Annotated in this window: 99 protein-coding genes, 1 tRNA gene and 3 pseudogenes (1 of these 103 running past the window's edge); 38 read left to right on the top strand and 65 right to left on the bottom strand. The window is 63.5% G+C overall.

Features of this window, described 5'->3' with window-relative positions; genetic code table 11:
* From X739_RS142585 to X739_RS1000000168400, 5 genes are all read right to left on the bottom strand, one after another.
* Positions 1 to 192, bottom strand: partial view of an MAPEG family protein gene (locus X739_RS142585; RefSeq protein ID WP_023795588.1) — the 5' portion only. Its footprint begins 228 nt before the window's first position; the window shows 192 of its 420 coding nt (coding positions 1-192); the start codon lies at positions 190 to 192; its stop codon lies beyond the left edge, outside the window.
* Positions 193 to 217: 25 nt separating this feature from the next.
* Entirely contained in the window at positions 218 to 760 is a 543-nt protein-coding gene (locus X739_RS142590; protein ID WP_023773303.1) for a hypothetical protein, read from the bottom strand.
* 31 nt (positions 761 to 791) lie between these two features.
* Positions 792 to 2,294, bottom strand: coding sequence for an IMP dehydrogenase (gene guaB / locus X739_RS142595; RefSeq protein WP_015318286.1), 1,503 nt, complete (start codon positions 2,292 to 2,294; stop codon positions 792 to 794).
* Between the two features lie 135 nt (positions 2,295 to 2,429).
* Complete coding sequence (locus tag X739_RS142600) at positions 2,430 to 2,885, bottom strand: PIN domain-containing protein (protein ID WP_023795587.1); 456 nt, start codon at positions 2,883 to 2,885, stop codon at positions 2,430 to 2,432.
* Positions 2,882 to 3,127: a type II toxin-antitoxin system prevent-host-death family antitoxin gene (locus tag X739_RS1000000168400; RefSeq protein WP_084056445.1), complete on the bottom strand. Its 246-nt coding sequence runs from the start codon at positions 3,125 to 3,127 to the stop codon at positions 2,882 to 2,884. Before X739_RS1000000168400 ends, X739_RS142600 begins: the two co-directional genes overlap by 4 nt.
* 240 nt (positions 3,128 to 3,367) lie before the next feature.
* Between X739_RS1000000168400 and X739_RS142610 the strand changes: the two genes are divergently transcribed.
* On the top strand, positions 3,368 to 4,789 hold the full coding sequence (locus tag X739_RS142610; protein WP_023795585.1) for an MFS transporter: 1,422 nt from the start codon (positions 3,368 to 3,370) through the stop codon (positions 4,787 to 4,789).
* Positions 4,790 to 4,910: 121 nt separating this feature from the next.
* Here the strand turns inward: X739_RS142610 and X739_RS142615 are convergent, their stop codons facing one another.
* Both X739_RS142615 and X739_RS142620 read right to left on the bottom strand, forming a co-directional pair.
* Positions 4,911 to 5,708 (bottom strand): RlmE family RNA methyltransferase, encoded by a 798-nt coding sequence (locus X739_RS142615; RefSeq protein ID WP_023795584.1) that lies wholly within the window; start codon positions 5,706 to 5,708, stop codon positions 4,911 to 4,913.
* Between the two features lie 25 nt (positions 5,709 to 5,733).
* Positions 5,734 to 7,089, bottom strand: coding sequence for a Ppx/GppA phosphatase family protein (locus tag X739_RS142620; protein ID WP_023795583.1), 1,356 nt, complete (start codon positions 7,087 to 7,089; stop codon positions 5,734 to 5,736).
* Positions 7,090 to 7,441: 352 nt separating this feature from the next.
* On the opposite strand from X739_RS142620, the gene X739_RS142625 reads away from it, so the two are divergent.
* From X739_RS142625 to X739_RS142640, 4 genes are all read left to right on the top strand, one after another.
* On the top strand, positions 7,442 to 8,374 hold the full coding sequence (locus X739_RS142625) for a lysylphosphatidylglycerol synthase domain-containing protein (RefSeq protein ID WP_023773309.1): 933 nt from the start codon (positions 7,442 to 7,444) through the stop codon (positions 8,372 to 8,374).
* Positions 8,375 to 8,550: 176 nt separating this feature from the next.
* Positions 8,551 to 8,624: transfer RNA gene (locus tag X739_RS142630), tRNA-Gln, on the top strand.
* A 121-nt stretch (positions 8,625 to 8,745) separates the two neighbouring features.
* Positions 8,746 to 9,390, top strand: coding sequence for a hypothetical protein (locus X739_RS142635; protein ID WP_023795582.1), 645 nt, complete (start codon positions 8,746 to 8,748; stop codon positions 9,388 to 9,390).
* 122 nt (positions 9,391 to 9,512) lie between these two features.
* Entirely contained in the window at positions 9,513 to 11,198 is a 1,686-nt protein-coding gene (locus X739_RS142640) for a hypothetical protein (protein WP_023795581.1), read from the top strand.
* A 30-nt stretch (positions 11,199 to 11,228) separates the two neighbouring features.
* Here the strand turns inward: X739_RS142640 and X739_RS142645 are convergent, their stop codons facing one another.
* Positions 11,229 to 11,630 carry a hypothetical protein gene (locus X739_RS142645; protein ID WP_023773334.1) on the bottom strand — a complete coding sequence of 134 codons (402 nt, stop codon included), beginning with the start codon at positions 11,628 to 11,630 and terminating at the stop codon, positions 11,229 to 11,231.
* A gap of 72 nt (positions 11,631 to 11,702) precedes the next feature.
* The gene (locus X739_RS142650; RefSeq protein ID WP_023773335.1) at positions 11,703 to 12,389 is read right to left on the bottom strand and encodes a D-lyxose/D-mannose family sugar isomerase; all 687 of its coding nucleotides are present in this window, start codon (positions 12,387 to 12,389) and stop codon (positions 11,703 to 11,705) included.
* A 199-nt stretch (positions 12,390 to 12,588) separates the two neighbouring features.
* Between X739_RS142650 and X739_RS142655 the strand changes: the two genes are divergently transcribed.
* The gene (locus tag X739_RS142655; protein ID WP_023773336.1) at positions 12,589 to 13,647 is read left to right on the top strand and encodes a D-TA family PLP-dependent enzyme; all 1,059 of its coding nucleotides are present in this window, start codon (positions 12,589 to 12,591) and stop codon (positions 13,645 to 13,647) included.
* A gap of 4 nt (positions 13,648 to 13,651) precedes the next feature.
* Here X739_RS142655 and X739_RS142660 read toward each other — a convergent pair whose 3' ends face one another.
* The 8 genes from X739_RS142660 to hutI form a co-directional block, all read right to left on the bottom strand.
* Positions 13,652 to 14,413 (bottom strand): heme ABC transporter permease, encoded by a 762-nt coding sequence (locus tag X739_RS142660; RefSeq protein ID WP_023773337.1) that lies wholly within the window; start codon positions 14,411 to 14,413, stop codon positions 13,652 to 13,654.
* 104 nt (positions 14,414 to 14,517) lie between these two features.
* Entirely contained in the window at positions 14,518 to 16,290 is a 1,773-nt protein-coding gene (locus X739_RS142665; RefSeq protein WP_023773338.1) for a glucan ABC transporter ATP-binding protein/ permease, read from the bottom strand.
* 372 nt (positions 16,291 to 16,662) lie between these two features.
* Complete coding sequence (locus tag X739_RS142670) at positions 16,663 to 25,236, bottom strand: glucoamylase family protein (protein WP_023795580.1); 8,574 nt, start codon at positions 25,234 to 25,236, stop codon at positions 16,663 to 16,665.
* A gap of 288 nt (positions 25,237 to 25,524) precedes the next feature.
* The gene (locus X739_RS142675; RefSeq protein WP_023795579.1) at positions 25,525 to 26,103 is read right to left on the bottom strand and encodes a HutD family protein; all 579 of its coding nucleotides are present in this window, start codon (positions 26,101 to 26,103) and stop codon (positions 25,525 to 25,527) included.
* Between the two features lie 10 nt (positions 26,104 to 26,113).
* On the bottom strand, positions 26,114 to 27,784 hold the full coding sequence (gene hutU, locus X739_RS142680; RefSeq protein ID WP_023795578.1) for a urocanate hydratase: 1,671 nt from the start codon (positions 27,782 to 27,784) through the stop codon (positions 26,114 to 26,116).
* A 28-nt stretch (positions 27,785 to 27,812) separates the two neighbouring features.
* On the bottom strand, positions 27,813 to 28,631 hold the full coding sequence (gene hutG / locus X739_RS142685) for an N-formylglutamate deformylase (protein ID WP_023773341.1): 819 nt from the start codon (positions 28,629 to 28,631) through the stop codon (positions 27,813 to 27,815).
* Positions 28,631 to 30,172: a histidine ammonia-lyase gene (gene hutH / locus X739_RS142690; protein ID WP_023795577.1), complete on the bottom strand. Its 1,542-nt coding sequence runs from the start codon at positions 30,170 to 30,172 to the stop codon at positions 28,631 to 28,633. Before hutH ends, hutG begins: the two co-directional genes overlap by 1 nt.
* Positions 30,169 to 31,401 (bottom strand): imidazolonepropionase, encoded by a 1,233-nt coding sequence (hutI, locus tag X739_RS142695; RefSeq protein ID WP_023795576.1) that lies wholly within the window; start codon positions 31,399 to 31,401, stop codon positions 30,169 to 30,171. The genes hutH and hutI overlap by 4 nt, the downstream gene beginning before the upstream one ends.
* Before the next feature lie 98 nt (positions 31,402 to 31,499).
* Between hutI and X739_RS142700 the strand changes: the two genes are divergently transcribed.
* Entirely contained in the window at positions 31,500 to 32,855 is a 1,356-nt protein-coding gene (locus tag X739_RS142700; protein WP_023795575.1) for a formimidoylglutamate deiminase, read from the top strand.
* A gap of 11 nt (positions 32,856 to 32,866) precedes the next feature.
* On the top strand, positions 32,867 to 33,607 hold the full coding sequence (gene hutC / locus X739_RS142705) for a histidine utilization repressor (RefSeq protein ID WP_198026160.1): 741 nt from the start codon (positions 32,867 to 32,869) through the stop codon (positions 33,605 to 33,607).
* A gap of 41 nt (positions 33,608 to 33,648) precedes the next feature.
* On the opposite strand, the gene X739_RS142710 is transcribed toward hutC, so the two are convergent.
* The gene (locus X739_RS142710; protein ID WP_023795573.1) at positions 33,649 to 33,993 is read right to left on the bottom strand and encodes a RidA family protein; all 345 of its coding nucleotides are present in this window, start codon (positions 33,991 to 33,993) and stop codon (positions 33,649 to 33,651) included.
* Between the two features lie 219 nt (positions 33,994 to 34,212).
* Between X739_RS142710 and aztA the strand changes: the two genes are divergently transcribed.
* The 3 genes from aztA to X739_RS142725 all read left to right on the top strand — a co-directional run bounded on the left by aztA (position 34,213) and on the right by X739_RS142725 (position 37,299).
* Positions 34,213 to 35,016 (top strand): zinc ABC transporter ATP-binding protein AztA, encoded by an 804-nt coding sequence (gene aztA / locus X739_RS142715; protein WP_023783011.1) that lies wholly within the window; start codon positions 34,213 to 34,215, stop codon positions 35,014 to 35,016.
* 862 nt (positions 35,017 to 35,878) lie between these two features.
* The gene (gene aztC, locus X739_RS142720; protein WP_023795572.1) at positions 35,879 to 36,811 is read left to right on the top strand and encodes a zinc ABC transporter substrate-binding protein AztC; all 933 of its coding nucleotides are present in this window, start codon (positions 35,879 to 35,881) and stop codon (positions 36,809 to 36,811) included.
* A gap of 149 nt (positions 36,812 to 36,960) precedes the next feature.
* Positions 36,961 to 37,299, top strand: a complete 339-nt coding sequence (locus tag X739_RS142725) for a TIGR01244 family sulfur transferase (protein ID WP_023783008.1) — start codon at positions 36,961 to 36,963, stop codon at positions 37,297 to 37,299.
* Here X739_RS142725 and X739_RS142730 read toward each other — a convergent pair.
* Complete coding sequence (locus X739_RS142730) at positions 37,296 to 37,763, bottom strand: Lrp/AsnC family transcriptional regulator (protein WP_023773351.1); 468 nt, start codon at positions 37,761 to 37,763, stop codon at positions 37,296 to 37,298. The genes X739_RS142725 and X739_RS142730 overlap by 4 nt on opposite strands.
* A 135-nt stretch (positions 37,764 to 37,898) precedes the next feature.
* On the opposite strand from X739_RS142730, the gene hppD reads away from it, so the two are divergent.
* On the top strand, positions 37,899 to 39,011 hold the full coding sequence (hppD, locus tag X739_RS142735; protein ID WP_023795571.1) for a 4-hydroxyphenylpyruvate dioxygenase: 1,113 nt from the start codon (positions 37,899 to 37,901) through the stop codon (positions 39,009 to 39,011).
* A 145-nt stretch (positions 39,012 to 39,156) separates the two neighbouring features.
* Here the strand turns inward: hppD and X739_RS142740 are convergent, their stop codons facing one another.
* Genes X739_RS142740 through hmgA form a run of 4 tightly spaced genes read right to left on the bottom strand, consistent with a single transcriptional unit; the run spans position 39,157 to position 42,961 of the window.
* Positions 39,157 to 39,717: a DinB family protein gene (locus tag X739_RS142740; RefSeq protein ID WP_023783006.1), complete on the bottom strand. Its 561-nt coding sequence runs from the start codon at positions 39,715 to 39,717 to the stop codon at positions 39,157 to 39,159.
* 21 nt (positions 39,718 to 39,738) lie between these two features.
* Positions 39,739 to 40,752, bottom strand: coding sequence for a fumarylacetoacetate hydrolase family protein (locus X739_RS142745; RefSeq protein ID WP_023773354.1), 1,014 nt, complete (start codon positions 40,750 to 40,752; stop codon positions 39,739 to 39,741).
* Positions 40,749 to 41,636 (bottom strand): MBL fold metallo-hydrolase, encoded by an 888-nt coding sequence (locus X739_RS142750; RefSeq protein ID WP_023795570.1) that lies wholly within the window; start codon positions 41,634 to 41,636, stop codon positions 40,749 to 40,751. Before X739_RS142750 ends, X739_RS142745 begins: the two co-directional genes overlap by 4 nt.
* Positions 41,637 to 41,647: 11 nt before the next feature.
* Positions 41,648 to 42,961 carry a homogentisate 1,2-dioxygenase gene (hmgA, locus tag X739_RS142755; RefSeq protein WP_023795569.1) on the bottom strand — a complete coding sequence of 438 codons (1,314 nt, stop codon included), beginning with the start codon at positions 42,959 to 42,961 and terminating at the stop codon, positions 41,648 to 41,650.
* A gap of 87 nt (positions 42,962 to 43,048) precedes the next feature.
* Here hmgA and X739_RS142760 point away from each other — a divergent pair, with 87 nt between their 5' ends.
* Positions 43,049 to 43,486, top strand: coding sequence for a MarR family transcriptional regulator (locus tag X739_RS142760; protein WP_023795568.1), 438 nt, complete (start codon positions 43,049 to 43,051; stop codon positions 43,484 to 43,486).
* 156 nt (positions 43,487 to 43,642) lie between these two features.
* Here the strand turns inward: X739_RS142760 and tdh are convergent, their stop codons facing one another.
* Positions 43,643 to 44,677 carry an L-threonine 3-dehydrogenase gene (tdh, locus tag X739_RS142765; protein WP_023773358.1) on the bottom strand — a complete coding sequence of 345 codons (1,035 nt, stop codon included), beginning with the start codon at positions 44,675 to 44,677 and terminating at the stop codon, positions 43,643 to 43,645.
* Between the two features lie 52 nt (positions 44,678 to 44,729).
* On the bottom strand, positions 44,730 to 45,917 hold the full coding sequence (locus X739_RS142770; protein ID WP_023795567.1) for a glycine C-acetyltransferase: 1,188 nt from the start codon (positions 45,915 to 45,917) through the stop codon (positions 44,730 to 44,732).
* A gap of 306 nt (positions 45,918 to 46,223) precedes the next feature.
* On the opposite strand from X739_RS142770, the gene X739_RS142775 reads away from it, so the two are divergent.
* Entirely contained in the window at positions 46,224 to 48,296 is a 2,073-nt protein-coding gene (locus X739_RS142775; protein ID WP_023773360.1) for an EAL domain-containing protein, read from the top strand.
* A 146-nt stretch (positions 48,297 to 48,442) separates the two neighbouring features.
* Here the strand turns inward: X739_RS142775 and X739_RS142780 are convergent, their stop codons facing one another.
* Positions 48,443 to 48,871 carry a MarR family transcriptional regulator gene (locus X739_RS142780; protein WP_015318329.1) on the bottom strand — a complete coding sequence of 143 codons (429 nt, stop codon included), beginning with the start codon at positions 48,869 to 48,871 and terminating at the stop codon, positions 48,443 to 48,445.
* 145 nt (positions 48,872 to 49,016) lie between these two features.
* Here X739_RS142780 and X739_RS142785 point away from each other — a divergent pair, with 145 nt between their 5' ends.
* Entirely contained in the window at positions 49,017 to 49,424 is a 408-nt protein-coding gene (locus X739_RS142785; RefSeq protein WP_023773361.1) for a hypothetical protein, read from the top strand.
* 100 nt (positions 49,425 to 49,524) lie between these two features.
* On the opposite strand, the pseudogene X739_RS01000000166445 reads toward X739_RS142785, so the two are convergent.
* Positions 49,525 to 51,577, bottom strand: a pseudogene (locus X739_RS01000000166445) (NADH:flavin oxidoreductase).
* Between the two features lie 57 nt (positions 51,578 to 51,634).
* Between X739_RS01000000166445 and queF the strand changes: the two are divergent.
* A complete protein-coding gene (queF, locus tag X739_RS142790; RefSeq protein ID WP_023795566.1) occupies positions 51,635 to 52,096 on the top strand; it encodes a preQ(1) synthase in 462 nt (153 codons plus the stop codon).
* A gap of 8 nt (positions 52,097 to 52,104) precedes the next feature.
* Here queF and X739_RS142795 read toward each other — a convergent pair whose 3' ends face one another.
* From X739_RS142795 to X739_RS142820, 6 genes are all read right to left on the bottom strand, one after another.
* Positions 52,105 to 52,710, bottom strand: a complete 606-nt coding sequence (locus X739_RS142795; RefSeq protein WP_023783001.1) for a hypothetical protein — start codon at positions 52,708 to 52,710, stop codon at positions 52,105 to 52,107.
* Between the two features lie 4 nt (positions 52,711 to 52,714).
* On the bottom strand, positions 52,715 to 53,191 hold the full coding sequence (locus X739_RS142800; protein ID WP_023774516.1) for a DUF3828 domain-containing protein: 477 nt from the start codon (positions 53,189 to 53,191) through the stop codon (positions 52,715 to 52,717).
* Between the two features lie 124 nt (positions 53,192 to 53,315).
* A complete protein-coding gene (locus X739_RS142805; RefSeq protein WP_023774517.1) occupies positions 53,316 to 54,425 on the bottom strand; it encodes a mandelate racemase/muconate lactonizing enzyme family protein in 1,110 nt (369 codons plus the stop codon).
* Between the two features lie 52 nt (positions 54,426 to 54,477).
* Positions 54,478 to 56,460, bottom strand: coding sequence for an FAD-dependent oxidoreductase (locus tag X739_RS142810; RefSeq protein ID WP_023795565.1), 1,983 nt, complete (start codon positions 56,458 to 56,460; stop codon positions 54,478 to 54,480).
* A 74-nt stretch (positions 56,461 to 56,534) separates the two neighbouring features.
* Positions 56,535 to 58,184 (bottom strand): ABC transporter substrate-binding protein, encoded by a 1,650-nt coding sequence (locus X739_RS142815; RefSeq protein ID WP_023795564.1) that lies wholly within the window; start codon positions 58,182 to 58,184, stop codon positions 56,535 to 56,537.
* A 45-nt stretch (positions 58,185 to 58,229) separates the two neighbouring features.
* A complete protein-coding gene (locus X739_RS142820; RefSeq protein ID WP_023774520.1) occupies positions 58,230 to 59,780 on the bottom strand; it encodes a trimethylamine methyltransferase family protein in 1,551 nt (516 codons plus the stop codon).
* A 92-nt stretch (positions 59,781 to 59,872) separates the two neighbouring features.
* Here X739_RS142820 and X739_RS142825 point away from each other — a divergent pair, with 92 nt between their 5' ends.
* Entirely contained in the window at positions 59,873 to 60,775 is a 903-nt protein-coding gene (locus tag X739_RS142825; RefSeq protein ID WP_023774521.1) for a LysR substrate-binding domain-containing protein, read from the top strand.
* Between the two features lie 54 nt (positions 60,776 to 60,829).
* On the opposite strand, the gene X739_RS142830 is transcribed toward X739_RS142825, so the two are convergent.
* The gene (locus tag X739_RS142830; protein WP_023795563.1) at positions 60,830 to 61,138 is read right to left on the bottom strand and encodes an antibiotic biosynthesis monooxygenase; all 309 of its coding nucleotides are present in this window, start codon (positions 61,136 to 61,138) and stop codon (positions 60,830 to 60,832) included.
* A gap of 113 nt (positions 61,139 to 61,251) precedes the next feature.
* Here X739_RS142830 and X739_RS142835 point away from each other — a divergent pair, with 113 nt between their 5' ends.
* The 3 genes and pseudogenes from X739_RS142835 to mutL all read left to right on the top strand — a co-directional run bounded on the left by X739_RS142835 (position 61,252) and on the right by mutL (position 64,310).
* On the top strand, positions 61,252 to 62,214 hold the full coding sequence (locus X739_RS142835) for a helix-turn-helix domain-containing protein (protein WP_023774523.1): 963 nt from the start codon (positions 61,252 to 61,254) through the stop codon (positions 62,212 to 62,214).
* A gap of 121 nt (positions 62,215 to 62,335) precedes the next feature.
* Positions 62,336 to 62,650 (top strand): annotated as a pseudogene (locus X739_RS1000000168395) (ATP-binding protein); the annotation flags it as partial.
* A complete protein-coding gene (mutL, locus tag X739_RS0135135; protein ID WP_348625773.1) occupies positions 62,607 to 64,310 on the top strand; it encodes a DNA mismatch repair endonuclease MutL in 1,704 nt (567 codons plus the stop codon). The pseudogene X739_RS1000000168395 and the gene mutL, both read left to right, overlap by 44 nt.
* A 22-nt stretch (positions 64,311 to 64,332) precedes the next feature.
* On the opposite strand, the gene X739_RS142840 is transcribed toward mutL, so the two are convergent.
* The gene (locus X739_RS142840; protein WP_023774525.1) at positions 64,333 to 65,124 is read right to left on the bottom strand and encodes a hypothetical protein; all 792 of its coding nucleotides are present in this window, start codon (positions 65,122 to 65,124) and stop codon (positions 64,333 to 64,335) included.
* Positions 65,125 to 65,228: 104 nt separating this feature from the next.
* Positions 65,229 to 66,122: a DMT family transporter gene (locus tag X739_RS142845; protein WP_023795561.1), complete on the bottom strand. Its 894-nt coding sequence runs from the start codon at positions 66,120 to 66,122 to the stop codon at positions 65,229 to 65,231.
* A 90-nt stretch (positions 66,123 to 66,212) separates the two neighbouring features.
* On the opposite strand from X739_RS142845, the gene X739_RS142850 reads away from it, so the two are divergent.
* Positions 66,213 to 67,139, top strand: coding sequence for a LysR substrate-binding domain-containing protein (locus X739_RS142850; protein WP_023795560.1), 927 nt, complete (start codon positions 66,213 to 66,215; stop codon positions 67,137 to 67,139).
* 61 nt (positions 67,140 to 67,200) lie between these two features.
* On the opposite strand, the gene X739_RS142855 is transcribed toward X739_RS142850, so the two are convergent.
* Complete coding sequence (locus X739_RS142855) at positions 67,201 to 67,800, bottom strand: hypothetical protein (protein WP_023795559.1); 600 nt, start codon at positions 67,798 to 67,800, stop codon at positions 67,201 to 67,203.
* 114 nt (positions 67,801 to 67,914) lie between these two features.
* Between X739_RS142855 and X739_RS142860 the strand changes: the two genes are divergently transcribed.
* A complete protein-coding gene (locus X739_RS142860; RefSeq protein ID WP_023774529.1) occupies positions 67,915 to 68,148 on the top strand; it encodes a DUF2093 domain-containing protein in 234 nt (77 codons plus the stop codon).
* A 93-nt stretch (positions 68,149 to 68,241) separates the two neighbouring features.
* Here X739_RS142860 and lpxK read toward each other — a convergent pair whose 3' ends face one another.
* From lpxK to X739_RS142890, 6 genes are all read right to left on the bottom strand, one after another.
* The gene (gene lpxK / locus X739_RS142865) at positions 68,242 to 69,267 is read right to left on the bottom strand and encodes a tetraacyldisaccharide 4'-kinase (protein ID WP_023795558.1); all 1,026 of its coding nucleotides are present in this window, start codon (positions 69,265 to 69,267) and stop codon (positions 68,242 to 68,244) included.
* 1 nt (position 69,268) lies between these two features.
* The gene (waaA, locus tag X739_RS142870; RefSeq protein WP_023774531.1) at positions 69,269 to 70,585 is read right to left on the bottom strand and encodes a lipid IV(A) 3-deoxy-D-manno-octulosonic acid transferase; all 1,317 of its coding nucleotides are present in this window, start codon (positions 70,583 to 70,585) and stop codon (positions 69,269 to 69,271) included.
* A complete protein-coding gene (locus X739_RS142875) occupies positions 70,582 to 71,373 on the bottom strand; it encodes a lysophospholipid acyltransferase family protein (RefSeq protein WP_023774532.1) in 792 nt (263 codons plus the stop codon). Before X739_RS142875 ends, waaA begins: the two co-directional genes overlap by 4 nt.
* A 5-nt stretch (positions 71,374 to 71,378) precedes the next feature.
* Positions 71,379 to 71,624: a DUF4170 domain-containing protein gene (locus X739_RS142880; RefSeq protein WP_015318348.1), complete on the bottom strand. Its 246-nt coding sequence runs from the start codon at positions 71,622 to 71,624 to the stop codon at positions 71,379 to 71,381.
* Between the two features lie 76 nt (positions 71,625 to 71,700).
* Positions 71,701 to 72,504: a 3'(2'),5'-bisphosphate nucleotidase CysQ gene (locus X739_RS142885; RefSeq protein ID WP_023795557.1), complete on the bottom strand. Its 804-nt coding sequence runs from the start codon at positions 72,502 to 72,504 to the stop codon at positions 71,701 to 71,703.
* Positions 72,491 to 73,834: a TldD/PmbA family protein gene (locus tag X739_RS142890; RefSeq protein ID WP_023795556.1), complete on the bottom strand. Its 1,344-nt coding sequence runs from the start codon at positions 73,832 to 73,834 to the stop codon at positions 72,491 to 72,493. The genes X739_RS142885 and X739_RS142890 overlap by 14 nt, the downstream gene beginning before the upstream one ends.
* Before the next feature lie 173 nt (positions 73,835 to 74,007).
* On the opposite strand from X739_RS142890, the gene X739_RS142895 reads away from it, so the two are divergent.
* A complete protein-coding gene (locus tag X739_RS142895) occupies positions 74,008 to 74,424 on the top strand; it encodes a VOC family protein (RefSeq protein ID WP_023795555.1) in 417 nt (138 codons plus the stop codon).
* Between the two features lie 25 nt (positions 74,425 to 74,449).
* Here the strand turns inward: X739_RS142895 and epmA are convergent, their stop codons facing one another.
* A complete protein-coding gene (epmA, locus tag X739_RS142900) occupies positions 74,450 to 75,496 on the bottom strand; it encodes an EF-P lysine aminoacylase EpmA (protein ID WP_023795554.1) in 1,047 nt (348 codons plus the stop codon).
* Positions 75,497 to 75,610: 114 nt separating this feature from the next.
* Here epmA and efp point away from each other — a divergent pair, with 114 nt between their 5' ends.
* The gene (gene efp, locus X739_RS142905) at positions 75,611 to 76,180 is read left to right on the top strand and encodes an elongation factor P (RefSeq protein ID WP_023782984.1); all 570 of its coding nucleotides are present in this window, start codon (positions 75,611 to 75,613) and stop codon (positions 76,178 to 76,180) included.
* A gap of 82 nt (positions 76,181 to 76,262) precedes the next feature.
* On the opposite strand, the gene X739_RS142910 is transcribed toward efp, so the two are convergent.
* From X739_RS142910 to X739_RS142930, 5 genes are all read right to left on the bottom strand, one after another.
* Complete coding sequence (locus tag X739_RS142910) at positions 76,263 to 77,135, bottom strand: patatin-like phospholipase family protein (protein WP_023774538.1); 873 nt, start codon at positions 77,133 to 77,135, stop codon at positions 76,263 to 76,265.
* Positions 77,132 to 78,529 (bottom strand): pitrilysin family protein, encoded by a 1,398-nt coding sequence (locus X739_RS142915; RefSeq protein ID WP_023795553.1) that lies wholly within the window; start codon positions 78,527 to 78,529, stop codon positions 77,132 to 77,134. Before X739_RS142915 ends, X739_RS142910 begins: the two co-directional genes overlap by 4 nt.
* Positions 78,530 to 78,531: 2 nt before the next feature.
* Positions 78,532 to 79,920, bottom strand: a complete 1,389-nt coding sequence (locus X739_RS142920; RefSeq protein WP_023795552.1) for a pitrilysin family protein — start codon at positions 79,918 to 79,920, stop codon at positions 78,532 to 78,534.
* 119 nt (positions 79,921 to 80,039) lie between these two features.
* Positions 80,040 to 80,594 carry a 16S rRNA (guanine(966)-N(2))-methyltransferase RsmD gene (gene rsmD / locus X739_RS142925; RefSeq protein ID WP_023795551.1) on the bottom strand — a complete coding sequence of 185 codons (555 nt, stop codon included), beginning with the start codon at positions 80,592 to 80,594 and terminating at the stop codon, positions 80,040 to 80,042.
* Positions 80,591 to 82,603, bottom strand: a complete 2,013-nt coding sequence (locus X739_RS142930; protein ID WP_023795550.1) for a pseudouridine synthase — start codon at positions 82,601 to 82,603, stop codon at positions 80,591 to 80,593. The genes rsmD and X739_RS142930 overlap by 4 nt, the downstream gene beginning before the upstream one ends.
* Positions 82,604 to 82,784: 181 nt before the next feature.
* Here X739_RS142930 and X739_RS142935 point away from each other — a divergent pair, with 181 nt between their 5' ends.
* Complete coding sequence (locus tag X739_RS142935; protein WP_023795549.1) at positions 82,785 to 83,234, top strand: nucleoside deaminase; 450 nt, start codon at positions 82,785 to 82,787, stop codon at positions 83,232 to 83,234.
* A 36-nt stretch (positions 83,235 to 83,270) separates the two neighbouring features.
* Here X739_RS142935 and X739_RS142940 read toward each other — a convergent pair whose 3' ends face one another.
* The 3 genes from X739_RS142940 to X739_RS142950 all read right to left on the bottom strand — a co-directional run bounded on the left by X739_RS142940 (position 83,271) and on the right by X739_RS142950 (position 88,236).
* Entirely contained in the window at positions 83,271 to 83,948 is a 678-nt protein-coding gene (locus X739_RS142940) for a hypothetical protein (RefSeq protein WP_023774544.1), read from the bottom strand.
* A gap of 205 nt (positions 83,949 to 84,153) precedes the next feature.
* Positions 84,154 to 87,138 carry an isoleucine--tRNA ligase gene (ileS, locus tag X739_RS142945; protein ID WP_023774545.1) on the bottom strand — a complete coding sequence of 995 codons (2,985 nt, stop codon included), beginning with the start codon at positions 87,136 to 87,138 and terminating at the stop codon, positions 84,154 to 84,156.
* 285 nt (positions 87,139 to 87,423) lie between these two features.
* Complete coding sequence (locus X739_RS142950; RefSeq protein ID WP_023795548.1) at positions 87,424 to 88,236, bottom strand: MipA/OmpV family protein; 813 nt, start codon at positions 88,234 to 88,236, stop codon at positions 87,424 to 87,426.
* A 187-nt stretch (positions 88,237 to 88,423) separates the two neighbouring features.
* Here X739_RS142950 and X739_RS142955 point away from each other — a divergent pair, with 187 nt between their 5' ends.
* Complete coding sequence (locus X739_RS142955; RefSeq protein WP_023795547.1) at positions 88,424 to 88,978, top strand: HdeD family acid-resistance protein; 555 nt, start codon at positions 88,424 to 88,426, stop codon at positions 88,976 to 88,978.
* A 29-nt stretch (positions 88,979 to 89,007) separates the two neighbouring features.
* Here X739_RS142955 and X739_RS142960 read toward each other — a convergent pair whose 3' ends face one another.
* Both X739_RS142960 and X739_RS142965 read right to left on the bottom strand, forming a co-directional pair.
* The gene (locus X739_RS142960; RefSeq protein ID WP_023774548.1) at positions 89,008 to 89,988 is read right to left on the bottom strand and encodes a bifunctional riboflavin kinase/FAD synthetase; all 981 of its coding nucleotides are present in this window, start codon (positions 89,986 to 89,988) and stop codon (positions 89,008 to 89,010) included.
* 6 nt (positions 89,989 to 89,994) lie between these two features.
* The gene (locus tag X739_RS142965; RefSeq protein WP_023774549.1) at positions 89,995 to 90,855 is read right to left on the bottom strand and encodes a TIGR01459 family HAD-type hydrolase; all 861 of its coding nucleotides are present in this window, start codon (positions 90,853 to 90,855) and stop codon (positions 89,995 to 89,997) included.
* A 258-nt stretch (positions 90,856 to 91,113) separates the two neighbouring features.
* On the opposite strand from X739_RS142965, the gene X739_RS142970 reads away from it, so the two are divergent.
* Positions 91,114 to 93,099 carry a TadE/TadG family type IV pilus assembly protein gene (locus X739_RS142970; RefSeq protein WP_023774550.1) on the top strand — a complete coding sequence of 662 codons (1,986 nt, stop codon included), beginning with the start codon at positions 91,114 to 91,116 and terminating at the stop codon, positions 93,097 to 93,099.
* Between the two features lie 123 nt (positions 93,100 to 93,222).
* A complete protein-coding gene (locus tag X739_RS142975) occupies positions 93,223 to 93,855 on the top strand; it encodes a LysE family translocator (RefSeq protein WP_023774551.1) in 633 nt (210 codons plus the stop codon).
* A gap of 4 nt (positions 93,856 to 93,859) precedes the next feature.
* On the opposite strand, the gene X739_RS142980 is transcribed toward X739_RS142975, so the two are convergent.
* On the bottom strand, positions 93,860 to 94,684 hold the full coding sequence (locus X739_RS142980; RefSeq protein WP_023795546.1) for a DUF2189 domain-containing protein: 825 nt from the start codon (positions 94,682 to 94,684) through the stop codon (positions 93,860 to 93,862).
* Positions 94,685 to 94,924: 240 nt separating this feature from the next.
* On the opposite strand from X739_RS142980, the gene X739_RS142985 reads away from it, so the two are divergent.
* The gene (locus X739_RS142985) at positions 94,925 to 96,148 is read left to right on the top strand and encodes a pilus assembly protein TadG-related protein (protein ID WP_023774553.1); all 1,224 of its coding nucleotides are present in this window, start codon (positions 94,925 to 94,927) and stop codon (positions 96,146 to 96,148) included.
* A gap of 77 nt (positions 96,149 to 96,225) precedes the next feature.
* Complete coding sequence (locus X739_RS142990; RefSeq protein ID WP_023795545.1) at positions 96,226 to 96,756, top strand: CAP domain-containing protein; 531 nt, start codon at positions 96,226 to 96,228, stop codon at positions 96,754 to 96,756.
* 47 nt (positions 96,757 to 96,803) lie between these two features.
* On the opposite strand, the gene X739_RS142995 is transcribed toward X739_RS142990, so the two are convergent.
* The 5 genes and pseudogenes from X739_RS142995 to X739_RS143015 form a co-directional block, all read right to left on the bottom strand.
* Positions 96,804 to 98,336 carry a DHA2 family efflux MFS transporter permease subunit gene (locus X739_RS142995; RefSeq protein WP_015318371.1) on the bottom strand — a complete coding sequence of 511 codons (1,533 nt, stop codon included), beginning with the start codon at positions 98,334 to 98,336 and terminating at the stop codon, positions 96,804 to 96,806.
* Positions 98,337 to 98,641: 305 nt separating this feature from the next.
* Positions 98,642 to 99,820, bottom strand: coding sequence for an HlyD family secretion protein (locus tag X739_RS143000; protein ID WP_023774556.1), 1,179 nt, complete (start codon positions 99,818 to 99,820; stop codon positions 98,642 to 98,644).
* Positions 99,817 to 100,296, bottom strand: coding sequence for a MarR family transcriptional regulator (locus X739_RS143005; protein WP_023795544.1), 480 nt, complete (start codon positions 100,294 to 100,296; stop codon positions 99,817 to 99,819). Before X739_RS143005 ends, X739_RS143000 begins: the two co-directional genes overlap by 4 nt.
* Positions 100,297 to 100,467: 171 nt before the next feature.
* Positions 100,468 to 100,671: pseudogene (locus X739_RS143010) on the bottom strand (iron chelate uptake ABC transporter family permease subunit); the annotation flags it as partial.
* 184 nt (positions 100,672 to 100,855) lie between these two features.
* On the bottom strand, positions 100,856 to 101,881 hold the full coding sequence (locus X739_RS143015) for a LacI family DNA-binding transcriptional regulator (RefSeq protein WP_023782971.1): 1,026 nt from the start codon (positions 101,879 to 101,881) through the stop codon (positions 100,856 to 100,858).
* Positions 101,882 to 102,050: 169 nt separating this feature from the next.
* Here X739_RS143015 and X739_RS143020 point away from each other — a divergent pair, with 169 nt between their 5' ends.
* From X739_RS143020 to X739_RS143045, 6 genes are all read left to right on the top strand, one after another.
* Positions 102,051 to 103,082, top strand: a complete 1,032-nt coding sequence (locus X739_RS143020; protein ID WP_023795542.1) for a Gfo/Idh/MocA family oxidoreductase — start codon at positions 102,051 to 102,053, stop codon at positions 103,080 to 103,082.
* A 2-nt stretch (positions 103,083 to 103,084) separates the two neighbouring features.
* Positions 103,085 to 103,990, top strand: coding sequence for a sugar phosphate isomerase/epimerase (locus tag X739_RS143025; protein WP_023795541.1), 906 nt, complete (start codon positions 103,085 to 103,087; stop codon positions 103,988 to 103,990).
* Between the two features lie 95 nt (positions 103,991 to 104,085).
* A complete protein-coding gene (locus X739_RS143030) occupies positions 104,086 to 105,099 on the top strand; it encodes a substrate-binding domain-containing protein (RefSeq protein WP_023795540.1) in 1,014 nt (337 codons plus the stop codon).
* Positions 105,100 to 105,184: 85 nt separating this feature from the next.
* Positions 105,185 to 105,982, top strand: coding sequence for an ATP-binding cassette domain-containing protein (locus X739_RS143035; RefSeq protein ID WP_023795539.1), 798 nt, complete (start codon positions 105,185 to 105,187; stop codon positions 105,980 to 105,982).
* A complete protein-coding gene (locus tag X739_RS143040) occupies positions 105,979 to 107,031 on the top strand; it encodes an ABC transporter permease (protein WP_023795538.1) in 1,053 nt (350 codons plus the stop codon). The genes X739_RS143035 and X739_RS143040 overlap by 4 nt, the downstream gene beginning before the upstream one ends.
* Positions 107,032 to 107,182: 151 nt before the next feature.
* On the top strand, positions 107,183 to 108,016 hold the full coding sequence (locus tag X739_RS143045; RefSeq protein WP_023782966.1) for an AraC family transcriptional regulator: 834 nt from the start codon (positions 107,183 to 107,185) through the stop codon (positions 108,014 to 108,016).
* Positions 108,017 to 108,023: 7 nt separating this feature from the next.
* On the opposite strand, the gene X739_RS143050 is transcribed toward X739_RS143045, so the two are convergent.
* From X739_RS143050 to X739_RS143065, 4 genes are all read right to left on the bottom strand, one after another.
* Positions 108,024 to 108,974, bottom strand: a complete 951-nt coding sequence (locus tag X739_RS143050; RefSeq protein WP_023795537.1) for a helix-turn-helix domain-containing GNAT family N-acetyltransferase — start codon at positions 108,972 to 108,974, stop codon at positions 108,024 to 108,026.
* Positions 108,975 to 109,050: 76 nt separating this feature from the next.
* Positions 109,051 to 110,196, bottom strand: coding sequence for an alanine racemase (locus X739_RS143055; RefSeq protein ID WP_023795536.1), 1,146 nt, complete (start codon positions 110,194 to 110,196; stop codon positions 109,051 to 109,053).
* Positions 110,193 to 111,494, bottom strand: coding sequence for a D-arabinono-1,4-lactone oxidase (locus tag X739_RS143060; RefSeq protein WP_023795535.1), 1,302 nt, complete (start codon positions 111,492 to 111,494; stop codon positions 110,193 to 110,195). The genes X739_RS143055 and X739_RS143060 overlap by 4 nt, the downstream gene beginning before the upstream one ends.
* A 5-nt stretch (positions 111,495 to 111,499) precedes the next feature.
* The gene (locus X739_RS143065; protein ID WP_023795534.1) at positions 111,500 to 112,687 is read right to left on the bottom strand and encodes an MFS transporter; all 1,188 of its coding nucleotides are present in this window, start codon (positions 112,685 to 112,687) and stop codon (positions 111,500 to 111,502) included.
* A 124-nt stretch (positions 112,688 to 112,811) separates the two neighbouring features.
* On the opposite strand from X739_RS143065, the gene X739_RS143070 reads away from it, so the two are divergent.
* Positions 112,812 to 113,438: a TetR/AcrR family transcriptional regulator gene (locus tag X739_RS143070; RefSeq protein ID WP_023774570.1), complete on the top strand. Its 627-nt coding sequence runs from the start codon at positions 112,812 to 112,814 to the stop codon at positions 113,436 to 113,438.
* 18 nt (positions 113,439 to 113,456) lie between these two features.
* Here the strand turns inward: X739_RS143070 and X739_RS143075 are convergent, their stop codons facing one another.
* Positions 113,457 to 114,224 carry a hypothetical protein gene (locus tag X739_RS143075; RefSeq protein ID WP_245273930.1) on the bottom strand — a complete coding sequence of 256 codons (768 nt, stop codon included), beginning with the start codon at positions 114,222 to 114,224 and terminating at the stop codon, positions 113,457 to 113,459.
* A 51-nt stretch (positions 114,225 to 114,275) separates the two neighbouring features.
* On the opposite strand from X739_RS143075, the gene X739_RS143080 reads away from it, so the two are divergent.
* A complete protein-coding gene (locus X739_RS143080) occupies positions 114,276 to 115,193 on the top strand; it encodes a methyltransferase domain-containing protein (protein ID WP_245273929.1) in 918 nt (305 codons plus the stop codon).
* Positions 115,194 to 115,343 lie beyond the last annotated feature (150 nt).

Here is a 115,343-nt window from a genome sequence, read left to right as displayed (position 1 = left end):
TTCGAATTGATTGATCAGATTGTTCGCCACGGTGACGGTAGAGGCCGGCTCGGTCGAGCGAACCTTGTACTGGCCGACCTTGGCTTCACCCGACTTGACAGCAAAATAGCGGCGCCGGCCCATGACGATATAGACGATGTAGATCAGCAGCACGTGAGCCAGCACAGGCCAGAAGATCGTGGTCTGGTTCATGAAGTCGCCCCTGCCCTGCTCCGCTTCAATTCCGACGTCTTTGGCCTGCCAGCCAGAAAGCGGCAATGACGATGACCGGGACGGCGAGAAGCGCGAATTTGGTGACGATCAGCGCCGAAGCAAAGGACAGCGAGTCCGGATTGGCGTAGAGGAAATCGGACAGAAGGCGCGCCACGGCGATGTTCTGTGCGTAGTCGGCGAGCATATAGGGCAGCACCAGGACCAGCGCGAAGATCGCCTGCATCTGCGCCGGCAGCACGCGGAAATTCTTCAGGCGCCGGCCAGTTGCCAGGATCAGGCTGACCAGCGTCAGCGACAACAGTGCCGGAAACAGAAGATCGAAGGTCAGGTAGTGCCAGACCAGGATGATCTCGCTGCCGCGCCGGCCAAGCGCCGTCAGCCAGGCCATGCCTTCGTCGGGCGTAAATCCGAAATAACGCATGTCGAGCGAAGCCAGGCCCCCGCTCAGTCGACGGAAATAGAAGAACTCCATCCCCGTCATGGCGACAAAAACCGCCGCCGAGAGGAAGCAGAGCGCCCCGACATGGCGCGACAGGCGCAGCACCATGGCGGTCAAGTTCCCCCAAAGCCCGGAAGAATCAGGCTCCGCCGGGATAGTTGGGGCTTTCGCGGGTAATCGTGACGTCATGGGCGTGGCTTTCACGAAGTCCGGCGTTGGATATGCGCACAAAGGTGGCGCGGTCGCGGAAATCGGCAAGGTCGCGGCCACCAACATAACCCATAGCGGCTTTCAGCCCGCCCGCAAGCTGGTGCAGCACGCCAGACACAGGTCCTTTATAGGGAACCTGCCCTTCAATGCCTTCCGGCACCAGTTTCAGCGTGTCGCGCACCTCGGCCTGGAAGTAGCGATCGGCGGAGCCCCGCGCCATGGCGCCGACCGAGCCCATGCCGCGATAGGCCTTGAAGGAGCGGCCCTGGTGCAAATAGACCTCGCCCGGGCTTTCGTCGGTTCCGGCAAGCAGCGAGCCGATCATGGCGGCGCTGGCGCCGGCGGCGAGTGCCTTGGCGAGATCGCCGGAATATTTGATGCCGCCGTCGGCGATCACCGAGGCGCCTGATTTGTGTGCTGTCTCGACCGCCGACATGATGGCCGAAAGCTGGGGAACGCCGACCCCGGCCACAATGCGGGTGGTGCAGATGGAGCCCGGGCCAATGCCGACCTTGACGGCGTCGGCGCCGGCGTCGATCAGCGCCCGCGTGCCTTCCGCGGTGGCGACGTTGCCGGCCAGGATGCGCACGGAATTGGAAAGCTTCTTCGCCCGCGTCACCGCGTCCAGCACGCGCTGCGAGTGGCCATGCGCTGTGTCGATCACCAAAAGGTCGACGCCGGCCTCGATAAGACGCTCGGCGCGCTCGAAGCCGTCATCACCGACGCTGGTGGCGGCCGCGGCGCGCAGGCGCCCCTGCGCATCCTTGGTGGCGTGCGGGTTGAGCTGCGATTTCTCGATGTCCTTGACGGTGATCAGCCCGACGCAATTGCCCGTTTTGTCGACCACCACCAGCTTCTCGATGCGGTGCTGGTGCAGAAGCCGCTTGGCCTCGTCCTGGTCGACGTTCTCCTTGACCGTGATCAAGTTCTCACGGGTCATCAATTCGTAGACCTTTTGCGCCGGATCGGAAGCGAAGCGCACATCGCGGTTGGTCAGGATGCCGACCAGCCGGCCGGTCTTGTGGCCCCCGGCGCCGCCATTCTCGACCACCGGAATGCCCGAGATCGAATAGGTGCGCATCAGCGACAATGCGTCGGCTAGCGTGGCGTCGGGCCCGATCGTGACCGGGTTGACCACCATGCCGGATTCGAATTTCTTGACCTGCCGCACCTGCTCGGCCTGTTCGGCGGGCGAGAAATTGCGATGGATGACGCCGATGCCGCCGGCCTGCGCCATGGCGATGGCAAGCCTTGCCTCGGTGACCGTGTCCATCGCCGCCGACAGAATCGGCACGTTGAGGTCGATGTCGCCGGCGATGCGGGTGCGGATATCGGTCTGGCCGGGCATCACCTCGGAATGACCGGGCTGCAAAAGCACGTCGTCAAAGGTCAGCGCCAGTGCGCCGGTGGACGTTTCGATGATTTTTGCCATGGCCAGCCCTTTGAATGCGAAAAAGCGCTGGACCGGAATGGACAGCGCCGACTCGTTATTCCCTTTCAGGATTGGCGGTGGCTGGTAACACGTCGCGGGGCGGATGAAAAGCCGATCGTTGCGGCGTTCCGCGTTCTAGTCGCCAGACTTCCCCGCCAGAGCATCAAGCAATGGGTGACGCGGCGCTGCGAAGGGACTGACGACAGTGACCGCGCCCCATGTGAAGCCGTCTTGCAGATCTTCCGAGACCAGCAGCCGACAGCCAGCTTGCGAGGCCGTGGAGAGAACGACCGAGTCCCAAATGCTGAGTCGATGGTCGGTAGCCAGATCAGCGGCCATCATCATCACATCTTGCGTTGTCGCGGCAACGGAAAATGCGTCGCTCCAGCTCAGAAGGGCATCCCGTGCCTCCAGGGGCGGTCTTCCTGCTTTGCGGACCAAAACTTTGAAGAGTTCACCAAGAACCTGAACAGGAATAACCGCGTCATCTTGCCGGAGATCGCGCAGCAATTCGAGAACGATGTCGCGCTTCTCCGCACCGTTTACCCCTTCCGCGTAAGCAAGGATATTCGTGTCGAGCGCGATCTTCAATGCTCGTCCTCATAAAGCTCATCGCGCGTCCACTGCCCGGCATCCACAACCGGCTGGCGCTCAAGCCGCGACAACAACGCCGCGCGCGATCGGGCAGCCACCCCCTCCTGATGATCTGCGGGCACGATCCGGGCGACCGGACGCCCGTGACTGGTCACCACGTAGCTTTGTCCTTCGCGGACGCCGCGCAGTAGGAGAGAAAACCTGCGATTGGCATCGGTCGCCGAAACACCTTTTTCCAATGACAATGTCCTATAGTAGTTATATTCACTACAATAATGATGTGTGTCGCTCCATGCAAGGTGTCCCTTGCCTGGCAGGGATCTCTGCCAGCATGGGACATGCCAAAGCGAAAGGCCGCATCCTTGCGGTCGCACAAAAGTGACAGCAATTTAACACGACATCACCCTCTGGCCGTGATAACCGCCCTGCGTGCCGGCTTGCCCAGCCGACGACACAGAGAATAAGTCCGGACGCGTCTTGTGAACCGCACCATCCCGCTCATATTGGCGGTCGCTCTCTTCATGGAAAACATGGATTCGACCGTCATCGCGACATCGCTGCCGGCGATCGCCATCGACATCCACACCAGCCCGATCGCGCTCAAACTGGCGCTGACGGCCTATCTGGTGTCGCTGGCGATCTTCATTCCAATCAGCGGCCGGACGGCCGACCGCTTCGGCGCCAAGACTATCTTTCGTGCCGCGATTGCAGTCTTCATTGCCGGTTCGGTGGCGTGCGCGCTCTCCGGTTCGCTGCCCGCCTTCGTGGTTGCGCGTTTCCTGCAAGGCATTGGCGGCGCCATGATGACCCCGGTCGGGCGCCTGGTTCTGGTACGCGCCACGCCCAAGAGCGAACTGGTCGCCGCCATGTCGTGGCTGACCGTTCCCGCACTGGTCGGCCCGCTGGTGGGTCCGCCGATTGGCGGCTTCATCACCACCTTCTTCACCTGGCACTGGATCTTCCTGATCAACGTCCCGATCGGCCTGATCGGCATTTGGCTTGCCACCCGCTTCCTGCCGGAAACCGAGGCAACCGAGACGCCGCCGCTCGATTTCGTCGGCTTCGTGCTGAGCGGGCTGGCCGCTTCCGGCGTCGTCTTTGGCCTGTCGGTGGTTAGCCTGCCTTATCTGCCGCCGGCGACCGGCTTCATCACGATCGCCGTGGGACTGCTGTCGGGCGCGCTCTACCTCGTGCATGCGCGCCGCGCCAAAAATCCGCTGCTGGCGCTCGAACTGTTCCGCAACCAGGTGTTCCGCTCGTCGGTGCTTGGCGGCTCGCTGTTTCGCATCGGCATCGGCGCCGTGCCGTTCCTTTTGCCGCTGATGTTCCAGATCGGTTTCGGGCTGACACCGTTCCAGTCCGGCATGATCACCTTCGTCTCGGCGATCGGCGCCATCGGCATGAAATTCGTCACCGCGCTGATCTTCCGCGTTGTCGGCTTTCGCCGCGTGCTGATCGTCGGCTCGCTGGTCGCTGCCGCATCGATCGCCATCTACGGCCTCTTCACCCCCGAAACACCTTACGCGCTGATGCTGGCCATATTGCTGGTCGGCGGCTTCATCCGCTCGATGTTCTTCACCGGCGTCAACGCGCTCTCCTATGCCGAGGTGTCAGCCGAGGATACCAGCAAGGCAACGCCGATCACGGCGGTGTTCCAGCAGCTCTCGATCGCGCTCGGCGTGGCGCTCGCCGGCGGCATTCTCGAAGTCTCGACCTCGATCCATGGCGGCCCGCTGACGCTGGGCGACTTCCACACCGCCTTCTTCATCGTGGCAGCGGTGTCGGCGGCGGCGTCGCTGTCGTTCATGCGGATGGCGCCCGACGCCGGCAACGCCGTATCCGGCCATGGCCGGCTGACGACGCCGAAGACGCTGGAACCGGTCAGATCGCCGGGAGAGTAAAGCAAAGTCGCCGCAGAGCGATCAGCCGTCGGTGTCCCCCGGCCCTGCGCTATGGCTCCGGGCGCTCCAGTCCTTCGGAACGTCCACTGGACGTTCCGATCCGCCTGGCGGGGGCTGGCCTTCAGCCGTCGGCGTCTCCCGGCCCTTCGCTATGGCTTCGGGCGCTCGAGTCCTTCGGAACGTCCACCGGACGTTCCGATCCGCCTGGCGGCGGACCGGACTCTCGCCCCTTAAAATCCTTGGCCAATAGATAGAGCTCCACCGATTCATCGCGTGAGGCCGGCGGCTTGACGTGATGGACGGAGCGGAAATTCTTCTTGAGCATCGAGAGCAACTCATTTTCGGCGCCGCCCTGGAAGGTTTTGGCGAGGAAATGGCCGCCCGGCTTGAGGACCGAGAGCGCGAAATAGGCCGCCACCTCGCACAGATGCATGGTGCGGATATGGTCGGTTCGCTTGTGGCCGGTGGTCGGCGCCGCCATGTCGGACAACACGACATCCGGGTCCCCGCCCAGCGCCTCGGCCAGCTTTCGCGGCGCGTCGGCGTCCAGGAAATCCATCAGCAGCACCGGCGCACCGGGCACGGCGTCCATTTCGAGATAGTCGATGCCGATGACATGCGGGTTTTCGGCCGTCGATTTCGTGCGCGCGGCCGCGACCTGGCACCAGCCGCCGGGGGCGGCACCCAGATCGATTACCTTCATGCCGGGCTTCAAGAGGTGGTGCTTGTCGTCGATCTCGATCAACTTGTAGGCCGCGCGCGAGCGATAGCCGTCGGCCTTGGAGCGCTGGACATAGGGATCGTTGATGTGGCGCTGCAGCCAGCGGCGCGACGATTCCTTCAGGCCGCTTTTCTTCTTGATCCGCGTTTTCAGCACGCGAATGCTGGCGGACCCTGGCTTTTCCGGTTTCTTCGTCATTACCTGATTTCTTGTTCGAGCATGATCATGATGCCCTAGCACGCCCGTCATTGCGCCAGACGCCGTCATCGGCCATCAGCTCACTCAATATTCCTTCGCGCAAGCCCCGGTCCGCGACGCGCAGCCGTTCCGACGGCCAGACGGCGCGGATTGCTTCCAGGATGGCACAACCGGCCAGCACGAGATCGGCGCGGTCGGCGCCGATGCAGGGGTTGGCGCAACGCTGCTGGAAGTCCCAGCCGACCAGTTTCTCCACCATACGGTCGACGCTGTCGCGGTCCATCCACAGGCCGTCGACGCGCCGGCGGTCGTAGCGTTCGAGGTCGAGATGGACGCCGGCCAGCGTCGTCACCGTACCCGAAGTGCCCAGCAGATGGAAATTCGGGCTGGCCTTGAGATGGCTCAACCGATCCCGGCCATCGAAAGCGGCCAGCCTGCCGGCAACGTCGTCGACCATGGCGGTGAATATCTCGCGCGTCACGGTGCGGCCGCCAAAGCGTTCCGCCAACGAGACGACGCCGACCGGCAGCGAGGTCCACGAGACGATGTGATTGGCCAGCCGCGGCGAACGGCGGCCAGTGAGATCGATCAGCGCGATCTCGGAAGACCCGCCACCAATGTCGAAAAGGACGACGCCCTGCGTGTTGCGCTCGACCAGCGAACCGCAGCCGGAGACCGCAAGGCGGGCTTCGGTCTGGCGGTCGATGATCTCGAGCTTCAGGCCGGCTTCGCGTTCGACGCGATCGAGGAACTCCACGCCGTTTTCGGCTGTTCGGCAGGCTTCGGTGGCGATCAGCCTTGCCTTGCTGATCTTGCGGCCGCGCAATTTATCGCCGCAGACCTTCAGCGCCTCGACCGCGCGGTCCATCGCCGGCTGGCCGAGCCGGCCATTGGCGGTGAGCCCCTCGCCCAGCCTGACGATGCGCGAGAAGGCATCGATGACGCGGAACTGGCCATGACGCGTGGGAACGGCGACCAGCAGCCGGCAATTGTTGGTGCCGAGGTCCAGCGCGGCGAAGATGGGAAGCTCGTGCACCGGCGGCCGGCTGTTGCCTTGCTCGGGCATTGCAACGGCGGGCGAGATTGTGGCGGCGGCAACAGGCTTCAAATCCACCGCCGCGACAGCGGCCTTGCCTTGTACCGGCGATAGATTGGCCCCTGGGCGCGCCTCGTCGCGTGCAAAAACCTTGCGTCCACGCCTTCGCTTGCGTCGTTTCTTGGGCTTGCCCTTCTGGGTTGCGTCGCCAGCCTGCCCATTGACGGAGCGAGGCTCCGTTGCGCGGCGTTGCTGCCAACCGGCTGTCCCCGGGCCTGATGGCCCAAGGGAAGCGCTGGACGCGCCCACCTCCGGCGCGCCTGCGCCGGTGTCGCGGTCTTCCACTGTCGTTCCTTCCGGCGCCGCGCGAACCGGTGACGGACGCAGCAGGCGCTTTGGCATGTTTCAAGTTGCCGCCAGACTAACAGTGCCGTGCTCGATCACCAAGAGCCGCATGCTGAATTTTGCCGCCGGGTGCGCGGGCCTGTTTTTGCACTGGCGTAATGTACCGGCAAGGCTGGGCTGGTAGCGCAACACCGTGGCGGCGCGCGGCAAACAAGGATGGCGTCAGGCGCGACAAGTGTTCGCGGTTGAATAGCCGGCTTCAATGAGGCATTTCTGAAATGAACGGGGAAACCGGGGAAGGACGGCCTCTCGACGGAAAGGAAGCGGATACGCAACGCATGGCGGTCGGGCAATGAACTGGAAACGCTATTTCTGGCCGGTCGTCGGCATCGGCGCGGTGATCTTCTCGCTGCTGCTGCTCTGGCATGAATTGCGCGGCATCTCGCTCGACGACGTTTGGGACGGGATGGCGGCTATTCCAACTCGTGGCTGGATCCTGGCAGGCTTGAGCTCGCTCGTCGCCTATGCCGCGCTCGCCGGCTACGATCACATCGCGCTGCTGCATATTGGCAAAAAAGTGTCGTGGCTGTTCGTGACGCTCTGCTCCTTCACCACCTACGCGCTGTCGCACAATATCGGCGGCTCGGTGTTCTCCGGCGCCGTCATTCGCTACCGTGCCTACGGCACAAGGGGGCTGACCGGCCAGGAAGTCGGCGTGCTGGTGGCGATCTGCTGGATAACCTTCGTGCTGTCGACGTTACTCGCCTCCGGCCTTGTGCTGGTGTTCGAGCCGCAGATCATCGATCGCTTTTCCGGCATCGCCCATCACGGCCTGTCGGAGGCGGCAGGCATTGCGATGCTGGTCCTCATCGCAGCCTATGTATTCGGCAGTTGGCTGCACCTGCGCCCGCTGAGGATCGCCGGCTTTCAGTTGCACTATCCCGCGCTGCCGATCGTCGCCAGGCAGTTGCTGATCGGCCCGATCGAACTGCTCGCGGCCGCGGCGATCATCTTTTTCACCCTGCCCGAGGTGCATAATCCCGGCTATTTCGTCGTGCTGGGCGTCTTCTTGGTCTCCTTCTCAGTCGCCCAGATCTCGCACGCGCCAGGCGGACTCGGCGTGTTTGAGGTGGTGTTCCTCGCCGGGCTTTCCGACATGGACCCGGTCGGCGTGGTGGCGGCGCTGCTGGTGTTCCGGCTGTTTTATCTCATCGTCCCGCTGTTTATGGGCCTGGGCATCGTGCTGTTTTTCGAACGCTCGCAGTTCAGCCGCAAGGAGAGCTGAGGCTCGGAGGTTCGCACGCCGCCGGAAAAGCTGGCGTTCGGAACCGGTGATAAAACCTGGCAATTGAACCGCAAAGCAGACTTGACTATTTTCCACTGGCGGCTACAAGGCAGCGCTCAAGCGGCTCAGCCGTTCGGCCCGCGCGATTTTCGCTTTTGTGGCGATAGCACGCCTGCTGGGGAATAGGTTAACGGTAGACCCACGGACTCTGACTCCGTTAGTCCTGGTTCGAATCCAGGTTCCCCAGCCAAGCATTTTTCAATGAAATTGGTCACTTAGCGAAAATCGGAACCGGAACGCTTTTCTGGTGCATAAATCCGGCACATCGCTGTCGCTACGCTTCGCGAACGAATCCTGCATAAGGCCGCCTGATGGTCACTGACAGCCAGTACATCCTCTCCAGCATCAAGCAGGGATGCGTGATGCTTGCCGATGGCGAGTTCTTTATCGAAAGATTGGTGAAGTATGTCGGCAATGGGAGGATCCGCTGGCATGTCGAATTCCGTGGACATCGCGTCGAGCTGACGACCGGCCAGATCAAGAAGCAGCCTACCTTCCGACGGAAGATTCTTGAACAGGCCGGCGTGCTGCCGCCCCAGCGTCCCGGGGCCGACTACAGACGATGGGCTATCGATTTGAGGAAGAACGCCATCGAGCTTCCCTGGCGGGAGAGACCGGTCGATGCCGGTTTCGCCGTAGACAGGCTTGTCGGCCATGGAGGCGACCGCTGGACGGTTGAATACCAGGGCAAGGCAATCAAGTTCACGACGACCAAACTGCGCAGGCAAACCAGCTTCCGCAAGAGGATGCTGCTCAAGGCCAAAGTGCTGCCGCCCCAGATGGATCCGGCTGCCTATCGGAAGTGGGTGGACTGGCTGATTCAAAACGCCACCGAGGCCGCACCACAGGCTGGCGATGCCGTGATGACCGAGAAAAGTTGGCTTGAGGACCTGCCGGAGTTAGGCGGCTGGCAAGGCGAAGTGGCACCCGAAGAGACCGACCAGGACGGCGCATAGCCGCTTTTCACATCCATCCCAAAACCATGGTGTTTGCCATGGCTACGAATTTCGGAACACATTGAGGGCGAAGAATCTGGCCAGGGCTTGGCTCGCGGCGAACCCGACTTGAATGAGGCCCCATGGATCGCTTCAATCTCGGCGGCTACCGCCGCCCGATCTCCACCCGCTCTACCGAGACCCAGCGCTGGTTCGATCTCGGTCTGAACTGGTGCTACGGCTTCAACCATGAGGAAGGCATCAAGTGCTTTGAGAAGGCGCTGGAGACCGATCCGGACTGCCCGATGGTTCATTGGGGCATCGCCTATGCAGCCGGGCCTTTCTACAATCTGACATGGAAGGAGCATGGCGAGGCCGAGGCAAACAGCGCGACGAAGCGTTGCTTCGAGCATGTCCAGCTCGCGCGCGCCAGTGCGGCCGCAGCCAGCGAGATCGAAAGACAATTGATCGGGGCGTTGGCTTGCCGCTTCCGGAAACCGCATAGGGTGGCGCCGCCGGAGTTCGAGCAATGGGACAACGCCTATGCCGACGCGATGCGGCGGGTCCATCAGAATTTTGCCGACGATCATGATGTGATGGCGCTTCTCGTCGAGGCGCTGATGATGCGCACGGTACGGCGCCTGTGGGACCTCAAGACAGGTAAACCGGCGCCGAATTCCGACGTCGTCGAGGCGCTGGAGGTTTGCGAGCGGTCAATCCGGCTCGCAGACGAATCCGGCATCGCCCAGCATCCGGCGATCGTCCACCTGCACATTCATCTGCTAGAAATGTCCACCGTCCCGGAACGCGGTATGCGCTCGGCCGATCAGCTCGGCGAGATGTGCCCCGATGCCGGGCACATGAACCACATGCCGGGGCATATCTATGTGCTGTGCGGCGACTATGAGAAGGCGAAGCTCGCCAGCGAAAAGGCGGTTCGGGCCAACGACCGCTATCTCGCCTACGCCGATGAGCCGACCTATTATCTGCTCGGCTGCTGCCACGACCTGCACCTGATGATGTTCACCTGCATGTTGTCGGGCCAGTACCAGCCGGCGCTGTGGGCCGCCGACAAGGTGCGCAGCCGGGTGACGCGTGACGTGGTCGCCATCCAGGATCGGCCCAAACTCACCCAGACCGTGGAAGGCTATCATGCGATGAAATCGCACGTGCTGGTGCGCTTCGGTCGCTGGCGGGAAATCATCAAGGAGCCGGCAACAGAAGAGCCCGGCCTCTATGTGCTGACGGCGGCCATGCAGCACTACGCCAAGGGCGTGGCGCATGCGACGCTGAGGCAATTCACCGACGCCGAGCGCGAGCGTGAACGCTTCCACCAGCATCTCGAAGGCATTCCAGCCGAGCGGCGTTTTCTTAGCAACCCGGCCCGCGCCTCGCTCGCCGTCGGTGCCGCCTTGCTCGACGGCGAGCTTGCCTATCATCAAGGCCGGCACGAGCAGGCCTACGGCCATCTCAGGCAGGCGGTCGAGCTGGATGACAATCTGTCCTACACCGAGCCGTGGGCGTGGATGCACCCGCCGCGTCATGCGCTGGCGGCGCTGCTTCTCGACCAGGGGCACGCGCAAGAGGCCGAACAGGTCTATCGCGACGATCTCGGCCTGAGCGGCAATGTGCAGCGCTGCGCCCAGCACCCGGACAATGTCTGGGCGCTGCACGGGCTGGTGGAATGTTTGAGGCGGCGCGGCGAGAGCCAAGAGCTGCCTGCACTGCAGGCAAAACTCGCCACGGCGCTGGCCAAGGCCGATGTGCCGATCAGCTCATCGTGCCTGTGCCGGACGGGCGTGCAATCGGCACTCAGCTGTTGTCATTGATGCCCGTCGCGCCCTTCTCGCGCAGTTCAATCATGGAATGCTGAAGGGTACCGATTCAGCAACACTTCCATCAATGGCCAAATCAACCCGATAGGTGCCCTCCGGCCATCCCGCCGTGGGTTTGCTGAGTTGTGAATCAGCCTGATTGTTGGCTCCTACGTCGAGGTCGACCTTGTCGATGGTATAGTTCTCCGGCGCGGCGCCGTGAGAATCAACCGAGACCCAGGAGAATGTGATTTTCGAGGTCGGCGCGATATCCACGAGGTCAGCCGAGACGTAGATCACCGGTGTCTCGACAGGGAAGTTGCTCTGAGGCATTCCCCCGTCCTTCGTCGCGGAAATGACGATATTGGTGAAGCCCGCCGCCTGGGCCGGCATACCGAAACCGAGCGCCGCCAAGGCGGCAATGGTTAGAACTAGAGCTGACTTCAAGACTTATTTCTCCTCGGACTTGGTTGCTGGCCCCGCAAGTCGGGGGCGATGTGGGGTTGAGAACGGACGCCCTCAGCCCAGCCATTTGTCATAGTCCGCCACCAATAGATGCAGCGGCGATGTGTCTTCCTCGATATCGGCGAAACGGCCGATCGGCTCGCGAAAGACGTTGTCCGTGCGATCGTCATTGACGGTCGACACCTCGCCGATCAGGACATCCTTGCCCTCGGCCCAGAAGGCGTGCCAAACGCCAGGCAAGAGCGTGACGCTTTGGCCCGGATCAAGCTTCAGCAGTCCGCCCGCCGGCAGCCTGTGGATGGTTCCGTCGACCGGCACCGATACCTCGGCCTTGGGGTCGATGCCGCCGTCGCGATCATGCATGAACAGTTCAAGCACCAGCTTGCCGCCGCCGCGGTTGATGATGTCCTCGGCCTTGATGTTGTGGCGGTGCATCGGCGACATCTGTTCCTTGCGCGAAATCATGATCTTTTCGGCATAGAGCATGCCCATGCCCTTCTTCATGTCCTCGTAGCGGCCGTTGCGAACGGTGAACAGAAACAGGCCGAGATCGTCGAACTTGCCCTGGCCGTAGTCGGTGATGTCCCAGCCGAGCCGTGAGGTGAAGATGGCCGAGGAATCGACCTGGCGCGTCTTCATCTCTTCCGGCGACCAGTAGGCGAAAGGCGGCATGATATAGCCGAACGAGCGGATAAAGGCGTCGGCTTCGCGGATGATGTCGTTGATGGCGGAGCGTTTCAAGATGATGACCCTCGTGTCGATTTTTCCGACAATCGCATAGCCGAACGCCGGTGCGGTGTCGATCCATCTTGCCGATTCGAGCCCTGCCTGTTCGAGCCTCGCGCGTGCCACCCATGGCCAACAGATCGCGGCCCGCTGGCCGCGTGACATCGCGTGCTTTGAGGCTCATAAACCCTTGCGAATTGCACAGGGATAGCCGATGCAGACCATCCATGACCTCGATACGCCTTCGATCCTTGTCGACGTCGCACGCGCCGAAGCCAACATTGCTCGTGCACAGGCTCATGCCGACAAGAACGGACTGAAGCTCAGGCCGCACATCAAGACGCACAAGCTGCCTTATTGGGCGAAGAAGCAAATGGCGGCAGGTGCCGTGGGCATCACGTGCCAAAAGATCGGCGAGGCCGAGGTAATGGCCGACGCCGGGCTGACCGATATCTTTCTCCCCTACAACATTCTGGGGCGCGCCAAGCTCGAGCGGCTGAAGGCGCTGCACGGCCGCGTGACCCTGTCGGTGACGGCCGACAGCATGGATACGCTGGAAGGGCTCGCGGCAGCTTTCACCGATGCCGGCCATCCTCTGCCCGTGTTGGTCGAATGCGACACCGGCATGGGTCGCTGCGGCGTGCAGACAGCCAATGAAGCAGTGGCGCTGGCAAGGCTGATCGACAAGGCAGGTGGCCTCACCTTCGGCGGACTGATGACCTATCCGGCCGCCGGCCGCGCGAGTGAAGCTGAAGCCTGGCTTGCCGACGCCAAGCAGGCGCTGGCAGCCTCGGGACTTGCCTGCGAGCGCATCTCCAGCGGCGGCACGCCTGATATGTGGCGCTCCGCCGATGCATCCGTCATCACGGAGTATCGCCCGGGAACCTACATCTATCTCGACCGCTACCAGGTCGCCAAAGGCGTCGGCACCTTGGACGATTGCGCGCTGACGGTGCTCGCAACCGTGGTCAGCCATCCGACAGCGACGCGCGCCATTCTCGATAGCGGCAGCAAGGCCCTGTCCAGCGATACGCTTGGGCTAAAGGATTTTGGAGAGTTGATGGGCGTCCCCGGAGCGCTGGTGACGGGCCTGAGCGAGGAGCACGGCACGGTCACGCTTTCCGGCGACGGCAGGCTCCGCATTGGCGAACGCGTGCGCGTGGTGCCGGACCACTGCTGCGTCGTCACCAACCTGTTCAACGAGGTCAATCTGATAGACGGTGAGAAGGTTCTCGAAACGCTGCCGGTAGCGGCACGCGGGCTGATGACATGAGGTTTTAGACCGGACTCTCCGCCTGCCGTGCCGCCACCCGCCGCATGGCTATCACCCGGCGGCGGCGGATTTCGGTGCGCATTGCCATCAGGTGCAGCGCGAAGAACAGCACGGTAAACCCGACAGCCATCACCAGCAGAGGCCAGAGCAGGCTCGGGTCGATGGTCGGGCCGCCGAGCCTGAACACCGAGGCAGGCTGGTGCAGCGTGTTCCACCAGTCGACCGAGAATTTGATAATCGGGATATTGATGAAGCCGACCAGCGTGATGATGGCGGCGGCCCAGGCGGCGCGGCTGGCATCTTCCAACGCGCGGGTCAGCGCGATGATGCCGAGATACATCAGGAACAGCACGAAGACAGAAGTCAGGCGGGCGTCCCATACCCACCAGGTGCCCCACATCGGCTTGCCCCAGATCGAACCGGTGATCAGCGCCAACGCGGTGAACACCGCTCCAATGGGTGCGGCCGACTTGAGCGCGACATCGGCCAGCGGATGGCGCCAGACCAGCGTACCAAGCGCGGAGACCGCCATCAGCGTGTAGCACATCATGGCGAGCCAGGCGAAAGGCACGTGGATGTACATGATGCGAACGGTGATACCCTGCTGGAAATCCTCGGGCGCGGTGAAGCTCATATAGAGGCCAATCGCGAGGATGAGCGCGGCGAGCGCGGCCAGCCACGGCACAAGCTTATCGGCAAGCCCGACGAACCGCGTCGGATTGGCGAGATCGGTCAAGCCGCTCAAGCGTGAGGTGGTGTCACTCATGCGACTTTACATAGACCGCCGAAGCGTTTGGGGCAATCGAGCGGCGGTGTCGCAGGTCTGGTCTTGCCTCCCCCCATTCGGGAGAAGGCGGAACCGTTAACGGCTCAGGCGGCCTCGCCCTGCACCGACCGGCTGAGGCGCCGGACTTCCTCGTCGTTGAGCAGGCCGCCGGCGCGCAGCAGGCTGGCGAAGCGGCCGTTGCGCAGCGACAGTTCGGCAAAGCCACCCATCTCGACCACCCTGCCCTTGTCCATGAACACGACCAGGTCGGCATCGCGAACGGTGGTCAGGCGGTGGGCGATGATGAAGGTGGTGCGGTCGCGGCGCAATTCGTCGATAGCCTCCTTGACGCGGTCCTCGGTCTCGACGTCGAGCGCGCTGGTCGCCTCGTCGAGCACCAGGATCGGGGCATCCTTCAGCACGGCACGGGCAATGGCGATGCGCTGGCGCTCGCCGCCTGAAAGCTGGCCGCCACGTTCGCCGACCACCGTGTCGTAGCCATTGCTCTTGGCCAGGATGAAATCCTGCGCCGCGGCCGCGGTGGCGGCGGCATGGATCTCGTCGTTGGTCGCATCGGCACGACCGACCCGGATGTTGTCCTCGATCGAGCGGTTCAAAAGCCCAGCGTCCTGGAATACGGTGGCGATCGAATGGCGCAGCGACTTGCGGGTCACCGTGCGCGTATCGATGCCGTCGATCAGGATCCGGCCGCTGGACGGCGAGAAGACGCGCTGCAGCAAGTTGATGAGCGTGGTCTTGCCCGCACCCGTCGGTCCGACGATCGCGACGGTCTGGCCGGCCTGCACCTCGAAGGACACATCGCTGACGCCCTGCCCCGAATTGGCGAACTCGAAGTTGACATCCTCGAAACGGACATGGCCGGTGACGTTGGCAAGGTCGCGCAAGCCGTCCGGCTCGGCGGTATCGGCGGCCGAGTCCTCGAGCTTGTAGAAATCCTCGAGCTTGGCGCGAGCTTCCGAAATCTGGTTCGCGAACGCCGACATCTGGTCGAGCCGTGAGATCAGCAGCGTGGCGAAGCCGGTGAAGGCGAGGACGTCACCGATGCGCAGCTGGCCATGAGTGACGAGATAAGCGCCGATCAGAAGCACCACCATCATCGAGATCGTCGACGACAGCCGATTGAGCGCATTGGCGATAGCCCACCAGTCGAGCACCGGGTTCTGCGCGTCGAGCAGGTTCTTGACGTAGCCGCGCAGCGCCTCGGCTTCATAGCCAAGACGGTTGTAGCTTTGCAGCACGGCGACGTTGCTCACCGAGTCGGTCACATGCGCGAACACCTTGTGATAGTGGCGCTCGACCGCGGCCTGGCCTTCCTTGGTGCGCTTCATCACAAGGCGGCCGATGCCGACATAGAGCACGCCGAGCACGAGCAGAACCATCGACATGCGCACATCCATGCTGAGGGCCGTCGGAACCAGCAGAACGAGCGCGACAGCCGTGGACAAATGCTGACGCATGAATTCGAGCCAAAGGCTGAACAGCGTCTCGACGGCGCGCAGCAGCGTGTGGAGGGCATTCGAGGTGCCGCGTTGATGATGCCAGGCGAGCGGCATGGTGATGACGCGCTCGAACGACTGGCAGAGCACTTCGCTGCGCCGGGCGTGCGCGAACCGGTCGGCGCCGCGCGCCACCAGTAGGAAAGCCATCACATTGAAGGCGCCCAGGCCGGCCCACACGGCGAGCGTGGAGAAAACGGAACCATGCGCGGAAATAGCGTCGATGACCCGGCCGAACATGATCGGCTCGAGGATCGCGATGGCTGCAAGAGCGACGTTGGCCGAACAGATCAGCGCGACGCGCTTCTTGTCGGCAGCCAGATACCCCAGCGCTCTCCAATAGATCTGCAGAAGTGACACTTCAGCTACTCCGCCAACGTTCTATTGTGCCCAATACCGATATTGTGCACCGCACCATTCCCTGACACGTAACGGTTGATGCGTCGCAAAACAATGCCCGTCTATCTCTTCCGTTCCCATTTAGCGAACAAAAGATGACGACGATACGAAATCTGGCGTGATCACCTAACGGTTTGAGATAAAAGGTGAAATGTCAGCCTTGCGGCAAAATCATGGCAGTGGTCGAGCGGTGCCACATTTTTAATCACGGTAGGCCGGCATGACTTTCGTCCGGGCGCCTGGCCAACGTCGTCAGCACCCCGCGCGCAAGTAAACAATGCACGAAGTCGCGCGTCCCGAAGGACGCGCGATCTGATCACTAGATAGCTGATTTCATGGCGGAATCTTGACCACAACCTCGGTCTGGTCACCAGCTTTTGGTGCGAAGGACGTCGATTTTGTCTTCGAACCATTCACTTCGAGCGAGATCGTCTTGGTCTTTTTGTCGCGAATGACCTGGACCTTGATCTCGGCGCCCAGCATCTTGAGTGAAGCCTGGTAGCCATCCCAGTGGCTGGGCAGCTTCGGCCGGAATGTGATCTGCTTGCCGCGCCGTTCAATGCCTAGGATGCCTTCGACCGCCGCCCGATAAAGCCAGCCCGCCGAGCCGGTGTACCAGGTCCAGCCGCCGCGACCTCCCTTGTCGTCCCCGGCGTAGATATCAGCCGCCACTACGTAGGGCTCGACGCGGTAGTGCTCGGCCGAGGCCTCGTCGGACGCGTGGTTGACCGGGTTCAGCATCGAGAAGCAGCGATAGGCTTCATCGGTCTGCCCCATCTCGGCCAGTGCAATGACGAACCATGTCGCCGCGTGGGTGTACTGGCCGCCATTCTCGCGCACGCCAGGCGGATAGCTCTTGATGTAGCCGGGGTCCTTCTGCGTCTTCGAGAACGGTGGCGTGAACAGTTTGACGATCTTGAGATGATCATCGACGAGCAGCTTAGTCGCCTGCTGCATCGCTGTCGTCGACCGCGCCGGGTCGCCCTCGCCCGACAGCACGCTCCAGGACTGTGCTATGGAGTCGATCTTGCACTCCTGCGATGTGCGCGACCCTAAAGGCGTACCGTCATCGAAACTGCCGCGCCGGTACCATTCGCCGTCCCATGCCGTGCTTTCAAGCGCCCGCTTCAGCGCGTCGGCATGCTTTGCCCAGGCCTGTGCGCGCTTGGTGTCGCCCTCGGTCTTGGCGACCGCGGCGAAGTCGCCCAGGGTCTTCAACAGGAACCACCCCAGCCACACGCTCTCGCCCTTGCCGTGTTCGCCGACACGGTTCATGCCGTCGTTCCAGTCGCCGCCAAGGATCAGCGGCAGGCCGGCTGGACTGCTGCGCTTGATGGCAAGGTCGAGCGCACGCGCGCAGTGGTCGTAGAGCGACACCGTCTTCTTCGAGATTTCAGGGGTGAAGAAGGCGTCGTGCTCGCCTTCACCCAGCTCCTGTCCGTCGAGGAAAGGCAGTTGCTCCTTCAGGATGGCGGCGTCGCCGGTTACCGTGAGATAGCGCGCCGTGGCGTGGGCGAGCCACACCACGTCGTCGGAGATCAAGGTACGCACGCCGGCGCCGGTGCGCGGCAGCCACCAATGCTGCACGTCCCCTTCCGGGAACTGCCGCCGCGCGGCGTTGAGGATCTGGTCGCGCGCCAGCGTCGGGTCATGCGCCAGCAAGGCGAGCGTGTCCTGCAACTGGTCGCGGAAGCCGAAGGCGCCGCTTGCCTGATAGAAGGCCGAGCGGGCGCGGATGCGGCAGGCAAGGCTCTGATAGGGCAGCCAGTGGTTGACCATGGCATCGAGTGCCTTGTCCGGCGTCTCCACCTGGATGGTGTCTAGGAAGGCGCGCCATTCGCGCTCATTGTCGGCAAGGCGCTGGTCGAAGTCCTTGCCCCGGTGCGTCTGCACCAACGCGCTCGCCTGCGCCGCGGAATCGGCATCGCCGAGCAGCCAAATAAGCGTGACGTCGGCGCCGGCCGGAATCTCGACGTCGCGAGCGATCGCCGCGCAAGGATCATCTCCGGCCTCGACGCGACCCGACAGGGCCGAACCGCTCAGCACCGCCTGTGGCAGCTCGCTGGACCCGTGCCGGCCGAGGAACTCGGCCCGGTCTGACGTCACCGAGTGGACGCCGGTGTCGGCGGCGAGGAAGGCCACCCGCTCGCTGAAATCGAGCCCGTAGGGATTTTGTGCCAGCAGCGCGCCGGTGGCCCCGTCGCGGGACGGCACTATGGTTGCCGCGGTGCGCGACCGATGCCCGCCAAGCACCCATTCGGCGTAAGCATAGACGCGCAGCCGAGCCGGTACCGGGCCGGAATTCTGGATGCGCAGCCGTGTGATCTTCACCGGATCGATTGGATCGACGACATGGGTCAGGTCCATCGACAACGGTCCGCGCTTCGAGCGGAAGGTCGAGAAGCCTTGGCCATGCCAGGCCTCGTAGGTCATCGCGGGATCGCGCACCATCGCTGCGAGCGGAGAGAACGCCTTGCCGCTGGCCTGGTCGTAAATATAGATGCCCTCGCCCGGTCGGTTGGACACCGGGTCGTTCGACCATGGCGTCAGCTGGTAATCGCGGCTGTTGCGGCTCCAGGTGAAGGCCGCCCCCTCGGCCGAGGTGTGGAAGCCGAACGAGGCGTTGGAGACGACGTTGATCCAGGGTTGCGGCGTCGTGCGCCGGCCGGCCAGGCGCACCACGTAGTGCCGCCCATCGCCGTCGAAGCCACCGAAACCATTCCACAGGCTGAGGCCGGAGCCATCGGCGCTGACGTCGGCCACAGCCTGCGAGGCAAATGCATGCATCTGCGGTGCGAGCGCCGCGATTTCGCGCGAACTCGGCAATCCTGCCGGCTGCAGGCCATCGCGCGTCTGCAGCGCGGCCGCCTCGGCCCGTTCGATCTGGTCGAAGATGGTGCCATTGCGCGTATGCAGCACAACCCGGGCGACGGCGAGCAGCGTCTTGTAGGTGGTTTCCTCCATCAGGTCGCGACGGACCGCGAAAATGTGCTGGCGGGGTCCGAGTTCCTTGCCGCGCAAGCGGCTGTTTTCGCACAGCGTCTCGACCGCGCGCTGCAGATCCTGGACATAGGAGGAAGCCTGCTCGTTGACGACGACGAAGTCGATCATCATGCCGCGGGTGCGCATATATTCCTGGAAGCGCAACGCCTGGGCTACGATCTCGAGATCGGCAACGTCGCCGATCCTGACCAGGAAGATCGGGTAATCGCCCGAAATACTGGTCGGCCACAGGCTCGACTGCTTGCCCAGCCCGGAAGCGATGGACTCGGCCGGCAACCGGAGGAACGGGTCGGGATAGATCAGATAGCGCGCCAGTTTCTGCACATTGGCCGCGTCGGTCAGACTGAGGCCCATATGGCGGGTCTGCACCTGGCTCCGCGTCCAGGCAAGCATCGCCTGCCGGGCAAAGCTCTCCTGATGGTCGAGCCGGTTTATCGCCTCCTCCAGCTCAGCACGGTTGGCCCCGACGACAGTCCAGAAGGTCAGAGATACCTTCTTGTTGGCGGGCACGCGCACCTGACGACGCAGCGAGGCGATGGGATCGAGCGTGAAGCCGGAATGGCCGCCAAGCCTGGCGCCTGGATCGAAGGCGGCAGCATCGACGATGGTGCGGCCACGGCCGATGAAGGCGCGCCTGTCGGTCTCGGCCTCGGCATCACGCGCCGGTCCCGACGGATCGGTGACGAAATGCACCAGCGTTACATCGGGCTCGCTGGTTTCACGCTTGCGGCGCGTGGCGAAGATCGCGCCGTTGTTGGCGGCGATTTCCGTTTCCACGAACATTTTCGAGAAGGCCGGATGCGCGTTGTCGGAAGCTTCCGAACCCAGGACCAGTTCTGCAAAGGACGTCACCTCGATGTGACGGTCGGATGTGCTCTCGTTGTAGAGCGTGATGCGACGGCCTTCGCCATTGCCCTCGGAGATGACGATGCACTCCACTTCGGAGCGCAGCGTGCCCACCAGCTTCACGAAGCTCGCCTTGTCATCGGAAAACAGGGCCTGCGTCTTTTCCTCGGCCGCGCGCCTCGGTTCCGAAGTCGCGGACCACCAGTCGCCAGTGGCGGCATCGCGCAGGAATATGTAGGAGCCAAGCCGATCCTCGACCGGATCGGGCTGCCAGCGGGTGACGGAAAGATCGCCCCAGCGGCTGTAGCCGGAGCCGGTTGCGGTCACCATCACCGAATAGCGGCCATTCGACATCACATTGGTCGAACGAAGCGCCCGCGCGGGATCGAGCACGATGCGGGTGTCGGGGCTCTCGGTCTCGGTCTCGTCCTTGGAGCGCTCGTCCGCCTCGGTGCGGACGGTGGCGGTCGGAATGTCGCGAGGCGCCCTCTCCTGCAGCAGCAATTCGGCCGATTCAATGACCGGATCGCTATGGAAGCGATCGCGTAGGCGACCTTCGAAGATGGCGTCGGCGACGGCGGCGATGGACATGCCCGAATGGTGGGCATAGTAGTTCAGCACGACCGCGTGGTTGGTGCCTTCCGGTACGCGCTGCGGCGTGAAGTCGACTGCATCATAATAGCCATGACGGCCAAGCGCGCCGATCTCCCGCAGCCGGGCCAGGTTCTGCACCGCTTCGCGCGGGTTGAACTGCGCCGCCATGATAGTCGCGTAAGGCGCAATCACCGTGTTCTGGCCGAGGCCGCGCTTTAGTCCCAGGCCGGGCACGCCGAAATTGGTATATTGATAGGTCAGTTCCCGGTCACGGGCGTTGTAGGCCGCTTCCGAAATACCCCACGGCACGTTCTTCTGGCGGCCATACTGCATTTGGCGCTTGATGATCAGCTTGCTCGTCTGGTTGAGGATCGAGCCTTGCGGTTCCTTCATCACCAGCGGCGGCATCAGATATTCGAACATCGAGCCGGACCACGACATCAGCGCGCCCTGGAAGCCGATCTCGACGATCGGGCGGCCAAGCCTGAACCAGTGTTCGGTCGGCAGATCGCCCTTGGCGATGGCGAACAGGCTGGTCAGCCGCGCCTCGGAGGCGAGAAGGTCGTAGCAGCTTTCGTCGAGCTGATGCTCCTCGACCCGGTAGCCGATAGACAAGAGCTTGCGCTCCGGCCGCATCAGGAAGGCAAACTCCATCTCGAAGGCGAAACGACGGGTGCGTTCGCGCAAGGTGAGCAGCTTGGCACGCAGAGCCTCGACGGCGTTTTCGTCGCTATGGGCGTCGTGGACGTGCGCCTCGCAGGTGGTTTCGAGCCTTGCCGTCCAGTCGACGATGACGTCGCTCTGCGGCGATGCGGCTTCGGTGTGAATGGCGGTGGCGAGCTTGCGGATTTCGCCGGCCAGCACGGCCAGGTTGATGGTGCGGATGGAGGCCATTTCCGGCTGCGCCTTGATCGTTTCGACGGCGCGCCGCATGCCGTCGAGGCGATCGACAAGGCGTTGGCGCAACGGCCGCAACTGACGGCGGTCGTCGGGCAGTTCATCGAGGCTTTCGCTCAGGATGGTCACCGTATCGAGGATGCCTTCGAAATCGCCCTGCAGGTGGACGGAAGGGGCTTCCGCCCATTCGGCGCAGGCAGCCGCCACCGCCACCAGGTGGCCGGCGAGATTGCCGCTGTCGACAGCCGAGATGTAGAGCGGATAGAGCGGCTTTAGCGTCGTGGTGTCGTACCAGTTGAAGAGATGGCCACGATGGCGCGGCATGCTCTCGATGGTGGTCATGGTGGCGTCGATGCGGGTGATGGCATCGGACAGGCTGATCCAGCCGAAATCGCGTGCCGAGACGACCGAGAGCAAGTAAACGCCGATGTTGGTCGGCGAGGTGCGCGGCGCGACGACTGGCGCGGGGCTCTCCTGGAAATTGTCCGGCGGCAGATTGTGATGCTCTGCCGTCACGAAGCTCTCGAAATAGTGCCAGGTACGGCGCGCCACGGTGCGCAGCGTGTGGATGTCGGCTTGCGAGATGCGCAGCCGGTCCTCGGTTTCCGCGGAGCGACTGATCCAACTGGCGATCGCCGGCGAGCCGATCCAGAACAAGGCAAAGAAGAACGCAACGAAGGCACCGGTGGAATCAGCCAGCACGGGAATGGCGAGGCCGACAAAGCCGATGATCACGGCGCCATACATCATGCCGTAATAGGAGCCGACATCGTTGTCGCCGGCTTTGTGCGCCTGCGAGGCGGTGCGCCATTCCAAGAGGTTTTGCCGGCTGACGAACAGCCGGTAGAGCGTGCGCACAATGGCATCGCCCATCATCCAGGCGTTATGTGCCATCAGTACGATCTTCAGCGCCACCATGGCGGTGCCGAAGGCGACGTCGCGCGCCAGAGCCGAGAAGTGGCCGCGCGGCGTCTGGTCGCCGCTTTTGGGCAGGATGGCGTTGACGATGTCGAAGGTCGGCGCCATGAACAGACTGAGGATCAACAATGCCTGCCACTGCGCGGCCTGCGTGAAGGGCAGCAAGGTCCAGCCGGCGATCGCCGCCATCACCCAGAAGATCGGCGTCAGCGAGCGGCGGAGATTGTCGACCATCTTCCAGCGCGACAGCGCCGGCACGCCGGAGCGCGGGTTGAAGATGTATCCCAAAAGTTGCCAGTCGCCGCGCGCCCAGCGATGGTGGCGCGAGGCATCGACCGAGTAGCGGGTCGGGTAATCCTCGACCAACTCGACGTCGGTGACCAGCGCGGCGCGCGCCAGCGCGCCTTCGAGCAGATCGTGGCTGAGAATGGTGTTTTCCTCGATGCGGCCCTGCAAGGCGGCCTCGAAGGCATCGACGTGATAGAGGCCCTTGCCGGTGAAGGACCCGTCGCTGAAGACGTCCTGATAGAGGTCCGAAACAGCGAAGACATAAGGATCAAGGCCGCGATTGGCCGAGAACACGCGCTGGAAGAACGAGGCTTCATCGCCGCTGGTGAGCGAAGCGGTGATGCGCGGCTGCAGGATGGTGTAGCCGGCGGTGACGACGCGCCTGGTGGCGTCGAAATGCGGCCGGTTGAGCGGATGGCATAGCTTGCCGACTAGGCTCGATACGGCATCACGGGTGGTGCGGGTATCGGCGTCGAGCGTCATCACATGGACGACTTTTTCAGGCAGCGGCACTTCGAGCGGCAGGAAGGTGGTATCGCTGTCGCCACGCAGCAACAGGTCGAGTTCGTGCAGTTTGCCGCGCTTGCGCTCCCAACCCATCCAGGACCCTTGAGCGGCATTGTAGAGCCGGCGGCGGTGCAGGATGTAGAAGCGCGGCGCGCCTTCGGAGGGATGGCGCGCATTGAGGCGGGCGATTTCGGCGCGGGCGAAGTCTAATATCTCGGTGTCGGCCGCCTCGATCTCGATCTTGCTGTCGGGCCAGTCCGAAAGCAGCGCGAAATGGATCTCGTCCGCCAGATTGGCAAGATAATGCACTTCGATGTTGCGGATGTTTTCCTCGACATCGTCACGCGAGCCGATCAGCGACGGCACGACCACCAGGGTGCGCGCCTCGGGCGGCACGCCGTGCCTGTAGTCATAGCCGATCAGGCGTGTCGGCTTGAGGAATAGCGAGACCACGGTGTTGAAGAAAGCGAGCGCGCCTTCGCTGGCCGGCACGGCAAACAGAGCTAGCATCAGCACGATCGACGGCACCGACAGGCCGAGATTGGAAAGGGCGTTGCCCGACAGGACGAGCAGCAGGACGGTCAGGGCGAAGACGGGCAGGACGATGCCAAGCCATCCGGTCTTGGCGAAGGTCCGCTTGACCATCTGGCTGATCGTTGGCCGATAACCGATCGTCTTTTCGAGTTCCAGCCGGCGCGGGCCAACGAGATAGAAACCGACATCGGTGTGGACGGCTGCAGCCTCGGCATCAACCCCTTCGCCGGCACTAACAGCATGGCCGGCGAGTTCGATGGCTTTTTCGGCGACACGGTACTCCGACAGATTCGAGCGGCGTGCCAGTTCCTCGATCGCGGTGCGGTATTGATCGCGCGAGAAGAAGTCGAGCGCCGCGAAATCGGTGCGCTCGCGCAGCACGGTATCGATGCGGCTGACGCCTTCGAACCACACCGTCCAGTCGACGTCGTTGATGAGGCGCAGGCCGCGGACGATGTTGCCGGTGGTCACATTGCCGCTGGACAACGTCTGGTGCTCGGAAATGATGATTTCCTCGGCATCCGAGCCGGTCTTCTCAAGTTCGCCTTCCAGCCACTCCAGCGCCTTGCCGGCATTCTGCGATCCGTCACGCAGGCGGTAGAGAAGCTGAGTGGCGAAGGTGGTGTCCTGTGCATGCGCGCTGAAATTGGCAAGGATCGCCTGCCGGTCCGGATTGTCGTCGGTCGCAAGCACCTTGTCGGCCACATCGTTGGCGATCTGGCGCATCTGGCGGGTGCGGTTGACCCTGACCGCCAGGCGGCGGAGGTTCTCGATGAGCACGAAGCGCAAAAGGGACGGCAGGGCCCAGAGTTCGCCGATTTTCAGCGGCTCGACCGACTGAAAACCCTGGACGATGGACTTGAACATGGTCGCCGAGACGGAACTGTCGGAATGCGCGACATAAGTCCAGGCCAGCGCCAATGCGCGCGGCACGGTGCCGCCATCGGGCAGTTTCAGCGTTGGCAATTGCCGGTAGAAGCGGCGCGGCAGGTCGCGTTTGACCTGGAAAATGGTTTCCTCGATCAGATAGTTGTTGTCGAGCAGCCACTGCGCGGCCGGCGTGATGGTTTCGCCCCTTCCCTGCGCGGCATTGGTCGACCGGTAGACTTCGAGGATCTTCTTGGCGCTGTCACGGATGCGGGCCTGGAAGTCGAACGGGATCAGGCCGAACAGATCCGTCAGATCGCCCTTGGCCAGGCTCTCCCCGAGTAGCCGGAGCCGTTCCTCCGGCAGGAATACCGATCGTATCGGCTCTTCCGTGATGGCCGGGAAGCTCGCGCTTGTCTTCTCGATCTGGGCTGGGTTCGTCTGAATATTCATTGAAAATTCCGTAAGCGGGCACTCAGCGGCGTCACCGCCACGGCAATGGCCCTAAAACCGGTTCAAATGCAATCGGTTGCATCCACCCCTATGCCGAAAGTTTGTTTCCGCACCACGACGGAGCGTCATCTTTCGACCGACTCAAAGACGAGCGCCCCTCGCTCCCGTCGGGACCGATCGACGGAGAGGATTCGGGCTTTTTCGTGATGCCACCGTCAGCTTACGCTATATTTCGCCGGCATCGCGATCATGTTTGGAAACAGGCGGTAACCGTTGGCGGTAAACGCGTCAGGCGGCCCCCCTTATGCGGACCAAGAAAAGGGTCGCATCCGGGGCGGGCTCTACCCGCAAGACGGAAACATCCGGCCCGAGCAGCAGGGTGTCGAGCGGCCCGAGGCGGAGAGGAGCGGCGCCGGCGAAAACGGCATGGCCTCTGTGGCAAAGGATCAGGGTGGAACAGGCCCCGGTCGAGATTTCCACAGGCGCCGAAACCGGCAGGCGTTCGACTTGATGCAACACGCGGCCGCGGCGGGTCATGACGTTGAGATCGGTGATCGGGCCGGCGATCAGCGCGGCACTTGTCGGCTGGTCGGCTGGAAAGGAAAAAGGCTGGGAAGCCGCTGTCATCCGCTCGGGCGGAAGGCCGGCGACGTCAAGCACGATCCCCTCGCCTTCCAGCACGGACAGGGTGCGGTCGATGCCGGCAAAGCTGGAGAACGGCCCGCTCGTCTCGACCCGAGCCATCGAGACGCGCCATTCGAAATCGTCGAGCCCGGCGCCAGCGGGCGAGACGGCGATCTCGGTCGTCGTACCGCCGCCGTTTTTCCACGGCATGACGCGGTAATCGGTGGCACGCAGAATGCGCATGACGCCAGCGCTAGCCTAGAATGCCCGGTAGGTTGAGCTGGTGCTCCTTGGCGCATTCGATCGCGATGTCATAGCCGGCGTCGGCGTGGCGCATGACACCGGTCGCCGGATCGTTCCACAACACCCGTTCCAGGCGCCTTGCAGCATCCGGCGTGCCGTCGGCGACGATGACCATGCCGGCATGCTGCGAGAAACCCATGCCGACGCCGCCGCCATGATGCAGCGACACCCAGGTGGCGCCTGAAGCTGTGTTGAGCAACGCGTTGAGCAGCGGCCAATCGGACACGGCGTCCGAACCGTCCTTCATCGCTTCCGTCTCGCGGTTCGGCGAGGCGACCGAACCGGAATCGAGGTGATCGCGGCCGATGACAACGGGCGCCTTCAGTTCGCCCTTGGCCACCATCTCGTTGAAGGCGAGACCCAGCCTGTGCCGGTCGCCGAGGCCCACCCAGCAGATGCGCGCCGGCAACCCCTGAAAGGAAATCCGCTCACGGGCCATGTCCAGCCAATTGTGCAGATGGGTGTTGCCGGGGGTGAGCTCGCGGACCTTGGCGTCCGTCTTGTAGATGTCCTCCGGATCGCCGGAGAGAGCTGCCCAGCGGAACGGGCCGATGCCGCGGCAAAAGAGCGGGCGGATATAGGCCGGCACGAAACCGGGGAAGGCAAAGGCGTTTTCAAACCCTTCATCCTTGGCGACTTGGCGAATATTGTTGCCATAGTCGAGCGTCGGCACGCCGGCGTTCCAGAATGCGACCATCGCCTCGACATGTTCGCGCATGGAGGCGCGAGCCGCCTTCTCGACCGCCCTGGGGTCGCTGACACGCTTTTCGCGCCACTCGGCCATCGTCCAGCCCTTCGGCAGATAGCCGTTGATGGGGTCGTGGGCCGAGGTCTGGTCGGTGACCATGTCGGGGCGGATGCCGCGACGGTACATTTCGGGCACGATCTCGGCGGCGTTGCCTAGCAGGCCGACGGACTTCGCCTCCCCGGCCTTGGTCCAGCGCTCGATCATTTCCATCGCTTCGTCGAGCGTCTCGGCTCTCTCGTCGACATAGCGGGTGCGCAGGCGGAAATCGATCGAGTCGGGATTGCATTCGATCGCCAGGCAGCAGGCGCCTGCCATGACGGCGGCCAATGGCTGGGCTCCGCCCATGCCGCCGAGGCCGCCGGTCAGGATCCATTTTCCCTTGAGATTGCCGCCATAATGCTGGCGGCCGGCCTCGACGAAGGTCTCGTAGGTGCCCTGCACGATGCCTTGCGTGCCGATGTAGATCCAGGAGCCGGCCGTCATCTGGCCGTACATCATCAGGCCCTTTCTATCGAGCTCGTTGAATTTCTCCCAGGTCGCCCAGTGCGGCACCAGATTGGTGTTGGCGATGAGCACGCGCGGCGCGTCCGGGTGGGTGCGGAACACGCCGACCGGCTTGCCCGACTGCACCAGCAGCGTCTCGTCCTCGCCAAGCGTCTTCAGCGACGCAACGATTTGGTCGAAATCGTTCCAGGTCCGCGCCGCCCGGCCGATGCCGCCGTAGACGACCAGTTCGTTGGGGTTTTCGGCAACATCAGGGTCGAGGTTATTCATCAGCATGCGCAGCGGCGCTTCGGTGGTCCAATACCTGGCATTGAGCTTGTCGCCGCGCGGCGCGCGCACTTCGCGTATATTGTGACGGGGATTGTTCATTATTGTCCCTTTCGGACGAGGCGGCGCGTCAGCGCCCGGCCCAGTCAATGGCGATTTGAAGAATCCGCGTCAGCGTGGCGCGGATCGGTGCGGCGAACGCGGCGTCGTAGGGCACCGGCCAATTGTCCGGCGTGCCCTTCCCGTCGGGCTCGCGCATATAGCCACGATTGGAGAGTTCCATCTGCAGCGCGTGCACGCCCTGAAGCGGCTGGCCGAAATGGCGCGTGATCCAGCCGCCCTTGAAGCGTCCGTTGACGACAAAAGTCTCGCCGGTTTCGGCCATGATCTGGTTGACCATCGCCTGCAAGGTCGGATCGGCGCTCTTGCCGTCATTCGTGCCGAGATTGAACACCGGCAGCGTGCCTTCGAACAAGCGTGGCAGCACCGAGCGGATCGAATGGCAGTCGTAGAGGACAATCTTGCCATGCAAGGTGCGCAACCTGTCGATCTCGGCCTGCAAGGCGGCGTGATAGGGCGCAAAGAACTTCTGCCGGCGCTCGTCGATCTCCGACGGCCCCGGCTCTTCGCCGTCTCGGTAGAGCGGGTCGCCGTCGAAGGTTTCGGTCGGGCACAGGCCAGTGGTTGCCTGGCCGGGATAGAGCGAGGCGCCGGATGGATCGCGGTTGACGTCGATGACGGTGCGCGAGATCGCGGTGTGCACGACAGTGGCGCCGAGACCGGCGGCGAAATCATAGAGATTGTCGATCCACCAGTCGCAATCACGACGGCCGAGCCAAGGCGAGACCAGCCGGTTTTCGAGGCCGGCGAGGTCGATACCGGTGTGCGGGATCGACACCAGCAGCGGCGCCGTGCCGCGCGTGACCGTGAGCCAGGGGCTGGCCGTCATCACGCCGCTCCGGCGATCGAGGGCAGTGCCACCGCGCTCGCGACTTTCACAGCCGCACCACTGCGCACCATGGCAATCGCCTTTTCCATGTCGGGATGGAAATGCCGGTCGTTATCGAGATGCGGCACCTCGGCGCGCACCAGCTTGCGCACGGCTTCCAGTGCTGCGCTCGACGCCAGCGGCTGATGGAAATCGCAGCCTTGGGCGGCGGCCAGCAATTCGATGCCGATCACCGCGGTTGCATTCTCGACCATGCCGATCAGGCGGCGTGCGCCATGCGCGGCCATCGAGACGTGGTCTTCCTGGTTGGCCGAGGTCGGGATGGAATCGACGCTGGCCGGATAGGCTTTTTGCTTATTTTCCGAGACAAGCGCGGCCGCCGTAACCTGCGGGATCATGAAGCCGGAGTTCAGACCGGGCTTAGGCGTCAGGAAAGCGGGCATGCCTGACAGCGCGGGATCGACCAGCATGGCGATGCGGCGTTCCGACAGCGAGCCGATCTCGCAGACGGCGAGCGCGATCATGTCGGCGGCGAACGCCACCGGCTCGGCGTGGAAATTGCCGCCGGACAGAGCAGTATCGTCTTCTGCGAAGATCAGCGGGTTGTCGGTGACGCCATTGGCCTCGGTTTCAAGCGTATCGGCGGCCTTGCGCAGGACATCGAGTGCGGCGCCCATCACTTGCGGCTGGCAACGCAGGCAATAGGGATCCTGCACGCGCTCATCGCCGACCCGGTGCGACTCGCGGATCGCGCTACCTGCCATCAAATTGCGCAGCGCGTCCGCGGTCTCGATCTGGCCACGGTGCTTTCTCAACAGATGAATGCGCGGGTCGAACGGCGCGTCGGAACCCCTGGCCGCGTCGGTCGAAAGCGCGCCGGCGACAAGCGCCGACTGGTAGAGCACCTCGGCATCGAACAAAGCGGCCAGTGCATAGGCCGTCGAAAACTGCGTGCCGTTGAGCAGCGCCAGACCTTCCTTGGCGCCCAATGTCACGGGCTCCAGCCCATGCGAGACGAACGCGACCTTGGCCGGGAAACGGCCATGCGGAGTAAAGCATTCGCCGACGCCGATCATCACCGCCGTCATGTGCGACAGCGGGGCAAGGTCGCCGGAGGCGCCGACGGACCCTTGCGCCGGCACGACCGGGATGACGTCGTTGACCAGCATCGCTTCAAGCAACTCGATGGTCCGCGAGCGCACGCCGGAGGCGCCCTGCGCGAGGCTCGCAAGTTTCAGCGCCATCATCAGCCGGGCAACGGCAACGGGCATCGGCTCGCCCACGCCCGCGGCATGCGAAAGCACGATGTTGCGCTGCAGCGTCTCGAGATCCTCGGCGGGGATGCGCACGCTGGCCAGCTTGCCGAAACCGGTGTTGATGCCATAGACCGGCTCACCCTTGGCAACGATCCTGGCGACGGCCTCGGCGCTCGCCTTGATTTTCGGACGGCAGGCATCGTCCAGTTTCGGCACGGCGCCACGGTATATGGCGCGCCAGTCGGCCAGCTTCGCATTGCCGGGCTTCAGGGTCAGTTCGGTCATTGTCCTCTCCAGATGCGGGCATGCAGCGGGTTGAAGCCCATGCGGTAGACGAGTTCGGCGGGGCGCTCGATGTCCCAGATCGCCAGATCGGCGGATTTGCCCGATACCAGCGTGCCGGTCTCGCCGAGCAGCCCCAGCGCACGGGCGGCTTCGCGGGTGACGCCGGCAAGACATTCGTCGACCGTCATGCCGAACAGGGTGGCCGCCATGTTCATGGTCAGAAGCAGCGAGGTCAGCGGCGATGTGCCGGGATTGTTGTCGGTGGCAACAGCCATTCTGACGCCATGCTGGCGAAACAGGCCGATCGGCGGCTTCTTGGTCTCGCGGATGAAGTAGTAGGCGCCGGGCAGGATGGTCGCCACGGTCCCCGCCTTGGCCATCGCCACCGCGCCTGCCTCGTCGGTATATTCGAGATGGTCGGCCGACAACGCGCCATAGCGGGCGGCAAGTTCAGCGCCATGCAGATTGGACAGCTGGTCGGCGTGAAGTTTGACGGGCAAGCCAGCCGCCTGGGCGACATCGAAGACGCGCGCCATCTGTTCCGGCGAAAAGGCGATGCCTTCACAGAACCCATCGACGGCATCGGCCAAGCCTTCCTCGACGACGCCTGGAAGGATCGTTTTGGCGACGAGATCGATGAAGGCATCCTTGTCGCCCTTGGCTTCGGGCGGCAGCGCGTGGGCGCCAAGGAAGGTCGTGCGGATGGTCACGGGGCGCTCATTGCCCAGCTGTCGCGCGGCGCGCAGCGATTTCTTCTCGTTTTCGAGGTCGAGGCCATAGCCCGACTTTATTTCCACGGTGGTTACGCCCTCGGCAATCAGCGCGTCGAGGCGCGGCAGCGTCTGGGCAACCAGGTCGCCCTCACTGGCAGCACGCAAGGATTTGACCGACGAGACGATACCGCCGCCGGCCCTGGCGACTTCCTCATAGGTGGCGCCGGCCAGCCGCATCTCGAATTCGTTGGCGCGGTTGCCAGCGTGGATCAGGTGGGTGTGGCAGTCGATCAGGCCGGGCGTAATCCAGCGGCCCTCGCAATCGATGATCTCGCCTTGGGCAAAAGCCGAGGACATCTCGGATTGCGGACCGGCATAAACAATGCGGCCGTCGCGCGCGGCCAGCGCACCATGCTCGACGATCCCCAATCCGGCACGATTTCCAGCCATGGTCGCCAGACGCGCATTGCGCCACAGGCGAACCCTCCCTGCCCGGTTTTTGCTCTCTACGGCCATGATCTTTTCCGTTTCAATCGGTGGCGATTATGTATATACATATTGAAACGCACTGCAAGTGCCATCATCGCATACGAGACCGGAAAGCGGAGAGAAAAGTGACCGATATCTTTGCGGAACAGGCGCTTCTTCCCGACGGCTGGCACGACAATGTGCGGATCACCTTAGCCAATGGGCGCATTACGGCCGTAGAGCCTGAAGCCGCCGCCTTGCCCGGTGATGAACGCCATTCCATTCTGCTGCCAGGCATGCCCAATCTGCACAGCCACGCCTTCCAGCGCGGCATGGCCGGCCTTGCCGAGTTGCGCGGCCCCTCCGCCGACAGTTTCTGGAGCTGGCGCGAGGTGATGTACCGCTTCGCGCTGTCGATGACTCCCGACCAGGTCGAGGCGGTGGCGGCGCAGCTCTATGTCGAAATGCTGGAGGCCGGTTTTTCCCGCGTCGGCGAATTTCATTATCTGCACCATGATCGCGATGGACAACCCTATGCCAACCCAGCCGAGATGGCCGAGCGCATCGCTGCCGCGGCTGGCGAAACAGGGATCGGCCTGACGCTGCTGCCGGTGTTCTACGCCCACTCCTCTTTCGGCGGCGCGGCTCCAAATGACGGCCAGCGCCGATTCATCAACGATGTGAATCGGTTCGCCCGGCTCGTGGAGAAAAGCCGTGAATCAGTTCGCGCGCTGAATCAAGCTGTCGTCGGGGTCGCGCCGCACAGTCTGCGCGCCGCGACGCCCGAAGAACTGATCGAAGTCGCCGCCATGGCGCCAAACGGACCGATCCACATCCACGTCGCCGAACAGGTCAGGGAAGTCGAGGACTGCCTTGCCTGGTCAGGCGCGCGTCCGGTCGAATTTCTGCTTGGGGCTGCCGCTGTCGACCAGCGCTGGTGCCTGATTCACGCCACCCATATGACGGATGCCGAGACCATCGGCATGGCGAAGACCGGCGCCATTGCCGGCCTTTGCCCGATCACGGAGGCCAATCTGGGCGACGGCACCTTTGCCGCGCCATTGTTCAGGGAGCATGGCGGCCGCTTCGGCGTCGGCTCCGATTCCAATGTGCTGATCGGCCTGCCCGACGAATTGCGCCAGCTGGAATATTCGCAGCGCCTCGCGCACCGCGCCCGCAATGTGCTTTCGGTAGCCGGCGGCTCAACGGGCCGCGCCCTGTTCGACGCAGCCCTAGACGGCGGCGGCGTCGCCCTTGGTGCCGGCGCCTCGCAAATCACAACTGGGGCATCCGCCGATCTCGTCTCGCTGGACGGCAAAAACCCTTCGCTGGCCGGCAAGACAGGCGACGCGATCCTCGATGCCTGGATCTTTGCCAATGGCAGCAAGGTCGATTGCGTCTGGGTGCATGGCAAAAAACAGGTCAGCGCTGGCAGACACGCCAGGCGCGAGGCGATCGCCGAACGGTTTCGCAGCGTGATGACTGCGCTTTCCGAGGGTTAACCCAGATGAGCATGGCTGAACCGACGGAGATGGACGACAACGAGACGGTCTCGCTGCATCAGCGCATCCTGTCCGGCATCCGGAAAAAAATTCTGTCCGGCACCTGGGCGCCCGGCCACCGTATCCCGTTCGAACATGAGCTGACCGCCGAATACAAATGCTCACGCATGACGGTGAACAAGGCTCTGTCTCAGTTGGCCAAGGCAGGTTTGATTGAACGCCGCCGCCGGTCTGGCAGCTTTGTCCGTCAGCCGCAATCGCAAGCGGCGGTGCTGGAGCTTCACGACATCAGGATCGAGGTCGAGGCGCTCGGCCTGCCCTACCGCTACGAACGGCTGGAACGCCTGAGGCGGCGCAGCAACGTGGAGGACAGGGCTTTGCTCGGACTGTCCGCCGCAGGGTCGGTACTGGCGGTCGAAGGCCTTCATTTTGCCGGCGAACGGCCATTCGCACTCGAGCAACGTCTGATCAATCTTTCGGCGGTTGCGGAAGCCGGCGACGAAGAGTTTCTGGAAATCGCGGCGGGTCCATGGCTGATCGGCCGCGTGCCGTGGAGCGAGGCCGAACATCGGATACGCGCCATGGCCGCCGATGAGACTATCGGTGACGAGCTCGATATCGATCCTGGCGCGCCCTGCCTGGTCGTGGAGCGTCGCACTTGGAGCGCGGAGCACCCGGTTACCCACGTGCGCTTCATCTATCCGGCGGAAAGCCACACGCTGGTGGCAAGGTTCACGCCGTCGCAAGGGTAAGCCGATCTCCCGATTGGGGAAGATCGGCACCTGCAGCGGCTTTACAGCGCAGCCGTAATAATAATCTCGACCAGATATTCGGGACCGGCGAGCTTTGCCTCGCCGGTGGCGCGAGCGGGGGTGTGGCCCTGCGGCACCCACTTGTCCCATTCGGAATTCATCTCGGCGAAGGTGCCCATGTCGGCCAGCCAGATGATCGCCTGGACGATCTTGGTCTTGTCGGTGCCGGCCTTGGCCAACAATTCGTCGATGGTCGCGAGAATGTCGCGGGTCTGCGCGGCGACGTTGCCGCCGGGCTCGCCGACCTGGCCGGCCAGATAGACGGTGTTGCCGTGGATGACGATCGGGCTCATGCGCGGGCCAACATCGATGCGACGAATGCTCATTGCGAGGTTCCTTCGTTTGAGGGTTGCGCCTGTTTAGAGTCGGCGCGGGCTTCGGGCAAGGCCGCCGGGGCCAAATCTCCTTGGACCAGCACGGAAGAAACTCACGGCAAATTGAGCCGCCGGGTCGCAAATCAACCGGATTGGCTTGTTGACTAATGTAATAACATCACATATCCAACGGCCACTATCGCGGCCAGGCTCGACTTCCAACGGAACGATATGACCCAGACCTGCCTAACCTTCCGTGACCTGACGCTGGGCTACAACAGCCATCCCGCGATCCATCACCTCGATGGCACGATCCGAAAGGGTTCGCTGACGGCCGTGGTCGGAGCCAACGGCTCCGGAAAATCGACGCTGATGAAGGGTATTGTCGGCGTGCTGAAGCCAATGGCCGGCGAGGTTATCCGCGCGTCGGGCGTGCGGGCAGCTTATCTGCCGCAGCAGTCGGAACTCGATCGCTCCTTTCCCGCCCGCGTCGTCGATCTGGTCTCGCTTGGCCTGTGGCCGAAGCGCGGCATGCTCGGCCGCTATACCAGGGAAGATCGCGAAGCCGTCAGCCAGGCATTGATGGCCGTCGGCCTCGGCGGCTTCGAGAAGCGGCCGATCGACACGCTGTCGGGCGGCCAGCTGCAGCGCACGCTGTTTGCCCGCGTGCTGTTGCAGGATGCCGACCTGATCCTGCTCGACGAGCCCTTCAACGCGGTCGACGCCAAGACGGTCGGTGACCTCATTGCCCTGATCAATCGCTGGCATGGCGAAGAGCGCACTATCATGGTGGTGGTCCATGATCTGGATCTGGTGCGCCAGAATTTTCCCGAAACACTGCTGCTTGCTCGCCAGCCGGTTGCCTGGGGCGATACCCGGGAGACGCTGAAGCCGGAGAACCTGCTGCGCGCGCGCCGCTTCCACGAAGCCTGGGAAGAGAACGCCCCCTGGTGCGAGCCTGACGAGCACGCTCATGGCCATGATCATGGCCACGATCACGACCATCACCATGGCGCCGGACCGAGGGCCGCCTGATGGACGCGCTCTACGGTCTTTTCATTGCTCCCTTCGCCGATTTCGGGTTCATGCAGCGGGCGCTGTTCGGCTCGCTGATGCTGTCGCTCGGCGCCTGCCCCATCGGCGTCTTCCTGATGCTACGACGCATGAGCCTGTCGGGTGACGCCATGGCGCATGCCATCCTGCCAGGAGCGGCGGCCGGGTTCCTGTTCTATGGCCTTGAGATCCTGCCGATGACCATTGGCGGCCTGATCGCCGGCGTCATCGTCGCGCTCGGCGCTGGCGCTGTCTCGCGCTTCACCATCCAGCGCGAGGACGCCTCGATGGCCGCCTTCTATCTGATTTCGCTCGCCATCGGAGTGCTGATGGTATCGATCCGCGGCTCCAGCGTCGATCTCATGCATGTGCTGTTCGGCACGGTGCAGATCGGAAGAGCACACGTCTGAACTCNTCTGGCGGGCGCTGGTCGCCGAGTGCCTCGACCCACTGTTCCTGCGTTCGGTCAGCCGCATGGGCAGCCCGGTGCATTTCATCTTCCTCGGCCTCGTCGTGCTCAACCTCGTCGGCGGCTTCCAGGCGCTCGGCACTTTGCTATCCGTCGGATTGATGATGCTGCCCGCGGCAGCCGCGCGATTCTGGACCGCACGCGTCGAGCCGATGTGCGTGCTGGCGGTGCTGATCGGCTTTGCCTCCTGCAGTGCCGGATTGCTCTTGTCCTATCACGCGTCGTTGCCATCCGGCCCGGCCATCATCCTGTCGGCCGGTGTCATCTATTTCGCCTCGATCCTGTTTGGCACGCGCGGCATTCTGCGCGGTCGCATCATCCATCACCGTCACAGAACGGCCTGATCCGCCTCACCCTCTGGAAGGAACCCCGCTTATGCTGAAAACGGTCCGCGCCGCCCTGACATTGAGCGTTATAACATTAACCGCCTTTGGCGCATCATCGGCCTTCGCGGCGCCGCTGAAGGTGGTCGCCAGCTTTACGGTCATTGCCGACTTTGCCAAAAACGTCGGCGGCGACCGTGTCGCGATCACCACGATCGTCGGGCCGGATGGCGACGCTCATGTCTATGAGCCAAGCCCTGCCGACGCGGTCGCCATCGCCAAGGCCGACATCGTGCTGGTCAACGGCCTGCATTTCGAAGGTTTCCTGCAGCGGCTGGTCGATGCCAGCGCCACCAAGGCCTCGATCGTCACGCTGACCAAGGGTGTGACGCCGATCGACTTCAAGGCTGAATTCGCCGATGCCGATGGCGCCGGCACCGGCAGCGGCAAGACGGTCACTGACCCGCACGCCTTCCAGTCGATCGCCAATGCCAGGATTTATGTGAAGAACATCGCCGAATCTTTCTGCGCGGCCGACAGCGACGGCTGCGTCAGCTACCAGACCAACGCCGCCGCCTACACCAAGAAGCTTGACGCGCTGGAAGGCGAAGTGAGGGCGGCGATCCAGTCGATCCCCGAGGCAAAGCGCGTCGTCATCACCTCGCATGACGCCTTTGGCTATTTCGAGCACGAGTACGGCCTGATCTTCCTCGCCCCGCAAGGTATCTCGACCGATTCCGAGCCGTCGGCCGCCGATGTCGCCAAGTTGGTCGAGCAGGTCAAGCAGGACAGGGCCGCGGCCATCTTCGTCGAGAACATCACCAACCCTCGCCTGATCGAGCAGATTGCCAGCGAGACCGGCATCAAGGTCGGCGGCACGCTTTACTCGGACGCGCTGTCGCAGCCCGACGGCCCCGGCTCGACCTATATCGACATGATGCACAACAACATCCGCCAGATCAAAGGCGCCATTCTCGGCAGCTGAGTTTGATCCGCGGCCAGCCGGGCCGTATCGGCCCGGCTGGATTTTCTGGCGCGCGATGTCTATTTGGCAGAGAATTCCTTCGATGCGGATTGCCGCCCCCCTCCCGGAGTGGCAAGACTGCCGTCAAAGAGATCGCGAGGATACGAGCCATGGAATACCGCCAGATCAGCGAAGACTATTCGGTCTCGGGCCAGATCCAGCCCGAGGACGTTGCCGCCATCAAGGAAGCCGGCTTCAAGAGCGTGATCTGCAACCGGCCTGATGATGAGCAGCCGGGACAGCCTTCGGCGGACACGCTCAAGGCCGCGGTCGAGGCCGCCGGCCTCGCCTTCCGCTACATTCCGGTGATCAGCGGCCAGATCACGCGAGAGAATGTCGACGACCAGGCCGAGGCACTCGACGAGCTCGACGGCCCGGTGTTCGCCTATTGCCGCTCCGGCGCCCGCTGTACCAATCTGTACGGGCTGATCCAGCAGTCGAAGGATTAAATCGGCAGCGCGCCGGTCTCCTTCAGCGTCTCCAGCACGATCGCCGTCTTCACATGCTGCACGGATTCGTGCGGCAGGAGCACGCCGTTGACGAATTCCGACAGCGATTTGAGGTCTGGGGTTACGACCTTCAGGATGTAGTCCATCTCGCCGGTCAGCGCATGGGCCTCCTGCACCTCGGGCAGCCGCGCCACCAATTCCCCGAAGCGGCGCGCATTGTCGCGGTTGTGGGTGGCCAGTGTCACCGAGATGACGTTGACCAGCGAGAAACCGAGCTTGTCGCGGTCGAGCACCGCACGATAGCCCCTGATGTAGCCGTCCTCCTCCAACCGCTGGCGGCGGCGCGAGCATTGCGAGGCAGAGAGGTTCACCCGCTCGGAGAGATCGTTGTTAGTGAGCCGCGCGTCGCCTTGCAAAAGCGCCATTATCTTGCGGTCGAACTGATCAATGCGCGTCTGATCCATGGTTTTATCTCTCGTCATGCACGGTCCGCGCATGAGATCACCATTTCAAGCGTTTGAATGCAAGCACCGTGCGTGGGCTCCGCGCTATTATGATTTAGACGGCCTTTTCAGGCCGAGCAGCATCCGGAGGATATCATGGGTCCTTTCCCGCACGACGCACCGCCCGCCACGATCAGCAAGGACAACCCCACCGGCACCGACGGTTTCGAGTTCGTCGAATTCGCGCATCCGGAGCCGCGGAAGCTGGCCGAACTGTTCACCCGCATGGGTTATGTCGCGGTAGCAAGGCATCGCACCAAGGACATCACCGTCTGGCGCCAGGGCGACATCAATTATGTCGTCAATGCCGAGCCCAGCTCGCATGCGATGAAATTCGTCGACAAGCACGGCCCCTGTGCTGCTTCGATGGCCTGGCGGGTGGTCGATGCCAAGCATGCTTTCGAGCATGCCGTCTCGAAGGGCGCCACGCCTTACGAAGGCGGCGACAAGGCGCTCGACGTGCCTGCTATCGTCGGCATCGGCGGCTCGCTGCTCTATTTCATCGACAGCTATGGCAAGAAGGGCTCGGCCTATGACGCCGAATTCGAGTGGCTCGGCGAACGCGACCCCAAGCCGCAAGGCGTCGGCTTCTATTTCCTCGACCACCTGACCCACAACGTTTATCGCGGCCAGATGGACAAATGGTGGGATTTCTACCGCAATCTGTTCGGTTTCAAGCAGATCCATTTCTTCGACATCGACGGCAAGATCACGGGCCTGGTCAGCCGGGCGATCACCTCGCCCTGCGGCAAGATCCGCATTCCGCTCAATGAGTCGAAGGACGAGACCAGCCAGATCGCCGAATATCTGAAGAAGTACAATGGCGAAGGCATCCAGCACATCGCGGTGGGAACCGACGAGATCTACGCCGCCACCGACAAGCTCGCGGAGAACGGGCTGAAATTCATGCCCGGCCCCCCCGAGACCTACTACGACATGTCGTATGACCGCGTGAACGGCCATGAAGAGCCGATCGAGCGCATGAAGAAGCACGGCATCCTGATCGACGGCGAAGGTGTGGTCGACGGCGGCATGACCAAGATTCTATTGCAGATCTTTTCGAAGACCGTGATCGGGCCGATCTTCTTCGAGTTCATCCAGCGCAAGGGCGACGAAGGCTTTGGCGAAGGCAATTTCCGCGCGCTGTTCGAATCGATCGAGCAGGACCAGATCAAGCGCGGCGTGATCAAGGTTCAGGCCGCGGAATAGACAGACCTTCGCCAAGATTTCTTGCAGCCAGGCCCCTTATGACCAAAATCTGGTCATAAGGGGCCTGGCAATGAGCATCCGATGGCGAAAGCACACGCGCGTATCAAAGGCCTGACGTTGGTCGCCGCTGATCGTCTTTTTCAGCCTATGATGTTGCGTTGGTCTGATCGTCCAACCGTAGCCGCTCGACTTCCACTCTCCTCAGCTTCAAATCATAGTCGAGCAGGAACTCGTCGAGTTGCGGTGGCGCCACCGAGGTGCCGGACAGCATCGCATGCACCTGGCCGCGATGGTGGATGTCGTGCAGGAAGACGTGCGCCAGGATATCGCCGATCTTTTCCGGGATCATGCCGTCTTCACGCCGGTCGGTGACGACGCGGCGGTCGAGATCGGCCTCTGACAGGCCATCGCAGAAGGCGATCAGCCGCCGATCGGCCGCAAGCTGAGCCAGGTAAAGCTCCGGCGCGGCATCGAAAGGTACGAAGTCATCGTAGGCAGCCGCACCGACGCCGCCGTCTTCGAGAAAATCGAGATAGAGATGATCGACCGCGAGGACATGGTTGAGCGTTGCCTTGATCGACGGGAAAAAGCTGGTGCGCTCGGCCTCGAATTCACCGGGCTTCAGCGCAAGCACGGCGCGATAGAGCCGGTCGTTCGACCAGAGATTGTTCCCCGCCATGCGACGCAGATGATCCAGCAGGTCCATCACTCAAACCTCTCATTTTGCCTACCGCTGGTATTTCTCGACCTTCTGCTCGATGGCGCCGAAGATCGAATGCCCTGATCTGTCCTTCATCTCGATGCGCACGGTGTCGCCGAAGCGCAAGAAAGGTGTCTTGGGCTCGCCTGACACAATGGTCTCTATCATGCGCAGTTCGGCGATGCAGGAATAACCGGCTCCGCCCGCAGAGACCGGCTTGCCCGGGCCGCCGTCGAGTTTGTTGGACACCGTACCCGAGCCGATGATGGCGCCTGATACCAGCGGCCTTGTGCTGGCGGCGTGAGCAATCAGCGCCGGAAAATCGAAGGTCATGTCGACACCGGCATCGGCGCGGCCGAACGGCTTGCCGTTGATGTCGGCAAGCAGCGGCAGATTGACCTTGCCGCCGTCCCAGGCATCGCCCAGCTCATCCGGCGTCACCGCGACCGGAGAGAAGGCGGAGGACGGTTTCGACTGGAAGAAGCCGAATCCCTTAGCGAGTTCCGGCCCGGTCAGCGCGCGCAGCGTGACATCGTTGACCAGCATCACCAGCCGGATCGCGGCGCGCGCCTCGTCGAGGCTGGCGCCCATCGGCACATCGTCGACGATGACGGCGATCTCGGCTTCCATGTCGATGCCGAAGGCCTCATCCGCTAGACGGATCGGATCGCGCGGGGCAACGAAGGAGTCCGAGCCGCCCTGGTAGATCAGCGGGTCGGTCCAGAAGCTTGCCGGCATCTCGACGCCGCGCGCCTTCCGCACCAGTTCGACATGGTTCACATAGGCCGAGCCGTCGGCCCATTGATAGGCGCGCGGCAGCGGTGAATGCGCGTCATGCTCGTGAAAACGGGCCGCCGGCATCGCATTGTTCTCCAGCGATTCCGCTATGGTCGCGAGATGCGGCGAGATCCTGCGCCAGTCGTCGAGTGCGGCCTGCAGCGTGCGCGCCAGGAACGAGGCGTCGGTGTATTGCGTCAGGTCGCGCGAAACGACGACGAGCTTTCCATCGCGTGTTCCGTCCTTCAGCGTGGCAAGCTTCATGCGGTTCCCTCTCCTGATGCGGCCTTGGCGCCGCTTAACTCCACAACAAGGCCGTCGCGAGCGATCGTCAAGTCGCCGGCCCATGTTTTCCTGACCGCGGCGATCCAGTCGAGCTCGCCGATCTCGGCATCGTCGGCTGGAATGAGGTGGTTGAGCACCAATCTTTTGATGCCGGCATCGCGGGCGATACGGCCTGCCTCCTCGGCAAAGCTGTGACTGGAGAGCAGATGTTCCCTGAGCCGCGCGCCATTGCCGGTCCTGGCAACCAGCCGCTCGATGCCTTCTTCCAGCATGGCTTCGTGGACGAGAATGTCAGCCCCTTCGGCGAAATGCGCCAGCGGCGGAAAGAAGGCCGTATCGGCGGAAAACACCACGCTTTTGCCGCCATGCTCGAAGCGCAGGGCAAAACAGTCGGTCACCGGCGGATGGTCGACGCGCAGCGCCGTGACCGTCAGTCCGCGCTGCTCGGCCACATGCCCTTGGCCGAATTCGTCGACAGAGACCAACTCGCGAATATCGGGACGGCCCTCGTCGGCGATGCGGATCTCGATGTCGAATTCCATGGCCTGACAAAAGCGCCGCCAGTAGTGGCCAACCCCAGGCGGCCCGAACACCGTGACCGGCGTCGCTAATCCGGCCGTCCAGGCGGTGTGGATCAGCGGCCCGAGTTCCAGCACATGGTCGGAATGCAGATGCGTGATGAAGATCAGGTCGAGCACCTTCAGGCTGACCCCGGCATCGACCAGACCGCGCGTCACGCCAAGCCCGCAATCGACGACGATGGCTCGCCCACCAATCTCGAGCAGCGACGAACTCGGCCACGGCCCGCCGGGCCGCAGTGCCGGACCGCCTTTCGACCCGAGCAGCACCAGCCGGTCCGGCATTGGTTTGCCGATCAAGACCAGTCGCCCTCGGGCGTGCCATTGAAGCGCTTCTTCAGGTCGGCCCAGCAATCGATGTAGTTGTCCTGCCGGGTTTCGAGTTCGGCGCCGTAGCGGGTCAGCATCTGCGGAAAACGGGTCTCGAACATGAAGGCCATGGTATTGTCGAGCTTGACCGGTTTCAGCTCCGCGCGCGAGGCCTTTTCGAAGCCAGGCGCATCCGGACCATGGGCCAGCATCAGATTGTGCAGGCTGATGCCGCCGGGGACGAAACCCTCCTCCTTGGCGTCGTACTGGCCGTGGATCAGACCCATGAACTCACTCATGATGTTTCGGTGGTACCAGGGCGGCCGGAACGTATCCTCGGCCACCAGCCAGCGCGGCGGGAAGAGGACGAAGTCGATGTTGGCGGTGCCTTCCTCGCCGCTCGGCGCCGTCAGCACGGTGAAGATCGACGGGTCAGGATGATCGAACAGCAGCGCGCCGACCGGCGAAAAGGTCGCCAGATCATATTTATAGGGCGCGTAGTTGCCGTGCCAGGCAACGACGTCGAGCGGCGAATGGCCGATCTCGGTGACATGGAAATTGCCGCACCATTTCACGATCAGCCGGCACGGCGTTTCCTTCTCCTCGAACCAGGCGCAAGGCGTCTTGAAGTCGCGCGGATTGGCCAGGCAATTGGCGCCGATCGGGCCGCGGTCGGGCAGAGTCAGCTTGGCGCCATAGTTTTCGCAGACATAGCCGCGCACTTCGGCGTCGGCCAGTTCGACCTTGAAGACGAGGCCGCGTGGCAGCACGGCGATCTCGCCGGGCCGAAGCTCGATGACGCCCATCTCGGTGACGAAGCGCAAGCTGCCCACCTGGGGCACGACCAGCAACTCGCCGTCGGCATTGAAGAAATGATCGTCGACCATCGACGTATTGGCGACATAGACATGGGCAGCCATGCCGGTCTGGCCAAGTACGTCGCCGGCCGTGGTGATGCTGCGCATACCCTTGATGAAGTCGGTCGGCTCCTTCGGCATCGGCACCGGATTCCAGCGGTACTGGCCAAGCGCCAGCTCGTGGTCGCCGACATTGGGCGCGGTCTTCCATAGGGGATAACTCGCCGCCTTGAACCTGCCCGTGTGCTTGACGCTCGGCCGGATCCGGTAGAGCCAGGAGCGCTCATTGGTGCCGCGCGGAGCGGTGAAGGGCGAGCCTGAAAGCTGCTCGGCGTAGAGGCCGTAGGCCGGCCGTTGCGGCGAGTTTCGTCCCTGCGGCAGCGAACCGGGCAGGGTCTCGGTTTCGAAGTCGTTGCCGAAACCCGGCATGTAGGAAAAGGCCATTGCTTCCTCCCGGATTGACCAAATTGGTTTCATTTGTAACCATCGAAAATGTAACTATCAACCTTCCGTTTTTCCCGGATGCGGACAATGGACATTCTCAAGCTCGAAAGCTTTCTGCCCTACCGGCTGTATCGTCTTTCAGACGCCGTCAGCCGCGAATTTTCGAAAGTCTATAAGGACCGCCACGGCCTGACCCGGCCCGAATGGCGCACGTTATCGGGGTTGGGACAGCGCGGCACGATGACCGCGACGGAACTTGGCGAGCAGTCGGCCATGCATAAGACCAAGGTCTCGCGCGCCGTGGCCGAGTTAGAACGGCGGCGCTGGCTGGTACGAACACCTGACGAGAACGACCGCCGCGTCGAGCACTTGACGCTTACCAACGCCGGGCTTGCAGCCTATCGCGAGATGGTGCCGCTGGCGCAGAGTTTCGAGCGGGAACTGCTGGCGAAACTTGGCGTGGACGAACGTGCGGCGATTGTGCGTGGGGTGGCGGCGCTTGAGAGGGCATTGGAGGCAAAGTAGCGCCGAAAAAATGGGGATGTGCTGGCGGAACAGCGCCCCCTCTGTCCTGACGCAAAGCTATCCCGTAATTTGATCTCCCCACTTGAGGGGGAGATGTCCGGCAGGACAGAGGGGGCGCCTCGCGCAAACGTTTCACCGGATGGCGCTATACCGCCGTTACCAGTCCATCACCACCTTGCCCGAACTGCCACTGCGCATCGCATCGAACCCAACCTGATAATCGTCGATGCCAATCCGATGCGTGATAAGCCCACTCACATCCAGCGGACCCTGTACCAGCGCGATCATCTTGTACCAGGTCTCGAACATTTCGCGGCCGTAGATGCCCTTGAGATGCAGCATCTTGAAGATGACCTTGTTCCAGTCGATCTCGAAGCCGGTGGGCGCAATGCCCAGAATCGCGATCTTGCCGCCATTGTTCATGGTATCGATCATGTCGCGGAAGGCGGGGGCCGCGCCCGACATTTCGAGGCCGACGTCAAAACCCTCGGTCATGCCGAGCACCGGCATGACATCGCGCAGCTTCTCCTTCGAGGCGTCGACAACATGCTGGACGCCAAGCTTCTTGGCCAGCGCCAGCCGCACCGGGTTGATGTCGGTGATGACCACTTTTCGCGCGCCGACGCATTGCGCCACCAGCGCGCCCATGATGCCGATCGGCCCGGCGCCGGTGACCAGCACATCCTCGCCGACCAGATCGAAGGACAATGCCGTATGGACCGCATTGCCCAAGGGATCGAATATCGCGGCAATCTCGTCCGGCACGTCGTCGGGGATCGGCACCACATTGTGCTGGGGAATGGCCAGGTACTCGCCGAAGGCACCGGGACGGTTGACGCCGACGCCGAGCGTGTTGCGGCACAGATGCCCCCTGCCCGCGCGGCAGTTGCGGCAGTGGCCGCAGACGATGTGTCCCTCGCCCGACACGCGCTGGCCGACCTTGTATTCGGTGACCGCGGCACCAAAGTCGGCGACCGTGCCGACGAATTCGTGGCCGGTAACCATCGGCACGGGAACCGTCTTTTGCGCCCACTGGTCCCAGTTGTAGATGTGGACGTCGGTGCCGCAGATCGCGGTCTTCTTGACCTTGATCAGCACATCGTTCGGGCCAATCTCCGGCACCGGAACCTCTTCCATCCAGATGCCCGGTTCGGCCTTGGCCTTCACCAGCGCCTTCATCATGTTCGACATTCTTTTGTCCCTTGAATCTCTTGATCCGGAATCGCTTTTCGCTACCGGCCCTTCAGGAAATCACGCCCAATTCCCTGCCGACCGCGCCGAACGCTTCCACGGCCCGGTCGATGTCGGTGCTGGAGTGCGCCGCCGACATCTGGGTGCGGATGCGCGCCTGGCCCTTCGGCACCACGGGGAATGAGAATCCGATGACGTAGATGCCACGCTTCAGCATGCGCGCCGCCATCTCCTGCGCCAACGTGGCATCGCCCAGCATTACCGGGATGATCGGATGATCGGCCCCAGCCAGCGTGAAGCCAAGCTTGCCCATCTGGGACCTGAACCGGGCCGCATTGGCATATAGGCGCTCGCGCAATCCGTCGCCATTGCGGATCAACTCGAACACCTTGATCGAGGCGCCGGCGATCGCCGGCATCAGCGTGTTGGAAAAGAGATAGGGCCGCGAGCGCTGGCGCAGCCAGTCGACCACCTGCTTCTTGCCCGAGGTGTAGCCGCCCGAAGCGCCGCCGAGCGCCTTGCCGAGCGTGCCGGTGATGATGTCAACCCTGCCCTCGACACCGCAATGCTCGGGCGAACCGCGCCCATTTCCGCCGACGAAGCCGACCGCATGGCTGTCATCCACCATGACCATGGCGTCGTACTTCTCGGCCAGATCGCAGACGCCTGAGAGATTGGCGATGATGCCGTCCATGGAAAACACGCCGTCGGTGGCGATCAGCCGGAAGCGGCAATCCTTGGCTTCCTTCAGGCGTGCCTCGAGATCGGCCATGTCGTTGTTGGCATAGCGGAAGCGTTTGGCCTTCGACAGTCTGACGCCGTCGATGATCGAGGCGTGGTTCAGCGCATCCGAGATGATTGCGTCTTCCTCGCCAAGCAGCGTCTCGAACAGGCCGCCATTGGCGTCGAAGCAAGAGCCGTAGAGGATGGTGTCTTCCAAGCCGAGGAAAGAGGAGATCGTCGTCTCGAGCTGCTTGTGTTCTTCCTGGGTCCCGCAGATGAAGCGTACCGAGGCCATGCCGTAGCCGTAGCGGTCGAGCGCCTGCGTGGCCGCCGCACGCAGTTCCGCGCTGTCGGCAAGGCCGAGATAGTTGTTGGCGCAGAAGTTCAGCACTTTCTCCCCGCCGACCTCGATCTCAGCCGACTGCATCGAGGAAATCACCCGCTCGGACTTGTAGAGCCCGGCGGATTTCAACCCTGCAAGCTCGTTGTCGATATGGGAGAGAAATGCTGCGGTCATGATCGGGCCCCGTTTGACGTCGGCAGACTGTCGTCCCGCCCGCACAAAAAATCCATCGCAAAAGCGACCGGATCAGGTGGCCCGGCAGCATCAGCTGGGACGCCATGGAGATCGTTCAACCGCCACGCAAGAACGCTCGGGCCGACGAATACATAAATGCCGGCCTGCGGCGAAAGGAGGCGATAACCATTTCGCGATCTTTGGCCCTTTCCCCCTTGCGGACCGGTTGTCGATTTCCAGTCCTGTTAACGTTTGCAGTCCAATGGTGCTCGCATAGATCCGTTGGCGAGAGGACCGCCCCCGAACATGTCTCAGCAGCCGGTGCAAACCGTTTCAGGCAGGCTCATACTGCTGATCAAGGCTGGCTACTGGCTGGCGCTGCTGATCATTGCCGCCATGGTCGCGGCCTCCTTCGTTCTGCTGCAGCAGACGATGGCCACGCAGCAGCACAACCACACCTTGCTCGACATCGTCGGCACGCAGAAGACGCTGTCGCAGCGCATCGTTTTCCTTGCCAGCGCGACGGGCGCCGCCTCGCGCGACAAGCAGCCGGCGCTGGTCAGCGCGCTGAAGCAGGCCACGGCGGAGTTCGAGACGAACTACGATCTGCTGCTCAAGCAAACGGGCGCGGATCCGCAATCGCCGGCCAAGCTCGATGCGAAGTCGATCGAGAGCGTGCTTTTCACCAAACCCTTCCATCTCGACTATTTCTCGGTTGGCCTGATCGCCAATGGCGACCGGCTGGTGTCTGCACTGGAATCGCAGCTCAACCTTGGCGACAATGGCGGCTACAAGGGCGGCGCCGAACGCGTCAATCTCGATGCGTCGGTCGCCAATGCCACGCTGTCGGGCTATGCCGCGCTCGGCCAGCGCATCAGCGCCGATGCCGACGAGCGCTCGGAAAAGCTGCTCTCCCTCCACCGCACGCTGTTCTACGCCACACTCGGCGTCATCCTGCTGGTGGCGCTGTTCATCTTCAGGCCGATGTCCAACGCGATCCTGCGCAAGACGCGTGAGTTGGTCGACGCCCGCAATTCAATGGCCTTCATCGCGGTGCATGACGGCCTGACCGGCCTGCACAACCGCACCTTCCTCACCGACCATTTCGAGACGCTGATCAAGGGCGCGCATCGCCGGCGCGAGCGCCTGGCCGTAGTTCAGCTCGACCTCGACCGCTTCAAGCAGATCAACGATACGCTGGGTCACGCCGCCGGCGACTATGTCCTGGTCGTGACGGCACAGCGAATGCGCGATTCCTGCCGCGCTTCGGATCTGTGCGCGCGGCTCGGCGGCGACGAATTCGTGATGATCCTCAACGGAGCCGGCAGCACCGAGGACATCAACATGCTGGCACGGCGCATCCTGGTGCACATCAACGAGCCGATCGTGTTCCAGGGCACCACCATTCTCCCGGGCGCCAGCGGCGGCATCGCGGTCTATCCGATCGATGCCGACAATGCGCAGGACCTGCTCGTCCATGCCGATCTGGCGCTCTACTCCGCCAAGAAAATGGGGGGCGGCAACTTCTCTTTCTTCTCGGAGGAGCTGCGCCGCGAACTCGACTACCGCAAGCAGCTCGAACATGACATCAAGATCGCCATTTCCGAAAAGGCGTTCCAGGTCTATTTCCAGCCGCAGGTCTCGCTGACCGACGGCTCCATCAGCGGCATCGAAGCGCTCGTGCGCTGGAACCATCCCGAGCGGGGCATGATCTCGCCGGGCGAATTCATCCCGGTCGCCGAGAAATGCGGCTTCATGCCGGAGATCGGCCGCATCGTGATCGGCAAGGCGATCAATGAGGCCGCCGAGTGGAATCGTGCCGGGATTGCCTTCGGCCGGCTTGCGGTCAATGTCTCGGGCACCGAGTTGCGCGAGCATGATTTCGATGCGTTTCTGTTCGAGACGCTGGAGAAAGCCGGACTGCCGCCGCAGAAACTGTCGCTGGAAATCGTCGAATCCGTCATTCTGGACGACGAGAAGACCGGCATCGCGGCGAAGCTGCGTCATATCAGGGCGGCCGGCGTGCATCTGGAGCTCGATGATTTCGGCACCGGCTATGCTTCGCTCAGCCACGTCAATCCCAACGAGATCGACCGGCTCAAGATCGACCGTCGCTTCGTGCAAAACATCCACGAGAATGGCGACAACTCCAAGATCGTGCGCGCCATCACCGAACTTGCCCGGGGGCTGGGCATCTCCATCGTCGCCGAGGGTGCGGAAACCGAAGCGGAACTCGACTCGCTGATGGCGATCGGCTGCGACCAGGTGCAGGGTTATTCCATCGCCTTCCCGATGCCGCATGACAAGGCGCTCGAATGGCTGACCGCCCGCACGCCGAAGAAAGCCAGGCTGACGGTATTGCAGGGAAGCCTGGCGTAACCCGGCCAGCGATGCATGACGAGATGTTTCAGGACGGCTTTGACGGCACGACAAAATTGACCAGCCTGATCGCCGCGCTGAAACTACGCCACTATACGTTTGGAACAATCCAGAGCTATGACGACTGAGGCATCAGGCCGGCATTCCTAGCTCTCTACATTCTTCCGCAACGCCGCGAGCACCTGGGCAAATTCCGCCAGACGCTCGTCGGACAGTCCTTTGCGAAGCCGCTTGTCGAAGACGAGTGCCGCTTGCCGCAACGTCTCGAACAGCGCTTCTCCCGTCTCCGTCAATTCGACCAGGTGGACCCGGCGGTTGACGGGATCGCGCCGCCGCGTCAGCAGGCCCTGCGCCTCCATTGCGTTGAGATGATGGGTCAGCGTCGCACCCTGGATGCCGATCATGCCGGCGAGTTCGCGCTGATTGGCAAGCTCGCTCGACTTGACGGACAGCAGTGTGAGCCAGACCGGCAATGTGCCGCCTGCTTCAACCAAGGCAGCGTCGAATGCTTGTGCGACAAGCTTGGCGGTGCGGCCGAGATTCATGCCGACCGGCGGGCGGTCAAATGGTGTCATGATCTGACAGTAGAGCAAGCAGTGGGAATGTGAAACTTGGCTTCATGATTGACATCTAACCGTTAGATATCTAATTTTGCTTTATCGGTGGCATTGCAACATGGTTGCGGCGCGTAGGCGGTGGGCGAATGAGAGGAATGCGGTCATGCAATACGTTTATATCGCTGTCATCGGCCTGCACGTCATGGCCGGCGTCTTCTGGGCCGGCACGACCATCGCGGTTGGCCGCGATCCGGACATCCGGGCAGAGCGGTTCTTCCGGCCGCAAATGGGCGCGGCCGGTTTGGCTTTCCTGACCGGTTTCCTGCTCTGGTATTTCTTTCATGAGGGTGCTTTCGGCTCGATGGAAAAGGTACTGGCGCTCGGAATTTTGACGGCGCTGATCGCCGCCGGCGTGCAAGGCGCGCTGGTGGGCTCCGCCAGCAGGCAGCTTGCCGGCGCCGATGCCGCGAGCCAAACGGAGCTGCGCGCGAAAATGACCAGGGGCGAACGCATCGCCGGCGGGCTGCTGGTCATCACCGTGCTTTGCATGGCGACCGCCAAGATGTTTTAGAATCGCACGGCCGGTGAAAGCCGATCATGCGCGGCGCGCAACGGACCAGAGCGGCAGATGGCTCTCCTTGCAAAGGCCGTTGCGCGCCACCTGATCGTGATCAAATCCTGATCCCGAACCTGATCCCGTCATAGATGGCGGCGTGGATGTTGCGCGAGGCAACGGCGTCGCCGATGCGCAAGAGCACGAAGCCGCCATCCACGTTGCGCTTGGGAAAAATGTCGCCGCCATTGACCAGACGCTCATAGTCGACCGCACCACCGTTCTTCGACAGCGGTTTCAGCGAAAGATACAGATCGTCGAGCGGCGCCGTGCCGTGCTCGACCACCACCTGATCGACCCTGCGCTCTCCGCGCCAGCCATCGGCGAAATCCGAAGCGAGTTCCGCGATCAGTTGATTGCCCTCACGCCGCACCGAGCGCAGGCGGGTATTGATGGTGACCGTGACGCCCTTTTCCTGGAAGGCCCTGACATAGGGTACGTGGTTCATGCCGCCCATTTCGGGGGCGAAGAAGCGTTCCGGCGAAACCAGTTCCAGCTTCGAGCCGCTGTTGGCAATCAGTTCGGCCGCGCCCATGCCCTGATGGCCGCCATTGTCGTCGTAGAGCAACACATTCTCGGCCGACTTGACGCTGCCGGCCATGATGTCCCAGCTCGAGGTGACGAGATTGTCGCCGGAGGCCAGCGGCGGGTTCTGCGGCAGGCCACCGGTGGCGATCACCACGACATCGGGCGCCAGCGTCAGAACATCGTTCTGTTCCGCCCAGGTGTCGTAGCGGATCTCGACGCCGAGCCGTGCGAGTTCGGCCAGTCGCCAGTCGATGATGCCGATCAATTCCTTGCGGCGCGGGTTCTGGGTCGCCAGACGCACCTGGCCGCCCGCTTGTGATGATGCCTCGAGGATCGTCACTTGATGACCGCGCTCGGCTGCGACGCGCGCCGCCTCCAGCCCACCAGCGCCGGCGCCGACGACCACCACTTTCCGCTTAGGCCCTTCCGTCTTGACAATGATGTGCGGGATATCCGCCTCGCGGCCGGTCGCCGCATTGTGAACGCACAGCGCCTCGCCGCCTTCATAGATGCGGTCGAGACAATAGGTAGCGCCGACACAGGGACGTATCTCGTGCTCGCGGCCCTCCATCACCTTCTTGATGATGTACGGATCGGCGATGTGGGCGCGTGTCATGCCGACCATGTCGAGCTTGCCGGTGGCGATCGCATGGCGCGCGGTGGCGACGTCGGAAATGCGCGCCGCGTGGAAGGTCGGGAATTTCGTCGCCGCCCTTACCTCGCCGGCGAAATCGAGATGCGGCGAAGACCGCATGCCGGTCACCGGAATGACCTTGGTGAGCGCCGCGTCGGTCTCGATCGAGCCCCGGATGATGTTGAGGAAATCGAGCTTGCCGGAGCCGGCCAGCCGCCTGGCGATCTCGACGCCCTCCTCCTTCGACAGGCCTTTGTCGAAATCTTCGTCGGCGACCATGCGGATGCCGACGACGAATTTGTCGCCGACCGCCGCCCGCACCGCGTCGAGCACCATGTTGGTGAAGCGCAGGCGGTTGTCGAGCGGACCGCCATACTCGTCATCGCGATGATTGGTGGCAGGCGACCAGAAGCCGTCCANCGTCCATCAGATGGCCGTAGGATTCGAACTCGATGCCGTCGAGCCCGGCCGCCTGGCAGCGCTGGGCGGCCGATGCATAGTCGGCGACGATGCGCTCGATATCCCACTCCTCGATGGTCTTGGGGAAAGCGCGATGCGCCGGCTCGCGCACCGGCGAAGCCGAGAGCACCGGCAGCCAGTCGGCCTTGTTCCAACCCGTGCGGCGGCCAAGATGGGTGATCTGGATCATCACCTTGCAGTCGTGCTCGTGGCAGGCATCGGTGAGTTCAGCCAGCCACGGCACGATGCGGTCGTCATAGACGTGCAGATTGCCGAAGGCAGCCGGGCTGTCGCGCGAAACGATGGCCGAGCCCGCGGTCATGGTCAGCGCCATCCCGCCCTTGGCCTTTTCGGCATGGTAGAGCCGATAGCGCTCCTTCGGCATGCCGTCCTCCGAGTAAGCCGGCTCGTGACTGGTCGACATCACCCGGTTCTTCAGCGTCAAATGCTTGAGCTGGTAGGGTTGGAGAAGCGGGTCGTTGCTGGTCATCGTCTTCCTGCCGTTTTAATTTGTGCTAATGAGCGGCAAATCCAAGGGAAACCGCACATGATCGATACCAAAAATCTCACCCAGCTCGGCACGCAGGTCGAGACGCCACAGAGCCCCGAAGCCGCGGTCCTGGAAACCGTGCCGTTTTCGCGCGGCGACGGACCACCGGCGATCGTGCGCTTTACCTGCCCGGAATTCACCTCGCTCTGCCCGGTGACCGGACAGCCGGATTTCGCCCATATCGTCATCGACTACGCACCCGATTCCGCCCTGGTGGAATCGAAGTCGCTCAAGCTGTTCATGACCTCGTTTCGCAACCATGGCGCCTTCCATGAAGACTGCACGGTGATGATCGGACGTCGCATCGTGGCCGCGACCAAGCCGCTCTGGTTGCGCATAGGCGGCTATTGGTATCCGCGCGGCGGCATTCCGATCGACGTGTTCTGGCAGACCGGCGCTCCGCCCGAAGGCGCCTGGCTGCCGGATACCGGCGTGGCTCCCTATCGCGGGCGCGGCTAGTTCGGCCATCATTCGCACTGGTACTGGCTCAGCGCCCATTCGCCGGTCACCGACAAAAGGTCCGATATCTTCCATTCGCCATCGACCTTCTTGAACTTCCATTCGAGGCGGTGCGGGTTACCGGCGACGACGAAGGCGACGATCACCTTGGCCTCGTCGCCGTTGATCGCTTCGAGCGTCTTCAGGCTCTTGTCGATCTCGGCCTTGTCGTAATCCGCATTGTCGAGCGCCATGTTGGGATCCAGGCACTCGCCTTGCCCGGATTTGCGCAAGGCGTCGCTTTTGTCGAGCACGGTTTTCGCCGGATCGATGAAATGGCCGCGCTGAGCCGGATCGACCTCCAGGCCGACCTGATCGTAGAACGGCCGCACCACCGCTGTCGGCGACCCCGGCTGGATTGGAGCGGCAGGCTCGCTCGGCGGCCATGCGACGGGTGGCGTCGGCGGCCCCGCGGCGCCGCCAGGCGTGGTTGCCTGCGGCGTCACGCTGTCGGGCGCGGTCCCGGCCGGAGCTTTTGCCGGCGGCGCGCCCAACAGCCCCTGAGCAGCTGCGCCGTTCAAGCCCGCCGCCAGCAGGCACATGGCCGAGAACAAAAGAAGCTTGCGACCGGCCATCCCATCACTCCGGATCTTGGCCCGCCATGCATTCGAGCTGGCTCAGCGTCCAGTCGCTGGTCTTCGATGCAATGTCCGATATCTTCCACTTGCCGTCGACCTTCTTCAGCGACCAGTGCATTTCGCGCTGCGAATCGTCTCCTTCCGGAAAAAGACTGAAACTCGCAATCACCTGCGCCGTGTCGCCCTCCACCGTTTCGGACAGCTTCAATGTCCTGGAAAGGGCCTTCTGGTCGAAATCCTGCGCGTCGAGGCCGGGGTCGAAGTCGATACAGGCGACCTGGTCCGGATTCTTCTTGGTCGCCTGGTCGTTGAGGTCGAACAGTTTCGTCACCGGCTCGGTGAAGCGATCGCGGTATTGCGCGTCGGCCTCGAACTTGACCTGCGGGACATAGAAGAACTTCACGGCGTCGGACGCCGGGCCGGCCAATGCCGCGGCTGGTGCGGCAATCGACAGGATGGCAGCGAGCAGCAGTTTCATGGATTTCCCCGAATGTTTGGCTGCGGAAAGCAATCAATATCACGCATCGTGCATATCGGCTTTTTTGCGGCCCATGAAGCCTCCGGGCGGCGCGTCTGCTTGCATAGATCAAATCCAACGATCCTTAGTCTCCGAAAGTGGCGATCGGCGCGTTGAGTTGGGAGCGCTCAGGCTTGACACCGAGCCCTGGGATCTGCGGGACGCGTATATGCCCGTTCTCGATCACGATCGGGTTTGCGGGATCTGTATGCCCTTCGATGTACTCCTGGGCGATCCAGGCTCCCTCAAAACGTCTCGGCTCGACGGTAGCGGCGAGGTGGACGCATGCCGCGGCGATGACGTCTCCGCCCCAGGCATCGTCGCAGCTGTGCGGAAGAGATCGTATCGCACACAGGTCGCGGACCGTGGCCATTTTGGTGAGACCACCAAGGCGAGTGACCTTCAATCCGAATCCGTCCGCGATCCCTGACGAAACTGCCCGAAGCACGGCATTCAAATCCTCGGTACTCTCATCGAGATAGATCGGATGCGTAACGCGTCCTTTGAGACCAGCGACTTCCTCCATGGTGTTGCAAGGCTGTTCGAACGCGAACGGGATTGCCTGGCAAAGCCGATCGATGTGCAGCGCCGCGGCAGCGGTCAGACCGCGATTGGCGTCGACGGCTATCCGAGCCTTGAAGCCAACCGCCTCCCATACTTTGTGCACAGTGGCGACATCTTGTTCGAGATCCCGCCCGCCGATCTTGATCTGAAGCCGTGGATATCCGGCATTGACCTTGTCGGCGGCAATACGCGCGGTCTCGTCCGGAGCACCGACGGTCGTCGAGTAGTATGACGGCACGCGATCGGTGAGCGCACCGCCGAGAAGTGTTGAAACAGGGACGCCCAGCCGCTGGCCGGCGAGGTCGAGGAGAGCTATGTCCAAGGCCGCCTTGGCATAGTTGTGACCGTTCAGCCGTTCGTCCATTCGTTTGGCGAGGCGGCGCATGGACGCTGTGTCCTCGCCGATGAGTCCCGGCGCTATTTCAGCAATTGCCGCTCTCGCGCCCAGAGCATGCTGAGGTTGATAAACAGGGCCGATCGGGCAAGTCTCACCCCACCCTGACAGTCCATCCTCAGTGGTGACTTCAACCAGCGTGCTGTCCAAATTCTGCACGGTGTCGCTGGCCATCCGGTAGGCGCCGCCTTTAACAGGCAGAAGCACCTGATAGACCTTGATCGCCCTGATACGCATTCAGACATTAGCCCCGTTCATGCCTTGCCTGGTATGGCACCTTTCGCGATGGTCAAAGACCAAGCGCCACCTTGCGCCCGTCATGAATGGCAAAGGCCGCCTGTCTGGAGGCGGTGCAATCGCCGATGGAGGTATGCGCAATTCCGCGCCTTTCGAGCTCGATGGAGAGGCTGTCCCGCGCCATGCTGGTTGCGGCGAAGACCAAAGCGTCGGCCTCGACCTGCTGCTCGGTCCCGTCGAGCAGCGAAGCGATCCTGGCCGCCCTGCCGTCCCAATGAACGACGGCGCTCTCGGTCACAAACCGCACCTTCAGCTTGGCGAGTGCCCGTCGCAGCGGCGCATCGACGGCCATTCGCTGAAGCTCTTTGCCGACCAGGGCGTCCGGTGTCACAAGCGTCACATTGTGACCATCCTCGGCGAGTTTCCAGGCGGTGCCGCAGCCCTTCCAATTGCCGCCATCGTCCAGCAAGAGAACATTTTTTCCCGGCCTCGCCTCGCGCGCCATCACCGCTTCGGCCGAGAGCACCGGACCGCCGCCCGGAATGCTCTCCCAGTGCGGCAAGGCCCGCTGGAAAGCGCCGTCCGGCGGCATCGACCCGGTCGCGACGATGACGTAATCGGCGCCTTGGCGCTCGACATCGTCGGCTTCGACATACTGCCCGTAGCGGATGTCGACCTGGAGCTGGCCGAGCTGGCGCTCGTACCAGTCGATCAGGTCCAGAATCTGGGCACGGCGCGGCTGCAGTCCGGCAAGACGGAACTGCCCCCCAAGGCGGTCGGATGCCTCGGCTAGCGTGACGCGATGGCCGCGCTCGGCGGCGGCGCGCGCCGCTTCGAGACCGGCCGGGCCGCCACCGACGACCAGTACGCGCTTCGGCTGGCCGGCCAGAGCAAAGCGGTCGCCGCCCCACTCCCATTCCCGCCCCGCGGAAGGATTGATGACGCAGCTGATCCAGTAGTCACGGCTGCGCCGGCCCCAGCACATCTGGTTGCAGGACAGGCAGCCTCGAATGTCCTGCGGCCGGCCGTCGGCAGCCTTTGCAGCCAGATGCGGATCGGCGATCTGCCCACGCACGATGGAAACGAGATCGGCGTGGCCTTCGCTCAGCACGGTCTCGGCGTTCTCGGGCGTGCGGATATGGCTCTCGGCGGTGATCAAAGCGTGGCGCACGGTGGATTTCAGCACGGACGCCAGGTCGGCACCGAGCTTTTCCGGATAAACAAAGGTCGGCATGATCTTGTAGAAATCGAAGTAGGAACCCGTCCCGCAAGTGACATAGTCCATCAAGGCGTCGCGGTCGTGGAGGTCGATGATCTCGGCCAGCGCTTCGCGCTTCAGCGCCACTTCGACTTCGGGCTCATCATTGATAGCCAGACCGATGATGAAATCATCGCCGCATTCCCGGCGAATCCTGGTCATCACCTCACGGCTCATCCGGGTGCGATTTTCGAGGCTGCCGCCCCATCGGTCGTCCCGGCGGTTCGACCAGGGTGTCCAGAACTGGTCCAGCATCGAATGGTACGCCGCCCAGACCTCGACGCCGTCGAAGCCGGCCTCGTGGCAACGGCGCGCGGCCTGGACAAAGCCGTCGATCGTTTCTTCGATCTCGGCTTCGGACATCCGATGCGAACCGTCGGAATCGTGGTAGCTCGGCAGGCCCGACGGCGACCAACCGGGGTGAAACGAGTTGTCCGCGTCCGCGTGCTGACCGACATGATAGAGCTGCTGGATGGCGACGGCGCCGTTACCGCGGATCGCCTCCGTCACCTTGCGAAAATGCGGGATGACGCGGTCATCGGAAGGGCTGAAATTGCCACGGGTAAGCACGGCGGCCTGATGCACGGGCATCGGCTCGACCACGATCATGCCGGCGCCGCCGATGGCGCGTTCCGCGTAGTAGCCGACATGGCGTTCGGTCGGCAGCCCGTTCTCGGCCATGTTCGCCGTATGGGCTCCAAACACGATCCTGTTGCGCAATGTTTTGCCACGCAAGGTGGCCGGCTCGAACAAACGTTTGAAGACCCGGCCGGGCATGCAAATTCTCTCCCCATCGGCGGCATTGCGCCGGCGCAACGGAGCGCCGGCGCTGTGTGGCTGAACCTCTGGCGTCAGGCGTCCAGCCAGACGTTCTGGAGGTCCATTTCGAAGGTCTGGTGGACGCCGTAGTTCTTTACCTTCTTGTTCGTGTGACTGTAGAGCTTCTGCCAGAACGGCTGGATGATGACGCCGGAGTCCTGCAGGATCTGCTCGACATCCTTCATCACCTCCTTGCGCTTGGCGACGTCGATCAGCGAGAGCGCCTGCTTGAGCTTGGCGTCGAAATCGGGATTGGAATAGGCCGTTTCGTTCCACGCCTCGCCGGTGCGATATCCCAGCGCCAGCACCTGGACACCGAGCGGGCGCATGTACCAGATGGTCATCGAATAGGGATATTTCGTCCAGTCGTTCCAGAAGGTCGAGCCCGGCAGCACCGTGCGCTTGACCTTGATGCCGGCGTCACGCAGCTGGCCGGCGATCGCGTCGCCGGTGTTCTTCTGCCAGTCGTCCTCGATGGTGATCAGCTCGTGCTCGAAGTCGGCCTGCCCGGCGTCCGCCATCAGCTTCTTGGCGCCGGCGGCGTCGCGCTCCTTCTTGGGCAGGGCATAATATTCGGGATGGATCGGGCTGACATGGTGGTTCTCGCCGACCGTGCCGCGGCCGTTGTAGCCGAGCTGCAGCACCGCGTTGTTGTCGACCGCCATCTGCAGCGCATTGCGAACCCGCTGATCGTCGTAGGGCTTGTGCGTGATGTTGGTGCGGGCAACCAGCGTGGTGGCGGTCGCGACCTCCGACTTCTGCAGCCCCATCTTGTCGAGAATGTCGATGAAGTCGGCGGGCGACTCGAAGTTGAGGTCGATTTCACCGGAATCGAACGCGTTCACAGTGGCGTTGAAATCGGTGCCGTAGTCGATGAATTCGATGCCGTCGAGCGGCGCCTCGCCGCCCCACCATTTGCCGTTCTCGCGGCGCTTCACCACCGCCTTCTGGCCGACGTCGTAAGAGACCAGTTCGAACGCTCCCGTGCCGATCGGCTTCTTGATCGGATCGGCGCCATCGGCGTCGAAATTGCGGTGCACGACGAGCGCCGGATAATCGGTGAAATTGGGAATGAGCGAAATATCGGGCTCGCTGAGCTTCAGCTTGACCGTGTTGTCGTCGACCTTGGTGATGGCGCCGTCCCTGGCCTTGCCGGTCTTGGCATCGATCAGCGCACCGACGCGGGCCGCCATCGAGTTGCCGGCGACGCCCTTCTCGCACCAGCGCGTCACATTGTGGACCACGTCATCGGCGCCGAAGGCATCGCCATTGTTCCAGGTGACGCCCTTGCGCACATGCAGCGTGTATTCGGTGGCGTCGTCGTTGATGTCCCAGCTTTCGAGCAGCACCGGCTCGAAGGTGAATTGCTTGGTGTAGCGCACCAGAGGCTCCAGCCAGCTGCGCGAGATGTTGGCCAGTTCCACCCAGTCGTAAGTGCGCGGATCCTTCTGCGCTTTCACCGCCATCGAGATGTGCAGCGTCCCGCCCTTCTTCGGTTCCTCGGCCACAGCTTGCGTCGGCGCGACGAGGCCGATCATGCCATAGGCAAATGCCGTCGACGCACCAAGCGCGCTGGCCAGCGCCAGGAACTCGCGCCGGTCCATGCGACCCGCCTTCGCTTCCGCTGCCATCGCTTCGATTGCGGGCGGCACACGGTCGCCGTTGCTTCTGAAAATCGTCATGTCATTCTCCCCTTGTTGTTCCCGTGAGGTCTTTGCCTGCTTTTTTCAACTGACGCTGTCAGGCAGTTGTTCCTCGCGCCGCGCGATCAGATCCTTGAGACCGTCGGCGATGCCCTCGTCGAGTTTCGGCTCCTCATAGTCGGCGAGCATGTTGCGCGCCTTCTCGCGGCCGCGCGTGTCATGGTCCTTCGCCCCTTCCGCCTTCCATTGTTCGTAGGAGTTGAAATCCATGATGCTAGGCATGAAGAAAGCCTTCTCGAAATGCTCTAGCGTGTGCTGGGTGCCGAGGAAATGGCCCTGCGGCCCGACCTCGCGGATCGCCGCCATCGCTTCCTTGAAATCGTCGAAAGGCAGGCCGCCGGCATATTTGTACCAGCCGACAAGCTGTTCGCAGTCGGTGGCGAATTTCGAGTAACCGCAGGTGAGACCCGCTTCCAGCCATCCGGCCGAATGCCAGATGTAGTTGGCGCCGGCGAGGATGGCCGCATGCATCAGCATGTTCGCCTCGTAGCCAGCCTGGGCATCGTTGAGCTTCGAGCCGACATGAAAGCCCGACGTGCGCCACGGCAGTTTGTATTTCCGCGCCAGCGCACCCATCAAGTACATCATCTGGGCGGCCTCCGGCGTGCCGCCCATGGGAGCGCCGGTCTTCATGTCGACCGTGACCATGAACTGGCCGTAGATCTGGGGCGAACCGGGACGGATGAGCTGGGTCAGGGCCACGCCCGCGAGCGCCTCGGCATTGACTTGGGCCACCGCGCCGACGGCCGACGCCGCGGTCGAGGCGCCGCAGAGCGCGAACGGCGCCAGGATCAGCGGCTGGTTGTGGCTTGCATAGACCCGCATCGCATCGATCATGGTGGCGTCCCAGACCAGCGGCGAATTGCAGTTGGTGATCGCCACCAGCACCGGGTTCTCACGGACGAACTCCTCGCCGAAGACGATTGCAGCCATCGCCATCGTGTCCTCGGCGCGCTCCTTCGAGGTCACGATGCCCATGAACGGCTTGTCGGAATGTTTCAGCGCCGAATGGATGATGTGCAGATGCCGCTTCGGCACGGCGATTTCCATCGGCTCGCAGATGACCGAACTCGAGGAATGCAGCGCCGGCGCCATATAGGCAAGCTTGTGGAAATTGTTGAGGTCGGCAAGCGTGCCGTAGCGCCTGTTGTTGTCGAGGTCGCGTATGTACGGCGCGCCATACATGGGCACGAAGATCGAGTTCTTGCCGCCAACGCGGACCGTGCGCTCGGGATTGCGTGCATTGAGCGTGAATTCCGATGGAACTTTCGAGACGAGCTCCATCAGAAGCGCGCGGTCGATGCGCACGCGCGTTTCCCTGACATCGGCGCCAGCCGCCTTCCAGAGCTCGATGGCTCCGTCGTCGCGGAATTCGCACCCCACTTCTTCGAGTATCTTGAGCGATTCCTCGTGGATCAGTTCCACCGCCTCATCGGGAACGATCTCATAGACCGGAATCTGGCGCACCAGGGTCGGGAACGAGGCAATCGGCGCGCTCCTCATCGCCTTGCGCCCGAGACGGCCACCACCACGGCGATGGGTTTGCTCGGTCAATTCAGCGGCCGGCGCGTTCATGGAGCCTCCATCCCTTCGATCCCGGTCAACTTAGCGAGGTGAAATTCGACTGTGACGCTGGAAAATCCTGATCTCTTGTATAAGCTGAGCTTATGCGAAGCCTGCGCCATCTCTTGCCCTCCGCCGGCAGCCTTGTCGTCTTCGAAGCCGCCGGCCGGTTGTCGAGTTTCACCGCCGCCGGGCGCGAGCTCGGCATGACGCAGGCCGCGGTCTCCTATGCCGTGCGCGGGTTGGAAGAACAGCTTGGCGCCACGCTATTCCAGCGCCGCCACCGCCAGGTCAGCCTGACCGAGGCCGGCGAGCGCTTCCATGCCGACGTCTCGCTCGGCCTTTCCCACATCCGGAAGTCGGCGGAGGACCTGCGTCTGCAGGCGACTGGCGGCCATGTGACGCTCGCCGCCTCGACGGCCTTCGGCTCGTTCTGGATGATGCCGCGCCTGCAGCGGTTCCGCGACGAACTGCCGGGCATCGATCTGCGCATCCAGACCGGCGACCGAGATCTCGACATCATCGCGGAAGGCATTCCGCTCGCCGTGCGCGGAGGCGTGCCACGCGACTGGCCGGACTACCACTCGCTATCGCTCTCCGACGAAGAGATCTTTCCGGTCGCGGGTCCCAGCTATCTGACGAAATTCGGCCAGCCGGAGACCGTGGAGCAATTGGCGACACACCGCCTCATTCATCTTGAGGAGCCCTATCGCGAGGCCCCGAACTGGGACGAATGGTTCCGGTCGGCCGGAACCAGCCTCCGCAATGCGGAGCGTGGCTTGCGCATCAATGACTATGCGATCGTGATCCAGGCGGTCATGGAAGGGCAAGGCATCGCGCTCGGCTGGCGCCACCTTGTCGAACGGCTGCTGTCGACCGGACTGCTGGTGCCGGTGACGGATCACGTCATGAAGACGGGCACCGCTTTCTACGTCGTCTGGCCGAAGAACCGCGAGCTCAGCGACAATGCGCGCAAGGTAAGGGATTGGCTGCTGGCGCAAGCGTAAATGCGTCGGCGCAATCCGGCGCATGACCGGATTGCGTTCGCGTGCTGAAAGAGATCAGACCGAGCCGACGTTCTTCAGCCCGAGCACGTCGATTTTGTCGATAGTCGGGGGGCCGACGAACAGCGCTTCGGCGTTGGCCATCAGTGCCTTGGCAATCTCGCCGGTGAGATGCGCCTGGCGTCCTGTCTCATCATGAAAGGCATCGAAGACGCCAAAGACGCTTGGCGAAAGCCGAAGGGCGAACCAGATCGGCGTCTTCGCCTCCTGGTTGGCCATCCGCAATCCCTCGCTCAGGAATGCGGCGACGTCCTTCTCCTTGCCGGGCTTGGCCTCGAAACGTGCGAACAGCGCGAGCTTGATCATCTCAATCCTCCTGTTGGTATTCGTGCGGCCGAACCGGCCGTCGATTTCAAGCCTCGCAGGAATGGCGTGAAAATCGTATTGGCAAAAATGACATCTTTGATATAATTCTTGCCATGAACATTTCCGTGCTTGTTCTCGATGGCGCCTTTGACACCGGCCTCGCTACGGTGCTTGACGTTTTCGGCACCGCCAACGAACTGGCGGGCCTGCTGCCGGAGCCGCCCGCCCGCTTCAGCACAACCATTGTCGGCGTCAGGGACAGGGCGCTGACGGCGCAAGGCCTGCAGGTTCCGATGTCGGCAATCGGCAGTGAGCCGGCGCCGGACTGGCTTCTCATTCCGGCACTCGGCCAGAAGATGCCTGATCCGCTCGGCAAGGCGCTGCTCAGGCCGGATGTCGCTGAGGCGGTCGTGGCCTTGCGTGACGCGGCCAAAGCCGGCGCGCGCATTGGTGCTGCCTGCATCGGTACGTTTGTGCTGGCAGAGACCGGCCTGCTCGATGGGCGGCCGTCGACCACAACCTGGTGGCTGGCGCCGATGTTCCGGCAACGTTACCCGCAAGTGCGGCTCGATGCTTCGCGAATGCTGATCAATGATGGGCAGTTAGCAACCGCGGGTGCGGCGCTCGGCCATATCGATCTCGCTTTGATGGTGATCCGCCAGACCAGTCCCGAGCTCGCCGCGCTGACTGCGAAATACCTCATCGTCGACAGCCGGCCGTTGCAATCGGCCTATGCAATCTCCGACCACCTCGCCCATTCGAACCCGCTGGTAGAACGTTTCGAGCGCTGGGCGCGCGGCCATCTCGCCGCCGGTTTCAATCTCGACGAAGCAGCGGCGGCGCTGGGTGCCAGCAAGCGGACGCTGTCGCGGCGGGTCAACGACGTACTTGGCAAGACGCCGCTATCCTATTTCCAGGATCTGCGCGTCGAGCAGGCTGTGCATTTGTTGAAGACCACATCCGATAGTGTCGATGAGATTGCCGCCAAGGTCGGCTACGGCGACGGGGTGACGTTGCGCAATCTGTTGCGTCGGCGGCTTCGCAAGGGCGTGCGCGAAATCCGCGCTGCAAACTGATCCACCCTGGCAATTCTCCCCTCCCGCATGAGACGAATCCGCTTATAATACCCCCATGCCCATCCGCCAGCTTTCCGAAACGATGATCAACCAGATCGCCGCCGGCGAAGTCATCGAGCGTCCGGCGAGCGTGGTCAAGGAACTGGTCGAGAATGCGCTCGATGCCGGGGCCAGCAAGGTAGAAGTCGTCACATCGGGTGGCGGGCTGAACCTGATCCGCGTCACCGATGACGGCCTTGGCATTCCCGAACAGGAACTGGCGCTGGCCATTGCACGTCACTGCACCTCCAAGCTCACCGAGGACATCAACGATATCCGCTCGCTCGGCTTCCGCGGCGAAGCGCTGCCGTCGATCGGCTCGGTGTCGCGGCTGTCGATCCGTTCGCGNTGGCATTCCCGAACAGGAACTGGCGCTGGCCATTGCACGTCACTGCACCTCCAAGCTCACCGAGGACATCAACGACATCCGCTCGCTCGGCTTTCGCGGCGAAGCGTTGCCATCGATCGGCTCGGTGTCGCGGCTGTCGATCCGCTCGCGCACGGCCTCGGGCGACAGCGCGGCCGAGATCGGCATCGAGGGCGGCCGCATCCTGCCCGTCAGGCCGGCGGCGGCCAATCGCGGCACGACCGTCGAGGTGCGCGACCTGTTCTTCGCCACACCGGCACGGCTGAAATTCATGAAGGGCGAACGCGCCGAAAGCTCGGCCATCAGCGACATCGTCAAGCGCATCGCCATCGCCTTTCCCACGGTGCGTTTCACGATGGCCGGTTCCGACCGCACGACGCTGGAACTGCCGGCCACCGAGGATAGCGCGGACGGCAGCCTGCGCCGGGTCGCGCAGGTGATGGGCGCCGACTTTCCCGACAATTCCATTGCCATCGACGCGATGCGCGAAGGCGTGCACCTGACCGGCCATGTGTCGATCCCCTCCTTCACCCGCGCCAACGCATTGCAGCAATATGCCTATGTCAATGGCCGCCCGGTGCGCGACAAGCTGATCGCCGGAGCGATCCGCGGCGCCTTCGCCGACGTCCTGCCGCGCGACCGCCATGCGGTGACGGTACTGTTTGTTTCGCTCGATCCGGCCATCGTCGACGTCAACGTCCATCCGGCCAAGGCCGATGTCCGCTTCCGCGATCCGGGCCTCGTGCGCGGGCTGATCGTCGGCGCGATCCGGCAAGCATTGGCCGATGCCGGCATCCGCTCGGCCACCACCGGTGCCGCTGGGATGATGGCAGCGTTCCGGCCGGGCAGCCCGTCCTATGCGCATCCCGGCCCGGCCAACGGCCATCGCAGCTACGACGCGGCCTATCGCGCTTCAGGCGCCGCCGGCTTCGATCCCAGGCGCTCGCCGCAGCGTCCGCTCGACATGCAATTCGACAGCCCGGGCTTTGAACGCACCGGCGCCAGACAGGGCGGATTTCGCGAAAATGAGCAAGCCGCGTTCGATGCCGGCTCGCTTGCCACCGCCGATGCGCGCGCCGGGCAGAGCGAGGCAGCGGAGACGCTGCTCGGCGCGGTGCTGGGGGCCGCGCGCGCGCAGGTGCATGAGAACTATATCGTCGCCCAGACCAACGATTCGCTCATCATCGTCGACCAGCACGCAGCCCATGAGCGGCTGGTTTATGAGGCGCTGAAGAACGCGCTGCACGCGCGGCCGGTGCCGTCACAGATGCTGCTCCTGCCCGAGATTATCGATCTGCCGGAGGAGGACGCCGAACGGCTGGCCATGCATTCCGAAACGCTCGCCCGCTTCGGCCTCGGCATCGAGCGTTTCGGACCGGGTGCGGTTGCCGTGCGCGAGACGCCGTCGATGCTCGGCGAGACCAACGTCCAGCAATTGGTCCGCGACCTTGCCGACGAGATTGCCGACAACGACACGGTCGAGACGCTCAAGCAACGGCTGGACAAGATCGCCGCCACCATGGCCTGCCATGGCTCGGTGCGCTCCGGGCGGCTGCTCAAGGCCGAGGAGATGAACGCGCTGCTGCGCCAGATGGAAGCAACGCCGGGATCCGGCACCTGCAACCATGGCCGCCCGACCTATATCGAGCTCAAGCTGGCCGATATCGAAAGGCTGTTCGGGCGGCGCTGAAGCGCTGCCCGGCGGCCAGCCCTCATTTCCTGCATTGATATTTCCCCGTCCGTCCATTGAAGACGTAATCGACCGCGGTTCCGGCGCCACCGCCTCGAAAATTCACGGAAATGACGTCCTTGCCTCGCTCCACCCATCTCTCGACGTTCATGTAGATGGTCGTCATCAGCATGCCGGCACTGCACACGTCGTCATCGGGGAAGGTAATTTCCTGGACAACCCTGCGGCTGCTCTTTTTGATGACACGCATTTTTTCCATGCAAAGGCCGGCGCTGGTATCTGTGTAAATTCCCGAAAACCTGTCGGTGGCTGTCTGCGCCCAGAAGGAAATCTCGACAGTGCCATCGGTCTTCGCATCGCCGGTGTCATCCAGGCTCGCTACTTTCGTGAGGGTGACGGGATATCTGTCCGTGCCCTTGCTCCAGCTTCCGGTCACAGCGTTTCCATTGAGGTCGAGGGAGAATGGGCAGCTTGTGGTATCGACAGCGGGTCTCGGCCCCTGCACCATTATCCGATAGAATTCGTTGTCGTCCGAGATCTCGCAAAGCACGAACTTGGTGCCGCTGACCGTGCCATACAGCGCAATCGGGCTTTGCTTCGCGTCGTAGAAGTAGCTTCCATCGACCTTTGGCGCGCTGCCCAAGCTATCATATGTCTGTATGGAGAAATGGATGGGAGACGGGCCGAGGAAACCCTCGTAGTTTTCCACGTGGTACCAACCCGCGACGGCTTTCGCGTTAAGCAGCAACAAGCAAACGACCGTTGAGATAAAACGTCTTCCCATCCCGACCTCGCAGCGCCCCGCGTCGACCATCCGCCAAGACTGCGTGACAGTTGCCTTGCCTTGCGGCAGCCGTCAACTGGCGATGAGATCAGTGGTTCCCGGTACGAGTCAGGGAAACATCGCAAGCTTTTGAATCAGCGTTTCAAATTCACCACGATGACACCGCCCAGCGCCAGCGCGCCGCCGAGGATGCCGAGCAGCGTCGGCACCTCGCCCAGCCAGAAGAAGCCGATCAGGGCCGACATCGGCGAGACCAGATAGAGGAAGTTCGAGGCACGCGCCGCCGGCAGGCGCGACAGGGCCGTTGCCCAGGCCGCATAGGCGATCAGGCTCGGCACGATGCCGAGATAGATGACTGCGCCGAGGCCGGCGGTGTCGGCGACAGCGGCCTGCTGGAGAGCGGCGGGCAGGAAGGGCGCCAGGCAGAGCGCGCCGAGCACCATGTTGGACGCCGCGATCGTCAGCGGATGATGACGGGCAAACAGCGGCTTCTGGACGATGGTGTTGACGGCCGAGCAGAGGGCCGAGCCAAGCACCAGCAGCGCCCCGGCATTGAAATGAAGCCCGTGCCCGTCGGCGACGGCGATGATGCCGATGCCGCCGAAGGAGATGACCGTACCGATCCAGGCCAGGCCGGAGAAGCGCTCGCCGAGCAGCGCCATTGCCATGATGGCGGTAAAGATGGGACTGACATTGATGATGAAGCCGGCGGCTCCGGCCGATACGGTCAGTTCGCCGAAATTGAGCATCGCCGTGTAGAGCGCGACGAAAATGGCGCCGCCAAAGGCGAAGCGCCAGAGATCGCCGATCCTGGGCAATGCCGGACGCTTGACGGCTAGGAAGATCGCAGCCGGCACGGCGGCTATGGCAAAGCGCAGGGCGCCAAGCTCCAGCGGCTGAAAGGCGGCGAGCCCGGCCCGGATTGCGGGGAAGGCCGAGGCCCAGCCGATCACGGTCAGCGCCACTGCGATGGCGGCCGTGGTGTCCATCCGCTGTGTCGAATTCAATGTGCCTGTCGTCGTGCTCATCCCAGTGCCTCGGATTCTTCAGGTCTCGGGAGCAGGAAACGCCTTTCCAGGTTAATTGACAAACGACCAAATCGAGGGTCACCTGTGAGCATGGATCACAGCTCGAACAGCATGCTGCCTTTGGAGACGTTGCGCGCTTTCGACGCGGCGGCGCGCACGGGGAGCTTCTCGGCCGCCGCCGAAAAACTCAACCTCACGCATGGCGCGGTCAGCCGGCAGGTCGCCAAACTCGAGGACTGGCTTGGCCTGAAGGTTTTCGAGCGCGGCGCGCGTGGCGTTACGCTGACCAACGAAGGCAATCGCCTGCATCTCAGGACCACCGAAGCCTTCGCGCTGATCTCGGTCAATTCCGACCGGTGGGTGGAGCCGCGCGGCACCGCTGTGGTGCGCCTGGCCTCCATTCCTTCGGTGAGCGGCCTGTGGCTGATGCCGCGCATGGCGGCGCTGGAGAACGACCCCACCCGCCTGCGCATCGTGCTCGATGTCGACAACCGCCAGGCCGATCTGGCCGACGAAGGCATCGACCTGTCGGTGCGCTGCGGTCGCGGCCGCATCCCGGGCCGGGTCTCGGTGCAACTGTTCGAAGAATATCTCTTCCCGATCGCCTCGCCGGGCCTCGCACGGGAGATCGGCAGCGGCGATCCGGCCCGGTTGCTCAAATTCCCGCTGATCAACGATTCCGACGCTTCGGGCTGGCGCGCATGGTTGGCCGCGCAGGACATGGACTACCGGCCGCGCCCGCAAGATCGGCGTTTCGAGGATTACAATCTGGTGCTCGATGCAGCGGCTCATGGCCTCGGCATCGCGCTGGCGCGGCCGCCGCTCACCGAGCACCAGATACAGTCCGGCCGCCTCGTCGCGGTTGACGGTCGCACCGCGCTCAATCCCGTTTCCTACTGGCTGGATCGTCCGATTGGCCGGCCGCGCGCGGCCGCCGCGGATCTCGCCAGGCGCATTGCCGAACAGGCCGGGCTTGCTTCGGCAAGGCTGGAAGCTTTCCTGCAGGATGACGATTAGGCGCTGACGTATCTCGGAGACATGCGTGACGGCCGCTGTCGGATCGTGATACTCGCCTAGACTAACGGAACAGCAAAAGCACGATCGTGGTGGTTGCGGCGGAGACGATGGCCGTTACGATCGATATCGTCCACAGCGACGAAGGAACTGGCTCGGATCGGGGAGCATGGCCCGCCGGACGGATGGAGGCGCCGCGCGGTTGCGGCGCGTTGGCGTTGGCCGCGACCAACACCGCGGCGGCAGAGACGACCGGCGAGAATGTGGTCGGGGCCGGCGCCGCCGCCAGTTTCGGGGTACTGTCGTTGGCCGTTATCCGCGGCGGGGCCAGGCCGCGCGAAGCCTGATCGGCGTCCGGCCCTGCCCCACCCGTCGAGGCTTGTGCCAATGCATGGTGGGTGGCGTCAGGTTCCATGACGGCCCGGTAGGCATCCTCGATCTCGGGGGAAGACAGGCGTTGCGACGTTTGACCGGCCGACCGCGGTAGCGAGCCTTGCAGCGCCTGGGCGGCGAACTGCGCCGATTGCACGATCGCGGGCGCCTGCGGCTGGACGAGCGCCTTGACCAGAGCCGCGGTCGCGGGATCGGCCTTGGGCGAAGGCACCGGCTCGGGAATGAGCGCTTCTTTCAGCAAAGACGTCATACTGGCATTGGCGATGTCCATGGCGCTTCCTGACAACCATTGTGCCGAACCGCAATAGTATATGAGCATTGCGCCAAGCTTGACCTTGCCCACGATTTATGGCGATTGAATCCCGATGAACTCAAGTGCCGTTGCATGATGAACCGTTTCGAAGGCCCGGGCAGCAAGGAAGCCCGCATCCGCTATCTCGATGGCGATTTCCAGGTCACCAGCCCGGGCTCGTTCGTGCGCTGCGCCGTGACGGGCGAAAGCATCCCGTTGGACGAGCTGAAATACTGGAGCGTCGCCAGGCAGGAGCCCTACGTGAACGCCACCGCATCGCTGCGCCGCGAAATCGAGGTGCATCCGGAGTTGCGCAAACGGAGTTAGAGCGGCTCGGCGTTTGATAGAATTTGACCGCTCTCCTTCTTTGTTTATGCAATTCCGGACGGAAAACCGCTACGCACTCTTCCTGGAATAGCTTTAGTTTCTCAGCTTGCGCTGCCGCCAGGCATCGAGCGTTTCCCCGATGATCCGTTCGGGCATGTGATCAAGCTCGAACACCGTGTCGATTTCCAGCACGTCGAGACGGTCGAGAAAGTCCTGCGGAGCGTTGTGACGCAGCCGGACGGCGTCCTTGGCGGTGGTGATCAGGCCAAGGCCTTCGGCGCGTGCCGTCGCGGCCAGTTCGGTAAGCTCGTCCTCGGCGTAGAAGTGATGGTCCGGAAAGGGCCTGGGCAGCACCACTTCGCCCCCGGCGTCACGCACCGTGTCGAAGAACTTTTCGGGATGCCCGATGCCGGCAAAGGCCAGGAACTGCTTGCCGGCAAGCCCGGCCGTGCTTCTCGGCTCCGTGTGGGCCTCGAAGATCGGCCGGCCGGCACGCGCGGCTCGGCGGACCACGGCGTCGGCGGCCTTGCCCTCGCCCATCTTCAGCAGCCCGCTGGTGAAGACCAACTGGTCGACGATCTTGGCCCTGAGCGGACCGCCCGGGATGACGCGGCCATTGCCGATCCCGTAGCGGGCATCGACCACGACCAGCGCATAATCGATGTGGATGCGCGCGCTCTGGAAGCCGTCGTCCATGATCAGGAAATCGCAACCGTGTTTTTCCAGCAGCAGCCGGGCGCCGGCGGCACGGTTCGGCGTCACCGCCACCGGGGCATGTTCGGCCAGCAGCAGCGGTTCGTCGCCGACATGCCTGGCGCTGTCATGGCTGGCATTGACGACATGCGGCTCGGCGAAGGAACCGCCGTGGCCGCGCGACAGGAACCCGGGCTTCAGATGCATGCGCTTGGCCTGTTGGGCGAGTGCGATCGCCACCGGTGTCTTGCCGGTGCCGCCGACGGTGAAATTGCCGACGCACAGAACCGGCGCCTGGATCTTCTCGCGCCGGGCCCGCCGCATGCCGCGACCGGCGACCAGCGCGTAGACAGCCGATAACGGCGACAGCGCTAGGACCTTCCAGTCCGGCTCTTCCCACCAGAATGGCGGTGCTTCGGAGGCCATTTTAACGCCCGTTGGCGCCCTTTAGGCGCGCCTTGACCACCAGCGGCTGGATATAGGGTTCGAGCGATTTGAGCGTGCGTGCCAGTGCGCCGCGCATCTCATCGACAGTCGCGATCCCCGCCGCCATCATCTCGTGGCGCGCCACTTCGTTGGTCAGGAGGAAATTGACGGCGCCGGCCAGCATGTCGCGGTCGCGCACCAGCTTGGCGCCGCCGCTGTCGAGCAGGCGCTGATAGGCTTCGCGAAAATTCTGCACGTTGCGCCCGGCGAGAACGGCGGTGTCGAGCATGGCCGGCTCAAGCGGATTCTGGCCGCCTTCGGAGGTCAGCGAGCGGCCGACGAAAGCGATTTCGGTCAACCGGAGATACAAGCCCATTTCGCCGATCGTATCGCCAAGCAGGACATCGGTATCGCCTCCGATACGGTCGCCCTTGCTGCGCCGGGCGACTTTAAGGCCCATGCCGGAAATCTGCAGGGCAAGGGCTTCGGCCCGATCGGGATGGCGCGGAACGACGATCGTCAAAAGCCCGTGGTGACGCCTGTGCAGCGTCGCGTGAACTTCCGCGGCGACCACTTCCTCGCCATCATGGGTCGAGATCGCCGCCCAGGTCGGGCGATCGCCGATCTGCCGCTGCAATGTGCCAAGCGCTCGCAAGTCGACCGGCGGCGGGTTGGTGTCGACCTTGAGATTGCCCGACACAGTGACCGGCCGGGCGCCGAGCGCCCGAAAACGCTCGCCATCGACGTCGGACTGGGCAACTACATGGGCCAGATTCTCGAACAGGGCCTCGGCGATGTTGGCCCGCTTCTTCCAAGACGTGAAGGAGCGATCGGAGAGCCGGCCATTGACCAGCACCTGCGGCACGTGGCGGGCACCGAGTTCGAGGATGGTCATCGGCCATATCTCGGATTCGGCGATGATCGCCAGATCGGGTTTCCAGTGATCGAGGAAGCGGCTGACCGCCGGCTTCAGATCGAGTGGCACATATTGGTGGATGATGCGATCGCCGAGCCGCTCGTCGACGACCTGGGCCGAGGTGACCGTACCGGTCGTCAGCACGATGTTGACGCCATAGTCGAGGATGCTTTCGACAAGCGGCACGACGGCCAAGGTCTCGCCGACGCTCGCGGCGTGGATCCAGATCACCGGGCCCTCGGGGCGCGGCCGGCCGGCGACGCCGTAGCGCTCGCGGCGGCGATTGCGGTCTTCCTTGCCGCGCGAGGTGCGCCAGGCGACGTAAGGCCCGACCAGCGGATAGGCGGCAGCGCCGGCAAAGCGGTATGCCGACAACATCGTGCGGGCCCAGCGGCCGCTCATCGCGGACCGTCCACGAGGCGGTAGGCCTCGGCGGTCGCGGCATTGAGGGCCGTGGTGATTTCCTGGCGCTTGCGCTCCATTTCGGCGTCATCGGCATCCGCCGCCACGAAGATCGGCGCACCGATGGTCACGGCGGAGCGGCCGAAGGGCAGGTTGATGGTGGTCTTGTCCCAGCTCTTTTCCAGCACCTTGCGGCGGCTGGTGGCGATGGCGACGGGCAGCAGCGGCCGGCCGGAGAGGCGAGCCAGGAGAACGATACCGAGCCCTGCATCGCGCGGGGTACCATGGGGAATGTCTGCGATCATGGCGACGTTCTTGCCTGATGTGAGCGACTTTTTGAGGGCGATGAGCGCCTTGGCCCCGCCCTTGTCGAGATGCCTGGCATTGTCGCGCCCACCCGAACCGCGCACCGCCTCGATGCCGAATTTCTCCAGCATCAGGGCGTTGAGCTCGGCATCGGCGCTGCGCGACACCATGGCAACCAGCGGCTTGCGCTTGGGATAATAGGCCGGCGTCAAAAGGTGCTGGCCATGCCATAGAGCAATGATCCCCGGCTCGAACTCGGCATAGGCGCCGCCCGAAAAGCGCGCCGATCCGGCGACCAGGGGGCTGGTCAGGCGAACCAGCCGCACGAACTGCGCGAGCAGGCTGGCAATGGCGTTCTTGACGAATCGCGACTGCGCGAGCGGTTCGCGAATCCTGCGCCAGAAGGCCTTGGTCGTGCGGCTGCGGCCCCTGCCCGTGGGCGCGGCCTCGCCGGCTGGCTCTTTCGCCAGATCATGCTCCATCGAAGTCAACCGGCGGCCTTGCTATCGGGATCCAGCAAACGGTGCAGATGAACGACGAAATAACGCATATGGGCATTGTCCACACTGGCCTGCGCCTTGGCTTTCCACGCCGTGTGCGCGGATTGATAATCCGGATAGACGCCGACGATGTCGAGCGCATCGAGATCGCGGAACTCGGTGCCGCCAAGCTTCTTCAGTTCGCCGCCGAACACCAGATGCAAAAGCTGTTTCTTTCCGTCTTCCGCGGCCATGTCGATCCTTCACATATCGTGAGTTTGTGACAGGTCTAGACCAAAGCCGCCGACTTTGAAACCTTCGAAAACGCTTTCAGCCATCCAGCCCGGCAATGACGTCGACCAGCACCGCCAGCAGATCGCCGCTGCCGGCCGCGAGCGCGCCGTGGCGGGTCACCTCGCCGGCATAGAGCGGCGCGTGGCCGTGCGGGTCGAGCAGTTGGCCACCTGCCTCGCGCAGGATGAGGTCGGCGGCGGCAATGTCCCAGTCATGCGCGTTCGGCTTGACCAAGGTGCCGTCGAGCGTGCCGTTGGCGATCATCGCCAGGCGGTAGGCAAGCGAAGGGCTGTAGGGCGCCCGTTGCAGCCGCTCCTGCCAGCCGGCCGGCATCAGGTCGATCAACTGCTTCAGGCCGGAAATCTCGGGCTTGTCGCCTGGCTTGCGCACCGCAATGCGCTTGCCGTTGCGGAATGCGCCCTGGCCTGGCAGCGCGGAATAGGTCTCGTCCATCGCCGGGCATTCGAGCACGCCGGCAAGCGTGCGGCCATTCTCGACGACGGCGACGCTGACGCACCAGGCGCGCTGGCCTTCAAGGAAGCCGCGCGTGCCGTCGATCGGGTCGACAACGAAGGTGCGGCGCGCCGAAAGCCGCGCCGGGTCGTCGGCCGTCTCTTCCGACAGCCAGCCATAATCCGGCCGTGCCGCAAGCAACGTCTGGCGCAGATACGCATCGGCGGCATGATCGGCTTCGCTGACCGGCGAGGTGCCGCCCTTCATCCAGACCCGCGGATTGTTGCCGAAGTAGCGCATCGCGATAAGACCCGCCTCGCGGGCGGCGTCGCGCAGCAGCGGCAGGTCCAGATCGGCACCGGCGGTGGTCAGCTCATGCTCCGGCAAGGGTCATGCCTTCGATCAGGAGCGTCGGGGCGGCGGTGCCGAAATTGCGATCAAGGTCATTCGCGGGCACCATGTTGAGGAACATCGTCTTCAGGTTCGAGGCGATGGTGACTTCGGCGACCGGATAGGCAAGCGCTCCATTTTCGATCCAGAAGCCGGAGGCGCCGCGGCTGTATTCGCCGGTGAGCATGTCGACGCCCTGGCCAAACACTTCGGTGACGTAGAAGCCGCTCTTGAGCGAGCCGATCAGGTCTTCCGGCGACCTTTCGCCTGGCTCGATGGCAAGATTGGTGGAAGACGGCGAGACGGAAGAGCCGCCGCGCGCGCCGCGCCCGTTGGTGACGAGGCCGAGCTCCCGGGCCGCCGATGTCGACAGGAACCAGTGATTCAGGACGCCCTTTTCGATCATCAGGAGCTTCTCGCCCTCGACGCCTTCGCCATCGAATGGGCGCGAGGCCTGGCCACGGCGCCGCAGCGGCTCGTCGGTGACGGTGATGGCGGAAGCCGCCACCTGCTTGCCCATCATGTCGCGCAGGAACGAGGTTTTTCGCGCGACGGAAGCGCCGTTGATGGCTCCGGCGATATGGCCGGCAATGCCGCGCGCGACGCGCGGGTCGAACACCACGTCGACCGATCCGGTCGCCGCCTTGCGCGCGCCAAGGCGACGCACGGCCCGTTCGCCGGCCTGACGGCCGATATCCTCGGCCGCGTCGAGATCGGCAAAATGCTGGCGCGAGGAGAATTCATAGTCGCGTTCCATGCCCGTGCCCTCGCCGGCAATCACGCTGGCCGAGCGCGAAAAGCGCGAAGCGACATACTGGCCGACAAAACCGTGCGAGGTGGCCAGAACCAGCCCGCCCAGGCCGGCGCTGGCATTGCTGCCGGCCGAATTGGTTACGCCCTTGACGGCGAGAGCCGCCGCCTCGGCCGCGAGGGCCGCCTCCTTCAATTGGTCTGCCGACACTTCGGTTGCATCGAACAGGTCCAGATCGCGCGTCTGTCTGGCGAGCAGCGCGGGGTCGGCAAGACCCTGGTAGGGATCCTCGGGAGACACTTTGGCCATGGCGACGGCGCGCTCGGCAAGGGCCTTCGGATCGGACGCGGCGGTGGCCGATACACTGGCCACACGCTGGCCGACGAAGACCCGCAGCGAAACGTCGTCGCCCTCGGACGCCTCTGTGTTTTCGACCTTGCCAAGCCGCACCGAAACACCGGTCGAGCGGCCACGCACCGCGACGGCGTCCGCGGCATCGGCGCCAGCGCGTTTGGCGGCTTCGACCAGGGCCGCGACGCGGTCAGTCAATTTCGCGGCGTCGAGCTTGTCGGTCATGCACTTGATCCTATTTCTTCAGCCTGTCCGGAAGGCAGGTGCTGCCGCACCATCTATTGTTCCACTGCCGCTTGTGCAATGGCAGAAGGCCAATCAGGATGTCGCGACCAAATCGCCATCGAAGCGCCCGCAAAGAGCGGACGTCGCAGTTTTTGCCTATCTGGAGCCTCGCCATGACGCCTTTCCATCTTGCTTTTTCAGTCCGTGATCTCGATCAAACCCGAACTTTCTATGGCGACGTACTGGGCTGTGCGATCGGCCGCTCGTCGGCGACCTGGGTCGATTTCGACCTGTACGGCCACCAGATGTCGGCACATTTGCGGCCGCAGGCCGCGCAAGCTGCAAGCGACGGCAAGGTCGACGGCATTTTGGTGCCGATCCCGCATTTCGGCGCTGTGCTCTTGATGGACGACTGGCAGCGCCTGGCGACGCGGCTGGAAGCGCGCGACGACATAGACTGGCTGGAGCGGCCGATGGTCCGCTTCAAGGGCGAGCCCGGCGAACAAGCGACATTGTTTATCCGCGATCCCTCTGGCAATGCCTTGGAATTCAAGGGTTTTCGCTCTCTTGAGCAGGTTTTCGCGCATTGAGATCAGAGGGGCGGCAGCCCCTCATTCAAGATGCGGCGACCGGAGTCCAGATCACGTCCTCGATCTTCCGCGCGCCGGTCGCCAGCATCACCAGCCGATCGAAGCCGAGCGCGATGCCGCTGGCCTGCGGCATGATGGCCAACGCGGCGAGGAAGTCCTCGTCCAGCGGGTAGCGCTCACCATATACGCGCTCTTTCTCGTCCATCTCGATGACGAAGCGCCGGCGCTGCTCGGCCGCGTCGGTCAGTTCGCCAAAGCCGTTGGCGAGCTCGACGCCGCAGCAGTAGAGCTCGAAGCGTTCGGCGACGCGCGGATCCCTCGGGCTCGGCCGCGCCAGCGCCGCCTCGACGACCGGGTATTCGCAAAGAATGGTCGCGCGGCCGAGGCCGAGATTGGGCTCGATCTTTTCCACCATCACGCGGCTGAACGAATCCGCCCAGCTGTCGTCAGGCGCGGTGCGCAGGCCGGCCTGGATCAGAGCGGCATGCAGCGCGTCCCGGTCCGTGCCGCCGTCGGGCGCGACCGTTGCCAGCAGACGTATCCCGGCGTGCCGGCTGAAGGCGTCCGCCACGGTCAGCCGCTCCGGTTCGGAAAACGGATCGCACTCGCGGCCCCTGAAAGAGAAGTGCGTGGCCCCTGCCCGTGTCGCGGCCATCGCCAGCAGATCGGCGCAGTCGCTCATCAGGCTCTCATACGTCTCGCCCACCCGATACCATTCGAGCATGGTGAATTCGGGATGATGCAAGGGACCGCGCTCACGGTTGCGGTAAACCGAACCCAGACTGAAAATGCGCCGCTCGCCGGCAGCGAGCAGTTTTTTGCAGGCGAATTCGGGGGAGGTGTGGAGATAAAGCGGCGAGCGGGCGCCATCCGGCCCGACCGCTTCGGTAGCGAAGGCCGCCAGATGAGCCTCGTTGCCGGGCGAGACCTGCAGCGCCGCGGTCTCAACCTCGATGAAGTCGTGGCGGGCGAACCAGTCGCGAAAGGCAGCCGTCAGCCCATTGCGCAGCATCAGGCGCGGACGGCGGTCGGCATGGACATGCGGCGTCCACCAGGGCGACGCGGCGGTCATCAGCGCGCTTCGGTTCGCCGAGGGGGCTGGCGGTTCGCGCCAAGATGCGCTAGGCCCCCATCCAGCGCCGCACAAGCCGGCAAACGCCAGTCAACTCTCGCAGGATTTAAAACCGTGGTGAAAGTCATCGCCAGTTCGCTCCGCAAAGGCAATGTCGTCGACAAGGACGGCAAGCTTTATGTGATCCTCTTTGCCGAAAACATCCACCCAGGCAAGGGCACGCCGGTGACGCAGCTCGACATGCGCCGCATCGGCGACGGGGTGAAGGTATCCGAGCGCTATCGCACCACCGAACAGGTGGAGCGCGCCTATGTCGAGGAGCGCGAGCACACCTTCCTTTACGCCGACGGCGAAGGCTATCACTTCATGAACCCGGAAACCTACGACCAGGTGGCGGTGTCGGAAGCCGTGGTCGGCGACGCGGCGCCCTATCTGAAGGAGGGCATGCCGGTGCAGGTGTCACAGTTCAACGGCATCGCGATCGCCCTGGTGCTGCCGCAGCGCGCCACCTTCGAAGTGGTCGAGACCGAGCCGACGACCAAGGGTCAGACGGCATCGTCGTCCTACAAGCCGGCCGTGCTTTCCAATGGCGTGCGCACCACCGTGCCTCCGCACATCGCGCCCGGCACCCGCGTCGTGGTGATGACGGCGGATGGCGCTTATGTGGAGCGGGCGAAGGACTGAGCGAAGCGGGCATTGTTGCCATCTCGGCATTGATGCCCCGCCGACACGGCACAAAGTAAGCTCGCAGTCTCGCTGACCGCGATCACGACTTGGCTGGTGTTTTTGTCCTTTTTGCTTCGACCTTGGCGGAACGCCGTTCAATTGCGACCTCCACCTCCCGCTTCAGCCGATCCTTGATTTCAACTGTCTCGCTCATCAGGGCCTCGATCTTCAGGAAATCGAGGACGCGGTATTTCGACACCGCCGGGCGGACCAGTATGTCGGGCTGGCACTGTTTCAACTTGTTTGCGATGATCGACTGCATCATCAGCTGCGTGGCGCCGAACATCAGGTCGACGGAGGTCGGCTGCTTGCGGTCGGCCTCTTCCGGCGCGCCGACCACGTCGACGCCGATGATGATATCGGCATCCTTCTCGATCAGGTCGAAGGGCACGGGGTTATAGATGCCGCCGTCGATCAGCAGCCTGCCATCGCGCGTCACCGGACGGAAGACGGCAGGAATGGCGGTTGAGGCCGCAAGTGCGGAATGCAGGTCGCCGTCGTCGAACACAGCGAGCTTGTGGCCGAAATAGTCGGTTGCCGTGACCTTCAGCGGGATTTTTAGTTCGGCGAAGCTTTCGGGAATGGCCTCCGGCAGAAACGCCTTCAGGATGCGCTCGACATTGAACTGGCTGACGCGGATGCCATTTTGCATGGCCTCCGCGATCGTGCCAGGCCGCGCCCGCCACATGCGGCTCGCGACCTCGGCGCGGCGGCCGAGGATCGAGCGGGCATAGTCGTGGATCTCCTTGCCGGTCATGCCCGAGGCCATGCCGGCGCCCATGATGGCGCCGATCGACGAGCCGGCTATCGCCACCGGCTTGATGCCGAGCTCGTCCAGCGCCTCGATGACATGGATATGCGCCAGACCGCGCGCGCCGCCACCGCCGAACGCTATGCCGAAAGTGGGGCTCATCCCTTGCCGGCTCCCGCCAGCGGCGGCCCGACCACCATGATGGTCGGCTCGGTCGTCAGCAGCTTCTTCGCCGCCGCCTTGACCTGATCGATCGTCACCGCGTTGATATAGCCGGCCCGGCGCTGCATGTAGTCGATGCCGAGATCGTCGATCTGCAGCTCGACAAGCGTGGCGGCGATGGAACTCGAGGAATCCAGATTGCTGATCGCATAGGCGCCGATGAGATATTTCTTGGTCGCCGCCAGTTCGGCCTCTTTCGGGCCATCCTCGGCCAGGCGCTTGGCGACGTCGCGCACGATGGCGAGCGTCTCGGCCGCACGGTCCGAGCGCGTCCCAGTGGTGACGATCAGCGCATTGGCATGGTCCTGGTTGACCAGCGAGGAATTGACGCTGTAGGCGAGCCCGCGCTTTTCGCGCACCTCCTGGAACAGGCGCGAGGTGAAAGTTCCACCGCCGAGGATCTCGTTCATCAGCACCGCCGGGAAGAAATCCGTCGCCTTGCGCTTCACGCCCGGCCAGGCGAGCTGCAGCGATGTCTGCGGCAGGTCGTAATTGACCTCGATATGCTGCGCCAGCTTGGGCTCGACATCGGCTACAGGAGCGAGCGTCTGGTCCCGCGGCAAGTCGCCGAACACCATGTCGAGTTTCTTCTTCAGGGTCTCGGGGTCGATGGCCCCGACCACGGCGACATGCAAGCCGCCGCGCGCGAACACCGCTTTGTGCAGAGTCTCGAGATCGGCCTGCGTGACGGCGGCGATGCTCTGCCTGGTGCCCTGGTCGGAACGCGAATAAGGGTGGTCGCCATAGACGGCGCGCGCCCACCGGTTCTGCGCCACCGTGTCGGGGTCATTCTCGTTGGCGATGATGCCGGACAGGACCTGCGCGCGGATGCGGTCGATCGGCGCCTGGTCGAAGCGCGGCTCATTGACCGCCAAACGCAACAGGTCGAAGGCTTCGTCGCGCTGTTCCGCCAGCATGCGCATGGAACCGTAGATGCCATCGCGGGTCTCGTCGAAGCTCATTTCGGCGCCGGCGTCGTCAAGCTTGATCTGGAAGGCTTCCGAGTCGAGCGGGCCGGCACCCTCGTCGAACAGGCCGGTCATCAGATTTGCAAGACCCTCCTTCCCCACCGGATCCTGCGTCGAGCCGCCGCCGAAGACGAAGCGGACGGCGACCACCGGTACCGAATAGTCCTCGACCAGCCAGGCCGTGACGCCTTTCGGGGAGGTAACGGACTGGATCTCCATGGCGCGGGCGGCAAGCGCCGGCAGAACCAGGAAGAGGACGGAGAGGAAGAAGGTTGCGAGGGCATGGAGGGCCTTCCCTTCTCGCGCGAGGGGAGAAGGGGGAGCCTGGCGGGGAGACGTCAACGCGCCGCTAAACTGGTTCGTCATTATCAATTCCCCGCCTGTTGCTGCGGCAAGAGATAGCCGGTCGTCGAGCGGGCCAATAACAGATAGCGCGAGGCAACGGCCTTGACCTCGTCAGTGGTGACCTTGCGGATGCGGTCCGGCCATTGCTGCACGTCTTGGACGTTGCCGCCGGTGGCGAGCGTCGAGCCATAGATGTTGGCCATGGAATCCTGCTTGTCGCGAGCAAAGATCATCGACCTGACATAGCGGTCCTTGGCTTTCTCGAGCTCATCCGGGGTGACGCCGTTGCTGGCGATGCGCGCCACTTCCGCATCGACCGCGGCTTCGACGTCGACCAGCTTGGCGTCACCGCGCGGCGCGCCGTAGACAGTGAAATTGGTGTCGTCGAGCATGGTGCCCTGGAAGTACGCACCGGCGCCGGAAGCTATGCCCTGCTTGACGACAAGCGCCTGGTAAAGCCGGCTGCGGTTGCCGCCGCCGAGGATCTCGGCCAGCAGATCGAGCGCTTCGGCCTCGCCGGGCTTCGCGGTGTGATAGGAGGGCACGACCCATTGTGTCGAGAAACTCGGCACGCTGACGCGAGCGTCGGAGAGCGTGACCGTGCGCCTGGTATTCTGCTCCGGCTCGACCGGGCGGACGCGCGGCGGCAGGTCCGGCCCGCAGGCCACCTTGCCATAGGTCTTTTCGGCCAGCGCCTTCACCGTGTCCGGTTCGACATCGCCGGTCACGATCAGCACGACGTTGTTGGGCCGATAGTATTTGTTGTAGAACGCGACCGCGTCAGTGCGGTTCAGTTGCTCCATCTCCTGCATCCAGCCGATGACCGGGATGCGATAGGGCTGGTTCTGCCATAGCGTGGCATCGACCTCTTCGTCGAGCACGGCCTGCGGATTGTTGTCGATACGCGAGCGGCGCTCCTCCAGGATAACATCGCGCTCGGTCTTGATGACGTCATCGGTGAGGATGAGGTTGCGCATGCGGTCGGCTTCGAAGCTCATCATCAGTTCCAGCGCCGACGGCGCCACCGTCTCATGGAAAGCGGTGTAGTCGTAGGATGTGAAGGCGTTGTTGGAGCCGCCAATGTCGGAGACGGCGCGGTCGAACTCGCCGGCCGCGTGGTGGGCCGTGGCCTTGAACATCAGATGCTCGAAGAAATGGGCGATGCCGGATTTACCAGGCGGCTCGTCGGCGCTGCCGATCTTGTACCAGACCATGTGGGTGACGATCGGCGCGCGGTGATCGGGAATGACGACCACTTCCATGCCGTTGTCGAGCAGGAAGTCCGTGACCTTGAACTCGGCCGGCACGGTGCTCGGCAATACGGGGCCGTCCGCCAGGACGGGGTCGGTCATGAACAAAGCCAGCGACGTCGCCAGCAACGTGGCCCGCGGCCATTTAGTCCTGGATGTCATCGATGGCTCCGGTTTCATGCAGCGACGATAGGCAAGCCGCTGGCGACAAGCAAAGTGAATTGTTGGTCATGTTGCCGGCAAAGGCGGCGGCAAAGAGGCCATTGCTGAAAGCAGGCCTGTCAGGCAGCCTCGATGAAGCGGATCACGGTCTCGCCGTAGTTGCGCTCATCAAGGACGGAAAAGCCCGGGCCCGGCTCGAAGGGAACCACCGCCGTCTCCTCGACCACACAGAGTGCGCCTGGCCGCAGCCAGCCGCCGGCCTGGGCCGACCGCAGGGCTTGCTCGCCAAGGCCCTTGCCATAGGGCGGATCGGCAAAGACCAGGCCGAACGGCGCCAGCGTGCCCGCCTCGCCAAGCCCGGTTGCATCACGGCGGAAGATCTTGGTGCGTCCGGTCAGGCCGAAGGCTTCGACATTGTCGCGGATCAGACCACGGCCCTCGGCCGATTCCTCGATAAAGACGCCATAGGATGCCCCGCGCGACAGGGCTTCCAGGCCAAGCGCACCGGTGCCGGCGAACAGGTCGAGCACGCGCGCGCCGTCCAGTTGCCCGGCAAAGCGATGCGCCAGAACGTTGAAGACGGCCTCGCGGGTGCGGTCGGTCGTCGGGCGGATGGCGCTGCCACGGGGCGTCGCCAGCGGCCGCCCGCGAAACTCACCGCCGACGATTCTCATCTTGTCCGGGGGCCCTTGGGGCCGCCGCGCGGCCGCTCGCCGCCACCGGCGCCTCCTGGACGCTCGCCACGCGGCTTGCCGAATGGCTTTGCGCCACCTGGTTTGCCGGCGGGCTTGCTATAAGATGGCTTGAACGACGCCTTGCGTGCCTTGTTCTCGGCCGCCTTGGCCGCATCGGCCTCCGCCCTGCCCTTGCCGATCGGCCGGGCTCCCGGCGCCATCCAGACATTGGCCTTGCGCTGGCCGGGCGGCTCGATCGGCCGTTGCTCGCGTTCGGATTTCTTGCCGCCGCCACGAGGCTTGTCGCCGAATCCGCCGCGCGGCTTGTCGCCAAAACTTCCACGCGGCTTATCGCCAAAGCCGCCGCGCTCCGGTCGCGGGCCGCGATCGCCGAAGCTCTTTTCTGGTCTCTCGCCCCTGTCGGGGCTCGTCGACAGTTTGCCGAGCGCCTCGTCGCGGCTGCCTTCCCGGCGTTTGCGGTTCTTGATCAGTCCGCCCTCGCCGATCGGCCGGCGCTCGCCGTCTCGCGTAAACTTCGGCCGTTCGGGCTCGACCTCACGCACTTCGGTACGCCGCACCGGCTGGTTGGAAAACGGTTTTGTTATCTCAGCGTCGAAATTGGCGCCGGATTCCTCGACCAGCCGCTCGCCAAGCTGGTCGCGCAGCACCCGGCCCTTGATCTCCAGAACATGGCCCTCGGCGAGATCCTCGAGCTGGAACGGACCGTAGGAGATGCGGATCAGCCGCGTGACGTCGAGGCCGAGCGCGCCGAGGATGTTCTTGACCTCACGGTTCTTGCCCTCGCGCAGCCCGATCGTCAGCCAGGCGTTGGAGCCCTGCTCGCGATCCAAGCTGGCTTCGATGGCGCCGTAGAAGACGCCGTCGACGGCAATTCCTTCGCGCAGGCCGGCGAGCGCGCTTTCCTCGACCTTGCCATGAACGCGCACGCGGTAGCGGCGCAGCCAGCCAGTGGCCGGCAGCTCGAGTACGCGCGACAGGCCGCCATCATTAGTCAGCAGCAGCAGGCCTTCGGTGTTGATATCGAGGCGGCCGATGGTCATCAGCCGCGGCAGTTCGGCCGGCAGTACGTCGAAGACGGTCTTGCGGCCTTCCGGATCGCGGTTGGTGGTGACGACGCCGGCCGGCTTGTGGAACAGGAACAGGCGTGTGCGTTCGATCGGCGGGATTTCCATGCCGTCGAGATGGATGATGTCATTGGGCATGACGTTGAACGCCGGCGAGGCCAGCACCTTGCCATTGACCTTGACGCGGCCGGCGGCGATCAACTCCTCGGCGTCGCGGCGCGAGGCAAGCCCGGCGCGTGCCAGCCGCTTGGCGATGCGCTCGCCGGCTTCTTCCGTTGCTTCGGCAGGCCGAGGGCGCGGCTTGAAGCCGCCGCCAGACGCGCCTTGCGGCCGATCTCCGAAATCACGCTTGGGTCTGTCGCCGCCAAAGTCACGCTTTGGACTGTCAGCGAAATCCCGCTTCGGACGATCTCCGAAATCACGCTTGGGACGGTCGAAGCGCTTTTCACCGCCCTCCGCCGAAGTAGAAACCGGACGGTCGCCGCGCGGAGCGTAGGGCTTGCGTGGTCCCTCGCGCTTTTCATAGGACTTGCGCTCGCCTTCGGCCGCCATCGGGCGGTCGCCGCGCGGCGCGTAGGGCTTGCGTGGTCCCTCGCGCTTTTCATAAGGCTTGCGCTCGCCTTCGGCCGCCATCGGGCGGTCGCCGCGCGGCGCATATGGCTTGCGCGGGCCTTCGCGCTTTTCATAAGGCTTGCCTTCGGGGCGGGGTCCCTTGCTGAACGGCCTGTCGCCGCCCTTGAAGTCCCGCTTCGGCCGGTCGCCGTCGGCGGCCATCGGCCGATCGCCACGTGGCGCATAAGGTTTTTTCGCAGCAAAGGAGGGCTTCCCGCCCTTGCCGGCATCGCGGCCACGTGCACCTGCCGATTTCGGGCCACTCCTGCCCGGGCCGGCTTTGCGCGGAGATTTCTTGTCGTTGTCGTCCATGTGGCCTTTGTCCGTTTGCGCTGCTACAGCGTGGCGCATCCGTTCGGCGCGCAACGAACGCTGTAGCACTTTTGATTTGGCGCATGATCATTTCCGAAAATCGAGTCCGATTTTTCGGGTTGATGCGCTCCATAACAGGATCACCGCCGGGTGGCGAGGACATAATGGGAAGACAAACCCCTTGAAGAGGCCGGATTTCATGGCCTTGGCGCTAAAAGAGGCCGAAGCGGCAGCCTTGCGTGGCGAAGTGCCGGTCGGCGCGGTCATCGCCAATGGCGGCGCGGTTATTGCCAGTGCCGGTAACCGCACGCGCGAGCTTGCGGACCCGACAGCCCATGCCGAGATGCTGGTGATCCGTGAAGCCTGCGGCAAACTCTCGAGCGAGCGGCTCACCAGCCATGATCTCTATGTCACGCTGGAGCCCTGCGCCATGTGCGCCGGGGCAATCTCCTTCGCCAGGCTGCGCCGTCTCTATTTTGGTGCGGCCGACGAAAAGGGCGGCGCCGTCGTCAACGGCGTGCGCTTCTTCGCCTCTCCGACCTGCCACCACACGCCCGACATCTATCCGGGCATGGCCGAGACCGAAGCGGGCCTGCTGCTGAAGGATTTTTTCAGGGGACGTCGAGATTGAGCCAAGGACGCTGCAAGATCAGCGGCGCCACTGTTCCTACAGCGACGGCAACCAGTCGAACCAGCCGCCCTTCTTGCCCTCGGCCTTGGCCTTGAGGCGGCGTTCCTTCTTGTACTCGTCTTCGCCGAGTTCGTTCTGCGGTGCGGCACCGGAGGCGGTGCGGTAGGCCAAGGGCGGTTCGCTGAGATACTTGCGCGTGTTCGGGTCGCCCTGTTTGCTGTCGGCAAGGCGGCGCTGGATCTCGGCGGCGCGGCCCTTGTCGGAATCGGCGGGTTTCCACGCCGGCGGGTGGCTGGATCCTGAATCCTCCATCGCCCTTTTCACCGATGCCGGATCCGTCTGCACGTCATCGACGATCTCCGACTGGTAGGCCGGATCATTCTGGTGCGCGGTGGCGTCGGCGCGCAGGCGCGCGCGACGCTGCTCGGGCGATTCGGGCCAACCGGCGTTTGCCGTCTGGATGCTTTCCTGCGGGGCAGGCAGCGCTTCCTTCTGGCCAGGTGCCGGCTTCACCAGGGTGGGACGCGGCTTGTAGTCGATCGGGTCCTTGCGCTTCGGCGCGAAGGAAACGGCGCCTGTAAGATCGCCGGCCAACTGTTCGGCGGCCGTCTTGTCGGTGCCATAGGTCGGAGAGCCCATGCAGCCGGACAAAGCAAGGCCCGATGCGACAAGCGGCGCCAGCAGCGCAAGGCGCGCGTTATATCTTTCGGTCATGCCAAAAAGTCCCACTCTAGACAACCTCTCGATCGCACCGGCCTTGTGTCCGGTCCCCATCGTGCAAGCACTTGCGACGGAAATCCGGCGACAATTTGTCTTCCGGAGTTTCGCGTGTTTACCTCAACCACTCGTTAAGGGCAACGCACGGGCGGGTTTGCACCCGCGCGGCGTGGCACTTGTGCACTTCTTTGGGCGACAGGCACTAGAGCCTTCCCAGCGCTTTCAGTTCGTGCAGCACCGCGGCATCCCGTGCCGAAACATCCGGGAACTCGGGATCCTGCCCAACATCGGCGGTGTAGCGCCACGAACGCGCGCATTTGACCAGGCCGCGATCCTCCGCTTTCTCGACGACCACGGCAACACCCTTGACATCGTCGAGGGCGAAGGCGGTTCGCGGCGCCTGGCCATGGGCAATGACGAGATCGCTGGTGATCGCCATTTCAGCCATGTCGACGTCCGATATCGCCGCCTCGAGCGTCGCGTCGTTGATCGTGACCACGGGGACGGCCTCCAGCGACGAGCCGATCACCTTCCGGGCACGCGCAATCTCGAGGGCGCCGGTGACGACGCGGCGCACCTGCCTGACGTTGCGCCATTTCTCCGCCAGCGCCTCGTTCCTCCAATCCGCCGGGATTTGCGGGAACTGGTCGAGATGCACCGACATCGCATCGGGATGACGCTCGAGCCACGCCTCCTCTGTGGTGAAGGGCAGCATCGGCGCCAGCCATTTCACCAGGCAGTCGAAGAGATGGCGCACCACCTGGACCGAGGCCTTGCGCTTCACGCTCGACGGGCCGTCGCAGTAGAGCGCGTCCTTGCGGATATCGAAATAGAAGGCCGACAGCTCGACCACCATGAAATCGAGCACTGCGCGCGTGATGCGCTTGAACTCGAAGGCGTCGTAGCCCTGGCGCACCACCTCGTCGAGTTCGGCCAGCCGGTGCAGCATCAGCCGCTCAAGCTCCGGCATCGTCTCCAGGGGAACGACCTCACCATCGTCATGGGCGAGCGTGCCCAGCATCCAGCGTATGGTGTTGCGCAGCTTGCGATAGGCGTCGATGTTGGTCTGCAGCACGTTCTTGCCGAGCCGCTGGTCTTCCCAATAGTCGGTCGTCACCACCCAGAGCCGCAGTATATCGGCGCCGGACTGCTTGATCACATCTTGCGGCACGACCGTGTTGCCGAGTGATTTCGACATCTTGCGCCCATCCTCGTCCATGGTGAAGCCATGGGTGACGACGGTGTCGTAAGGCGCCCTGCCCCTGGTGCCGCAACTTTCGAGCAGCGAGGAGTGGAACCAGCCGCGATGCTGGTCGGAGCCTTCGAGATAGACGTCGGCCGGCCACTTCAGGTCGGGCCGGTCTTCCAGGGTGAAGACATGTGTCGAGCCCGAATCGAACCAGACGTCGAGGATGTCCATCACCTGCTTCCATTTGGAGGCATCGTGATTGCCGAGGAAGCGCTCCTTGGCGCCGGGCGCGAACCAGGCGTCGGCGCCTTCCGCCTCGAAGGCGTCCATGATGCGTCGGTTGACGGCCTCGTCCTTCAGCACATTGCCATCCTCGTCGGCGAAGACGGCGATCGGCACGCCCCAGGCGCGCTGGCGCGACAGCACCCAGTCCGGGCGCTCCTCGATCATGGCGCGGATGCGGTTCTGGCCGGCGGCCGGGACAAAGCGCGTCTCGTCGATCGCCTTCAGCGCGCGGCCGCGCAGCGTGCTGCCGTCGCCGAGGTCCTTGTCCATGTAGACGAACCATTGCGGCGTGTTGCGGAAGATGACCGGCTTCTTCGAACGCCATGAGTGCGGGTAGCTGTGCTTCAGCCGGCCGCGCGCGAACAGCGCATTGCGCTTGATCAGCTCGTCGATGACCGCCTGGTTGGCGTTGCCCTTCTTGCCATTGTCGTCGATGACGCGCGCGGGTCCGCCTTCGCGGTCCGGGCCGAAGCCCGGCGCATCCTTGGTAAAGAAGCCGGCGTCGTCGACGGTGAACGGGATTTCGGTGTCGATCCCACGTTGGCGCAGCGCGGGCGCGGCGTCCATCCAGGCATCAAAATCCTCCCGGCCATGACCGGGAGCGGTGTGCACGAAGCCTGTGCCGGCATCGTCGGTGACGTGGTCGCCGGCAATCATCGCAACCGGGAATTCATAGCCACCACCGAGGCCCTTGAAGGGATGCGAAAGCACAAGATTTCCAAGCTGTTCGGCGCTGATGCCGTGAAGACGCTTCAAGGTGACCTTGGCCTTGGTCTGGCTTTCCTCGGCCAGCGCATCGGCAAAGATCAGCTTCTCGCCTGGCTGCGGGCCAAACGCATTCTCGGCCGCCTCCACCTCGTAGAGGCCATAGGACACACGCGGCGAATAGCTGACGGCGCGGTTGCCCGGGATGGTCCAGGGCGTCGTCGTCCAGATGACGACATGAGCATCCAGCAGGTCAAGCGACCGACCACTCAGGTCCGGATCGAGCTCCGCCGGCTGCCCGTCCACGACACTGGCGACGACGAGATTGGCCACCGGAAACTTCGCCCAGATCGTGTCGGACTCGTAGTCCTGGTACTCGATCTCGGCCTCGGCGAGCGCAGTCCGCTCGACGACGCTCCACATCACCGGCTTCGAACCACGGTAGAGCTGGCCGGACATGGCGAATTTCAACAATTCGCCGGCGATGCGCGACTCGGCGTGGAAGGCCATGGTCGTATAAGGGTTCTTGAAATCGCCGACGACGCCGAGACGCTGGAACTCTCCACCCTGCACCGAGATCCAGTGCGCGGCGAATTCACGGCATTCCTGGCGGAATTCGTTGACCGGCACCTCGTCCTTGTTCTTGCCCTTGGCGCGGTATTGTTCCTCGATCTTCCATTCGATCGGCAGGCCGTGACAGTCCCAGCCGGGCACATAGTTCGAGTCATAGCCGCGCATCTGGAATGAGCGGGTGATGACGTCCTTGAGGATCTTGTTCAGCGCGTGGCCGATATGGATGTTGCCGTTGGCATAGGGCGGTCCGTCATGCAGCACGTATTTTGTGCGGCCCGCCGCGCTCTCGCGCAGCTTCCGGTAGAGGTCCATGTCCTGCCAGCGCTTGACCAGCACCGGCTCCTTCTCGGGCAAGCCGGCGCGCATCGGAAACTCCGTCCGCGGCAGATAAAGGGTCTTCGAATAGTCGATGGTCGATTGGGTTTCGTCGGTCATTGGTCTGCCATGTGCATGCCGGGCCACGTGGCTTGCGGCGTGAAATTCTATTTTACACGCATGCCGTTCCCAAAAACGGGGCCCACTCGGGGGCGACATGCTTTGATGATCTGGAAAAGCGCGAGAGGCCGCGCGCAATATTCCCGGCGGCTCCTACAGCCTTCAGGCTGCTGGGAACACCGGGCTGGTAATTCGTATCGTCGGCGCGTCAAGGCGCAAAAAGCTCGTCATTGCTGGGCTTTTATCGGAGAAGAGCGCAGGAATAAAGCGTCTCGTTCGATTCGCTTACATGTTGAAGTCGAAGCGGTAGGTGGTCGACACGCCGACCATGAACTGGTTGCGGTCACCACGCTCCCTGACCAGGCTGGAATCGGCGGCCGGACCCTTGAGGCGCGAATATTCGCCAAACAGGCTGGCGGTCACTGGCTCGGTCACCTTCCAGGTCACCGCGCCACCGAGGCCAACGGATTTCAGGCCGCCGCCGGGATTGTACTGGCTCAGGCCCGAGGCCACGGCTTCCTGCGCGTTGACACCGTAATAGGCATCGAAATAGTTCGCCGAGGCAAACGACACGCGCGGGCCACCCGAGATCCTGACGGTTGGCGTCACATCGTAGAAAGCATCGGCGGCGATGTCGGCGACAAAGCCGTTATGGGCTCGGATGCCATGCCGCAATTCGGCACGCGCGCGCATCCAGTCCGTCGGATAAATTTCGAAGAAGCCGCCGACCTCGCCGCCCCAGCGGACCGGGTCGAGCCCCCTGAGTTCGTCGGCATCGCCGTCGAGGCGCGAGAACAGGAACTTGCCGGTCAGACCGGCGCGGACACCGCCATCGTCGACGAGCGCCAGCGAGATATTGTCGTTGCGCGAGGTGAAGCGAGCAGCAGGGCCGGCCTTGCCTAGCGAAATGATAGGCTGAGCGCTCAGCATATATTTCTTGCCGCCCTCGAAATTGGGCGCCACCAAGCCGGTCGCACCGACCGTCAGATACCAGTCGCCGGACAACCAGCCGAAAGCGCCATCACCGGCTTCGGCCGCGCCTGACATAGCGAGCACGACAGTGGCTAGAGCTACAGAAATCTTCCCGACCTGACTCATGGTCACTCCACTAACACGATACAACTGTCCTGCGGCGACAGCTTTGACGAGGCTTTGGTAAAATTTGATTTAAGGGCGAGACATCCGGCGCGTGTTGCCTGCGCCATCGCGCCCGCCATCGGCTGGACGCGGGTCGGCGCCGAGGGTAACCTCCTGCATGCTGGCGGTCCTCCATGGAGGTGGCGACATGACCTTGCACGGCGATACTCTGAAGAACGCGATCGGCCAGACGCGCGACAAATGGGGCTGGTTCGTCGGTCTAGGCGTGGTGCTGCTGATCCTCGGCGGCATTGCCTTCGGCAATCTGTTCATAGCCACGGTGGCTTCCGTCTACGTTGTCGGATGGCTGATGCTGGTGGCCGGCATCATCGAGATCATGCATGCCTTCGGGGTCAAGACCTGGGGACGCTTCTTCTACTGGCTGCTCAGCGGACTGCTTTATGCCGTCGCAGGGTTCTTCGCTTTCGACAATCCGCTGCTCGCCTCGGCGGTGCTGACCTTCCTGCTGGCCATCGCGCTCGTCGCTTCCGGCGCGCTGCGGGCCTGGGTCGGCTACAGCCACCGTCCGGAGCGCGGCTGGGGCTGGATTGTCGCGGCAGGCGTCATCAGCGTGCTCGCGGGCCTGATCATCGCCATGGGCTGGCCGGTCAACAGCCTGTGGGTGCTCGGACTGTTCCTGGCGATCGACCTGATCTTCCAGGGCTGGACTTTCATAGCCGTCGGTCTTGCGTTGAGGAAATAGGAACTCGTTTCCCCTTTCGGTATCATGCTTCAGAACGCCACCGCGGCGTCCAGGCCGGAGAGCGGCTTGACGCCGCCAAGCAGCGCGCGGGCCTCGGCTTCATCGCGCTTCATCTGCACGACCAGTGCGTCGAGCCCGTCGAACTTGATCTCGCTGCGCAGGAACCCGAAGAACGACACCTCGCAAGTCTCGCCATAGAGATCGCCGGAAAAATCGAAGACGAAGGTTTCCAGGAGCGGCGCGCCATTGTCGTCGACGGTCGGGCGGCGGCCAAAGCTGGCGACGCCGTCGTGCAGCGTACCGTCCGCGCGACGGAAGCGGACGGCGTAGATCCCTTCCTTGAGCGTGGCTTCCGCCGGAAGCCTCATATTGGCTGTGGGAAAGCCAAGCGTTCGCCCGAGCTGCTGGCCGCCGACAACCCCGCTTTCCACCGTGAAGCGATAGCCGAGCAGACCGGCGGCCTCGGCCACCTCGCCCTTGCAAAGCAAGGCACGGATGCGGCTCGACGAAACCACCTCGGCGCCTTCGTCGCGAAAGGCGTCGACGAGGGTAACACCGAAGCCGTGGCGCTCGCCGGCAGCCATCAGATAAGCCGGCCCGCCCTGGCGGTCCTTGCCGAAATGGAAATCGAAACCGGTCACGGCGTGGGTGATGCCCAGCGCCCTCTCCAGCACATCGGTGACGAAGGCTTCCGCCGACAGCGAGGCGAAGTCGCGCGTGAAGGGCTGCTCGACGAGCGCGGCAAAGCCCAGCAGCGACAGGAGGCGCGCCTTCATCGGCGGCGGCGTCAGCACGAAAAGCGGCAGATCAGGCCTGAAAACCGTTCGCGGGTGCGGTTCGAAGGTCAGCACCAGGGCCGGTACGCCACGCCGCACGGCCTCCGCCAATGCCCGTTCGAGCACGGCTTGATGGCCGCGGTGGACGCCATCGAAATTGCCGATCGCGACCACGCCCCCTCGCAGATCTGCGGGTAGCGGCGCGGTTGTCGTAAGATGCTGGAACGCGACCATTGCCACTTACTGCAGTCTTGCGATCACGGCCACCGGACGAAAGCCGTGCCGCTCCAGGAAGAGCCCGAGCTTTGCCGGATCCGGCCGGGATGGATCGCCATAGTCGCGGGCATGAATGCCGCCAGAGACATAGAGGACGTCGAAACCATTGTCGGCAGCGCCCTTGACGTCGGTCATCATGCCGTCGCCGATTGCCAGTATTCGCGAACGCTCAACCGACCGGCCGAGGATCTCGGCCACCTCCTTCATCGCGACCTCGTAAATCGGCGCGTAGGGTTTTCCGGCGATCAGCGTGCGACCGCCGAGCTGCGCGTAGTCGCGCGCGAGCGCGCCGGCGCACCAGATGATCCGTTCGCCGCGTTCCACCATGATATCGGGATTGGCGCAGATGAACGGCAGGTTCCTGGCGCGCAACCGGCGCAGCAGTTCCGTATAGTCGTCGGGTTTTTCGACCTCGTCGTCGAACAGCCCGGTGCACACGACGCCGGCAGCCTCGAACTCCTCGACGAGTTCGACACCGAGGCCGTCATACAGGGTCAGATCGCGGTCGGCGCCGATGTGGAAGACCTTGCGCGGGCCCTCCGCGATCAGATCACGGGTCACGTCGCCCGAGGTCACCACACGGTCATAGGCTGATGGTGGGACGCCGATCACGCTCATCTGCGCCACGACATCGGCGCTGCGGCGCGGCGAATTGGTGATCAGAACGACAGGAGTGCCGTCCGCCCTTGCCGCCGCCAGCGCGGCCGCGGCAGCCGGAAAATGCCATTCGCCATTGTGCACCACGCCCCAGACATCGCAGAGAATTGCCGAATAGGCTTTCGAGACATCTTCGAGCGAGCCGACGATTTCAGGCGAATCCGCCATGCCGTTTCCTTCAGTATGATCGTTGCGGTTACAGCGGCCGACGGTTCTCCGCGGCCGGTTCGAATTATCCGAACCGGCCCATGCTGTCACCAGCTTTCGCCTTGATCGGCGCGAATTGCGGCGCAAGCCGCGGCCTTGATTGGTTAGCGGTTGGTGAAGCGCCGACCAAGCAATAGAGCGGTTTCCCAAACCCGTCCTTCAGCGTTTCGTGGAAAGCTGGCGCCGGCCGAGAATCCGTCGGCGGGGGCCGCTGCAAGCATGTTTGAAATCTGGCGTCAGTTCCGCCGCGACAGGCGCGGCAACTATGCTCTCATGACGGCTGTGGCGATGGTGCCGCTGATGGGCGGCCTGGCGATCGCGGTCGATTTCACGGAAATGAACCGTGAAAAGCAGATGGTGATGAACGCGCTCGACGCCGCCAACTTCGCCACGGCCCGCCGGCTGACGGAAGGCGCCACCGACGACCAGTTGAGAGCCTACGCGCTCGACTTTTTCAACGCCAATTTGAACGACATCGATCCCGCCAGCGCGACGCTCAACGTCACCTTGCCGAGCAACACCAGCGGCGGCGGCCTGCTGACCATGACCGCCCAACTCAATTACAAACCCTATTTCTACCCCGCATTCGCCCAGTTCGTCGGCAAATCGGCGACCGATGCCAACCAGAGGCTCAGCGTCAACGTTACCTCGCAAGTACGGCTGAAGAACACGCTGGAGGTTGCCCTGGTGCTCGACAATTCCGGATCGATGGTCACGCCCGGCACCGGCTCAGGACAGATGCGCATCGATCTGCTCAAGACAGCGGCCAAGCAACTGGTCGACACGCTTGCCCAGCAGGCCGCGATGATCAAGCAGGTCGACAGGCCGGTGCAATTCGGCCTCGTGCCCTTTGCCGCCTCCGTCAATGTCGGCCCCGGCAACGGCAACGCCTCGTGGATGGACACCGAGGGTCTATCGCCGGTATCGAACGAGAATTTCGACTGGTCGACGCTGAACACGGCCAACAAATACGCCCAGCAGACCAACGGCATCTGGTACAAGCGCGGCACCGGCTGGGGAACCGAGGAAGGCCAGATGCTGACCCGGTTTTCGCTCTACCGCGACATGAAGGTCGTCACCAACCACGAGCGTGTCGTCAATAGCAAGCGCGTGGTCTGCGACGAATACAATTCGAACAACACCTGCAAAAGCAGCCACAACGAATACGACTATGTCGATTCCTACGGACCGTTCGCCAGCTGGCAGGGCTGCGTCGAGGCGCGGCCCTACCCTTACAATATCAACGACGCCACGCCGTCCGGTGGCTCGGCCAATACCGGCATCGCCGTCGGCGATCCGGCAACGATGTTCGTGCCGATGTTCGCCCCCGACGAACCCGGCAATCACTGGAAGCTCACCCAGGACCCCGACGAGGCCGCACCGGTAACTTATGGAGCCATCAACAGCTGGTGGAACGACGATCCATCGAGCAGCAGCGGCCAAGCTCGGCTGCGCAACATGGCCAAATATTTCCAACCGCGGCCGATCGATGCGCCGGCGCTGCCCGCCGGCAACGGGCCGAATTACAGCTGCACCACCAACCCGATCACGCCGCTGACCGACGTCAGCGTCGCCGACGGGCTCACCTCGATCAAGGCGGCGATCGACCTGATGCAGCCGAATGGCGGCACCAATGTTCCCGAGGGTATGGCCTGGGGCTGGCGGGTGGTCTCGAGCGGAGAGCCGTTCACGCAAGGGCGCCCGGAAACCGAAAGAGGCAACGACAAGGTGGTGATCGTGCTGACCGACGGCGCCAACACCTATTATACGCCATCCTCGCTGGGCTACTCCGACCCCGCCAATTCGAAATCGACCTACGCGTCCTTCGGCTACCTCAACCCCGGATACAACGGCACCCCAATCGGACGCCTGTTCATGGGCACATCGAGCGCCATCGGTCAGTTCGACTATTCGAACGGCAACTATACCAATGCCCTCAACGAGCAGATGGCCACGCTCTGCAACAACGCCAAGGCAGCCAACATCATGGTGATGACGGTGGCGCTCGACCTGTCGACGACCAAGACCAGCGACAAGCTGGCGATCGATGCGCTGAAATCCTGCTCGTCGAATTCGCGCTTCCGCAAGGATGCGACGGATCCGAGCAAACCGGCGAAGCTGTTCTGGAATGCGACCGGCGCCAGCCTCGCAAACGATTTCAAGGAAATCGGCAACGAGCTGTCCAACCTGCGCGTGGTCGGCTAACCCGAGTTCCTTCCCCTGGCGCAACGCCCGACGCCGTCAAGCCCTTGCGGGCGCCTGCCGTGACAGGCACAGATTGGCCGCTCGCATGGTCTCTCATCATCGCGGCAGGCTGGGGAACGAACAATGCCCGACACCGGCAACCATCTTGCCTTCGCGCTGGTCTGCCTCGGCATGGTGCTGACGCCGGGTCCGAACATGATCTATCTGATCTCGCGCTCACTGTCGCAAGGGCCCAAGGCAGGACTGATCTCGCTTGGCGGGGTTGCGGTCGGTTTCCTGTTCTACGTGCTGTCGGCAGCGTTCGGCATCACGGCGCTGCTGATCGCGGTGCCCTATGCCTATGATGTGCTGCGCTTTGCCGGCGTACTCTACCTCTTGTGGCTGGCTTGGCAGGCCGTGAAACCGGGCGGACGCTCGCCATTCCAAGTGCGCGACCTGCCGAAAGACCGGCCGCGCAAGCTGTTCGCCATGGGATTGATGACCAATCTGCTCAATCCCAAGGTGGCCGTTCTCTATCTGTCGCTGCTGCCGCAGTTCATCAGCCCCGGCAAGGGCCATGTCCTGTCGCAGCTTCTGGTGCTGGGCGCGACGCAGATATCGATCAGCCTCAGCGTCAACGCCGTCATCGCGCTGACGGCCGGCTCGATCGCCACATTCCTCGCCGGACGACCGCTATGGCTGGTCATCCAGCGCTGGTTGATGGGAACCGTGCTGACGGCGCTGGCGCTGAAGATGGCGACCGACGCGCAGCGCTGAAGCGTCACATCGGCCGGCGCGGCGGCCGGATCTGCGCCGGCTCGACCACCTTGCGGTAGAGATGCCAGGTCGCGTGGCCGAGAATCGGCATGACGACGGCCAGACCGGCAAACAGCGGGATCGAGCCGATCACCAGCAGCACCGCGACGATGAGGCCCCATAGCGCCATCTGCAGCGGATTTGCCATGACCGCGCGCGCCGAGGTCTCTATCGCCGAAACGGCGCCGACATCCCGATCGAGCAAGAGCGGGAAGGCAACGACCGTGGTCGCCAGCACGACCACCGCGAAGACCAGGCCGGCCGCGTTGCCGAGAAGGATCAGCCTCCAGCCCTTGCTGGTCGTCGACACATCCCGCAGGAAGGCCCCGACCGAGGCCGGCGGCTCGCCGCCGAAGAGGCTGGTGTAGATCGACTGCGCCGTGAACAGCCACAACAGGAACAGCGCGAACAGCATGATGCCGATAACCGCTATCGAGGGCAGCGCCGATGAATGACGAACATCGAGCGCATGCCGCCAGTTGGTGTTCATGCCGAGCTCGCGCCGGCGGCTGATCTCATAGAGCCCGATCGCGGCGAACGGTCCGACCAGGGCAAAGCCCGACATCAAGGGATAGACGAGCTGGATGGCGTTGGAGCCGGACGTCCACTGCGTCAGGATCAGGCCGGCGACCGGATAGATCAGGCACAGGAACACGTAATGCGAGGGCTTGGCCCAGAAGTCCTCGGCGCCAAGCCTGAGCGCGTCCCTGAGGTCCGCCGTGGAAATTCTGCGGATCGCAGGTTGCACATGCATCCCGTACGCGTCCGCCATGACATGAAAGCCGGCCATAACCTTCCTCCGTTTTTCTCGGGGGGCGGTCACCGCCTAGGGTGGCTGCCCGTAGCTGCCACTTCAAGAACGCTCGCATAATAGCCGATCTTCCCGGGATTGTCGCCGCGCCTCATAAGGTTCACTCGTCTGGCGAACCACTGAGTTCATTTTAGAATCCATGCATTTTAGCTATTGCTTAAATTACTCGTAGAGACCCACAGCGTATCACCTGAGCTTTACAAACGTTGGCGTGGGGCGATGTTCACATTGAAGGGCTTCTGGTCTTGCGAACGGGGCAATTTCGCCATGGCGACCGCCGTAGCCTTGCTGCCGATAATGGCTGTCGTCGCCGGCACCCTCGACCTGACGGGGACGAGCGATGACGCCGCGCAACTGCAGAACTCGCTCGACGCGGCTGGCCTTGCCGTCGGTACCAAATACCTGCCCAGCATGAGCGCGAGCGATGTCCAGGGGCTTGGGCTGACATTCTTCGCAGCCAATTTGAGCATTGCCGACCAGCAGGAATATTCAGACAGCGTTTCCGCCTTTTCGGCCACCGCCAGCGGCGATCCGAGCGCCTATTACATCTCGCTGTCGTCCGGCATCAACCGTCCGAGCTTCATCAATGGCGCTGCCCCCTGGCCAGCTCAACGGTCGGCGACGGTCAAGATGCACCCGGGCGCGCAGGCCTGCGTGCTGGCGCTCGATCCGCATGCGTCGGCGGCGGTGAGCCTGCAAGGCTCGACCGATGTCGCCATGAGCAACTGCGTGATCGCGGCAAACTCGGACGCATCCGACGCCGTCAGCAGGGGCGGTTCCGCGCAGGTTTCGGCGGGCTGCGTATCGGCCGTCGGCGGCACTTCCGGGCTTTCTCCGCCCGCTGCCGATCTCACCTGCGGCGCGCCGCTCGAACATCAATATGCGTCCTTCGATCCCCTCGCCGATATCGTCCCTCCCCCCTACACACTTTGCCTGCCGGTGCCGAACGGCAAAACCTACACGCTGTCGCCCGGCACCTATTGCGACAAGACATTGTCAGGAAACATCACGCTCAACCCGGGCGTCTACATCTTGCGCGGCGTCACCCTGAAGCCGGGCGGGAATGGCAGCCTGACCGGCCAGGGCGTAACCATATTCCTCACGGAAGGGGCACAGATCACCATAAACGCAAATGAAAAGGTGAACCTTTCCCCGCCGACCAGCGGGCCTTACGCCGGCATCACGATCTTCCAGAGCCGCGGGAACATTTCGGCCTTGACCCTGAATGGCGGCGCAAATTCGGTGATCAGCGGATTCGTCTATGCGCCTGACGCGGCCGTTTCGTTTGCCGGCAACTCGGATATGAGTGGTCAGGGGGACTGCCTGAGGCTTGTTGGCTTGACCGTGCAGATGACAGGCAACTCTTCCATCAAGACCGACTGCACGGCGGTGTTCGGAAATCGAGAGATGTACTCCAGCCGCCTCATCACGCTTGTGAACTAGCGGCCAATGGCCGCTTCGATCGAGATTTTTCACCGCCTGCCCGGCAAAAGCCATGATCGCGACCGAGTCAGGCACGCATGACCACTTCGAAAATCGATTGCGATCGGATCGCGAACTTGAACAGGCGCACCTGGCTCAAGACGGCTGGGCTCAAGGCGGCTGGCCTGGCGGCCTTGCTTGGGCTTGCCGCCTGCAGCACCGTCTCGCTGCCGACAGGGCAAGGCGCCGGGGTTTCCTCCTCGGCAACCGGCACGCTGGCAAGCCTGCGCGCCACGGCCGGGCGCGGCCCGCTGACCCCCGACGCGCAGTTGGAGCAAGCAGCATTGCAGCAGGCCGGCTACATGGCGAAGCGTGAAAACATGAGCCACACCACCGGCTGGGGCAAGGATTTCGCCTCGCGCATGAGGGACAATGGCGTGCACGGCGCCGCGGCCGAGAACATCGCGGCCGGCCGCTTCGACCAACAGAAGCTGTTCGATATCTGGATGCATTCGCAGGGGCACCGGCGCAACATACTCGATCCGGACTTCAGCCGCTTTGGACTTGCCTACGTTCGTGACGGCCGCGACCCCAACCTGCGCTACTGGTCGCTGGTGCTCGGCAGGTAGCAAAGACATCGCCGGCAGCGGCCATCCACTGACGAACAGCCGCTACATCAGTCCATATGGGCGGCAGGCGCGCCGCCGGCCGGCGCCGTTTTCGGCTTGCGCAGCAGGAAGACGAACGGGATGGCGGCCAGCGTCATGATCATCAGAATTTTGAAGTCGTTGACGTAAGAGATCATCATGGCCTGCAGATTGACCATGCGGTCGACCTGCGACAGTGCCGTCGGATCGCCGCCGGCGGCCGCCGGCGAAACCGCCCAGAGATTGGGATTGAACGGGTTGATGAAGGTTGAAAGCTCGGCATGGTTGATCTGCGTGTTGCGCACCAGCAGCACGGTCACGACCGACACGCCGATCGACGAGCCAAGATTTCGCACTAGGCTGAACAATGAGGTTGCATCGGTGCGGTAGCGGGCGTCGAGCGTGGCGAAGGCAACCGTCGACAGCGGCACGAACACCATGCCCATGCCCAGGCCCTGGATCACGCCGGAGCTGAGGATCAGCCAGTTGTCCATCTGCGGGGTGAAGCTGGCCATGGTGTAGAGCGACTGCGCGGTCAGGAGGAAACCGATGACGACGAGAATCCTGGCATCGACCTTGCCCATGATGCGCCCGACGACGAGCATGGAAATCATGGTGCCGACACCGCGCGGCCCAATGACGATGCCGATGGTGACCGTCGGATAGCCGAAGATGGTCGACAGCATCGGCGGCAGCAGCGACATCGAGGCCAGGATCAGCACGCCCATGACGAAGATGAATGCCAGCCCGGTGACAAAGTTGCGATCGAGGAAAATCTTCGGATCGATGAAGGGATGTTCCGATGTCATCGTGTGGATGATGAACACCCAGAAGCCGGTGAGCGAAAGACCAAGCTCGATCCAGATCTCGACCGAGGAAAACCAGTCGACCTCGCCACCGCGATCGAGCATCAGCTGCAGGGCGCCGACGCCGAGCGATATCATGGCAAAGCCGAAGAAATCGAAGCTGCGCACCCGCCTGGCGACCGCCGGCAGATAGGCCGCCATGCCAAGAAAGGCGACGATGCCGACCGGCAGGTTGATGAAGAACACCCAGCGCCAGTTGAAATTCTCGGTCAGCCAGCCGCCGAGCGTGGGGCCGAGGATCGGTCCCAGCATGATGCCGGCGCCCCATATGGCCATCGCCTGACCATGGCGCTCCTTGGGGTTGATGTCGAGCAGGAAGGTCTGCGACAGCGGCACGATCGCGGCGCCGAACACACCTTGCATCAGCCGGAAAAGCACGATGGTTTCCAGGCTCCACGCCAGGCCGCATAACATCGAGAAGATTGTGAAGCCGACCACCGCCGTCAGGAACAGTTCCTTGCGGCCGAAACGGTCGGCGAGCCAGCCGGTGACAGGGGTCATGATGGCGGCGGCGACGATGTAGGAGGTCAGCACCCAGTTGATGTTGTCGGGCGAGGCGCCGAGATCGCCGGTCATGGTCGGCAGCGCGACGTTGGCGATGGTGGTGTCAAGCGCCTGCATGATCGTCGCCAGCATGAGCGCGACCGTGATCAGGCCACGATGCGGCACTTCTTTGAATGGTTCGGACGTGCTCATGGGGCAGAACTTCCAGAAGGTAACAGAAACGTGTACAACGGGTTTCCGGGCGGCGAAGCCTTCCGTCGAGAGACCTTCGTCGCGGTGGGACGCGATTGTCGATGTGGGGGTTACATCGACTGAAAGTCTCTGATGAGCGGATGCCTGCCGCCCGGAAACCCGAGGACCGACAGGTCCGTGTCGAAGATTTCAGATTTTGGACGCCTGCCACGCGGCTAGGCCCAAACGCTGATCCTTTCCACCCCTCCCGTCAGACCAATCCTCCAACTCGCTTTAACCCGCCTGGTGCCCGCGGGCTGCGCCGACTACTTCGCGGGCTCGCCGGCCGTAGCGTGACCGAAGATCGATGGCCAGCCACGCGCGACGCCCGTATCGACCGTAACAGAGGCGCTCATGCCGGTGCGCAGCGCCATCTTGGCGTCGGGGTCGGTCAGTTCCAGGCGCACCGGGATGCGCTGGGTGACCTTGACCCAGTTGCCGGTGGCGTTCTGGGCGGGCAGCAGCGAGAAGTCCGCGCCGGTACCGGCACCGATAGCCCTGACCGTCGCCTCGAAGGTCCTGCCCGGATAGGTGTCGACCACGATCTCCGCCTTCTGGCCCGGCTTCATGTTGGTCAGTTGGGTTTCCTTGAAATTGGCGTCGACCCAGGTGTCGCCGGTCTCGACCAGCGCAAACAATGGCGTGCCGGAGCCGACATACTGGCCGACCTTGAAGGACGCGGCTTGATAGACGACACCATCGGCAGGCGCCTTCACCGTCGTTTGCTCCAGATCATAGGCAGCCTTGTCGCGCGCCGCCAGCGCCGACATCACCGTCGGATGCTTGTCGGTTTCGATGTCGGGGTTGCCGCCGAGTGCCGCCTTGGCGCTGACGATGCCTTGCTCGGCAACAGCCAGTTGCTGCCTGGCTTTGTCGAGATCGTTCTTGGCCTGATCCAGCGACGACTTGGCGTTGATGCCCTTCTGGGCAAGATCGGCGGCGCGATCGAATTGCGACTGCGCATAGTCGACCTCGCTGGCAGCGGACTTCTGCTGCGACAGCGCCTGGCTATAGGCCGCGCGCAACTGCTCGACATTGAGGCGCGCGGTAGCGACCGCGGCGTCCGCCTGGGCGAGCGCGATCCGGTAGGGCTCGGGATCGATGGCGAACAGGAGCTCGCCGTGCTTGACCGTCTGGTTGTCCGATATGGCGACCTGGACGATGCGACCGGCCGTATCAGAGGCGATCGACACCTTGGCCTGCTGCAGATTGGCGTTTTCCGTTTCCTGGTAGCGCCCGCCCGTCACCCAGACATAGCCGCCGCCGATGATCAATGCCGCCGGCAAGGCGAACATCAAGAAGAAGCGGCCGATGCGGCGCTTCTTCTTCGGCGCCGGTGCGGGTTGCACGGGAGGAGCGACCGCGACCGGGGTTGATGCCGGTTGGACCGGCTTTTCCATCTCCACCTTGGGAGCGTTTTCTTCTACCTTGGCTACCGCGTTCATGCTGTCGCACCTTCCGCACTCTTGATCTTTTCAAGCGACGAAGCTTCGCTTTCCGTCAGATTTTGCACGATTACATCCAGCGCCCGGATCAGGACGCGCCGGTCTTCCGGCGAAACGCCGCTGAGCGATTCCTCATAGACCTCGCCAGCAAGGCTCTTGACCTCCGCATAGGCCGCATTCGCCTTCTCGGTCGGGAAGATCATGCGCACGCGCCGGTCGGCCGCGTCGGAGCGGCGTTCGATCCAGCCGCCCTCCTCCATCCGGTCCACCAGGCGTGAAACGCTGATCGGCTCGATTTCCAGCAGTTCGGCGAGCCGCGCCTGTGCAACGCCCGCCTCCTTGGCAACGCGGACCAGAAGCCGCCATTGCGCCGAAGACAGGCCGAGCCCGCTGGCACGCGCCTCAAAGCGCTTGCGCATCAGGCGTTGCACGTCGTGGATCAAAAATCCCAATCTATCGACGCCATCCGAAACCATGAGCGATATATATAATAAGCGTGCTTACTATTCAAGATGGCATTTCGCGATGAAAGCCGGCAAACACGTATGGCGGACCTGCAACTCGATCCTGGTTGGCGCCGCGTGAACGCCGTACCCGTCCGCGACAACGCCTGAAAGCCACGGAAGATGCCTTTGTCAAAGGCGGTTTCAGACAATCATGATAACGACGAAGAACGCGCCGAACGAGCTGGTGATGATGCCGATCGGCGGTTCCTGCGGCGGCAGCAAGGTCCGAGCCAGAAGATCGCTTGCCAAAAGGAGCACCGCCCGGAACAGCGCGCTGCTTGCGATCAGGCGCTGGTGCAAGGGACCGGCCAGCCGCCGCGACAGATGCGGGATCATCGGTCCGACACAGATCGCCAGGATCGTGCGCGGCAGCCGCAGGTCGACGACGATCTTGCCGACGGTCTAACCGCGTTCCCTTTTTCGCCCCTCGCCTTTCGGCCTGGGACCATCACGAGCCGCAGCCTAGGCCGCGCGCGGCGGCGAGCCAAGGCGGCGGTCTTTGTCATGTTGTAACAATACAGGCATGTGGTCAGTCACTGTCACGCGCGACCAGTTCCAGCGGCCAGACTTCCCGGATGGTCTGCGGCCCCTCGCTGCCGGCGAAAGCCGGCAGCGAGGCGAGCAGGATTTCGCCGAGCCGCCGTCCCATCGGCTCCAATGCCGGACGGAAAGCGGTCAGCGCCGGGGAGAAATAGCGGCAGAGCGGCGTATCGACGATGACGATCACCGCGATGCCCTGGCCGGGCATGATCCCCATCTCGGCAAGCGCCTTGCAGCCGCCGAGCGCCATCGCGTCATTGTTGAAGATGATCGCTGTGGGCGGATCCTTCGAGCGCATGACTTGCGGCGTCACCGCGTACCCGCCGGCTTCGTTGATGAAGCCGTCGGCTATCAGCTCGGGATCGATGTCGATGCCGTGCCGCCGCAGCGCCTTGCGATAGCCATCAAGAAACAGATAGCCGAAGTTTAGGTCGAGCGACGGCCGGATGGCGGCGATGCGGCGGTGGCCGCGTGCAACTAGGCGGTCGACTGCGTCGGCGCCCGCCTTCTCGAAATCGAGGTCGAGCGAGGGATAGGTCTCGTCACCCGACTGGCTTCGGCCAAGCGTCGCAAACGGAAAGCCGGCGCTGCTGAGATAGTCGATGCGATCGTCCTCACGCCGGGTCCAGGCCAGCAGCACGGCATCGGCGCGGCGTGTCTCGACGACCCGTCGCAGGCGCTCCTGCTGATAATCGGCGGGCGCGCCCATGACGATGATCAGGTCGAGCCCGTGCTCGGCCAGTGCCGCTTGCAGCCCGCTCAGAAACGGAATGAAAAACGGCTCGCCATATTGCTGATCGCCCGGGTGGGGCTGCAGCATGAAAGCAACGGCATGGGTGGTGCCTCGGCGCAGGTTCCTGCCCGACTGGTTGGGTGAATAGTTGAGTAGGCGCGCCGCATCGAGCACGCGCTGCCGCGTCTCGGCATTGACATCGGCGCGCCCATTGAGCGCGCGGGACACCGTGCCGATCGAAATATTCAAATGACGCGCAAGATCGTGAATGCTGGATGCCAAGACCAATCCCCTTCCGTTCCCGCTAACATTAGCGGACCTTGCGGCCAAGGCCACACAGACGAACGGCCCACAAATCCGGTTGACATTCTACGCCTTCGGGTGTGTCATCGTAAACGTTTACGGAAGGTCCGTGAATGCCAACCGGGAGGGGTTGGCGGAGGAGCGCCGGATGCTGCACGTCGTCCTGGTCGGGTGCGGAGCCATGAGCAAAACGTGGCTCGAGGCCGCCCGTCAGTCCCCTGAAATCAGGATTGCCGGTCTCGTCGACCTCGACGCCGACAGGGCACGCCAGCGAGCCCGCGAATACGAACTTGCAGGGGTCGCGATCGGCACCGATCTCGACGTCATTCTGGATCAGACCAAAGCCGATGCGGTGTTCGACGTGGTCGTTCCGGCCGCCCGCCGCCAGGTGGCCAATTCGGCCTTTGCCCATCACTGTCACCTGCTGACGGAAAAGCCCCTCGCCGACAGTCCGGCCAACGCCCGCGCCATCGTCGACGCCGCGCGGCGCGCCGGCCGCGTCCACGCCGTCGTCCAGAACCGCCGCTATGTCGCCAATGTCCGGCGCATCCGTCGCTTTCTCGATTCCGGCGCCATCGGCGCGCCGACCAGCATCCACGCGGATTTTTTCGTGGCGCCGCATTTTGGCGGCTTTCGGGAAGAGATGCGTCACGTGCTGTTGCTCGACATGGCGATCCACACCTTCGATGCCGCTCGCTACATGGTCAACGGCGAACCGGCCGACGTCTATTGCCAGGAATGGGAGCCGGCCAATTCCTGGTATCGGCAAGGGTCGTCGGCAAGCGCCACTTTCGAGCTCGGCCGAAACAGGATGTTCACCTATCGGGGCAGCTGGTGCGCCGACGGCTTTCGCACCAGTTGGGAGGGCAGCTGGCGTATCGTCGGTGAGCGCGGCAGCCTGATCTGGGACGGCCATGACGAGGTGAAGGCGGAAGTCGTGCTGCCGGAGCGCGAAGGCCTGATCGACAAGGTCGGGCCGGTGAGGGTGCCTCCCCTCGATCCGTCCGACCGTATCGGCGGGCATCTCGGGGTCATTGCCGACTTCGTGCAAGCCGTGAAAACCGGCACCGAGCCGGAGACGCGGGGCTCGGACAACATCAAGAGCCTGGCCATGGTCTTCGCGGCGATCGAGAGCGCCGAGACCGGTCGTCGCGTGAACATCGCATCGCAGGAAGGATGACCATGCCGAACCCGCTTCTCGACATCAGGATCGGCACCATGGTGCGGGCCAATCTCGAAGACCCGGCCGCCTATGTCAGGCAAATCCTGCCGCTCGGCTTCGAGAGCATCCAGCCCTTCTTCTGGCAGACGCTCGGCGGCAAGGATCTGGCGCGGCTCGCCGGAGAGATTGAAGAGGCGATCGGCAATGCCGACGTCACCGTCAGTTCGATCGGCATGTTCGGCAATCCGCTCGAGAGCGGCGACACCGACCGCGGCGTGCTCGATGCCTGGAAAACGGTCATCGACAACGCCCATCTGTTCGGCACCACGCTGGTCAGCGGCTTCACCGGCCGCATCCGCGGGAAACCGCTGACCGACAGCCTACCGCGCTATCGCGAGGTATGGGGCGAACTGGCCAGACGCGCCGCCGACAAGGGCGTGCGCATCGCCTTCGAGAACTGCGCCATGGACGGCAATTGGGCCGGCGGAGACTGGAATATCGCCCACAATCCGGATGCCTGGGAGCTGATGTTCAACGAATTGCCCGATGACAATCTCGGTCTCGAATGGGAGCCCTGCCACCAACTCGTCTACCTGATCGATCCGATGCCGCAGATCCGCAAATGGGCGCATCGCATCTTTCATGTCCACGGCAAGGACGCCACGGTGCGCTGGGACGTCATCCGCGAGCACGGCGTGTTCGGCCGCCTGCCCTTCGTGCAGATGCGCACGCCCGGCTTCGGCGACAGCGACTGGACCCGGGTGATCAGTGAACTCAGGCTGGCCGGGTACAAGGGCGCCATCGACATCGAAGGCTGGCACGACCCGGTCTATCGCGGCGACCTCGAGATCACGGGGCAGGCACGCGCCCTGGAGTATCTCAAACTATGCCGGGGAGGTGCGAGCTACCTGCCAAATCCGGCGTGAGGATCGGTCGGCGGGAGGAGCCGGCCGCAAGTGGCATTGCCAAAGCAATCGTTCAAAGGCCCTCGGCTGACGAGGAAAACATGGGAGGAACGTGTATGAGCATCGCGATCAGGACGACACTTCTGCGCACGACCGTCGTGGCAGCAGCCACGGCGCTTACCGCCGCAATCTTCACCTTGCCGGCGCAGGCGCTCGACGCCCAATGGTGCAAGGACGTCCACATCCGCTTCTTCGTCGGCGGCGCCGAGGGCGACGCCTTCGGCACCATCGTCTACAATGGCGCCAAGCAGGCAGCGGCCGATCTCGGGCCCAAGGTCGACTACATCTTCTCCCAGTGGGACGCGGAGAAGATGGTGCAGCAATTGCGCGAAGCGGTCGCGGTCAAGCCCCAGGGCATCGCCATGATGGGCCATCCGGGCGACGCCGCGATCATGCCGCTCGCCGACGAGGCGCATAAGGAGGGCATCAAGATGATGTACCAGAACGTCCCGGTGCCGAAGGTGACGGCGGCATTCGGTGGCGGCTATATCGGCGCGCAGCAGGAACAGCAGGGCCGCGCACTCGGCGCCGAAGCGTTCAAGCTCGGCAAGCTGAAGGCAGGCGACAAGGCGATCATGATCGGCCCGTTCGAGAACGAGAGCCGCGGAGCACGCGAGCGCGGCACGGTGGCGGCCTTGAAGGAGGCGGGCGTCGAAGTCATCCAGCTGTCGTCGCCGCCGAGCGGCGAATGGGCTTCCGACCCCAATCTGGCGATACCGGTGCTTACGGCAGCGCTGCTCAACAATCCTGATGTCAAGGCCGTCGGCTATCCCGGCGGACAGATGCTCGGCAATGTCGCCACCTACATGCAGGCAGCTGGCAGAAAGCCTGGCGACATCTTCAATTTCGGCTTCGACACCAGTCCGCAGATCGTCGAGGGCTTCAAGGGGGGCTGGGTGCAATTGACGGCCGACCAGCAGCCATTCCTGGAGGGCTATCTGCCGATCCTCAGCCTGTGCCAGCAGGTGGTGCTGGGTCTGGCGCCGATGAATGTCGACACCGGCGCCGGTTTCGTCACGCCCGAAAATTACGAGATCGTCGCAGAACTCGCCAAGCAGGCGCTGCGCTGACCTCCCAAGCCGCCGGCCGGGATCAGGCCCGGCCGGCGGGGCCGCTGGCGAGAAGGCTGGTGCCAGACAATCAAGCGAGGATGCGATGGCCGAACGTCTCATAGAACTGCGCGATATCGCCAAGTCCTACGGCCATGTCTACGCACTTGGCGGGGTCAACCTCAGCGTCGATCGCGGCGAGGTGGTCGGCCTCATCGGCGACAACGGCGCCGGCAAGTCGACGCTGATCAAGATCCTCTCCGGTGTGGTCAAGCCGACCAGCGGCGAGATCCTCATCCGCCGCAAGCCGGTGACCGGATGGAATGCGGCACGTTCGCGCGAGGCCGGCATTGAAACGGTGTTCCAGGACCGGGCGCTGGCCGTGCAGCAGACGATCGTCCGCAACATCTTCATGGGCCGCGAACTCACCGGCCCTTTGGGCTGGCTGAAGGTCGGCAAGGAAATCGAGGAAGCGAGCCGGCTGATGCGCGAGATCGGCTTCACCTCGAAAGTGTTCACGCCGCATTCGATCGTCGGCCAGCTTTCGGGCGGTGAACGCCAGGGCGTGGCGATCGCGCGCGCCATCTACAAGCAGGCGGAACTGATCGTCCTCGACGAGCCGACGACGGCGCTGTCTCTGACCGAGACCGCCAAGGTCTTCCATTTCGTGCGCCAGGTGCGGGCGAGCGGCCGCTCCATCCTGTTCATCGGCCATAACATCCATCATGTCTTCGACATCGCCGATCGCTTCGTGGTGCTGGATCGCGGCAAGGTCGCGCTCACCGCCGACCGCGGCGAGGTCAAGTCGGCCGAAGACCTCATCAACTTCATGGAAGACGTTGCGCATCCGGGCGGGTTGGCTGGGCTGCACGACACCGGCGACGCGGAGCAGAGAGCACGATGAGCAAGACCATGCAGCCCGATCTGCACGAGCCGTCGGCCAGCATTTCCCGCCAAGGCAGTTCCCAGAGCGAGTGGAAGCACCCGTCCGATCACTGGATGCGCGGCTTCATCCTTGACAACCGCGCTTCGCTTGGCACGCTCGGCGTGTTCGTCGTCATGATGGCGGTCTTCATGATCGCCAACCCGACGGTCTTCACAACCTGGTATCTCTACAGCGCCGTGCTCACCACGCTTCCGGTGGCGCTGTTCGTGGTCGTGCCGCTGGTCTTCGTCGTCACCTGCGGCGAGATCGACCTGTCGTTTCCCGCGACGATGGGGTTTGCCTCCTGGGTCTTCGCGCTGGTGGTGCAGGCGGGCTACGATCCGTTCCTCGGCATCGCGGCGGCGCTGGTCACCGGCACGCTGCTCGGCTTCCTCGTCGGGTCGCTGGTGGTCTATGGGGGGCTGTCGTCGCTGATCGCCACGCTCGGGATGAATTTCCTGCTGCGCGGCCTGATTCAGATCATCAATGAGGGCAGATCGACTTCGCTGACCAGCCTTGCCGACAGCTGGGCCTACAGGATCTTCTCCAGCCAGGTGCTGGGCATTCCGGTGCAAATTTTCTGGGCCATCGCCTTCGTCGTCTTTTCGGCGATGCTCTACAACCGCCACCGCTTCGGCGCGCAGGTGAAGGTGGTCGGTGACAACCCCGACAGTGCCCAGCAGATGGGCATCGACGTCAAGCGCGTGCGGGTGAAAGTGTTCGTCTTCGTCGGCATCGGGGCCGCGATCGCCGGCACCTTCTCGGTGATGATCAACTTCACCTGGTGGCCAACCGCCGGCGACGGTTATCTCTTGCCGGTGCTGGCCTCGGTGTTCGTCGGCGGCACGCCGACCTGGGGTGGCATCGGCACCGTGGCCGGCGGCGCGATCGGCGCCGTCACGGTGTCGTTTATCCAAACCGGCGTCGTGGCGGCTGGCCTCAGCGGCTTCTACGTCCAGTTCTTCAACGGGCTGATCATCATCCTCTCCCTGCTTGGCCACAAATGGAACCAGGCGCGCTACCGCTGAACCAGCCGGCTGGCGATCCGAGCCAACGATAGACGACAGGCCGCGCGGACGACACCGCGCGGCCCGATCGCCTATTTGCGCGATGCGCAATTTCGATCAAGCTGGCCGGGCAACGAGGCGCCACAGTGAGGACGCCACATGCGAGGAACACATGAACCCGACCGAGAAGGCGCTATGGTTTGTGGAAAGCCACCTGCCGGAGGCTGTTACGCTCGACGACGTCGCCCAAAGCAGCGGCGCGTCGCGCTTTCATGTGACGCGCGCCTTCGGCGCTGCCACCGGCCGCTCCGTCATGGGTTACATGCGCTCGCGCCGGCTGACCGAGGCGGCGCGAAGGCTGGCCGGCGGCGCGCCCGACATCCTGTGCGTCGCGCTCGACGCCGGCTACAACTCGCATGAGGCATTCACCCGGGCCTTCCGCGACCAGTTCGGCACCACGCCGGAACTGGTGCGCGCGCAAGGTTCGACTGAGACCCTCGACCTTGTGGAGCCCATCCTGATGGACAATTCGCTTTTGACCACACTTGAACCACCGCGGTTCGAGACCAGCCGGCCATTCCTCATCGCCGGACTGGGCGAGCGCTACAGTTGTGAGTCCAGTGCCGGCATTCCAATGCAATGGCAGCGCTTCGCTCCCTATATCGGCCACATCCCCGGGCAAGTGGCCGGCGTTTTCTACGGCGTCTGCCTCAACGGCGACGATGCCGGCAATTTCGATTATGTCGTCGGCGTCGAGGTGCGCGACTTCGCCGATCTGCCGAAGGAATTCCAACGGGTGCGGGTGCCGGCGCGGAAATACGCCGTTTTCACGCATCGCGAACACATCTCGACCATCCGGCGCACGATCAACACCATCTGGAACAGCTGGCTGCCCGCATCCGGCCATGAGGTTGCCGATGCGCCGGAATTCGAGCGCTACGGGCCTGAATTCGATGCCCGCACCGGCAATGGCGGGCTGGAGATCTGGGTGCCGGTCAAGGCATGACGCGCCGCTACAGCTCCAGTTCCCAGTTCTGGCCGATCAGATCGTTGCCGAAGGAATGGTGAGGCTCTTCCTCGATCAGCTTGAAACCGACCGCCTGGTAAATGTGCCGGGCGGCGGTCAGAATGTCGTTGGTCCATAGGGTCAGCGTTCTGTACCCCCTGGCGCGGGCAAAGCCGATGCATTCCTCGACCAGGCGCTTGCCGATGCCGAGACCCCGCGCCGAAGGTTCGACATAGAGCAGCCGCAGCTTGGCCACCTGATCCGACTTGCGCACGACGAAGACCGAGCCGACGACCTCGCCTTCCCGCTCGGCGACCCAGCCGCGCTCCCATTTCGGATCGTAGGATTTTACGAACGCCGCGAGGATTTCGGCGACCAGCGCCTCATAGGTTGCATCCCAGCCATAATCCTGCGCGTAGAGCATGCCTTGCCGGCGGATGATCCAGCCAATGTCGCCGACCTGCAGCGGCCGCAGCAGATAAGGGATTTTGAGCTCGGCATCGACATCCAGCAGACGCTGCACGGTCCGCATAGACTTGACCAGCCGGTCCTGCTCCGACGCAGGCAGACGATCGAGCAGCGCCGCGACCTGATCGTGCGAACCCTTGTTAAGCGGCGCGAAGGCGTTCCTGCCCGCCTGCGTCAGCGCGATCGACGATTGCCGAGCGTCCGAAGCCAGGGTGGCCCTGGAGATGAGGTGAAGGCGCTCGAACTTCTTCAGCAAACGGCTGACATAGCCGGCGTCGAGACCGAGATCGCGCCCGAGATCGGTCGCGGTCAGTCCGTCACGATGCGCCAGTTCGTAGAGCACGCGTGCCTCGGTCAGCGAGAAGGCGCTCTTCAGCAGCCCTTCATCAAGCAGTCCGATCTGGCGGGTGTAGAAGCGGTTGAACGCCCGCACCGCATCGATCAGGTCCTTGTTCGGCGCAGCCTTGTCTGGCTGATGGTGGATTGTCATTCGAGTCATCTCCTGCCGGCACAGGATCGATCATTTACTTGACTGAGTCAACTATCAAGGAAGGTGCCCGAGATGCCTACATCATCGGCAACACCGGCCAGCGGTCGACGATCCTGCCACCGGAAAGCACCGCGATCGGTCCGAACTGCTGCAGCACGGCCTCGCTCTGCGTCGGCCGCAGGAACGCATAGTCGCCGGGCCTGACGACGGCCTGGGCGAGCAGACCCATGAACTGCTGGTTAGAAGATAGGCCAATCAGGCCGTTTGTCGTCATGCCTTCGGGAAACAACGGTTCGGCCATCCACTTGCCGCCATAGACATAGCAGCCCTTGCGCGGAAACCGGCCAAGCGCCTGCAGCAGACGTGAGACCGCCGGCGGGCCAGGCAGCATCGGCTCGACCACTTTCAGGATTGGCGTCGCGATGAAGGCCGCCGGCTGGAAGCCATCAAGGCCGGGCGTATCGAAATCGACGGGTAGGACGAAGGCCGAGCCCATCGACACTTCATTTGCAATGCCGCCATGATGAAGCAGCGCGGTCTTGCTGCCGCCGATGTTCAGGATATGGCGCTGGTCCGCGCCAAGGCGTGCGACGAAAGCGGCGGCCTGTTCGGAGGCTCGCGCCAACGCCTTGGCCGGTCCACCAAACAGGCCGGGTATGTGCGGCGCATGCGCCTCATAGGCCATGACGCCTTCGCAGCGCAGCGCTTTGTGGGTGGGCAGGGCATTCAGCGCCCGCGACAGGGCCGCCGGTTCGGCAAAGCCGCCGCGATGCAGTCCGACATCGATTTCGAATGCGACGCGCAATTCGACGCCGAGTTCGTCGGCGAGCGCGCCATATTCCGCCAGCCTCTCCTGTGTATCGATCAGCCAACAGACCCGCGACCAGGCTAAACCGCCTCTGGAAAGCACCGCCCTTGCCGCGCCAACCGGCATCGGTTTGCCATACAGCAGATCCGCATCCGGGAACTCCCTCAGCACCGCCTCGGTGATCGGCGGATGGAAGGTCATGAGGCGGTGGGTTCCAAGCGCCTTGCCGATATGGGAGAGCAGCGGCAGGCAAGCGAGCGACTTGTCGACCACCCTCACGGCAAGGCTGGGGTCAAGCCTCTGCTTCACCAGGGCAATGTTGCCATCCAGCCGATCGAGGTCGAGCAGCAGGCAGGGTTGGAAAATGCCCGCCTCTTTCAGCGCATCCGAAAGCGTGGCGAAATACGCCTTCATGGCTGGATGCCGAAAGAACTGGGTTCGATGCCGAACAGGTCGGCCATGTATGGCGAGACGAAGCGGTTCTGCGGATCTATGTCGCGGCGCGCCGCCATCGCATCGTCCCAGCGCGGATAGAGCTTTTTCAGGTCGGCCGCTTTCAGGCTGTGCATCTTGCCCCAATGGGGCCTGCCGCCATATCTGCGGAAGATCGGCTCGGCCGCGCGCATGAACGGCAACGGATCGTTCGCTGCGTCATGGTGGATGGCGATGGAACAGGTGAGCCTTTTGTGGAAAGGCGAGAGCCAGAATTCGTCCGATGCCACCGACCGCACTTCCATCGGGAAATAGACTTCCGGGAAATGCTTCTCGGTCAGTTGGATGATCTCGGCCAGCGCCTTCGGCCCCTCCTCGAACGGAAGGTGATATTCCATCTCGTTGAACCTGGTCTGCCGGTCGCTGGCATAGACGTTGAGCCAGTCCTGCACGTAATCCTCGGCCGGCACCTTGGCGACCGCGCCCAGGATCAGCCCGCGGCGCAGCGACGGCAGCCAGGCAAGCCCGGTGCGCAAGCGGCGCAGCGTGCGCAGGGAGCCCTCGTCATCGTCGGTCGGGCGCGGGGTGGTCGCCTCGGTGCTGAAGTCGCTGGCGATGAACTGCGCGTAGCCTGAAAATGGGATGTAGTAAAATTCGGCCGACCGGTGCTCGTTCATCATCGTTTCGAAATCGCGCAGCATGTCGGCTATCGGCAGCACCCATTTGCGGCGCCGCAGCCGGTAGGTCGCGATGTTGTTCAACGTCACTTCGCTGAGCACACCGAAGGCGCCAAGCGCAACGCCGATCGCATGGATCGTTTCCTGATCCCCTTCCCGCTTGAAGTCGCGGACCTTGCCAAGCCCGTCGACGATCTGCACCGTTTCCAGCTGTGTGTGATAGGCACCCAGCGTCGGCCCCGAGCCATGGGTGGCCGTGCCCAGCGCGCCGCCTATCGCCTGGCGGTCGATGTCGCCCATATTGGGCAGGCCCTGGCCGATGCCTTGCAGCATGTGCATGAGCGGACCAAGCCGCGTCCCGGCCCGCACGCGCGCCTGGTTTTTTTTCGCGTCATGAGCAACCAGCCCTTCAAGCTTCTCCAGGGACAGGATGGTGCCTTGGGACTTCACCAATGGCGTGAAGGAGTGACCGGCGCCGACGACGCGGACCGGGCCGGGTGCGGTGCGAATGAGATCGCCGAGTTCGCCGGCATCGGCCGGACTGGCAAGCAGCCGCGGCTCGGCGGTGACAAAGCCGGACCAGTTGCTCCAGCCGTTCGACATGGTGCTCACGCAATCGCGCGGCGACGCCGCGCCACCAGGACAAACAGGCCGAGCAACGCCACGCTGGCGACAGCGCTTGCGGCGGCGAACTCGGGCACCGGGCGAAACTCCTTGCCGTCGATGAGCAGCGACGCCGCGACCGGTCCGATCGCCAGGCCGAAAAGCTGGGCAGCCGGCACCAGCAGCACGGCGGTGCGGGTCTCGTCGGCGGTGATCGCCAGGCGGATCTGGTAGGGCACGATGAACAGCAGGATAAAACCCATGACCAGGGCGACGCCCCAGAATGTCGTGAGGCCAGGTCCGCTGGCAAGCACGAGCGAGGCGACAAGCGCGACGATGCCGATCGCCGCGATTGCAAGGCGATAGTCGATCCGCGCCTCGAACACGGTCGCCGTCATTGCGCCCAGGACCTGCGCCGCGAGGCTGGCCGAGACGATCAGCCCCACCGTGCGGCCATCGATGCCGAATTGGACGCCAAGCGGCTCCAGAAAAGCCCATACGGCGCCGAAGAACATGAAGTAGCAGAAGACCGACAACAGCGCGGTGATCGAGGGAACCGTCAGCACATTGGCGAGGTTTTCGTCCTTCGGCAGATCGGCATATTCGGCGGGGACAGCAAACGCGACCACCAGCGACGCGACGCAGACGACGGCAAGAACGAGGAAGCCGCCCGCCGACCCGGCGGCTGGAATGACATAGAGCGCCAGCACCAGGGCAACAGCGCATTGCGCCAGGGTCTGCATGGTGACGAAATAGCCGCCGATGCGTTCGGCGCGCCGCGAACGGGCAATCAGTTCGGTGGCGACCGCGACAAGGCCGCCTTCGGCAAGGCCGGCCAGCGCGCGGGCCGCCATCAGCGTGTTGGGGCCGGCGGCATAGGCGGTCCACACATTGGCCAGCGCCAAGAGCAGCAGGAGGACGGCACTTTTCCAGCGCATGTTGTGGACGGAAAGCAGCATCGCTACGATCGCCGAACCGATCGCGATGGCGATCATCTCGGCGGTGGCGACCAGCGCCAGTTCGTCGCCGCTGACATGGCCCTCGGTATAGAGGGCGCCGAGCAGGACGGGCTGCAGACCGAGAATGAGCAGGCCGACCGACCCGATCCACAGGGCCGAGGCGAGCTGCCCGCCGCTGGGATTGCCGACCAGCCAGTCGCCTTCGCCCTGAAGACCAGCGCTTGTCGAAGTCAAAGGCGCCTCCCAACGTCCTTGCCGCACGCCAAAAAAGCTGACAGTCTGTCAGCATTCCAGAAACTGATACTTGATCATATTTCTTGTCAACCGGAATTTGGGAACTCGTGCGAAAGATCGGTGCATGAACCAAGCAAGTCGAACGATCACCGAGCCCAGGCGCAGGCCCAAGCAGGAGCGCAGCCGCGAGCGCATCGACGCCATCCTGTCGACCACCATGCGGCTGATCGGCGAGAAGGGCATCGACGCCGTCACCATGAAGGAGGTCGGCATGCATGCGGGCGGGCCGATCGCCACCGTCTACCACTACTTTCCCAACAAGTCGGCGATCCTGGCAATGCTTTATGAGCGGTTTTCCGAAGCCAGCCGCGCGCGATTGACGGCGATCGTCGCCGATGTCCGCGAAGCGCCCGACGTCATCACCGCGTCCGACCGGTTGCTTGACGACTACCTCGGCCGGGTCGCCGGGGATCCGGCCATCCAGGATCTGCAGAACGCCATCCAGGCCGACAAGGCGCTGAAGAATCTCGACATCGCCGAAACCCGGCATCAAGCAAGAATGTTCTGCGACCACGTCATCGCCTTGCTCGAGCCGGAAAAGCACGAGCAATTCGAACGCATGGTTCTGCTGATCTTCCAGCTCGCCGGCGGCGTTGTGCGCCTGGCGCTTGCGCAGGGTGAAGCGGAAGGTCGCCGGACCATCGAGGATTACCGATCGATCATCCACACTCAGTTGCGGCTGTTTCTTTAGCGACCGGCAATTGGGGACCTATCTCGCCCGGCGGATGAGGCCTTCGAAACCATCGGCCAGGTCGGAAGCGCCGGCCGCGAACATCTTCACCAGGTTCTGCGGGCGGCCGGGCGTCTTGTTGGCATCGAGGAGGATGGCCCTGCCCTCATGCATGACGAAATCGAATTTCCCATAGTCGAAGCCGAGTTCACGCCGCCGTTCGCGCAGTTCGTCGGGAACAGCGGCGGGCTCGCGCCGGATCGTTTCCGATGCCTTGACCATGCTGTTTGGCGAGACGTAGCGGGTGCAGCGCTCGCGCTCTCCGCAAAACACCCAGAAGCGCACCGCAAAGCCGTCAGGTTCTTTTTCCGGGATGAACTTTTCCACGACCAGATCATCGCGATCAAGGACGCCATCGGGAACGTCGTCCCGGGATTGGTAGACCTCGTAGGACGGCATGGCCGGCACGTGCGCAAAAGGTGCCGGTTGGCCGGCACGCCTCGACCGCCGATTGAGCCGTGTCTCCGGAATGCCCTGGTTGTTGAGATTGCTTTTGACGATGACCGGGCCCAGCCAGCCGTTGCCCTTGGCCAGAAGCGCTCCGCTTACCCGCCGTTTCGATATATCGGCGGCCCCGACATTGAGGCATAAGGGAAAACTCCGCGCATAGTCGAGATAATCTGCCGGCGTCGTTGTCGCATCGACGTGCAGAACCGCGACATCGGCGCTGGATTGTCCGGAGAGGCCAGGCTGAATCCGGACCGAATGGCCCCTCCTTTTCAGGTCCTCCAGAACATCGAAAAGCATGTAACGGCTATTCCGGCGCAGCAGAAGGCCGCGGTGACCCAGGAACCGGTCATGCTCATGCGTTATGACAATGATGCGCGCCACCAGCTAGCCCCTTGGCTTCCATCCCCACTTCCATTAAGCGGCTCTAATCAATCAATGCCAGACTTTCCTGGACTCCAACGGGTCTGCATGACGAATCATTGGGATAATTATCATCGGCACTGGAAGCTCCTGGACGCCCCGCTCCGGCCGACGCCGGAAACCGTTGGCATATTCGAGCGCGAACTCGATCTCGGAAATGCCGATGTCCTTCTGCTTGGGGTGACACCTGAACTGGCTGTTCTAGGCAGATCGATGTTGGCGATCGATCAATCGGCCACCATGATTTCTGGCGTATGGGCCGGCGACAACACATCGCGAAGGGCGATGGCCGGCAACTGGCTTGACCTCCCGGTCGCGCAGAAAAGTTTCGACGCGGTCATCGGTGACGGCTGCCTGTCGGCGGTCGATACCAAGGCCGCGCGCGGTTCGCTGTTCGGTGAAATCGCAAGGGTACTGAAGCCTGGCGGGCACGCGGCGATCCGCGTGTTCGCTCGGCCGGAAACCGTGGACGGCCTGCGCGGCATCGAAGCTCTGGTCCGAGCCGGCGGAATCGAGAATTTCCACGCGCTCAAATGGCGGATCGCCATGGCGTCCACGACCGTCGATTGCGACAGCAGCGTCGATGTGCAGGCAGTCCGTGCGGCATTCGACAAGCTGTTTCCGGACCGGGAGGCTCTTGCGGCAGACACGGGATGGAGCATGGCATCCATCAACACGATCGATGTCTATGCGGGCTCCGAAACGAGGTACAGCTTCGCGACGCTGGCCATGCTCGTGGACGAGGCGCGAGGTTGGTTCGACCAGGTGCGCGTCGTGCCAAGCGGCAGCTATCCCCTGGCGGAACGTTGCCCGCTCCTGGTGCTCGGTTCTGCCAAGCTTCGATAAGTTCATCGCCATCCTATCAAGAGGCGATTCACGCGCCTTGACTCTGGCAGGCCGGCGGCCTATTTCAGCGCCACGTTAGCACTCGCCTTTGGTGAGTGCTAACCACAGCTCCGGCGCCGCCGGATGTTGTAGGTTGTCCGGCTTCGCCGG

It is taken from the genome of Mesorhizobium sp. LNHC209A00 (genome assembly GCF_000502915.1).
GTDB lineage: Bacteria > Pseudomonadota > Alphaproteobacteria > Rhizobiales > Rhizobiaceae > Mesorhizobium.
The sequence above is the reverse complement of the archived record's forward strand: the minus strand, read 5'-3'. Positions and strand labels throughout refer to the sequence as shown.

Bases quoted from the DNA above. Each gene is read 5' to 3' on its own strand.
- X739_RS142590 (WP_023773303.1), bottom strand. From the start codon at position 760: ATGGTGCTGCGCCTGTCGCGCCATGTCGGGGCGCTCTGCTTCCTCTCG.
- guaB (WP_015318286.1), bottom strand. From the start codon at position 2,294: ATGGCAAAAATCATCGAAACGTCCACCGGCGCACTGGCGCTGACCTTT.
- X739_RS142615 (WP_023795584.1), bottom strand. From the start codon at position 5,708: ATGACGAAGAAACCGGAAAAGCCAGGGTCCGCCAGCATTCGCGTGCTG.
- X739_RS142625 (WP_023773309.1), top strand. From the start codon at position 7,442: ATGAACTGGAAACGCTATTTCTGGCCGGTCGTCGGCATCGGCGCGGTG.
- X739_RS142635 (WP_023795582.1), top strand. From the start codon at position 8,746: ATGGTCACTGACAGCCAGTACATCCTCTCCAGCATCAAGCAGGGATGC.
- X739_RS142640 (WP_023795581.1), top strand. From the start codon at position 9,513: ATGGATCGCTTCAATCTCGGCGGCTACCGCCGCCCGATCTCCACCCGC.
- X739_RS142655 (WP_023773336.1), top strand. From the start codon at position 12,589: ATGCAGACCATCCATGACCTCGATACGCCTTCGATCCTTGTCGACGTC.
- X739_RS142660 (WP_023773337.1), bottom strand. From the start codon at position 14,413: ATGAGTGACACCACCTCACGCTTGAGCGGCTTGACCGATCTCGCCAAT.
- X739_RS142670 (WP_023795580.1), bottom strand. From the start codon at position 25,236: ATGAATATTCAGACGAACCCAGCCCAGATCGAGAAGACAAGCGCGAGC.
- X739_RS142675 (WP_023795579.1), bottom strand. From the start codon at position 26,103: ATGCGCATTCTGCGTGCCACCGATTACCGCGTCATGCCGTGGAAAAAC.
- hutU (WP_023795578.1), bottom strand. From the start codon at position 27,784: ATGAACAATCCCCGTCACAATATACGCGAAGTGCGCGCGCCGCGCGGC.
- hutG (WP_023773341.1), bottom strand. From the start codon at position 28,631: ATGACGGCCAGCCCCTGGCTCACGGTCACGCGCGGCACGGCGCCGCTG.
- hutH (WP_023795577.1), bottom strand. From the start codon at position 30,172: ATGACCGAACTGACCCTGAAGCCCGGCAATGCGAAGCTGGCCGACTGG.
- hutI (WP_023795576.1), bottom strand. From the start codon at position 31,401: ATGGCCGTAGAGAGCAAAAACCGGGCAGGGAGGGTTCGCCTGTGGCGC.
- hutC (WP_198026160.1), top strand. From the start codon at position 32,867: ATGGCTGAACCGACGGAGATGGACGACAACGAGACGGTCTCGCTGCAT.
- X739_RS142710 (WP_023795573.1), bottom strand. From the start codon at position 33,993: ATGAGCATTCGTCGCATCGATGTTGGCCCGCGCATGAGCCCGATCGTC.
- aztA (WP_023783011.1), top strand. From the start codon at position 34,213: ATGACCCAGACCTGCCTAACCTTCCGTGACCTGACGCTGGGCTACAAC.
- aztC (WP_023795572.1), top strand. From the start codon at position 35,879: ATGCTGAAAACGGTCCGCGCCGCCCTGACATTGAGCGTTATAACATTA.
- X739_RS142725 (WP_023783008.1), top strand. From the start codon at position 36,961: ATGGAATACCGCCAGATCAGCGAAGACTATTCGGTCTCGGGCCAGATC.
- X739_RS142730 (WP_023773351.1), bottom strand. From the start codon at position 37,763: ATGGATCAGACGCGCATTGATCAGTTCGACCGCAAGATAATGGCGCTT.
- hppD (WP_023795571.1), top strand. From the start codon at position 37,899: ATGGGTCCTTTCCCGCACGACGCACCGCCCGCCACGATCAGCAAGGAC.
- X739_RS142740 (WP_023783006.1), bottom strand. From the start codon at position 39,717: ATGGACCTGCTGGATCATCTGCGTCGCATGGCGGGGAACAATCTCTGG.
- X739_RS142745 (WP_023773354.1), bottom strand. From the start codon at position 40,752: ATGAAGCTTGCCACGCTGAAGGACGGAACACGCGATGGAAAGCTCGTC.
- X739_RS142750 (WP_023795570.1), bottom strand. From the start codon at position 41,636: ATGCCGGACCGGCTGGTGCTGCTCGGGTCGAAAGGCGGTCCGGCACTG.
- hmgA (WP_023795569.1), bottom strand. From the start codon at position 42,961: ATGGCCTTTTCCTACATGCCGGGTTTCGGCAACGACTTCGAAACCGAG.
- X739_RS142760 (WP_023795568.1), top strand. From the start codon at position 43,049: ATGGACATTCTCAAGCTCGAAAGCTTTCTGCCCTACCGGCTGTATCGT.
- tdh (WP_023773358.1), bottom strand. From the start codon at position 44,677: ATGTCGAACATGATGAAGGCGCTGGTGAAGGCCAAGGCCGAACCGGGC.
- X739_RS142770 (WP_023795567.1), bottom strand. From the start codon at position 45,917: ATGACCGCAGCATTTCTCTCCCATATCGACAACGAGCTTGCAGGGTTG.
- X739_RS142775 (WP_023773360.1), top strand. From the start codon at position 46,224: ATGTCTCAGCAGCCGGTGCAAACCGTTTCAGGCAGGCTCATACTGCTG.
- X739_RS142780 (WP_015318329.1), bottom strand. From the start codon at position 48,871: ATGACACCATTTGACCGCCCGCCGGTCGGCATGAATCTCGGCCGCACC.
- X739_RS142785 (WP_023773361.1), top strand. From the start codon at position 49,017: ATGCAATACGTTTATATCGCTGTCATCGGCCTGCACGTCATGGCCGGC.
- queF (WP_023795566.1), top strand. From the start codon at position 51,635: ATGATCGATACCAAAAATCTCACCCAGCTCGGCACGCAGGTCGAGACG.
- X739_RS142795 (WP_023783001.1), bottom strand. From the start codon at position 52,710: ATGGCCGGTCGCAAGCTTCTTTTGTTCTCGGCCATGTGCCTGCTGGCG.
- X739_RS142800 (WP_023774516.1), bottom strand. From the start codon at position 53,191: ATGAAACTGCTGCTCGCTGCCATCCTGTCGATTGCCGCACCAGCCGCG.
- X739_RS142805 (WP_023774517.1), bottom strand. From the start codon at position 54,425: ATGCGTATCAGGGCGATCAAGGTCTATCAGGTGCTTCTGCCTGTTAAA.
- X739_RS142810 (WP_023795565.1), bottom strand. From the start codon at position 56,460: ATGCCCGGCCGGGTCTTCAAACGTTTGTTCGAGCCGGCCACCTTGCGT.
- X739_RS142815 (WP_023795564.1), bottom strand. From the start codon at position 58,184: ATGACGATTTTCAGAAGCAACGGCGACCGTGTGCCGCCCGCAATCGAA.
- X739_RS142820 (WP_023774520.1), bottom strand. From the start codon at position 59,780: ATGAACGCGCCGGCCGCTGAATTGACCGAGCAAACCCATCGCCGTGGT.
- X739_RS142825 (WP_023774521.1), top strand. From the start codon at position 59,873: ATGCGAAGCCTGCGCCATCTCTTGCCCTCCGCCGGCAGCCTTGTCGTC.
- X739_RS142830 (WP_023795563.1), bottom strand. From the start codon at position 61,138: ATGATCAAGCTCGCGCTGTTCGCACGTTTCGAGGCCAAGCCCGGCAAG.
- X739_RS142835 (WP_023774523.1), top strand. From the start codon at position 61,252: ATGAACATTTCCGTGCTTGTTCTCGATGGCGCCTTTGACACCGGCCTC.
- X739_RS142840 (WP_023774525.1), bottom strand. From the start codon at position 65,124: ATGGTCGACGCGGGGCGCTGCGAGGTCGGGATGGGAAGACGTTTTATC.
- X739_RS142845 (WP_023795561.1), bottom strand. From the start codon at position 66,122: ATGAGCACGACGACAGGCACATTGAATTCGACACAGCGGATGGACACC.
- X739_RS142850 (WP_023795560.1), top strand. From the start codon at position 66,213: ATGGATCACAGCTCGAACAGCATGCTGCCTTTGGAGACGTTGCGCGCT.
- X739_RS142855 (WP_023795559.1), bottom strand. From the start codon at position 67,800: ATGGACATCGCCAATGCCAGTATGACGTCTTTGCTGAAAGAAGCGCTC.
- X739_RS142860 (WP_023774529.1), top strand. From the start codon at position 67,915: ATGATGAACCGTTTCGAAGGCCCGGGCAGCAAGGAAGCCCGCATCCGC.
- lpxK (WP_023795558.1), bottom strand. From the start codon at position 69,267: ATGGCCTCCGAAGCACCGCCATTCTGGTGGGAAGAGCCGGACTGGAAG.
- waaA (WP_023774531.1), bottom strand. From the start codon at position 70,585: ATGAGCGGCCGCTGGGCCCGCACGATGTTGTCGGCATACCGCTTTGCC.
- X739_RS142875 (WP_023774532.1), bottom strand. From the start codon at position 71,373: ATGGAGCATGATCTGGCGAAAGAGCCAGCCGGCGAGGCCGCGCCCACG.
- X739_RS142880 (WP_015318348.1), bottom strand. From the start codon at position 71,624: ATGGCCGCGGAAGACGGAAAGAAACAGCTTTTGCATCTGGTGTTCGGC.
- X739_RS142890 (WP_023795556.1), bottom strand. From the start codon at position 73,834: ATGACCGACAAGCTCGACGCCGCGAAATTGACTGACCGCGTCGCGGCC.
- X739_RS142895 (WP_023795555.1), top strand. From the start codon at position 74,008: ATGACGCCTTTCCATCTTGCTTTTTCAGTCCGTGATCTCGATCAAACC.
- epmA (WP_023795554.1), bottom strand. From the start codon at position 75,496: ATGACCGCCGCGTCGCCCTGGTGGACGCCGCATGTCCATGCCGACCGC.
- X739_RS142910 (WP_023774538.1), bottom strand. From the start codon at position 77,135: ATGAGCCCCACTTTCGGCATAGCGTTCGGCGGTGGCGGCGCGCGCGGT.
- X739_RS142915 (WP_023795553.1), bottom strand. From the start codon at position 78,529: ATGACGAACCAGTTTAGCGGCGCGTTGACGTCTCCCCGCCAGGCTCCC.
- X739_RS142920 (WP_023795552.1), bottom strand. From the start codon at position 79,920: ATGACATCCAGGACTAAATGGCCGCGGGCCACGTTGCTGGCGACGTCG.
- rsmD (WP_023795551.1), bottom strand. From the start codon at position 80,594: ATGAGAATCGTCGGCGGTGAGTTTCGCGGGCGGCCGCTGGCGACGCCC.
- X739_RS142930 (WP_023795550.1), bottom strand. From the start codon at position 82,603: ATGGACGACAACGACAAGAAATCTCCGCGCAAAGCCGGCCCGGGCAGG.
- X739_RS142940 (WP_023774544.1), bottom strand. From the start codon at position 83,948: ATGACCGAAAGATATAACGCGCGCCTTGCGCTGCTGGCGCCGCTTGTC.
- ileS (WP_023774545.1), bottom strand. From the start codon at position 87,138: ATGACCGACGAAACCCAATCGACCATCGACTATTCGAAGACCCTTTAT.
- X739_RS142950 (WP_023795548.1), bottom strand. From the start codon at position 88,236: ATGAGTCAGGTCGGGAAGATTTCTGTAGCTCTAGCCACTGTCGTGCTC.
- X739_RS142955 (WP_023795547.1), top strand. From the start codon at position 88,424: ATGACCTTGCACGGCGATACTCTGAAGAACGCGATCGGCCAGACGCGC.
- X739_RS142960 (WP_023774548.1), bottom strand. From the start codon at position 89,988: ATGGTCGCGTTCCAGCATCTTACGACAACCGCGCCGCTACCCGCAGAT.
- X739_RS142965 (WP_023774549.1), bottom strand. From the start codon at position 90,855: ATGGCGGATTCGCCTGAAATCGTCGGCTCGCTCGAAGATGTCTCGAAA.
- X739_RS142970 (WP_023774550.1), top strand. From the start codon at position 91,114: ATGTTTGAAATCTGGCGTCAGTTCCGCCGCGACAGGCGCGGCAACTAT.
- X739_RS142975 (WP_023774551.1), top strand. From the start codon at position 93,223: ATGCCCGACACCGGCAACCATCTTGCCTTCGCGCTGGTCTGCCTCGGC.
- X739_RS142980 (WP_023795546.1), bottom strand. From the start codon at position 94,684: ATGGCCGGCTTTCATGTCATGGCGGACGCGTACGGGATGCATGTGCAA.
- X739_RS142985 (WP_023774553.1), top strand. From the start codon at position 94,925: ATGTTCACATTGAAGGGCTTCTGGTCTTGCGAACGGGGCAATTTCGCC.
- X739_RS142990 (WP_023795545.1), top strand. From the start codon at position 96,226: ATGACCACTTCGAAAATCGATTGCGATCGGATCGCGAACTTGAACAGG.
- X739_RS142995 (WP_015318371.1), bottom strand. From the start codon at position 98,336: ATGAGCACGTCCGAACCATTCAAAGAAGTGCCGCATCGTGGCCTGATC.
- X739_RS143000 (WP_023774556.1), bottom strand. From the start codon at position 99,820: ATGAACGCGGTAGCCAAGGTAGAAGAAAACGCTCCCAAGGTGGAGATG.
- X739_RS143005 (WP_023795544.1), bottom strand. From the start codon at position 100,296: ATGGTTTCGGATGGCGTCGATAGATTGGGATTTTTGATCCACGACGTG.
- X739_RS143020 (WP_023795542.1), top strand. From the start codon at position 102,051: ATGCTGCACGTCGTCCTGGTCGGGTGCGGAGCCATGAGCAAAACGTGG.
- X739_RS143025 (WP_023795541.1), top strand. From the start codon at position 103,085: ATGCCGAACCCGCTTCTCGACATCAGGATCGGCACCATGGTGCGGGCC.
- X739_RS143030 (WP_023795540.1), top strand. From the start codon at position 104,086: ATGAGCATCGCGATCAGGACGACACTTCTGCGCACGACCGTCGTGGCA.
- X739_RS143035 (WP_023795539.1), top strand. From the start codon at position 105,185: ATGGCCGAACGTCTCATAGAACTGCGCGATATCGCCAAGTCCTACGGC.
- X739_RS143040 (WP_023795538.1), top strand. From the start codon at position 105,979: ATGAGCAAGACCATGCAGCCCGATCTGCACGAGCCGTCGGCCAGCATT.
- X739_RS143045 (WP_023782966.1), top strand. From the start codon at position 107,183: ATGAACCCGACCGAGAAGGCGCTATGGTTTGTGGAAAGCCACCTGCCG.
- X739_RS143050 (WP_023795537.1), bottom strand. From the start codon at position 108,974: ATGACAATCCACCATCAGCCAGACAAGGCTGCGCCGAACAAGGACCTG.
- X739_RS143055 (WP_023795536.1), bottom strand. From the start codon at position 110,196: ATGAAGGCGTATTTCGCCACGCTTTCGGATGCGCTGAAAGAGGCGGGC.
- X739_RS143060 (WP_023795535.1), bottom strand. From the start codon at position 111,494: ATGTCGAACGGCTGGAGCAACTGGTCCGGCTTTGTCACCGCCGAGCCG.
- X739_RS143070 (WP_023774570.1), top strand. From the start codon at position 112,812: ATGAACCAAGCAAGTCGAACGATCACCGAGCCCAGGCGCAGGCCCAAG.
- X739_RS143075 (WP_245273930.1), bottom strand. From the start codon at position 114,224: ATGCTTTTCGATGTTCTGGAGGACCTGAAAAGGAGGGGCCATTCGGTC.
- X739_RS143080 (WP_245273929.1), top strand. From the start codon at position 114,276: ATGCTCATGCGTTATGACAATGATGCGCGCCACCAGCTAGCCCCTTGG.